Source organism: Pseudomonas sp. SMN5 (genome assembly GCF_052041925.1).
Classification (GTDB): Bacteria; Pseudomonadota; Gammaproteobacteria; order Pseudomonadales; family Pseudomonadaceae; genus Aquipseudomonas.
In genome coordinates, this window is record NZ_JBKGGX010000010.1 from 113,743 (window position 1) to 216,392 (window position 102,650).

At 60.9% G+C, this 102,650-nt stretch carries 93 protein-coding genes and 3 pseudogenes (1 of these 96 running past the window's edge); 51 read left to right on the forward strand and 45 right to left on the reverse strand.

The features are described 5' to 3' along the window. Nucleotides 1-698 carry the 3' portion of a hypothetical protein gene (locus ACLEJR_RS12220; RefSeq protein ID WP_440791756.1) on the forward strand. Its footprint begins 313 nt before the window's first position, so 698 of the gene's 1,011 nt are visible here — the last part of the coding sequence; its start codon lies off the left edge, out of view; its stop codon occupies nucleotides 696-698. Here ACLEJR_RS12220 and ACLEJR_RS12225 read toward each other — a convergent pair. The 3 genes from ACLEJR_RS12225 to ACLEJR_RS12235 form a co-directional block, all read right to left on the reverse strand. Continuing rightward, nucleotides 695-1,102, reverse strand: coding sequence for a hypothetical protein (locus tag ACLEJR_RS12225; protein ID WP_440814206.1), 408 nt, complete (start codon nucleotides 1,100-1,102; stop codon nucleotides 695-697). The two genes, ACLEJR_RS12220 and ACLEJR_RS12225, sit on opposite strands and share 4 nt — an antisense overlap. A 111-nt stretch (nucleotides 1,103-1,213) precedes the next feature. Beyond that, the gene (gene arsH, locus ACLEJR_RS12230) at nucleotides 1,214-1,927 is read right to left on the reverse strand and encodes an arsenical resistance protein ArsH (RefSeq protein WP_440814208.1); all 714 of its coding nucleotides are present in this window, start codon (nucleotides 1,925-1,927) and stop codon (nucleotides 1,214-1,216) included. A gap of 43 nt (nucleotides 1,928-1,970) precedes the next feature. Beyond that, a complete protein-coding gene (locus ACLEJR_RS12235; RefSeq protein WP_440791761.1) occupies nucleotides 1,971-2,441 on the reverse strand; it encodes an arsenate reductase ArsC in 471 nt (156 codons plus the stop codon). A gap of 186 nt (nucleotides 2,442-2,627) precedes the next feature. Between ACLEJR_RS12235 and arsN2 the strand changes: the two genes are divergently transcribed. From arsN2 to ACLEJR_RS12255, 4 genes and pseudogenes are all read left to right on the forward strand, one after another. Beyond that, nucleotides 2,628-3,167, forward strand: a complete 540-nt coding sequence (gene arsN2 / locus ACLEJR_RS12240; RefSeq protein WP_440814209.1) for an arsenic resistance N-acetyltransferase ArsN2 — start codon at nucleotides 2,628-2,630, stop codon at nucleotides 3,165-3,167. A gap of 117 nt (nucleotides 3,168-3,284) precedes the next feature. Further along, entirely contained in the window at nucleotides 3,285-5,147 is a 1,863-nt protein-coding gene (locus ACLEJR_RS12245; protein ID WP_440814212.1) for an ABC transporter ATP-binding protein, read from the forward strand. Nucleotides 5,148-5,426: 279 nt separating this feature from the next. Beyond that, nucleotides 5,427-5,753 (forward strand): c-type cytochrome, encoded by a 327-nt coding sequence (locus tag ACLEJR_RS12250; RefSeq protein WP_440814360.1) that lies wholly within the window; start codon nucleotides 5,427-5,429, stop codon nucleotides 5,751-5,753. A 45-nt stretch (nucleotides 5,754-5,798) separates the two neighbouring features. After that, nucleotides 5,799-5,930: pseudogene (locus ACLEJR_RS12255) on the forward strand (hypothetical protein); the annotation flags it as partial. On the opposite strand, the gene ACLEJR_RS12260 reads toward ACLEJR_RS12255, so the two are convergent. Beyond that, the gene (locus tag ACLEJR_RS12260) at nucleotides 5,921-6,532 is read right to left on the reverse strand and encodes a TetR/AcrR family transcriptional regulator (RefSeq protein WP_440814215.1); all 612 of its coding nucleotides are present in this window, start codon (nucleotides 6,530-6,532) and stop codon (nucleotides 5,921-5,923) included. The pseudogene ACLEJR_RS12255 and the gene ACLEJR_RS12260 overlap by 10 nt on opposite strands. 104 nt (nucleotides 6,533-6,636) lie before the next feature. Here ACLEJR_RS12260 and ACLEJR_RS12265 point away from each other — a divergent pair, with 104 nt between their 5' ends. Both ACLEJR_RS12265 and ACLEJR_RS12270 read left to right on the forward strand, forming a co-directional pair. Continuing rightward, a complete protein-coding gene (locus ACLEJR_RS12265) occupies nucleotides 6,637-7,641 on the forward strand; it encodes an NAD(P)-dependent oxidoreductase (RefSeq protein ID WP_440814216.1) in 1,005 nt (334 codons plus the stop codon). Between the two features lie 148 nt (nucleotides 7,642-7,789). Continuing rightward, the gene (locus ACLEJR_RS12270; protein ID WP_440814218.1) at nucleotides 7,790-8,962 is read left to right on the forward strand and encodes a hypothetical protein; all 1,173 of its coding nucleotides are present in this window, start codon (nucleotides 7,790-7,792) and stop codon (nucleotides 8,960-8,962) included. 288 nt (nucleotides 8,963-9,250) lie between these two features. Here ACLEJR_RS12270 and ACLEJR_RS12275 read toward each other — a convergent pair whose 3' ends face one another. The 3 genes from ACLEJR_RS12275 to prpR all read right to left on the reverse strand — a co-directional run bounded on the left by ACLEJR_RS12275 (nucleotide 9,251) and on the right by prpR (nucleotide 12,833). Then, on the reverse strand, nucleotides 9,251-10,021 hold the full coding sequence (locus ACLEJR_RS12275) for an alpha/beta fold hydrolase (RefSeq protein ID WP_440791774.1): 771 nt from the start codon (nucleotides 10,019-10,021) through the stop codon (nucleotides 9,251-9,253). Nucleotides 10,022-10,078: 57 nt separating this feature from the next. After that, nucleotides 10,079-10,498, reverse strand: coding sequence for an organic hydroperoxide resistance protein (locus tag ACLEJR_RS12280; protein ID WP_440814220.1), 420 nt, complete (start codon nucleotides 10,496-10,498; stop codon nucleotides 10,079-10,081). Nucleotides 10,499-10,880: 382 nt separating this feature from the next. Next, entirely contained in the window at nucleotides 10,881-12,833 is a 1,953-nt protein-coding gene (prpR, locus tag ACLEJR_RS12285; protein ID WP_440814223.1) for a propionate catabolism operon regulatory protein PrpR, read from the reverse strand. 201 nt (nucleotides 12,834-13,034) lie between these two features. On the opposite strand from prpR, the gene ACLEJR_RS12290 reads away from it, so the two are divergent. The 7 genes from ACLEJR_RS12290 (at nucleotide 13,035) to ACLEJR_RS12320 (ending at nucleotide 20,205) form a co-directional block, all read left to right on the forward strand. Continuing rightward, nucleotides 13,035-14,090 carry a phosphotransferase family protein gene (locus ACLEJR_RS12290; protein ID WP_440814225.1) on the forward strand — a complete coding sequence of 352 codons (1,056 nt, stop codon included), beginning with the start codon at nucleotides 13,035-13,037 and terminating at the stop codon, nucleotides 14,088-14,090. Next, a complete protein-coding gene (locus ACLEJR_RS12295; protein ID WP_440814227.1) occupies nucleotides 14,087-14,443 on the forward strand; it encodes a DUF6285 domain-containing protein in 357 nt (118 codons plus the stop codon). The genes ACLEJR_RS12290 and ACLEJR_RS12295 overlap by 4 nt, the downstream gene beginning before the upstream one ends. Nucleotides 14,444-14,495: 52 nt before the next feature. Beyond that, on the forward strand, nucleotides 14,496-15,668 hold the full coding sequence (locus ACLEJR_RS12300; RefSeq protein WP_440814229.1) for an acyl-CoA dehydrogenase family protein: 1,173 nt from the start codon (nucleotides 14,496-14,498) through the stop codon (nucleotides 15,666-15,668). Next, nucleotides 15,668-16,435: an SDR family NAD(P)-dependent oxidoreductase gene (locus ACLEJR_RS12305; RefSeq protein WP_440814231.1), complete on the forward strand. Its 768-nt coding sequence runs from the start codon at nucleotides 15,668-15,670 to the stop codon at nucleotides 16,433-16,435. Before ACLEJR_RS12300 ends, ACLEJR_RS12305 begins: the two co-directional genes overlap by 1 nt. A gap of 83 nt (nucleotides 16,436-16,518) precedes the next feature. After that, a complete protein-coding gene (locus tag ACLEJR_RS12310; protein ID WP_440814233.1) occupies nucleotides 16,519-18,171 on the forward strand; it encodes an acyl-CoA synthetase in 1,653 nt (550 codons plus the stop codon). Nucleotides 18,172-18,226: 55 nt separating this feature from the next. Beyond that, entirely contained in the window at nucleotides 18,227-18,550 is a 324-nt protein-coding gene (locus ACLEJR_RS12315) for a DUF485 domain-containing protein (RefSeq protein ID WP_440814235.1), read from the forward strand. After that, nucleotides 18,547-20,205 carry a cation acetate symporter gene (locus ACLEJR_RS12320; RefSeq protein ID WP_440814237.1) on the forward strand — a complete coding sequence of 553 codons (1,659 nt, stop codon included), beginning with the start codon at nucleotides 18,547-18,549 and terminating at the stop codon, nucleotides 20,203-20,205. Before ACLEJR_RS12315 ends, ACLEJR_RS12320 begins: the two co-directional genes overlap by 4 nt. 108 nt (nucleotides 20,206-20,313) lie before the next feature. Here ACLEJR_RS12320 and ACLEJR_RS12325 read toward each other — a convergent pair whose 3' ends face one another. The 7 genes from ACLEJR_RS12325 to ACLEJR_RS12355 all read right to left on the reverse strand — a co-directional run bounded on the left by ACLEJR_RS12325 (nucleotide 20,314) and on the right by ACLEJR_RS12355 (nucleotide 29,170). Then, entirely contained in the window at nucleotides 20,314-21,567 is a 1,254-nt protein-coding gene (locus tag ACLEJR_RS12325) for a diaminobutyrate--2-oxoglutarate transaminase (protein ID WP_440814239.1), read from the reverse strand. Nucleotides 21,568-21,611: 44 nt separating this feature from the next. After that, a complete protein-coding gene (locus tag ACLEJR_RS12330; protein ID WP_440791800.1) occupies nucleotides 21,612-23,036 on the reverse strand; it encodes a gamma-aminobutyraldehyde dehydrogenase in 1,425 nt (474 codons plus the stop codon). A 78-nt stretch (nucleotides 23,037-23,114) separates the two neighbouring features. Further along, nucleotides 23,115-24,446, reverse strand: a complete 1,332-nt coding sequence (locus tag ACLEJR_RS12335) for an APC family permease (RefSeq protein ID WP_440814241.1) — start codon at nucleotides 24,444-24,446, stop codon at nucleotides 23,115-23,117. 12 nt (nucleotides 24,447-24,458) lie between these two features. After that, nucleotides 24,459-25,616, reverse strand: a complete 1,158-nt coding sequence (locus ACLEJR_RS12340; protein ID WP_440814243.1) for an iron-containing alcohol dehydrogenase — start codon at nucleotides 25,614-25,616, stop codon at nucleotides 24,459-24,461. A 192-nt stretch (nucleotides 25,617-25,808) separates the two neighbouring features. After that, on the reverse strand, nucleotides 25,809-26,684 hold the full coding sequence (locus ACLEJR_RS12345; RefSeq protein ID WP_440814246.1) for an alpha/beta fold hydrolase: 876 nt from the start codon (nucleotides 26,682-26,684) through the stop codon (nucleotides 25,809-25,811). Then, entirely contained in the window at nucleotides 26,681-28,207 is a 1,527-nt protein-coding gene (locus ACLEJR_RS12350; RefSeq protein ID WP_440791807.1) for a flavin-containing monooxygenase, read from the reverse strand. The genes ACLEJR_RS12345 and ACLEJR_RS12350 overlap by 4 nt, the downstream gene beginning before the upstream one ends. Nucleotides 28,208-28,588: 381 nt before the next feature. Next, a complete protein-coding gene (locus tag ACLEJR_RS12355) occupies nucleotides 28,589-29,170 on the reverse strand; it encodes a TetR/AcrR family transcriptional regulator (protein ID WP_440814248.1) in 582 nt (193 codons plus the stop codon). Nucleotides 29,171-29,549: 379 nt separating this feature from the next. On the opposite strand from ACLEJR_RS12355, the gene ACLEJR_RS12360 reads away from it, so the two are divergent. The 7 genes from ACLEJR_RS12360 to ACLEJR_RS12390 all read left to right on the forward strand — a co-directional run bounded on the left by ACLEJR_RS12360 (nucleotide 29,550) and on the right by ACLEJR_RS12390 (nucleotide 38,602). Next, complete coding sequence (locus ACLEJR_RS12360) at nucleotides 29,550-30,437, forward strand: phytanoyl-CoA dioxygenase family protein (RefSeq protein WP_440814251.1); 888 nt, start codon at nucleotides 29,550-29,552, stop codon at nucleotides 30,435-30,437. Nucleotides 30,438-30,623: 186 nt separating this feature from the next. Beyond that, nucleotides 30,624-30,839: a hypothetical protein gene (locus tag ACLEJR_RS12365; protein ID WP_440791812.1), complete on the forward strand. Its 216-nt coding sequence runs from the start codon at nucleotides 30,624-30,626 to the stop codon at nucleotides 30,837-30,839. 155 nt (nucleotides 30,840-30,994) lie between these two features. Further along, nucleotides 30,995-31,642, forward strand: coding sequence for a hypothetical protein (locus ACLEJR_RS12370; RefSeq protein ID WP_440814362.1), 648 nt, complete (start codon nucleotides 30,995-30,997; stop codon nucleotides 31,640-31,642). A gap of 471 nt (nucleotides 31,643-32,113) precedes the next feature. After that, complete coding sequence (locus ACLEJR_RS12375) at nucleotides 32,114-33,535, forward strand: DUF1329 domain-containing protein (protein ID WP_440814252.1); 1,422 nt, start codon at nucleotides 32,114-32,116, stop codon at nucleotides 33,533-33,535. A gap of 24 nt (nucleotides 33,536-33,559) precedes the next feature. Then, nucleotides 33,560-35,206 carry a DUF1302 domain-containing protein gene (locus tag ACLEJR_RS12380; RefSeq protein ID WP_440814254.1) on the forward strand — a complete coding sequence of 549 codons (1,647 nt, stop codon included), beginning with the start codon at nucleotides 33,560-33,562 and terminating at the stop codon, nucleotides 35,204-35,206. An 8-nt stretch (nucleotides 35,207-35,214) separates the two neighbouring features. Beyond that, a complete protein-coding gene (locus ACLEJR_RS12385; protein WP_440814256.1) occupies nucleotides 35,215-37,629 on the forward strand; it encodes an efflux RND transporter permease subunit in 2,415 nt (804 codons plus the stop codon). Nucleotides 37,630-37,639: 10 nt separating this feature from the next. Beyond that, nucleotides 37,640-38,602, forward strand: coding sequence for a WD40/YVTN/BNR-like repeat-containing protein (locus ACLEJR_RS12390; protein WP_440814259.1), 963 nt, complete (start codon nucleotides 37,640-37,642; stop codon nucleotides 38,600-38,602). Between the two features lie 135 nt (nucleotides 38,603-38,737). Here ACLEJR_RS12390 and ACLEJR_RS12395 read toward each other — a convergent pair whose 3' ends face one another. Next, nucleotides 38,738-39,607, reverse strand: a complete 870-nt coding sequence (locus tag ACLEJR_RS12395) for a phytanoyl-CoA dioxygenase family protein (RefSeq protein ID WP_440814261.1) — start codon at nucleotides 39,605-39,607, stop codon at nucleotides 38,738-38,740. 235 nt (nucleotides 39,608-39,842) lie between these two features. Here ACLEJR_RS12395 and ACLEJR_RS12400 point away from each other — a divergent pair, with 235 nt between their 5' ends. The 7 genes from ACLEJR_RS12400 to ACLEJR_RS12430 all read left to right on the forward strand — a co-directional run bounded on the left by ACLEJR_RS12400 (nucleotide 39,843) and on the right by ACLEJR_RS12430 (nucleotide 46,789). Beyond that, nucleotides 39,843-41,132 (forward strand): PucR family transcriptional regulator, encoded by a 1,290-nt coding sequence (locus ACLEJR_RS12400; protein ID WP_440814263.1) that lies wholly within the window; start codon nucleotides 39,843-39,845, stop codon nucleotides 41,130-41,132. Nucleotides 41,133-41,263: 131 nt separating this feature from the next. Further along, a complete protein-coding gene (locus tag ACLEJR_RS12405; protein WP_440814266.1) occupies nucleotides 41,264-41,968 on the forward strand; it encodes a heavy metal response regulator transcription factor in 705 nt (234 codons plus the stop codon). Further along, complete coding sequence (locus ACLEJR_RS12410; protein WP_440814267.1) at nucleotides 41,968-43,341, forward strand: heavy metal sensor histidine kinase; 1,374 nt, start codon at nucleotides 41,968-41,970, stop codon at nucleotides 43,339-43,341. Before ACLEJR_RS12405 ends, ACLEJR_RS12410 begins: the two co-directional genes overlap by 1 nt. Nucleotides 43,342-43,502: 161 nt before the next feature. After that, nucleotides 43,503-43,763 carry a DUF2790 domain-containing protein gene (locus tag ACLEJR_RS12415; protein ID WP_440791829.1) on the forward strand — a complete coding sequence of 87 codons (261 nt, stop codon included), beginning with the start codon at nucleotides 43,503-43,505 and terminating at the stop codon, nucleotides 43,761-43,763. A 45-nt stretch (nucleotides 43,764-43,808) separates the two neighbouring features. Continuing rightward, nucleotides 43,809-44,867: an oxidoreductase gene (locus ACLEJR_RS12420; protein ID WP_440814268.1), complete on the forward strand. Its 1,059-nt coding sequence runs from the start codon at nucleotides 43,809-43,811 to the stop codon at nucleotides 44,865-44,867. Nucleotides 44,868-44,935: 68 nt separating this feature from the next. Beyond that, entirely contained in the window at nucleotides 44,936-46,273 is a 1,338-nt protein-coding gene (locus tag ACLEJR_RS12425; protein WP_440791833.1) for an NTP/NDP exchange transporter, read from the forward strand. 15 nt (nucleotides 46,274-46,288) lie between these two features. Continuing rightward, a complete protein-coding gene (locus ACLEJR_RS12430; protein WP_440814270.1) occupies nucleotides 46,289-46,789 on the forward strand; it encodes a lipocalin-like domain-containing protein in 501 nt (166 codons plus the stop codon). A 79-nt stretch (nucleotides 46,790-46,868) separates the two neighbouring features. Here ACLEJR_RS12430 and ACLEJR_RS12435 read toward each other — a convergent pair whose 3' ends face one another. Continuing rightward, complete coding sequence (locus ACLEJR_RS12435; RefSeq protein ID WP_440791837.1) at nucleotides 46,869-48,560, reverse strand: thiamine pyrophosphate-binding protein; 1,692 nt, start codon at nucleotides 48,558-48,560, stop codon at nucleotides 46,869-46,871. A 169-nt stretch (nucleotides 48,561-48,729) separates the two neighbouring features. After that, the gene (locus tag ACLEJR_RS12440) at nucleotides 48,730-48,885 is read right to left on the reverse strand and encodes a hypothetical protein (RefSeq protein ID WP_440814273.1); all 156 of its coding nucleotides are present in this window, start codon (nucleotides 48,883-48,885) and stop codon (nucleotides 48,730-48,732) included. A 51-nt stretch (nucleotides 48,886-48,936) separates the two neighbouring features. On the opposite strand from ACLEJR_RS12440, the pseudogene ACLEJR_RS12445 reads away from it, so the two are divergent. From ACLEJR_RS12445 to ACLEJR_RS12460, 4 genes and pseudogenes are all read left to right on the forward strand, one after another. Then, nucleotides 48,937-49,476 (forward strand): annotated as a pseudogene (locus ACLEJR_RS12445) (substrate binding domain-containing protein); the annotation flags it as partial. 226 nt (nucleotides 49,477-49,702) lie between these two features. After that, nucleotides 49,703-50,038, forward strand: coding sequence for a hypothetical protein (locus ACLEJR_RS12450; protein WP_440814275.1), 336 nt, complete (start codon nucleotides 49,703-49,705; stop codon nucleotides 50,036-50,038). Between the two features lie 2 nt (nucleotides 50,039-50,040). After that, nucleotides 50,041-50,466: a VOC family protein gene (locus ACLEJR_RS12455; protein ID WP_440814277.1), complete on the forward strand. Its 426-nt coding sequence runs from the start codon at nucleotides 50,041-50,043 to the stop codon at nucleotides 50,464-50,466. 71 nt (nucleotides 50,467-50,537) lie between these two features. Then, the gene (locus ACLEJR_RS12460; RefSeq protein WP_440814278.1) at nucleotides 50,538-50,696 is read left to right on the forward strand and encodes a DUF2986 domain-containing protein; all 159 of its coding nucleotides are present in this window, start codon (nucleotides 50,538-50,540) and stop codon (nucleotides 50,694-50,696) included. Here ACLEJR_RS12460 and ACLEJR_RS12465 read toward each other — a convergent pair. Next, nucleotides 50,693-51,592 carry a LysR family transcriptional regulator gene (locus ACLEJR_RS12465; protein WP_440814281.1) on the reverse strand — a complete coding sequence of 300 codons (900 nt, stop codon included), beginning with the start codon at nucleotides 51,590-51,592 and terminating at the stop codon, nucleotides 50,693-50,695. The genes ACLEJR_RS12460 and ACLEJR_RS12465 overlap by 4 nt on opposite strands. 104 nt (nucleotides 51,593-51,696) lie before the next feature. On the opposite strand from ACLEJR_RS12465, the gene ACLEJR_RS12470 reads away from it, so the two are divergent. Then, a complete protein-coding gene (locus ACLEJR_RS12470) occupies nucleotides 51,697-53,115 on the forward strand; it encodes an aldehyde dehydrogenase family protein (RefSeq protein WP_440814283.1) in 1,419 nt (472 codons plus the stop codon). A gap of 36 nt (nucleotides 53,116-53,151) precedes the next feature. On the opposite strand, the gene ACLEJR_RS12475 is transcribed toward ACLEJR_RS12470, so the two are convergent. From ACLEJR_RS12475 to ACLEJR_RS12485, 3 genes are all read right to left on the reverse strand, one after another. Further along, nucleotides 53,152-55,437, reverse strand: a complete 2,286-nt coding sequence (locus ACLEJR_RS12475; protein WP_440814285.1) for an Orn/Lys/Arg decarboxylase N-terminal domain-containing protein — start codon at nucleotides 55,435-55,437, stop codon at nucleotides 53,152-53,154. Continuing rightward, entirely contained in the window at nucleotides 55,434-56,840 is a 1,407-nt protein-coding gene (gene potE / locus ACLEJR_RS12480) for a putrescine-ornithine antiporter (RefSeq protein ID WP_440791852.1), read from the reverse strand. Before potE ends, ACLEJR_RS12475 begins: the two co-directional genes overlap by 4 nt. Before the next feature lie 161 nt (nucleotides 56,841-57,001). Further along, complete coding sequence (locus ACLEJR_RS12485) at nucleotides 57,002-57,754, reverse strand: SDR family NAD(P)-dependent oxidoreductase (RefSeq protein WP_440814287.1); 753 nt, start codon at nucleotides 57,752-57,754, stop codon at nucleotides 57,002-57,004. Between the two features lie 102 nt (nucleotides 57,755-57,856). Here ACLEJR_RS12485 and ACLEJR_RS12490 point away from each other — a divergent pair, with 102 nt between their 5' ends. Then, a complete protein-coding gene (locus ACLEJR_RS12490) occupies nucleotides 57,857-58,801 on the forward strand; it encodes a LysR substrate-binding domain-containing protein (protein ID WP_440814289.1) in 945 nt (314 codons plus the stop codon). A gap of 71 nt (nucleotides 58,802-58,872) precedes the next feature. On the opposite strand, the gene ACLEJR_RS12495 is transcribed toward ACLEJR_RS12490, so the two are convergent. The 6 genes from ACLEJR_RS12495 to ACLEJR_RS12520 form a co-directional block, all read right to left on the reverse strand. Further along, nucleotides 58,873-59,919: a class I SAM-dependent methyltransferase gene (locus ACLEJR_RS12495; protein ID WP_440791858.1), complete on the reverse strand. Its 1,047-nt coding sequence runs from the start codon at nucleotides 59,917-59,919 to the stop codon at nucleotides 58,873-58,875. A gap of 209 nt (nucleotides 59,920-60,128) precedes the next feature. Continuing rightward, on the reverse strand, nucleotides 60,129-61,391 hold the full coding sequence (locus ACLEJR_RS12500) for an OprD family porin (RefSeq protein ID WP_440814291.1): 1,263 nt from the start codon (nucleotides 61,389-61,391) through the stop codon (nucleotides 60,129-60,131). Between the two features lie 95 nt (nucleotides 61,392-61,486). Next, entirely contained in the window at nucleotides 61,487-63,139 is a 1,653-nt protein-coding gene (locus ACLEJR_RS12505; RefSeq protein WP_440814293.1) for an AMP-binding protein, read from the reverse strand. Next, nucleotides 63,136-63,882: a nitroreductase gene (locus ACLEJR_RS12510; RefSeq protein WP_440814295.1), complete on the reverse strand. Its 747-nt coding sequence runs from the start codon at nucleotides 63,880-63,882 to the stop codon at nucleotides 63,136-63,138. Before ACLEJR_RS12510 ends, ACLEJR_RS12505 begins: the two co-directional genes overlap by 4 nt. A gap of 42 nt (nucleotides 63,883-63,924) precedes the next feature. Beyond that, nucleotides 63,925-65,268 (reverse strand): MFS transporter, encoded by a 1,344-nt coding sequence (locus ACLEJR_RS12515; RefSeq protein ID WP_440814297.1) that lies wholly within the window; start codon nucleotides 65,266-65,268, stop codon nucleotides 63,925-63,927. Between the two features lie 199 nt (nucleotides 65,269-65,467). After that, nucleotides 65,468-66,397, reverse strand: a complete 930-nt coding sequence (locus ACLEJR_RS12520) for an AraC family transcriptional regulator (RefSeq protein WP_440814300.1) — start codon at nucleotides 66,395-66,397, stop codon at nucleotides 65,468-65,470. A 295-nt stretch (nucleotides 66,398-66,692) separates the two neighbouring features. Here ACLEJR_RS12520 and ACLEJR_RS12525 point away from each other — a divergent pair, with 295 nt between their 5' ends. Then, nucleotides 66,693-67,151, forward strand: coding sequence for a MaoC/PaaZ C-terminal domain-containing protein (locus ACLEJR_RS12525; RefSeq protein WP_440814303.1), 459 nt, complete (start codon nucleotides 66,693-66,695; stop codon nucleotides 67,149-67,151). Between the two features lie 9 nt (nucleotides 67,152-67,160). Here the strand turns inward: ACLEJR_RS12525 and ACLEJR_RS12530 are convergent, their stop codons facing one another. Further along, complete coding sequence (locus ACLEJR_RS12530; RefSeq protein ID WP_440814305.1) at nucleotides 67,161-68,063, reverse strand: LysR family transcriptional regulator; 903 nt, start codon at nucleotides 68,061-68,063, stop codon at nucleotides 67,161-67,163. A gap of 82 nt (nucleotides 68,064-68,145) precedes the next feature. Then, nucleotides 68,146-69,363: an MFS transporter gene (locus tag ACLEJR_RS12535; protein ID WP_440814307.1), complete on the reverse strand. Its 1,218-nt coding sequence runs from the start codon at nucleotides 69,361-69,363 to the stop codon at nucleotides 68,146-68,148. Between the two features lie 275 nt (nucleotides 69,364-69,638). Here ACLEJR_RS12535 and ACLEJR_RS12540 point away from each other — a divergent pair, with 275 nt between their 5' ends. The 4 genes from ACLEJR_RS12540 (at nucleotide 69,639) to ACLEJR_RS12555 (ending at nucleotide 74,877) form a co-directional block, all read left to right on the forward strand. Then, complete coding sequence (locus ACLEJR_RS12540; protein WP_440814310.1) at nucleotides 69,639-70,919, forward strand: c-type cytochrome; 1,281 nt, start codon at nucleotides 69,639-69,641, stop codon at nucleotides 70,917-70,919. Beyond that, the gene (locus tag ACLEJR_RS12545; RefSeq protein ID WP_440814311.1) at nucleotides 70,916-71,389 is read left to right on the forward strand and encodes a (2Fe-2S)-binding protein; all 474 of its coding nucleotides are present in this window, start codon (nucleotides 70,916-70,918) and stop codon (nucleotides 71,387-71,389) included. Before ACLEJR_RS12540 ends, ACLEJR_RS12545 begins: the two co-directional genes overlap by 4 nt. Further along, complete coding sequence (locus ACLEJR_RS12550; protein WP_440814314.1) at nucleotides 71,386-73,620, forward strand: molybdopterin cofactor-binding domain-containing protein; 2,235 nt, start codon at nucleotides 71,386-71,388, stop codon at nucleotides 73,618-73,620. The genes ACLEJR_RS12545 and ACLEJR_RS12550 overlap by 4 nt, the downstream gene beginning before the upstream one ends. Before the next feature lie 144 nt (nucleotides 73,621-73,764). After that, nucleotides 73,765-74,877, forward strand: coding sequence for an alkene reductase (locus ACLEJR_RS12555; RefSeq protein ID WP_440814365.1), 1,113 nt, complete (start codon nucleotides 73,765-73,767; stop codon nucleotides 74,875-74,877). 36 nt (nucleotides 74,878-74,913) lie between these two features. Here ACLEJR_RS12555 and ACLEJR_RS12560 read toward each other — a convergent pair whose 3' ends face one another. Continuing rightward, the gene (locus tag ACLEJR_RS12560; protein WP_440814315.1) at nucleotides 74,914-75,228 is read right to left on the reverse strand and encodes an AzlD family protein; all 315 of its coding nucleotides are present in this window, start codon (nucleotides 75,226-75,228) and stop codon (nucleotides 74,914-74,916) included. Beyond that, nucleotides 75,213-75,380, reverse strand: coding sequence for a hypothetical protein (locus ACLEJR_RS12565; protein WP_440814317.1), 168 nt, complete (start codon nucleotides 75,378-75,380; stop codon nucleotides 75,213-75,215). The genes ACLEJR_RS12560 and ACLEJR_RS12565 overlap by 16 nt, the downstream gene beginning before the upstream one ends. A 16-nt stretch (nucleotides 75,381-75,396) precedes the next feature. Between ACLEJR_RS12565 and ACLEJR_RS12570 the strand changes: the two genes are divergently transcribed. After that, nucleotides 75,397-75,663, forward strand: a complete 267-nt coding sequence (locus ACLEJR_RS12570) for an Lrp/AsnC ligand binding domain-containing protein (protein ID WP_440814320.1) — start codon at nucleotides 75,397-75,399, stop codon at nucleotides 75,661-75,663. 16 nt (nucleotides 75,664-75,679) lie between these two features. Here ACLEJR_RS12570 and ACLEJR_RS12575 read toward each other — a convergent pair whose 3' ends face one another. From ACLEJR_RS12575 to ACLEJR_RS12585, 3 genes are read right to left on the reverse strand one after another with little or no spacing between them, the layout of a single operon-like run. Beyond that, complete coding sequence (locus tag ACLEJR_RS12575; RefSeq protein ID WP_440814322.1) at nucleotides 75,680-76,123, reverse strand: DNA methylase; 444 nt, start codon at nucleotides 76,121-76,123, stop codon at nucleotides 75,680-75,682. Then, a complete protein-coding gene (locus ACLEJR_RS12580) occupies nucleotides 76,120-77,613 on the reverse strand; it encodes an MBL fold metallo-hydrolase RNA specificity domain-containing protein (RefSeq protein WP_440814324.1) in 1,494 nt (497 codons plus the stop codon). The genes ACLEJR_RS12575 and ACLEJR_RS12580 overlap by 4 nt, the downstream gene beginning before the upstream one ends. A gap of 53 nt (nucleotides 77,614-77,666) precedes the next feature. Next, nucleotides 77,667-78,197 carry a hypothetical protein gene (locus tag ACLEJR_RS12585; protein ID WP_440814325.1) on the reverse strand — a complete coding sequence of 177 codons (531 nt, stop codon included), beginning with the start codon at nucleotides 78,195-78,197 and terminating at the stop codon, nucleotides 77,667-77,669. 149 nt (nucleotides 78,198-78,346) lie between these two features. On the opposite strand from ACLEJR_RS12585, the gene ACLEJR_RS12590 reads away from it, so the two are divergent. The 6 genes from ACLEJR_RS12590 to ACLEJR_RS12615 all read left to right on the forward strand — a co-directional run bounded on the left by ACLEJR_RS12590 (nucleotide 78,347) and on the right by ACLEJR_RS12615 (nucleotide 83,736). Next, complete coding sequence (locus ACLEJR_RS12590) at nucleotides 78,347-78,847, forward strand: hypothetical protein (RefSeq protein ID WP_440814328.1); 501 nt, start codon at nucleotides 78,347-78,349, stop codon at nucleotides 78,845-78,847. Between the two features lie 191 nt (nucleotides 78,848-79,038). After that, the gene (locus ACLEJR_RS12595; protein WP_440791894.1) at nucleotides 79,039-79,467 is read left to right on the forward strand and encodes a DUF2628 domain-containing protein; all 429 of its coding nucleotides are present in this window, start codon (nucleotides 79,039-79,041) and stop codon (nucleotides 79,465-79,467) included. 304 nt (nucleotides 79,468-79,771) lie between these two features. Then, nucleotides 79,772-80,785, forward strand: a complete 1,014-nt coding sequence (locus ACLEJR_RS12600; RefSeq protein WP_440814330.1) for a response regulator — start codon at nucleotides 79,772-79,774, stop codon at nucleotides 80,783-80,785. A 3-nt stretch (nucleotides 80,786-80,788) separates the two neighbouring features. After that, entirely contained in the window at nucleotides 80,789-81,742 is a 954-nt protein-coding gene (locus ACLEJR_RS12605; RefSeq protein WP_440791898.1) for a diguanylate cyclase, read from the forward strand. A 481-nt stretch (nucleotides 81,743-82,223) separates the two neighbouring features. Continuing rightward, nucleotides 82,224-83,012: an SDR family NAD(P)-dependent oxidoreductase gene (locus tag ACLEJR_RS12610; protein WP_440814333.1), complete on the forward strand. Its 789-nt coding sequence runs from the start codon at nucleotides 82,224-82,226 to the stop codon at nucleotides 83,010-83,012. Between the two features lie 142 nt (nucleotides 83,013-83,154). After that, nucleotides 83,155-83,736, forward strand: a complete 582-nt coding sequence (locus tag ACLEJR_RS12615; RefSeq protein WP_440814336.1) for a TetR/AcrR family transcriptional regulator — start codon at nucleotides 83,155-83,157, stop codon at nucleotides 83,734-83,736. 287 nt (nucleotides 83,737-84,023) lie between these two features. Here ACLEJR_RS12615 and ACLEJR_RS12620 read toward each other — a convergent pair whose 3' ends face one another. The 4 genes and pseudogenes from ACLEJR_RS12620 to ACLEJR_RS12635 form a co-directional block, all read right to left on the reverse strand. Further along, nucleotides 84,024-84,530, reverse strand: a complete 507-nt coding sequence (locus ACLEJR_RS12620; protein ID WP_440791925.1) for a cytochrome P460 family protein — start codon at nucleotides 84,528-84,530, stop codon at nucleotides 84,024-84,026. Between the two features lie 23 nt (nucleotides 84,531-84,553). After that, entirely contained in the window at nucleotides 84,554-85,627 is a 1,074-nt protein-coding gene (locus ACLEJR_RS12625) for an alpha/beta fold hydrolase (RefSeq protein ID WP_440814339.1), read from the reverse strand. A gap of 58 nt (nucleotides 85,628-85,685) precedes the next feature. After that, nucleotides 85,686-87,053 (reverse strand): annotated as a pseudogene (locus tag ACLEJR_RS12630) (epoxide hydrolase family protein). A gap of 218 nt (nucleotides 87,054-87,271) precedes the next feature. Beyond that, nucleotides 87,272-87,535: a DUF2790 domain-containing protein gene (locus tag ACLEJR_RS12635; RefSeq protein WP_440791931.1), complete on the reverse strand. Its 264-nt coding sequence runs from the start codon at nucleotides 87,533-87,535 to the stop codon at nucleotides 87,272-87,274. A gap of 299 nt (nucleotides 87,536-87,834) precedes the next feature. Between ACLEJR_RS12635 and ACLEJR_RS12640 the strand changes: the two genes are divergently transcribed. From ACLEJR_RS12640 to ACLEJR_RS12655, 4 genes are all read left to right on the forward strand, one after another. After that, a complete protein-coding gene (locus ACLEJR_RS12640) occupies nucleotides 87,835-88,308 on the forward strand; it encodes a (2Fe-2S)-binding protein (protein ID WP_440791932.1) in 474 nt (157 codons plus the stop codon). A gap of 12 nt (nucleotides 88,309-88,320) precedes the next feature. Beyond that, nucleotides 88,321-90,558 (forward strand): molybdopterin cofactor-binding domain-containing protein, encoded by a 2,238-nt coding sequence (locus ACLEJR_RS12645; protein ID WP_440814342.1) that lies wholly within the window; start codon nucleotides 88,321-88,323, stop codon nucleotides 90,556-90,558. Nucleotides 90,559-90,629: 71 nt separating this feature from the next. Beyond that, a complete protein-coding gene (locus ACLEJR_RS12650; protein ID WP_440791936.1) occupies nucleotides 90,630-91,778 on the forward strand; it encodes a MalY/PatB family protein in 1,149 nt (382 codons plus the stop codon). 258 nt (nucleotides 91,779-92,036) lie between these two features. Next, entirely contained in the window at nucleotides 92,037-92,894 is an 858-nt protein-coding gene (locus ACLEJR_RS12655; RefSeq protein WP_440791938.1) for an SDR family oxidoreductase, read from the forward strand. 828 nt (nucleotides 92,895-93,722) lie between these two features. Here the strand turns inward: ACLEJR_RS12655 and ACLEJR_RS12660 are convergent. Genes ACLEJR_RS12660 through ACLEJR_RS12670 form a run of 3 tightly spaced genes read right to left on the reverse strand, consistent with a single transcriptional unit; the run spans nucleotide 93,723 to nucleotide 95,209 of the window. Beyond that, nucleotides 93,723-94,172 (reverse strand): DUF421 domain-containing protein, encoded by a 450-nt coding sequence (locus ACLEJR_RS12660; RefSeq protein WP_440814344.1) that lies wholly within the window; start codon nucleotides 94,170-94,172, stop codon nucleotides 93,723-93,725. Between the two features lie 7 nt (nucleotides 94,173-94,179). Continuing rightward, on the reverse strand, nucleotides 94,180-94,698 hold the full coding sequence (locus tag ACLEJR_RS12665) for a hypothetical protein (protein ID WP_440814347.1): 519 nt from the start codon (nucleotides 94,696-94,698) through the stop codon (nucleotides 94,180-94,182). A 10-nt stretch (nucleotides 94,699-94,708) separates the two neighbouring features. After that, nucleotides 94,709-95,209: a CinA family protein gene (locus tag ACLEJR_RS12670; RefSeq protein ID WP_440814348.1), complete on the reverse strand. Its 501-nt coding sequence runs from the start codon at nucleotides 95,207-95,209 to the stop codon at nucleotides 94,709-94,711. Between the two features lie 168 nt (nucleotides 95,210-95,377). Here ACLEJR_RS12670 and ACLEJR_RS12675 point away from each other — a divergent pair, with 168 nt between their 5' ends. Continuing rightward, nucleotides 95,378-95,989, forward strand: coding sequence for a Yip1 family protein (locus tag ACLEJR_RS12675; RefSeq protein WP_440791946.1), 612 nt, complete (start codon nucleotides 95,378-95,380; stop codon nucleotides 95,987-95,989). A 250-nt stretch (nucleotides 95,990-96,239) separates the two neighbouring features. Here ACLEJR_RS12675 and ligD read toward each other — a convergent pair whose 3' ends face one another. The 4 genes from ligD to ACLEJR_RS12695 are packed head-to-tail and all read right to left on the reverse strand — an operon-like array spanning nucleotide 96,240 to nucleotide 102,389. Then, nucleotides 96,240-98,861, reverse strand: a complete 2,622-nt coding sequence (ligD, locus tag ACLEJR_RS12680; RefSeq protein ID WP_440814350.1) for a DNA ligase D — start codon at nucleotides 98,859-98,861, stop codon at nucleotides 96,240-96,242. Then, the gene (locus ACLEJR_RS12685; RefSeq protein ID WP_440814351.1) at nucleotides 98,858-100,021 is read right to left on the reverse strand and encodes a carboxylate-amine ligase; all 1,164 of its coding nucleotides are present in this window, start codon (nucleotides 100,019-100,021) and stop codon (nucleotides 98,858-98,860) included. The genes ligD and ACLEJR_RS12685 overlap by 4 nt, the downstream gene beginning before the upstream one ends. Next, on the reverse strand, nucleotides 99,993-100,994 hold the full coding sequence (locus ACLEJR_RS12690; protein WP_440814354.1) for a methyltransferase: 1,002 nt from the start codon (nucleotides 100,992-100,994) through the stop codon (nucleotides 99,993-99,995). The genes ACLEJR_RS12685 and ACLEJR_RS12690 overlap by 29 nt, the downstream gene beginning before the upstream one ends. A 9-nt stretch (nucleotides 100,995-101,003) precedes the next feature. After that, nucleotides 101,004-102,389 carry an iron-containing redox enzyme family protein gene (locus ACLEJR_RS12695; protein WP_440814356.1) on the reverse strand — a complete coding sequence of 462 codons (1,386 nt, stop codon included), beginning with the start codon at nucleotides 102,387-102,389 and terminating at the stop codon, nucleotides 101,004-101,006. Nucleotides 102,390-102,650 lie beyond the last annotated feature (261 nt).

Sequence of the window (102,650 nt, forward strand, 5' to 3'; positions counted from 1 at the left end):
GCCGGGTGACTGAAGACCTCGCTCATACCGGCTACTGGTGGCTGGCATCCGAGTGGACAAATCTTTTGCCCAGTTGCATTCACTGTAATAGCTCCGAATATCATGAAGTCCAGAGGTTCGTTACTGAACAGCCCTACAAGCAAAAGGTGAAAGGAGGCGCCTACAAGCTTGGCAAGTATGACTCCTTCCCAATCGGCGGGCAGCGAGCAATGGCTAAAGGCGATGACCTGAGTGCTGAGGATGCCTATCTGATAGATCCCACCCGCCGCAATCCTGACGACCATTTGCAGTGGATCATCGAGCGAGGCCTGAGCCTGATCGCTCCGTTGAAAAGGGGGAGTGACTGGGATCCCTATGGACTGGCCACCTATCAAGTATTCGGCCTGAACCGCGTGGACCTGGTTGAAACACGGACCGAGCTAATGCTTGGAATCCAAAATGAACTGCTGAAGGCTGAGGACGCGCTAAAAGAAGCAGCTTCAGAACCTCCTGGCAGATTTTTCGACCGTCTTTGGAAAGATGCTCAACGAATATTCGCTGAACTCGAAGCGCGAGCTGCACCGTCAATGCCTTACTCCGCCATGGTCAAGAGGCTTGTGGCTGACAACCGGGCCAGGATAATCGCTGAATTTGAAGCCGCCTCGGCCGCAAAGCGGTTAGAAAGGCAGGGGCTGGCCGAAAGGCCGGATTGCTTCTAGGGCGCCTCGAAATTCTCATAATTCAGGGAGATCGAGTCGCTCTGCGGATAGCTGACGTACACCATCTCCCCATAATTGGTGGCGACCAATACGTAGGGCCACTTGCCGTTTGCCTTTCGCAATTGCTCGTACAACGGTAGGAAGAAATCTTTGGTCTGACCTTGCGGGTCGTAAGGGACTTCGCCCTGGAAGATCGGATAACGTCCACCATTGCACAACTGCACCCGCTCCAGCTTGATGCCGTTCTTCTCTAGCACGGTGCGGGCAGGGTGTTGCCAGATGGCCAGGTCGACATCCCGGCAATCGCTGGTCTTTTGGGTGTAGAGCTCAGTGTCCTGGAGGGCTGGGTACGCCATGGCCTGGCCGGCCATGAGTAACAACGCCAGGGAAAGAAGACGCGGCATGGTGGTGGTCCGAATAGAGGGAGGAGGATTGTAAGGACTTTCCATCCCGATCCAAAAGGATCGAGATGATTGCTGGCGAACTGTCCTCCCACTGATGGATCTGCGATGGCATCAAATGGAGCGCTGATTCACTCTTGAAGACAACTGCTCGGCCGTTTCCTTGCGCTCCGAATAGCGGTCCACCAGATATGCCTGGCGATCACGCAGGAGCAGGGTGAACTTCATGAGTTCCTCCATCACATCGACCAATCGGTCGTAATACGCTGATGGTTTCATACGACCTGACTCGTCAAACTCGGTAAACGCCTTGGCCACCGAAGATTGGTTCGGGATGGTGAACATGCGCATCCATCGGCCCAGAACCCGTAGCTGATTGACCACGTTGAACGATTGCGAACCGCCGCATACCTGCATCACGGCAAGGGTCTTGCCCTGCGTAGGCCGTATGGCGCCCAGCGCCAGCGGAACCCAGTCGATCTGGGCCTTGAACACCGCGCTCATGGAGCCGTGGCGCTCAGGAGAACACCACACTTGTCCCTCCGACCATTGCATCAATCGGCGCAGTTCCTGAACCTTGGGGTGAGTGTCAGGAGCGTCGTCCGGCAGTGGTAAACCCGATGGATCGAATATTTTCGTTTCGGCCCCGAACTCTTCCAGCAGACGCGCTGCTTCCTGGGTGACCAGACGGCTGAAGGAGCGTTCTCGTGTCGATCCATACAACAGAAGTATCCGAGGTTTATGAACGAGCGGGGCGGTCGGTTTCAGCTGCTCCAGGGTGGGGATGTCAATCAGATCGACCTGTACGTTGGGCAATGTATCTTGCATGTAAACTCCTACAGCCATGCCCCGCAGGGCTTTGCTCGATGCTTCAAAGCGTACCGATACGATTCAGTTCAGCTTGAAGTTGCTCAGTGCTCATTGTTTTTAGAGGCAGGGCGAAGAATGCATCCAAGCGCTGCCGAATCTTGGCGAGGGTCGTTTCGAATGCCGCGCTAATCTCGGCCTCGGACCCGGTGGCCTCTGATGGATCGGCCAAGCCCCAGTGCGCCTTCAGGGCAGGTCCGAAAAATATTGGACAGGCCTCGCCGGCCGCACGATCGCAGACGGTAATGACGATGTCCGGTGGGGCGTCTTGAAAAGTATCTGAAGCCTTGCTACTCAGGTTATCCGTGTCTATGTCTGCTGCCGCCAATGTTTGCAAGGCGCGTGCGTTGACACGTCCACTGGGAAAGCTTCCCGAGCTGACTGCTTCCAAGCCTTGCGGTGCCAGATGATTGAACATCGCCTCGGAAAGAATGCTGCGACAGCTGTTGTGGGTGCACATGAACAGGACTTTCATTGGGGGGATTCCTTGGTCTGCAAGCTGATGCCAATCCAGGGAGCGTAGGTTGGCGGAAGAATAGGCAGCTCAGCACAATAAGAAGGCTGCACGTCCGGTCTATGAACAGAGGTATATATGCGAAAAAACGAATATACGAGTTTCCGTATATTCAGTAAAGCGAATAGGACTGGATGGGGCCTTGCCATGGCATTGGCCATCAACAAGGAAAGATCAGGAGCAGATATGGAAAGCGAGTTGGCTATCCAGGCTACGCAAATCGTCGGGGAAAGATTCGCGCAGCTTCGCAGCGCTTTGGAGTCGGCAGGTCTTCCTACGGCAGATGTTGAACTTTCGGGTCGAACTTTCTTTGAGTTCACGCTGGACGGTCTAACCGTCGGTTGGGGTGGGTTCGAAGCGTACGGGGCCGATGGACTGCTCCGATCGTTAGTCGTTGAGCCCGTCTATAGATCGAAAGGAGTCGGAGCATCGATGCTTAGACTCATCGAAAGAATCGCTGCCTGCAATGGAATCGACCAATTACACCTGCTAACGACGAATGCCTCAGGTTTTTTTGAGGCGTTCGGCTACCACATGCAACCACGAGGTTGTGAGCCAATTGTTATTTCTCGAACGGAACAGTTCCGAGGGCTTTGTCCTGGCTCTGCGAGCTACATGTGCAAAACGTTGAGCGGGAGTTTGCTCCCGACCAAAAGCGGCCAGTTGACAGACGATCCGCTGGAGTAACAACCGCTGCTGTCCAGGTGCAAACACGCCAATCGCTCTGAACCCCCGCTTCGCAAACGCCTCAAAATCCTCGTTCAATGGCAGAATCTCTTTCCTTTAATCCTTTCGGAGGCCGCAATGCTTCGTGTGTTCGAACGAAGACTCGACCCTTTTCCGCCCGATGAAGTACCGCCACCACCGGTTGGCCTGGTGCGGTTTCTGTGGGCGTGCACCCGAGGCGCCCGTGGCTATATCCTGGCGCTGGCGCTGCTCAGCGCCGCCGTGTCGATCTATGAGGCCTGGTTGTTTTCGTTTCTGGGACAGGTGGTCGACCTGCTTTCTTCCTGGCAGACGGGCGGCGAGGCGCAAAGCGCGCAAGAGAGCCGGGTGCTATGGGGGATCGGCATCGTGCTGCTCACCAGCATCGGGCTGGTGGCGCTGCGCACCATGGTTCAGCACCAGATTCTGGCGATCAATCTGCCGCTGCGGCTGCGCTGGGACTTCCACCGATTGATGCTGCGACAAAGTCTTTCGTTCTTTTCCGATGAGTTCTCGGGCCGGGTCACGACCAAGGTGATGCAGACGGCACTGGCCGTGCGCGAAGTCCTGTTCACCGTCATCGAAATCGCCCCCGGTATTGGCGTTTACTTCATCGCGATCATTGCCCTGGCCGGTGGCTTCGCCCTGAAGCTGATCGTGCCGTTCATTGCCTGGGTCGTCTTGTTCGGGCTGGCGATGCTGTACTTCGTGCCGCGCCTGGGGCAAGTGGGGCAGGAGCAGGCTCATGCGCGGTCGTCGATGACCGGACGTATCTCGGACGCCTACACCAACATCACCACCGTGAAGCTGTTCTCCCACTCCAAACGTGAAGCGCACTTCGCTCGTGCCGCAATGGAGGATTTCAAGCAGACGGGCTTTCGGCAGATGCGTCTGGTCAGCCAGTTCGAGATCGTCAACCAGGCGCTGGTGGTGGCGCTGATCCTCGGCGCCGGCGGCTATTGCTTGTGGTTGTGGCACCTGGGCGAAGTCGGTGCCGGGGCTGTAGCGGCGATCACCGCCATGGCGTTGCGGATCAACGGCATGTCCCATTGGATCATGTGGCAGATGACATCGCTGTTCGAAAACATTGGCACCGTGCAGGACGGCATGGACACCTTGACCCGAGGGCCGAAAGTCCAGGATGCGCCGAACGCCGGCGTACTCGTGCCCACGGGCGGTTCGGTCACCTTCGACAATGTGAGCTTCAACTACAACGGTGAGCGCCAGGTGCTCGATGGGCTGAGCCTGCATATTCGGCCAGGGGAAAAAATCGGTCTGGTGGGTCGTTCCGGTGCCGGCAAGTCCACGCTGATCAACCTGCTGCTGCGTTTCTACGATGTTGACAGCGGTGAGATCCGCATCGACGGGCAGAACATCGCTCACGTTACCCAGGACAGTCTACGCAGCGCCATCGGCATGGTTACCCAGGACACATCCTTGTTGCACCGCTCCATTCGCGACAATATCGCCTATGGCCGCCCGGATGCGACCGACGCGGACATTCGCACTGCTGCGGCCAACGCCCAGGCCGACGGGTTCATCAGCCAATTGAGCGACCGCCAGGGCCATACCGGCTACGACACGCTGGTCGGTGAGCGCGGCATCAAGCTTTCAGGCGGCCAGCGCCAACGTATCGCCATCGCCCGGGTGATGCTCAAGAACGCCCCGATACTGTTACTTGACGAGGCTACCAGCGCCCTGGATTCAGAGGTCGAAGTCGCCATTCAGGAAAGCCTCGATGAGATGATGCAGGGCAAGACGGTCATCGCCATCGCCCATCGGCTGTCAACCATCGCCGCCATGGACCGTCTCATCGTCATGGATGAAGGACGGATCATCGAGCAGGGGACCCACGCTGAACTGTTGGCGAAAAACGGTACCTATGCGCGGCTGTGGCAGCATCAGAGTGGTGGGTTCCTGGGGGAAGACCAGGGCGTGGTGGAGGCGATGGGGCTGGAGTAGGTGTCTCGCCTGAAACTCCGATACTTGAAGCACCAATAGACGTGAGCGACTGCGGCTCGTTGTGCGCGTGAATCAAGAGGATACGCATCGGACAGCTCTTCTCGAGTGTGGACCAGTAAGTCCATCAGCCGGTAATTACCCAACGCTCATCTTGATTTGCGCCATTGACCTGTTTATAAGCCGCAGCGGGCCTGTATTCGGCTCTGACTCACGGAGAGAGATCGCTTGAAAAGGAAGCTGTTATTCATCGCGCTGCCAACAATATTGTCCCTCGTTCAAATGGCACCATCCTGCGCGGATAACGCGAATGGGAAGAACCTATACCAACAGCGATGTGCCATGTGCCACGGCGCAGACATCAAGGGAACGGGACCGCTGGCCAAAAAAAGCGATCCTCCTACGCCTGATCTCACAAGTGCCGCATTCAAAAAACGCCTGAGTGATTATCCGGGCGTTATTGTCTCGTCGATCATACTTCGGCCCAATGGCGACCTGATCCCCAGAACCCTGAAAGAGAACGGCGTGAAGCTGGCGCCTTACGCCTGGAGGGTTCAGGATTTTCGCGATCTGAATCAGTACATGAGCAGTGTCATCTTCAATAAATGAACAGTGGTACGCGGAAAAAACTGTGGGGGCTCTTTGGGCTCCCTATACAAACTACGCGTCGGCGAGCAGGCCACCCTGTTTTTGTTCGACCCGTGCGGTAATGCACTGGAGTTCAAGGCTTTCAAGGACATGAGTCAGCTTTATAGAGCGATTCAGACCGTTCATCGTCAGCCATGATCAACATCACCTAAAGCCCCCTTGATCAAGGAGGCAAACGCGCGGATTGCTTCTTCCTGGCGATATCGCCCTCGCGCCAACGCCCCTGCAAGGGCTTCACCCGCACCTACCAGGCCGGTGCAGCGGCTTTCCAGCTCAGCCGCTGGCAAGGTCGCATGAGGCTTGAGCACACTGACAAACATCTGCACACAGTGATCCAGCAACTCCTGGAAAACCGCCGCTTTCTCCTCACTTCCCGCCAGGGCCGCGCCGACTGCGAAGAACTCATCGCTGTGGTCCGCTGCACATTGAATGTAGGCACCGGCCAGAATCTGGGCGGTTTCCTCCAGGCTCCGTGCGGTCTCGGTCATGGCATCACGGAACGCGTCGACCCGCTCGGTATCGATCCATCGGTAAAGCTCGATCAACAGGACTGACCGGGTTTCGAAATGGTCATAGACCACTGGCTTGGACACCCCGGCGCGGACAGCCAGATGCCCGAGGGTCAAGCGATCTGCGCCTTCCTCGCGCACGATCGATAGCGCCGTATCGAGTAACTGGCTCCGCCGTTCGGCTTTCGAGAGCCGACGCGTTGAATTCGGGATTTCGGGATTTTCAGGCATTTCGTCGCTCCGGCCCAACAAACCTACCATCGGTAGGTTTTCAGGTGTATGTTGATTACTCACCTACCAAGAGTAGGTTAATTACTCCCAAGGAGAACATACTTATGTCTGTTAATCCTATCTTGTTCATGGGCGGCACCGGCGCCATCGCCCATCATTCCGCCCGGGCACTGCGCGCCGCCCACCCCGACGTACCGCTGCTGATCGGCGGCCGCGACTTCGCCAAGGCCCAACGAGTCGCCGAGCAAATCGGCGGGGCGCAGGGCGTGGTGATTGACGCTTCTGCCAGCGACCTCGGACTGGGCGATCGGCCAGTCAGTGGCGTGGTGGTGTTTTACATGGATCATGCCCTCGCAGGGCTGCGCTTCGCCCAGATGCGGGGCGTGCCACATCTGAGCATATCCTCGGGGATCTTCGAGATCGCCCCGGAAATCGCGACCTTCATGCACAAGCCAAACGCGGCACCCATCGTCCTCGGATATGAATGGATGGCTGGCGCGACCACCGTGGCGACGTTGAATATCGCCAAGGCCTATTCTCGGGTCCGCGAGATCAAGATCAGCGCGCTGATCGACGAGCAGGACACCGGGGGACCGACTGTTGCCAGCGACTTTGAACATCTGAACAAAATGCTCCCCGCAGCCATGACCCGACGCGACGGCGAGTACATCTGGCGTGAAGGAGAGGGCGCCAAGGCGATTTTTCGTGCAGTGGACGGCCGGGAGATCGAATCCACCGGTTTCTCCTCCATAGACGTGGTCGGGCTGGCGGCTGCCACGGGGGCGGCTGACGTTCAGTTCAACATGGCCATCGGCACCAGCTCCAGCCGTCGCCAGGGCGACCCAATGTCCACCGAAATCATCATCGAGCTGGCGGGTGAGGGCAAAAATGGCGAAGCGTTGCGCACACGCCACGCGGTGGTTCATCCCGCCGGCACCGCACCGCTGACTGGCCTCAGCGTTGCGATGCTCGTTGAACAGCTGCTTGGGTTGGACGGGCGCGCGCCTACTGCGCCGGGACTTTATTTTCCTTATCAACTGCTGGATGACGCCGCGTATCTGGAGCGTCTTGGACGAGAAGGAGGAACGTTACGCGAGTTGCCTTTCTAGACGGCACTGATGCGGCTTCGGTGCTTCCCCGACGAATCTGCGAGCAGCCTTTTTTCGGGAGGGACCGAAGTCGATCTTCCTGGCATGGAATAAGTCCGTGGACTATTTTGGGGGATCGACGTCGCATTTTCAGGGAAGGAGAAAAGCGGTGAACAAGCTGAACAGCTATACATCCATGGATGCGCTCAACAGCAAGATACTCGAATATTGTATCCCCATTGCGACGGTGCAAAGCACCGAAATCCTTCAGTTTGATTCAGGCACAGGAAGTCAGCTCGCGCTGTCCTCCAAGGCTTACCCCTATACCGCTCTTGGTTCAATCAACATTATCCAATCCAACCATCAGATCGATGATCATGTCATTACCCAGTACCAAAACCGATATGGCGCGAACATCGGTTCCACGCACCTTGCAACCCAGCTGATCTTGCTGGACTCAACCGATGAAGCACAAATCAAACGAGCCATCAGAAGAGATGCCAGATACACAGACCCTAAACATATCAATAGAAACCCATCGGCATCTGTGGTGTTCGGTATAAACGATCGTGCGCTCGCCGAGAAAGTCCAGTGGTTCATGGAGAACATAGAAGAAACCAGAAAAGGTTTTGAGACCATGGCCGCCCGTTTGACACCCCAAGGTGAATTCGGTCGACGTTTCAGCGAGATCGTCACACTAAACAGCGCCAACTACGACCTGATGCGAAATGTGAAATCCTGGCTCTATGATGCATATGGGTCAAGCCAGCCAGGCTGGGAGAGATTTGTCCACCATGACATCTATTCAGCCAGGCGAGTCAGAACTCACTTTGAGAATCTGGGTGATGCGGGGAAAACCGAGGCCCGGGGGGAATATGCCGCGACCAAATTCCTGCTGACCATCGAGGGGCAGAACTACCAGATGAAAATCGGCAAAGCTGCCTCGGGAAGAACGAATGGGATAGACCAGATCTGGACCCGCCGGAATATGTTGACGGGCGCTATCGAGGAATACCTGATAATCGAATCCAAAGGCAGTCTGGGCGGCACCCTTACAAACACGGAATACGGGCAGCAGATGTCGCCGAGGTGGGTGTTCAACTGCCTGATCGGATTATTCGGCACCGATTACAGGTTGGCCAGCTCGGCAGCTTCCGATAAGTATGCAAAGCAGACGCTGGTGGTAAAAATTCTGGACGCGATGATAAACGACACCATTCCGGTGACTGGCTATATCTTCCAGGCAATGACGGGCCTGAAAGTCGGGGCCCAGTCCTTGGCGATCAGTAGATTGGGTCGATACAGCCTGATCAACGCTTACCAGAAAGCGAAGTCCACATGAGGTCTTTGAAAGTAGCGCTCAGGAGGTGAGCCGGGTTGTCCTACAAAGCCTGAGCAGCGGGGTGACGGCCTTTTGATTTCAGCTGGTTCCCGGAAGGATCTGCGCCCTCTCTATGAGCGGGCCTGTAGAAACGACGCAAGGAAGTCGATATGCGCCGTGTCCTTGAGCTTATGTGTTTTTTTGACGGGCGTGATTATCGATAGATAGCGTTAGCGCATCAAGCCAGGACTGCTCAAGATCAGCAATTTCAGGGCCCGCACGTGCGGGCCCTGGAATTGCTGTTTGCCGTTACTGCGCCGCTTTCTCGATCAGACTGGCGACCACTTTCGGGTTGGAAACCATCACCACATGGGAGGCGCCTTTCACCACCACGGTTTGCTTGGAGTGCGCACGCTCGGCCATGAACGCCATGGCTTGAGGCGGGATGTTTTTGTCCTTGTCGCCGTACACGAACCAGGACGGGATGGTTTTCCAGGCCGGATCGGTGGCGGCTTCGTTCAGCGCGGCGACGGTGATAGGGCGTTGACCGATTGCCATCAGGCGCGCTTCAGCTTCGGGGACGTCGGCGGCGAACTGATCGTGGAATTTATCCTGCTGGATATAGAGGTCCTTGCCGCCGTCGACCAGCTCGACTGGTGCTGACAGGGCAGAAGCCAGGGTGCCTCCGGGGAAGCGTCCAGACAGTTCCGCCGCGGTCTCGCCCGCTTCCGGAGTGAAGGCCGCCACATACACCAGGCCTTTCACATTCTGATTGCCGTACGCCGCCTCACTAATCACCGCGCCGCCATAGGAATGGCCGACCAGGACCACCGGGGTCTTGACGCTCTTGACGATGCTCGCCACGGATTGGGCATCACTGCTGACGCCGCGCAGTGGGTTCGCCGCTGAAATGACCGGATAACCGTCCTTCTCCAGAATCTTCGCCACGCCGTTCCAGCTCGACGAGTCGGCGAAAGCGCCGTGTACCAGAATCACGGTGGGTTTGACCTCAGCAGCGTTGGCGAAACCAGCGGCGGCGAAAGCGGTGGCGAAGGCCAGGCCAGAAAGAATCTTTTTCATGAGTCACTACCTGTAAAGAGAGAAGAATGTGGTTTCGGTTCTATTTGCCCGGCGCTGTTAGACGCTCACCTGCAGCCGTACATCGACGTTGCCCCGGGTGGCGTTGGAGTAAGGGCAGACCTGGTGGGCTGCGTCGACCAACGCCTGGGCATCGGCTTGGTCCAGGCCTGGCAGGTTGATGTACAGATCGATGTCCAGACCAAACCCGCCGGGGATCTGGCCGATTCCCACGTGCGCGGTGATCGAGGTGTCCGCCGGGATGCTGCGTTTGCCTTGGCTGGCGACAAATTTCAGCGCGCCGATGAAGCAGGCCGAGTAACCGGCGGCAAACAGCTGCTCAGGATTGGTCGCTTGGCCGCCTGCGCCACCGAGTTCTTTTGGCGTGGTCAACTTGACGTCAAGGATGTTGTCGCTCGAAACAGCGCGGCCATCACGGCCACCGGTGGCGGTTGCTACTGCGGTGTAGAGTGCTTTCATGGTGTTTCTCCTGAGGCTTGATCCAGACGTTTCGGGTGATGTTTGCTGCGCTTAATGTTTGTGCGCTAAGAAGTTGTGGTGAATTTAGTGAATAAAACATTAGTGCGCAAGATAAATTTTTAAAATTTTATCAATTGATGCGTAACGCATTGTTTTTAAAATAAATATTTTTAGACGTGGCGTATGCGCCAGGTGGCCCCATGCATACGTCGTTCATCTCGATGATCCCAATCATGGCTTCGCGGGAGCGACGACTACCGAGACGGGGCTGTGCACTGCCCAGCGAAAAGCGTGCGGCGGTGTGCTCATGAGCTGATTCCAATTCGGCCTTTTCAACAAGGCAGACAATGGCACGCCTGAATGCCTGGACGTTGCTACCCCCTCAGGACTCCGACCGCAGCCTGCGCCACAGCGTGGTCCGGCTGATCCCGAGGCGACGGGCGGCTTCGTCGTGATTGCCGTGGCAGCTCTCCAGGGTTTCCTTTACATGCCGCAGTTGGGCAGCCTTGCCGATGGTGTGCAGGTCCGTTTCGCGTGACGACTTTTTCCGGGCAGGTGAAAGGGCAGGGCCTTCGCACAGCTCAGGCAGTACGCGAGCCAGGTACCGCTCGTCCACGCGATGCCCCTGAAGCAGTTCGTGCGCCGAGAGCATCGCCCGCTCGATTACGTTCTCCAGTTCACGGACGTTGCCTGGCCACGCATAACGTTCGAGGTATGGCAGCAACGCGGCGGGTATTTCTGCGGCGCTCGCCGGCTGGCCCTGGACGAGTAAGCGCTGGCTGATGCTTGCGCAGATCAGGGCAATGTCCTCGGGCCGTTCGCGAAGCGGTGTGGTTTGCAGGCGCAAGATGTTGAGCCGGTAATAGAGATCGGTACGAAAATCGCCATTATCCATCGCGGCACGCAGGTCCTGGTGGGTGGCGGCGATGATGCGCACGTCGATGGCGATGGGTTCGGTGCTGCCCAGGCGCAGGACTTCGCGCTCTTGCAACACGCGCAGCAAGCGCGTTTGCAGCGACACGGGCATGTCGCCGATCTCGTCGAGGAACAGCGTGCCGCGGTGCGCCGCCTCGAACAGCCCCGGTTTGCCGCCTTTGCGCGAGCCGCTGAAGGCGCCTTCCTCGTAGCCGAACAATTCACTTTCCAGCAGCGACTCGGGAAACGCCGCGCAGTTGATAGCGACGAAAGGGCCTTGCCGGCGCGGACTTTCGTTGTGGATCCCTTGGGCCAGCAGTTCCTTGCCGGTGCCACTTTCGCCGGTGATCAGGATCGTCGAATGGCTGGCGGCGAAACGTTTGGCCAACTGCAACATGTCGCGGTTGACCTTGCTGTGGCCGTTGAGTTGTTCGAGCCGATAGCGGGCGCTGAAAGCGCCGGGGCGGCGGGCGGAGCGGATGCGTTGGTCTGCACGTTGTACGGCGGTAATGTCCTGGCAGGTGAGTACCAGGCCTGTGCGCTCGCCGTTTTCGACGATAGGCAGCAAATTGCTGACCACTGCGTGGGAACCCAGCCGGATCACCCGGTTTTCTTCACTGGCCCCCTCCTGCAATGCTTGCTGCAAGTCCAATTCCGGGCATAGTTGTTGTAAAGGCCGGCCCAGGGCGGCGCTGACCGGCAAATCCAGCAGTTGGGCAAGGGCCGGATTGAGGGATTGCACCACGCCCTGATTATCAACTGCCGCTACGCCGGCGGGGATATGTTGCAGCACGGCGTTCAGATGCCGCCGCTTGGCGATCTCCACGCGTTGGCTCTCGAGAATGCCCAGGGCTTCCTCCAGCGCTTTGCGCGCGGTGTCCTCGCTCAGCGACAGGACGCCGTGCAGCCCCGCCTGTTCTGCCAGCTCAACTACCGTCGACGAGCCGATGATGCTGCGGCAACCTGACCGGGCCGCCTGCTCGACGGCCTGGCGGGCTTCTTCCAGGGTGGTGTAGGCGGCCTGGTGAACCTGGACGGTGAATAGCGCGGCCATGGCTTGCAGATCCCGGTCGATGTGGTTGTAGCTGAGCACGGCGACCCGGGAGGAACGCTCGCGGGCCTGTCCCAGCGCCCGTAGCAGGTCACCGCTGCCGACCCGCATCGCCAGTACCGGGCGCGTCAGGTGTTTGCGCAGGTAGGCGGCCGTGGCGCCGGCGCAGACGAATACATCGACCTTGGCCGCTTCTTCCAGATCACGGGCGGTCTGCAGTGCTTCAGCCACCGCCGTGTCGAGGACTTCGATATGGGTGCCGGGGTATTGCGCTGTGAGTCCGGCTACCACGTGGGCGAGTCGACTCCGTTGCTGGGGGCGCTGCAAGTGGCTGATCAGCACGACGACCTGGGAGGCGAAAGCGTCCATGGTAGAACCTGTTCATGGTTGAAATGTTTCGATACTGAATGAGTCTGTTGCAAACATGCAACAGCATGCGCGTCTTTCGCTCCCTCGCAAACTCCCGGGTCCAGGCTTTATGCGGCCTGCGGCTGATTCTTGAAGAGTTGGCCCAGGCCTTGCTCTTACGGTTCAGCCAACTCAGAAACCAAGGGCAGGGCTTATAGACCCATGAGCAGTTCACCAACAATTTCTCCACCCTGCGATACGTTCGCGACCATGACTGCCGATCACCGCTTGGCCGAATTCATCCGTGAGCAGGCTTTGGCAACGCGGGTGATCATTCAGGCGCGCAAACGCCTGAGCGGCGGCGCCATCCAGGAAAACTGGCTGCTGGATCTGCTGATCGAGGGCGGCCCCTGGGCTGGTGACAGGCGCTGGGTGCTGCGCAGCGACGCGCTCTCTGCGCTGCCGGCCAGCCTCGATCGCGAACAGGAATTCGCGGTGTTGCAGGTGGTTTATCAGGCCGGTGTGAAAGTGCCGCGCCCGCTGTGGCTGTGCCGCGATGAGCGGATGTACGGGCGGGTGTTCTTCTTGATGGAGTATGTGCCGGGTATCGCTGCCGGACGCCAGCTCAGTGCGAACGCCGGAGCCGGCCAGGCGCGGCTGGCTGTACAGCTTGGCGCCAACCTGGCGAGGTTGCATCAGGTTTGCCCGCCGTGCGCCGCACTGGACTTCCTGCCGGCGCCGGACAGTTCCCCCGCCCTGGTGACCATCAGCGCCTACCGCCGCTACCTCGACACCCTGACCGACGCCTATCCGGTGCTGGAGTGGGGCCTGCGCTGGTGCGAGCTGCATGCGCCACGCGACAGCTCCCTGTGCCTGTTGCACCGTGACTACCGCACCGGCAACTACCTGGCCAGCGAACAGGGGCTCGAAGCCGTGCTCGATTGGGAGTTCGCCGGCTGGGGCGACCCTTGCGAGGACCTCGGCTGGTTCACCGCCCGCTGCTGGCGCTTTACACGCCCGGACCTCGAAGCCGGTGGCATCGGTCAGTTGGAAGATTTCCTGCACGGCTACCACCAGGTGTCTTCGCGGCGTATCGAGCGCAGCCAGCTTCATTACTGGCAGGTCATGGCCACCCTGCGCTGGGCAGTGATTGCCTTGCAGCAAGGGCAGCGCCATCTGTCAGGCGAAGAACCTTCTATCGAGCTGGCGCTGACCGGACGGCTGCTGCCGGAGCTTGAGCTCGACATTCTGCACATGACCGGAGCCGAAGCGCCATGACCCAACCCAACGCCCACGAACTGCTCGAAATCGCCCGCACGACGCTGCTGGAGCAGTTGCTGCCCGCGCTGCCCGGCGAGTTGCGTTACCCGACCCTGATGATTGCCAATGCCATGGCCATCGCGGCCCGCGAAAGCCGCCTGGGGCCCGAGGCCGAGGGCCTGGAGCAGGAGCGGCTGACCGCCTTGGTCGGCGCAGGGCCATCGACGTTGCCCGACCTGCGCCGCCAACTGGTCCACGCCATTCGCCAGGGCTGCCATGACACCCCGCCAACCCGCCGCACCCTGGTCGAGACATTGCACCAGATCACCGTCGCCCGATTGGCGATCAGCAATCCCAAGGCCTTGCCCTGAAAGGCTTCAGCCACCCCATTCTCCCGACAGACAAGCACGCAGAAGGACAACCATGAACTTCACCCTCCCGGACGAGCTGCTCGCCTTGCAGGCCAAGACCCGAGACTTCATCGCCGAACAGGTCATCCCGTTCGAGAACGACCCACGCCAGGACAGCCACGGCCCCAGCGACGCTCTGCGCCAGGATCTGGTGGCCCGCGCCCGCGCCGCCGGCTTGCTGACGCCCCACGCCAGCCGCGAAATGGGCGGCCTGGAGCTGAGCCATGTGGCCAAGGCGGTCGTCTTCGAAGAGGCCGGCTATTCGCCGCTGGGCCCGGTGGCGCTGAACATCCATGCGCCGGATGAAGGCAATATCCACCTGATGGACGTGGTGGCCACCGAAGCGCAGAAGGACCGTTGGTTGCGTCCGCTGGTTCAAGGTCACGCCCGTTCATGCTTCGCCATGACGGAGCCTGCTCCGGGCTCCGGTTCGGACCCGTCAATGCTGCGCACCACGGCTACCCGCGATGGCGACGACTACCTGATCAACGGCCGCAAGTGGTTGATCACCGGGGCCGAAGGTGCCGATATCGGCATCATCATGGCGCGCATGGAGGACGGCACGGCGACTATGTTCCTGACCGACATGCAGCGTGACGGCATCATCCATGAACGCCAGCTGGACTCGCTGGACAGCTGCTTCACTGGCGGCCACGGCCAGTTGCGTTTCGACAACTTGCGTATTCCGGCGAGCGATGTGCTCGGTGAGATCGGCAAGGGGTTCCGTTATGCACAGGTGCGACTGGCACCGGCGCGCCTGACGCACTGCATGCGCTGGCTCGGCGCGGCGCGCCGCGCGCACGACATCGCCTGCGACTATGCGCGCACCCGCGGCGCCTTCGGCAAGGCACTGGGCGAGCATCAGGGCGTAGGCTTCATGCTGGCCGACAACATGATGGACCTGCATTTGGTACGCCTGGCGGTCTGGCACTGTGCCTGGGTGCTCGACCAGGGCCAGCGTGCCAATGTCGAATCAAGCATGGCAAAGGTGATCAGCTCCGAAGCGCTGTGGCGTGTGGTTGATCGTTGCGTGCAGGTGCTGGGAGGACGTGGGGTGACCGCCGATACGGTGGTAGAGCGGATCTTCCGCGATATCCGCCCGTTCCGCATCTACGACGGCCCGAGCGAAGTGCACCGCATGAGCCTGGCGAAAAAGCTGCTCGATCAGCGCCTGGAGGCCCACTGATGCAGCCGAACCTGACCCGACTGTTCGCCCTCCACGGGCGCCGCGCTCTGGTGACCGGCGCGTCCAGCGGCCTCGGCCGCCACTTCGCCATGACCCTGGCCGCCGCAGGCGCCGAGGTGGTGGTCACTGCAAGGCGCCAGGCACCGCTGCACACGCTGGTCGAGGCCATCGAGGCGGCGGGAGGGAAGGCTCGGGCCTTCGCCCTCGATGTGACCTGTCGTGAAGATATCTGTCAGGTGCTCGATGCTGCCGGTCCGCTGGACGTCCTGGTCAACAACGCAGGGGTAAGCGACAGCCAGCCCTTGCTGGATGGCGACGATGACAGCTGGGACCGTGTACTCGACACCAACCTCAAGGGCGCTTGGGCGATGGCCCAGGAAAGTGCCCGGCGGATGGTCGCCGCAGGGAAGGGGGGCAGCCTGATCAATGTCACCTCGATCCTCGCCAGCCGTGTGGCCGGTGCCGTTGGTTCCTATCTGACGGCCAAGGCCGGCCTGGCCCACCTGACCCGCGCCATGGCGCTGGAGTTGGCGCGCCATGGCATCCGGGTGAACGCCCTGGCGCCTGGCTACGTGATGACTGACCTGAACGAAACCTTCCTGGCCAGCGAGGCCGGGGACAAGTTGCGCTCGCGTGTGCCAAGTCGCCGTTTCAGTGTACCGGCCGACCTGGACGGCGCCTTGCTGCTGCTCGCCAGCGATGCCGGGCGGGCCATGAGCGGCGCTGAGATCGTAGTCGATGGCGGCCATCTGTGCAGCAGCCTGTAACGCGCCCTGACGCAATAACAACAAGAACAGGAGGTATGTATGTGCGTGCAAGACCTGAGCAATGTGTCGATGAGGTTCCTGCCATGATGGTTCCTACCCTCGAGCACGACCTGGCTCCGAATGAAGCCAACCATGTTCCGCTGTCGCCGCTGTCGTTTCTCAAGCGTGCCGCGAAGGTGTACCCGCAGCGCGATGCGGTGGTCTATGGCGCCAGGCGCTACAGCTACCGCCAGTTGCACGAGCGCAGCCGCGCCCTGGCCAGCGCCCTGGAGCGGGTCGGCGTGCAACCGGGCGAACGGGTGGCGATGCTGGCGCCGAACATCCCCGAGATGCTCGAAGCCCACTATGGCGTGCCCGGTGCCGGGGCGGTGCTGGTATGCATCAACATCCGCCTGGAGGCGCGCAGCATCGCCTTCATCTTGCGTCATTGCGCGGCCAAGGTGCTGATCTGCGACCGTGAGTTCGGTGCCGTGGCCCACCAGGCACTGGCCATGCTCGATGCACCGCCGTTGCTGGTGGGCATCGACGATGAACAGGCTGAGCGCGCCGACCTGGCCCTTGACCTGGACTACGAAGCTTTTCTGGCCCAAGGCGATCCCGGGCGGCCGCTGAGTGCGCCGCAGAACGAATGGCAGTCGATCGCCATCAACTACACATCCGGGACAACGGGTGACCCCAAGGGCGTGGTTCTGCATCACCGCGGCGCCTACCTCAACGCTTGCGCCGGGGCGCTGATCTTCCAGTTGGGCCCGCGCAGCGTCTACCTGTGGACTTTGCCGATGTTCCATTGCAACGGGTGGAGCCATACCTGGGCGGTGACCCTGTCCGGAGGGACGCATGTGTGTCTGCGCAAGGTCCAGCCTGACGCGATCCACGCCGCGATCGCCGAGCATGCCGTCACTCACCTGAGCGCAGCGCCGGTGGTGATGTCGATGCTGATCCACGCCGAACATGCCAGCACGCCTCCCGCTCCGGTATCGGTGATCACCGGCGGCGCCGCGCCGCCCAGCGCGGTCATCGCCGCGATGGAGGCACGCGGCTTCAGCATCACCCACGCCTACGGCATGACGGAAAGCTATGGCCCCAGCACGCTGTGCCTGTGGCAACCGGGTGTGGACGAGTTGCCGCTGGAGGCCAGAGCCCAATTCATGAGTCGCCAGGGCGTCGCCCACCCGATGCTTGAAGAGGCCACGGTGCTGGACACCGATACCGGCCGCCCGGTCCCGCCCGACGGCCTTACCCTGGGCGAACTGGTGGTGCGTGGCAACACCGTGATGAAAGGTTACCTGAACAATCCGGAAGCCACCCGCAGCGCGCTGGCCAATGGCTGGCTGCACACGGGCGACCTGGCCGTGCTGCACCCGGACGGGTACGTGGAAATCAAGGACCGGGCCAAAGACATCATCATTTCCGGGGGCGAGAACATCAGCTCGCTGGAAATCGAGGAAGTGCTTTACCAGCACCCCGAGGTGATGGAGGCCGCGGTGGTGGCGCGTCCGGATGCGCGCTGGGGCGAGACCCCTCACGCCTTTGTCTGCCTGCGCGTTGGTGCGCTGGCCACCGTCACGGAGGGCGATTTGATCCGCTGGTGCCGTGAGCGCCTGGCGCACTTCAAGGCGCCGCGCCATGTGTCGTTCACGGAGTTGCCCAAGACCGCCACCGGCAAGATCCAGAAGTTCGTCCTGCGCGAGTGGGCCCGGCAACAGGAGGTGCAGACTGCCGATACCGAGCACTGATCGACTTGCAGCACCTGTACACCCATAACAACAAGTACATTGATCGAGGTGTCCCATGTCCAGTCCGTTGTATGCACGTGTTCGCGCCAATGTCCGGTTCCAGCAATTGGTGGCGCGCAGAAACCGTTTCACCCTGAGCCTGTTCCTGCTGATTCTGACCACGTTCTATGCCTACATCGGGTTGGTGTCGTTCTGGCCCGAGCTGATTGCCAGGCGCCTGGCCCAGGGGTCGAACATGACCGTCGGCGTTGCGGCCGGCGCGTTTGTGTTCGTGTTTTTCTGTGCGTTGTCGGCGTTCTACGTGTACCGGGCCAACGGCGAGTTCGATCGCCTGACGCAGGCGCTGGTCGCCGGGCTGGAAGAGGAGCAGGGCGCATGAAGAAACTACTGCCTCTGGCTTTGTTGCTGCACTCCGGCCTGTTGTTCGCTTCGCCTGCGCTCGACGCGGGTCAGCGTCAGCCGCTCAACCTGCCTGCCATCGGCATGTTCATGGTGTTTGTGCTGTTCACCTTGTGCATCACCGGGTGGGCGGCGCGGCGCACCCGCTCGACGGCGGATTTCTACAGCGCCGGCGGCGGCATCCTGGGCTGGCAGAATGGTCTGGCGCTGGCCGGGGACTACATGTCCGCCTCGACGCTGCTGGGGATCACCGCGCTCATCTACAGCTCCGGAATGGATGGCTATATCTACCTCATTGCCTTCTTCGCGGGCTGGCCGGTGTTACTGCTGTTGATGACCGAGCGGCTGCGCAATCTGGGCCGCTTCACCTTCGCCGACATCACTTCGTACCGCCTCGACCAAGGCAAGGTGCGCACCATGGCCGCCATCGGCTCGCTGACCGTGGTGTGTTTCTACCTGGTGGCGCAGATGGTCGGGGCTGGGCAGTTGATCAGGCTGCTGTTCGGCCTGGACTACCACATCGCTTTGGTGATCGTCGGTGCGCTGATGATGCTGTATGTGACCTTCGGCGGCATGGTGGCGACCACCTGGGTGCAGATCATCAAGGCATTCCTGCTGCTGATCGGCGGCTCGCTGGTGTTGTTCCTGGCGATGCGCGAGTTCGACTTCAGCTACGACACGCTGGTCAGCCAGGCCATGGATGTCCACACCCTGGGCGAACGTTTGCTGGCGCCCGGTAGCCTGCTGGCGGACCCGTTGACAGCCCTGTCACTGAGCCTGGGACTGGTGTTCGGCACGGCGGGGCTGCCGCATATCCTGATGCGCTTCTTCACCGTGAGCGATGCCCGTGAGGCGCGCAAGTCGGTGCTCTATGCCACCGGATTCATCGGCTACTTTTTCAATGTCATTTTCCTGCTGGGCCTGGCGTCGATCGTGATCGTCAGCCAGCAGCCGCAGTTCTTCGAAGGCGGGCAGGTGGGCGGCAAGCTGCTGGGCGGGGGTAACATGGTGGTCATGCACCTGGCCCAGGCGGTAGGCGGCAACCTGCTGCTGGGCTTCCTATCTGCCGTGACCTTCGCCACCATCCTGGCCGTGGTGTCAGGCCTGGCCCTGGCCGGGGCGTCCGCCATTGCTCATGATCTGTATGCGCGGGTGATCAGGAAAGGCGCAGCCAGCGAGTCGCAGGAGCTGCGGGTAACCAAGCTGGCCACCCTGGCCCTCGGGCTGGTGGCAATAGCCCTGGGCATCGTGTTCGAAAACATCAACGTGGCCTTTATGGTCGCGCTGGCCTTCGGGATCGCGGCTTCGGCCAACTTCCCGGTGCTGTTCCTGTCGATGTTCTGGTCGGGTCTGACCACCCGCGGCGCGTTGGCCGGTGGCTACGTCGGGTTGCTCAGCGCCATGGGCTTCGTGGTGTTCTCCAAACTGGTGTGGGTGGATGTGTTGCATTTCGCCGAGCCGTTGTTCCCCTATACCCAGCCTGCGCTGTTCTCCATGCCGCTGGCGTTTGCGGTGGCGTATGGCGTTTCCCGGCTGGACCGGAGTGTGCGGGCCAAAGCCGAGAGGGCCGCCTTCGCCGACCAGTTCGTACGGAGCCAGACCGGCCTTGGCGCCAGCGGTGCGGTGGATCACTGAAATGCAAGCGCGCTGGAGGATGAGTGCCAGTGGCCAGTTGTCGACTGCATGTTATGAGCCTGCCGTGCGGCGCTTGTATTGATAAGGCCGCACGGCAGGTCCATGCAGTTACTGGCTCAGGGCTGCCGCGACCGACTCACCGAAGGCTTGCAGGCCTTCTTCGAGTTGCTCGGTCGGGGTGTTCACCGGTGGCATCAGCTTGATGATTTCGCCGTTCGGGCCGCAGCGGTCGACCAGCACACCCGCCTGCAGCACACGCTGCTGGGCATTCTTGGCGAATGCGACGTTGCCGCGACCGAAGTCGATACCGGCGATCATGCCGCGACAGCGCGCGGAGGCGACGCCAGGAATTTCCGCGAAACCGGCGACCGCGCGCTCCATGGCCGCGCAGTTGGTGGCCAGCAACTTCAGGAACGACTCATCGCGCCAATAGCCGAGCGCGATCTGGGCCGTCAAGAAGGCCAGTTGGTTGCCGCGGAAGGTGCCGATGTGATCGCCGGGTTGCCATACATCGAGCCCGGCGCGAATCAATACGATCGCCATCGGCAGGCCGAAGCCGCCGATCGATTTGGCGCAGGTGATCAGGTCCGGCTCCACGCCTGAGCGCTCGAAGCCGAAGAAGTCACCGGTCCGACCGCAGCCGGCCTGGATCTCGTCACAGATGAGCAGCACGTCGTGATCGCTGGTCCACTTGCGCAAGCGCTGGAGCCAGTCGTTGGAGGCGGCATAGACGCCAGCCTGGATCTGCACGGACTCGACGATCACCGCCGCCGGCAATTCCGAGCCACTGCCCTGATCGTTGGCCAGACGTTCGAGAAAGCCAATGCTGTCGAATTCACCGTAGGGGCTGTCTTCGTAGGGCACGAACACCACATCGGTACAAAGCCCAGGGCCGCGGCGAGTACGATTGCCGGTGACGGCCAGGGCACCGGCCGTCATGCCATGGTAAGCCCCGTAGAACGACACGATCTTGGTGCGTCCCGTCGCCTTGCGCGCCAGCTTCAACGCCGCCTCGACGGCATCGGCTCCGGTCGGGCCGGTGAACTGCACTTTGTAGTCCCAGCCGCGTGGCTTGAACAAGTCACGCTCGATCGCCTCCAGGAACTGGCGCTTGGTGGTGGTGTGCAGATCGAGGGCGTGGGTCACACCGTTGGACGACAGATACGCGATCAGGGCATCGCGCATGCGCGGTTCGTTGTGGCCATAGTTCAGGGCGCCGGCGCCGGCGAAGAAGTCCAGGTACTCGCGGCCGTCTTCACCACGGATCTTGCTGCCCTGAGCGGTATCGAACACCAGCGGCAAGTCACGGCAGTACATCCGCACGTTGGATTCGAGCCTCTCGAACGTTTCTATGTTGTTCATGCATTACCTCGTCAATTGATCTGGGCTACGTGGGCTTGGGGCGGTCAGTGCTTGAACATCACGTGGCGCACCACGGTGTAGTCTTCCAGCCCGTACATCGACAGGTCCTTGCCGTAGCCGGACAGCTTCACCCCGCCATGGGGCATTTCGCTCACCAGCATGAAGTGGGTGTTGACCCAGGTGCAGCCGTATTGCAGGCGAGCGGCCAAGCGATGGGCGCGACCGACATCGGCTGTCCACACCGATGAGGCCAGGCCGTAGTCCGATTCGTTGGCCCAGGCCAGTGCCTGGGCTTCGTCTTCGAATTGCGAAACCGTCACCACCGGGCCGAAGATTTCCCGACACACCACCTCGTCCTCCTGCGTGGCGCCGGCCAGCACCGTCGGCTCGAAGAAGAACCCGCCACCCGCAGCGCGCTTGCCGCCGGTGACCACCTCGATGTGAGGCAGCTCCCTGGCGCGGTTGACAAAGCCCTCGACACGCTCCAGGTGCTCTTGGGTGATGAGCGGGCCCATCTCGGTCGTCGGGTCATCCTGAAGCCCGCACTTGATGCTGGACACGGCTTCGCCGAGCTTGCGCACGAACTCCGGGTAGACCGACTTCTGCACATAGAGACGGCAGGCAGCGGTGCAGTCCTGGCCGGCGTTGTAGAAGCCGAAGGCGCGAATGCCTTCAACGGCTGCATCGATGTCGGCATCGTCGAAGATCAACACCGGGGCCTTGCCGCCGAGCTCCATGTGCATCCGTTTGACGCTGTCGGCAGTGCCTTCGATGATGCGGCTGCCGGTGCGCACGGAGCCGGTCAGCGACACCATGCGCACCTGGGCGTGGCTGGTCAGTGGTTCACCGACCGAAGCGCCGCGGCCGTGGACGATGTTGACCACGCCGGCGGGGAAGATCTCGGCGAGCAGCTCGCCCAGCTTCAAAGTGCTCATCGGGGTGTGTTCCGAAGGTTTGAGCACGACGGTGTTGCCGCCGGCCAAGGCCGGACCGAGTTTCCATGCGGCCATCAACAGCGGGTAGTTCCACGGTGCGATGGAGGCGACTACGCCCACCGGGTCACGGCGGATCATCGAGGTGTGGCCCGGAATGTACTCCCCCGCCGCCGAGCCTTGCAGGCAGCGCACGGCGCCAGCAAAGAAACGGAACACGTCCGAGACGGCGGGTAGTTCGTCTTGCAGCACGGCGGTGAATGGCTTGCCGCAATTGTCCGCCTCCAGGCGAGCGAACACCGGCGCCTGGGCGTCGATCCTGTCAGCGAGTTTGAGCAGCAATGCCGAGCGGTCTTTGGGCGGCGTTTGGGACCACGCCTCAAACGCCGCATCTGCGCTTTGCACCGCGGCGTGAACCTGCGCGCGGCTCGCCTCGACGGTCTGCACCAGGACACTGCCCAGGGAAGGGTTGTACACGGCGAGGTCATCGCCTTCGCCGGCCACCAGGGCGCCATTGATCAGAAGTTTGGTTTGCATATCGATTCTCACCGTTAAAAGGCACGCCAGAGGCCTGCCCCGTGGTTGTTGTCGGAGTGTTCGAATGAAGGGCGATCGCTACACCAGCGTGTCAGGTACCGGATAGCGGAAGAAGCTGGTCCGGCACGCCAGATAAACCGCACCCAGGCTGAGCCAGATACAACCCATGATCAGGGCGTCTTTATCCAGACTGGCGAGCATCCAGCCGGCCGTGACCAGACCGATGAGTGGGAAGAGCACACCGCGCAGCAAGCCGGCCCCGTCCTTGACGCGGACATCGAAGGTGAGGCGCAGCGCACACAGGTTGACTGCGGTGAAGGCGAGAAAAGCGCCGAAGTTCACCAGGGATGTGGCGGTGGCGATCGTCAGGCCAAAACCGGCGGTGCCAAAAATGCCGCAAAGCAGAATGTTGAAAACGGGTGTCTTGTAGCGAGGGTGCAATGCACCGAACAACTTGCGCGGCAGTTGGTTGTCCCGGCCGAGGGCATACAGCAGCCGACCCACGCTGGCCTGAAACGACATCCCCGCAGCGAAGTGAGCGATGATGATGCCCGCCAGGACCACAGCGAAGAACAGGTCGCCGCCGATCATGCGGGCGATCTCGAAGGCAGCCCCGTCTACAAGCTCGAACATGGGGGAGGGGTGCGCCAGGTGCATGAAATACGAAGAGCCGACATAGACCGAGCCGCCGATCAACGCGACCAGCAGGATGGCGCGCGGTAGCGTGCGGCCCGGATCATGGGTTTCCTCACTGAGCGTGGACAGTGCGTCGAAGCCCAGGAACGAGTACGCGGCGATGGCGGCGCCGGCCATGCTGGTAGAGAAGGGCACGTCCTGATTGAAGAACGGCCTGGCCGACAGGAGTCCGCCAGGGCCGTTGACCGCGACGATGTAGTGCATGCACAGGCCGATGAACACGACGATGATGGCCAGTTGCGCGACCATCAACAGCACGTTGAAGCGGTTGGCGACCTGGATACCCAACACATTCAGCAGCGAGGTGGAGACGATGAACCCGGTGATCCACATCCACTGCGGCACTTCTGGAAACGCCATGTTGAGGTAACTGGCGCCGAGCAGCCAGATCAGCATCGGGATGAAGAAGTAATCGAGCAGGGCCGCCCAGCCCACCATGAAGCCGAGGTTAGCGCTCAGCATCTTGCGGGTGTAGGTGTAGGCCGAACCGGCGACCGGAAACACCTTGACCAGCCGGCCGTAGCTTAGCGCCGTGAACACCACGCCGGTCGCCGCGATGAGATAGGCCATCGCCGTGGTGTTCCCACTGGCCTGCGTGATCACGCCATAGGTGCCGAAGACGATCAACGGGGCCAGGAATGCCAGGCCGAACAGCAGCACCGAAAACGAGCCCAGGGTGCGCTTCAATGAAGCGCCAGGGATTGATCCGCTCATGACTGACAGCCCTCACGCGACGAAGTGGTAAGCAGTGGCGACGATTTCACGGTAGGTTTGCACGGTCATCTCCTTGGCATTGCTGCCGTCGGAGAAGTTCTTCTTCGACTTTTCGGCGATGGCCAGGAAGTCTTCCTCGCACACGCCTTTCACCTCGGCGAAGCGGGGAATACCCAGGTCCTTGCTCATCTGGAACAGGTAGCCGACAGCCGCCTCGGCGGCATCGACAGGCGAGAGGTTGGGGTCGATCCCCAACGCATAGGCGACCTGTGCGTGACGGCTGATATCGGCATCGCGGTTATGGCCGAACACAAACGGCAGGAAGATCGCATTGCCCACGCCGTGCGGCGTGTCGTACATGCCACCGATGGCTTCGGAGATGCAGTGCACGCTACCAACGTCCGCGTTGCCGAAGGCCATGCCGGCGATCAGGCTGGCCACCAGCATTTGCTCGCGGGCATGCAGGTTGCCAGGCTCCAGCACGGCAGGCTTGAGGTGTTGGCTGATGAGGCGGATGGCGTGCAGTGCGAGGCCGTCGCTGATCGGGTTCGACACGCGGCAGGTGTAGGCTTCGATGGCGTGGGTGAGGGCATCCATGCCGGTTGCGGCGGCAATCGGCGCGGGTAGCGTGTCGAGAATATGGGAGTCGAGCAGTGCCAAAACAGGGCCCACCCGGTAATCCTGAACGCTCATCTTGAAATGGCGGACCGTGTCGGTGATCACCGAGAAACAGGTCACCTCGCTGCCGGTGCCCGCGGTGGTCGGGATGGCGACGATAGGTGCAATGGCATGCTTAAGGGTGAAAGAACCCTCGTAGTCTTCGATCCGGCCCTCGTGGGTCAGCAGCAGGCTGATGGCCTTGGCCGCGTCCATCGCGCTGCCGCCGCCCACGGCCAAAAGGCCATCGATGCCTTTGCCGCGGTACAGTTGCGCCGCCTGGTTGATGTCCTCGCTGCGCGGGTTTGCTTTCACATCCGCGATTTCATCGAACGAGATGCCCGACTGTTCCAGGCTGGCATAGACGCTGGTCAACAGGCCTGCCGCCTTCACCCCGGCATCGGTCACGATCAGGATGCGCGTCAGCCCGAGTTCCCGCAGATGTTCGCCCGTGCGCTCGCGCAGGCCAGGTTCCATCACGATTCTGGTGGGGAGTAAAAACTTGAATTCCATACATACCTCTTGCTCAGTTGTTGTCATTGTCGAAGGGCAGTGGAGGAGCATTGCGCCAGGCCGTGGTAGCAGCGCAGGCGTGTTTGAAGCTGGAATATTGTTATTTTGTGGGCGGGTGAAACGTGTTGCGCGAAGCCTCGTGGAATAAAAAGAGGGGCGGCCAAGCAACACGCCCCTAAAAGAGTGATTGCGCTAGCGCATGTGCCCTGCCAGCAGGGACAGCAGCGTGCCGGACAAGCAAGGCGGGAAGTCGTGTCCCATCCCGGGCAGCAGCACCAGGCTGGATCCACGGATCGCTGCCGCCGTGGCGTAACCGCCGCTGGTGGCGACCATGAGATCGTTATCGCCATGGATGACCAGGGTGCGGCAACGAATCCGCTGCAGTTCCTGGGTGCGGTCGCCGGAATTGATGATTGCGCCGATCTGCCTGGCGGTGCCGATGTTGCCGGCCTCGCCACCGCCTCGTTCCCAGGCCGATAGGGCGTACTCCCGGAAGCCGGGCTCATTCCACTCGAGGGTCGAACCTATCAGGCGCATGATGTCCAGGTAGTCGCGAAGGCTTTCCTGCTCACTGCGCGGCGGGCGGCGCAGTAACTGCCGAATAGCCTTGAACGCGGGCTGACCTACGCGCAGGGATCCGGTGGTCGAGAAGATCGAAGTCAGGGTCCTGACCCGCTGTGGGAAACGGGCGGCGAGCGTCTGGGCAATCATGCCGCCCATCGACATTCCCACCACGTGCGCGGTTTCCAATTCCAAGCCGTTCATGAGGCCTATCACGTCAGTGGCCATGTCACCCAGGTCATAGCCGGGGGTGCGCTTGCGCAAGAATTGCTGCATCGACGTGGGAGGCACGACGTTGGTGCAGAAAGACCGACCCGAGTCGCGGTTGTCCAGCGTGATGACTCGAAACCCTTGCTCGACAAGGCCGGCGATGATCGGCTGTGGCCAATAGATCAACTGCAACCCCAGCCCGACGATAAGGATGACCGCAGGCGCCGTTTCAGGCCCGTGGCTGCGATAGCAAAGGGTGCGCTTGCCTGGCAGTTCGCAGAAGCGATCAGTGTTCATTGACCGCTACCTTGTTGCTGCAGTTCGACCTGCGCGCGCAAGGGCGCGCTGGGTACCGAGGAGAACCCCAGGCACTTGTCAGCCACAGTGCCACGACGCAGGAGTTTGACGTCGCGGAAATAATCCATCGACATCACCCAGGGCTCGCTGGGCCCCTGGCGCGGCATGCTGTCCAAGGCGCGTTGCACATAGCCGGCACCGAAATCCAGTAGAGGGCGGGTCTCTATCCCTTCTGGCGCCTGAGGCTCGCAGACGTTATAGCCGTGGCTGTCCATGAAACCCAGCAAGCGACAGAAGTGGTCGCACAGCAGGCAGACTTTCAGGGTCCAGGAGGAGTTGGTGTAGCCCACCGCGAACGCGAAGTTAGGTACACCGGAGAGCATGGTTCCTTTGTAGGCCAGGGTCTCACTCAGCACCACAGGCTTTTCATCCTTGTACAGGCTGATTCCCCCGAACATCTGCACATTCAGCCCAGTGGCTGTAATCACGATGTCTGCTTCCAACGTTTTGCCGGACTTGAGCAACACGCCGGATTCGGTGAAACGCTCGATATGGTCGGTGACGATGTCAGCCTTACCCATGCTTATCGCCTTGAACAGATCGCCTTCGGGAACCGTGCACAAGCGCTGATCCCAAGGGTTGTAGGGCGGATTGAAATGCACGTCGACCGGATAGTCTTTCGGCAGCTCCTTGCGCGTGAGCCACAGGAGCAGTTTGCGTGAGAGCTTGGGGAAGCGCTGGCAGAAAGCCCAGAAGGCCAGGGTAATCCTAGCGTTCTTGTAGCGCGTCAGGGAGTAAGCGGCCTGCTCGGGCAGGACCTTGCGCAGAAACGCCGCAACCGCATCATTGGCGGGCTGGTTGATAATGTAGGAAGGCGTACGCTGCAGCATCGTGATGCTGGAAACTTTATCCGCCATCGCCGGGATCAGGGTCACCGCTGTCGCGCCGCTGCCGATCACTACGACACGCTTGCCCGTGTAATCCAGGTTCTCCGGCCAGTGTTGCGGATGGACGATCTGTCCCTTGAACTGTTCGGTCCCCTCGAAGCGCGGGCTGAACCCTTGCTCGTACTGGTAGTAACCGCCCGCGCTGAACAGCCAGCGACATTCGATGATACGGACTTGCCCTGTGTGACCATCCTGCACCCGCACTGCCCACAAGCCTTTGTCCGATTGCCAGTTCGCCGAGACGACTTTCTGCTTGTACTGGATGAGAGACGCCAGCTCATACTCGTCGACCGCTTCACGCAGGTATTCGAGAATGTCTGCGGCGTCCGCCAGGGATTTCGCCTTGGTCCAGGGCTTGAAGTCGAAGCCGAAAGTGTACAGGTCCGAATCGGAACGGATGCCTGGATAGCGAAACAAGTCCCAGGTGCCGCCCATTCGTTCACGGGATTCGAGAATCGTAAACGTCTTGTGGCGCTGATGGCGGCGCAGATACGCGGCCGCGCCGATGCCAGACACACCGGCTCCCATAATCAATATATCGAGTGGCTCCACCGGAAGAGCAGTGTGCGAGGACATAGTGCCTCCTATTATTGTGTTATAGAGACTGATCTTCTGACTTGATCATTTGACCATGATGATGTGATCAATAGGTCGAGGCAAGGTGCAAAATGCACCTCGAAGTAATTTATTTGGGACGATTTAAACTTTCCGCTCGCAAAGACGCTGACCTCCACCCGCTGTCGCTGAATCCGTAATCAAGCGAGGGGAGTAGAGGCGGCTAGCTGGGCTGCGTGACTTGGGAGGGGCATTTCACGCCAGGCGACTCAAGGACTTCGAGTCGCCATGAAAGCGGTTTGGCAAGAGATGCGCGCGGCAGGATGCGGCAGTTCGCCTGGCTATGAACTGAATCGTCGGATTGCCGTGTCACACCGGAGCACGGCACATCCGGATGGCGTCTCAGTAGCTGGCCACCAGCAGCTTGACGGCCTGGCAGGCGGTCTCGGTCTCAGCTTCCAGGCGCTCGGGATCGCCGTGGGCGGTCCAGGCGAGCAGCAAGCCATCGAAGAGGTTGATGAGCAGTCGACTGACGGTCATCAGTGCAGTCTGATCCAGCGCATCGCCAGTCGCCTTCTGGACGGCCTGCTGAGTCGCTTCGATAGAAACGGTATAGATCTTCGCTGCCATTTCCGGGTCGTTGCGCAGGTTCCAGAAGAAGAGTTCGAACTGGGTGATGGCCCGTTCGGGATGTGCGATGAACCATTTGACCAACTGGCGCAGCATTTCCCCGACCGACTCCGCGGGGTTGGCGCCTGCCGGAGGATGCAGCAGCGATTGCTGCGGCATGTTGATCAGGGACTCGTAGACCGCATAGAACAACTCTTCCTTGGTGTGAAAAACATAATGCAGCGAGGCCAGCGGCGAACCTGCCGCCGCCGCGATGCGTCGCGTCGTGGCGTTGGCTACGCCGTGTTCCGCGATCACCTTGATGGTCGCTTCAATGAAATCCTGCCTGCGCTCTTCCGCGCCTATCCGAGCCATTCAGCGTTCTCCCCTTTCGGCGTTGCACCCTCCGCCGGGTCCGGCGTCGGCGGTGACGAATGCTATCGCAAAGTCTTTTCCCGATCCATGAGATGAGCCGATGAACCCCATTCCTTTCGCGGGGCCGCAGCCGGTGTCAGGAGGGAGGTTGAACGCCGGATCTCACCTTGACGGACGTCGCGACGGTGCCGTTGGAAAATTTAAGATCAAACGACTTGATCAAATGACCATATTCATGAATCATGACCTCGCCGAGCAGCTGATACCCGGCCTTGGTAGCGCTAGAAGCGGGGCAATGGTGATTGGCGCCCGGTCGGACGAGCCGGTTGCCCAGGCTCGCTGGATAGAAAAATGATAAAACCAGACAGGTAGAAGGCAGATGGATACACGAAAACTCTCGACAGTCAGCGGTGATGCGTCGGTCGAACAGGTGGTGGAAATCATTCGGCGCGACGGCGGGGTCATCATTGCCGATTTCGTCTCGCCGGAGACGCTCAAGTGCCTCACCGAAGAGCTGGACACCTACCTCAATGCCACGCCTTGCGGAGAGGACCCTTATTTCGCAGGCACGCAAACCCGGCGTGTCGCTCGCATCATCGGGCGAAGCGATACGGCGGTGCAGGTTGCACTAAACCCGTTGTTCCTCGGGGCAGCGAAGCAGATCCTGCAGACACCTACCCATGTCTGGGTGGGCAGCGACCGCATCGAGATGGCGCCTGACATCCAACTCAGTATTACCCAGGCCATTCAGATCGGGCCGGGGCAAGGCCTCCAGCCGCTGCACCGCGACGATGCCACCTCGCTGTGGCGACATCCGCAGTTCGGGCGCGAGGCCCGCCTGCAAATCATGCTGGCCATCTCGGACTTCACGGAACAGAACGGTGCCACGCGCGTTATTCCGGGCAGTCACCAATGGGATGACGAGCGCATGCCGACCCAGGAAGAAACCATCGCCGCTGAGATGAAGGCTGGCTCTGCGCTGCTGTGGCTGGGGTCGGTCTATCACGGCGGTGGCGCCAATACCACGTCGTCTCCTCGTACTGGCCTGACCATGGCGTACGACTTGGCCATCCTGCGCCTCGAAGAAAATCACTTCCTGTCCATTCCCATTGAGCGGGTGCGCCAGCTCCCCGCAGAAATGCAACGCCTGCTGGGCTGGAGTGTGAGCTCCACGTTGCTGGGCTGGGTGGAACTCGATGGCCAGATGCGAGACCCGCAAGCGCTCTTGGACATGCCTGCTTTTTCCGAGCCGGGAAAAGGGTTCTGACGATCTTGAGCTGCCATGAAGCGACCCATGTTGGGTGCAACGCTCTATGGAAATATCACTCAGCCCGCAGTGGTTGGAGTTGTTGAAATTTCGCAGCGGCATGGATGGGGGACTCTGTTTTCAGAGTTCGTGCAGTCTGCCGCGTATTGAATTCTGCCCGACAGGGCACAACCAAGGAGACAGTACATGGCGTACTCAATCGAATCGAAAGTGGGTGAGTTGCTGGACAACGTCAATACAAGCCAAGTCCTCGAAAAGCACTTGCCCGGTATCAATAAACATCCGCAGATCGGCATGGTCCGGGGTTTCGCTTTGGTAACCGCGGCGAAATATTCCGGCGGGCTGATTTCTCAAGACGCACTAGACAAAATTGATAGCGACCTGAGGTCTTTGGCCAGCTGATTACGGCAGGGATTCTGACCTGCTCGTACAAGCACAATGACTGATGCAGGTCAAATAACTCAGCACGCACGCTAATCAGACGTTTGTCTTACGGGCAAGTGCAGAACAACGACGCGACCTTATTGACAGGGGCTGTTATCGTGGAACTTATAGAAGTGAGTGTCCTGGCCGCCTGTGTGCTGCTAATGAGCTGCGGTCTGTATTATGGGGTGGCATTCATCAGGCGAAGAAACTATCTGATTGGCGGAGAGTTTCTGATCGTAGGAATATCGGCAACGAATTTCATGGTTTTCATCGTTACGGGTTGGTTGGCTAATTATAATGTCGCCATGTATCTCGATGCCTTTTCCAGAGGAATTGGAATTCCTATTATTGCAACGCTTGGCTTGATGGCCGTAACGCATAGTTACAAGCCTTCCGTGACGAGTGACATCATATTGTTCCTGGCTGGTTTTGCGATCGCAGCCGTTTACTTCCTATCCAGTTCATTCAAAGCGCTTCTCCCATATTTTTATGTGGTGATGTGGTTGGCTTACACGGCGTACCTGGCTTATTTTGTTTGGCTACTGGTCCGGGCCAGAGAGCTTGAGCATGCGTTTGCCACCACCCTGAGTGGTGTGGCTGGACTGACGATAGCCTTGCGATATGATTTCTTTCCAATTCCGGGTGACGACACAAAGATGGTATTCATGACCTTTGCTTTCTTGACATGGTCGTACTCGATTGCTCAGTCGTTTTATGCTTATGGTGCACTTCAGCGTTCTAGAAACAACTCAACTGAGGCATTGCTTGTCTGTCGTTAGATCAAGCAAAGGCGCTACGTATGATGCTGTTTCGTTGATCTAAAACTCCAAGTCGGGCCCTGGCCCTGCTTCTTTACCGCCTCCAGGGGCGGTTTTTTTTTATTGGAAATGATGACCCATTTTCATGATTGGCAATATGCAGTGAAAAAGTAAAACCTGTCGCAACAAGTTCGCCGACTTGTCAGGGGCGCGGATAACTAACCGGCGCGCCATGGAAGGGCAATTAGGGGTAACACCTGTTCCTTTATTTCCCATTAACTTAAAAACACTCAATCAACTTAAATCGCTACTAGCGACTAACTAACTGATTTATCTGACTTAATCGCTCTAGGAGAACTTCTGGCATGTCGCTTGCTTTATGATCATCTGACATGGTCAATTGATCATGTCAGATGATCAGCTTGCGTTAGGCGCCACTTTCCATGGGAAGGTCGGGTAGCCGGTGCAGGCCCTTTGTTCGAGGAGCCTCTAATGAAAAAAGTATCTACATGGCAGGAAGTCGACGTGCCCGCCCGCCGTATTTTCAGGCAGCTGCTGGCTACATTCGCGGTATCGACCGCGATCTGTTCGGCACAGGCTGCGCCCCAGGGGACCGAAGCGTTGGGTTCGAAGCTGACGCCGCTGGGCGGCGAGGTGGCCGCAAATTCAAGCGGGAATATCCCGGCCTGGAGAACTCCGGAGCCGCAAGGGGAGGGTTGGAGCTATGGACAGGTGCGCGGTGAGCATTGGAAGTTCAAGGGCGACAAGCCCCTCTACAGTATCGACTCAAGCACGGTGGCGCAGCACGCGAGCAAACTGTCCCCAGCTCAGCTCGAACTGTTCAAGAAAATCCCGGGTTACCGCATGGACGTCTACCCAACCCGCCGAACCTGCGGCGTACCGGATTTCGTAGCTGAGAATACTCGGCAGAACGTTGGTTTCGCCAAGCTCGACGCCACCGGGCTTGCCCTCGAAGAGGCTCATGTCCCAGGCATCCCGTTTCCTCTCCCGACCACCGGCGCGCAGGTCATGTGGAACATGAAAATGCGCTACCGCGGTGTAGGTGTCGAAATTCCGAAAAGCATCTCAGGAATTTCGCCGCGCAAGGGCGGGGAATGGTTGCGCCAGTCGACCGACACCTTCTTTTTCACGCCGTGGGGAAAGAAAGGCAATGCACTGTTTTCGTCCGTTGGCCGTCTGGAGAACGCGACGTTTTCCAGTTACCAGGAGCCAGCGGCGCTGGCCGGCCAGGCTGGGGTGCAGACATCGGTAGCCGGCGAGCAGGCCACGACGTTCTACTACTTTCCCGGTCAGCGCCGGGTGAGGCGCATGCCGTCTTATTCCTACGACGCTCCGCAGATCGGGCTCGACAACCAGTACACCGTCGACGAGGCGAATGTCTTCTTCGGCGCCATGGACCGCTTCGATTGGAAACTGATCGGCAAGCAGGAACTGCTGGTGCCATACAACGCCTTTGGTGCCTATGACACCACAGCCAAGGTGGAAACCTTCGCCGGCAACGATTCCATCGCGCCGCAATCGCGTCGCTATGAACTGCATCGCGTCTGGGTCGTCGAGGCCAATGTTCGCCAGGGCATGCGCCACCAGGCGTCCAAGCGCCTGTTCTATGTCGACGAGGACAGCTGGAACCCGTTGTTGGCCGTTGACTATGACAAGCAGGGGCAGATCTGGAAAGTACGTGAAGGGTTCTCGATCCCCGTATACGAGACCGGTGCGTGCGATGTGCAGGCGCAGGTCCAGTACAACCTGGTCGATAGCCGTTACCTCTTCGACATGACCACCATCGGCGCGGGCAAGAACGATATCCGCTGGCTCACCGAAGACAGTGGCAACCCTCGCCTGAAACGCGACTTCTTCACCTCTGACAACCTGCGTGCCATCAGCGAGCGTTAAGCCCACGCCAGATCGAGAGGCAACATGAAAAAAATAATATCTAAAGCGTCAGGCCTTGCCATCGTGTGCGCAACCCCGCTGGCAATGGGGTTCACATTTGAAACCGAAACCCTCAATGGCTCCTTCGACTCCACGATCAGCGCAGGCTTGGGCGTGCGCACCGAGTCGCGGGGCTGCAACCTGATCAACCAGGGGCCAACCGGGCACAACGTACCCTCCGGCTGTCTGGCGCAAAGCTCCGGCGTGGCTGACCAGGGCGATCTGAACTACGATCGCGGCGACCTGTTCACCAACTATCTCAAGGGTACCCATGAGCTGTTGCTGAAGATGCCCGAAGACGTCACCTTCATGGCTCGTGGCACCTGGATCCGCGATTTCGCCGCCACCGATACCACTGGCACGCTGTCGTTCAACACCCCTGAGCGCGTAGGCGGCAACGGGCTGAGTGACGACGCGCGCGAGGACCTCGCCTTCAAGGCTCGTCTGCTGGACCTATGGGTGAGCAAAGGTTTCGACGTGGGCGAGCAGCGGGTGCGAGCACGCTTGGGTAACCAAGTGATCAACTGGGGCGAAAGCCTGTTCGTGGCCGGCGGTATCAACAATACCAACGCCTACGACTACCAGGCCTTGGCGCGCCCCGGCGTGCAGCTCAAGGAGGCCGTGTTGCCGGCGCCGATGCTCAGTGTCGCTTCGGGCCTGGGTTCGGGCGTCAATGTCGAGGCCTACTATCAGTTCCGCTGGAACAAGAGCGAGTTGCCGCCGGTGGGCAGCTACTGGTCCACCAACAACGCGCTGGGTGAGGGCAGGGGGGACTACGGGTTCTCCGAGAAGCAAGCCCGCGACAGCGGCCAGTGGGGTCTTTCGCTACGCTGGCAACCGGAGGACAGCGACATCAATTACGGTCTCTACGTGATGCGTTACCACGACAAGTTGCCGTCATTGCGCGTCGCCATTCTTGACCCGAATACCTTCGCCGCGGCCCCGACCTGGGAATATCAGGAAGACCGGATGATGTATGGCATCAGCGCGAACATGCCGGTCGGTGACTGGGCTGTCGGTACGGAGCTTTCGTACCGACCGAAGGACTCCGTCATGCTCAACCCGGCCATCGACCTGTGCTCCGGCAATGGCGGAAAATGCTGGAAAGACGAAAAGAAATTCCAGTGGCACCTCACCGGCCTTTACAGCTTCACGCCTTCGAACTCCTCGGAGTTCCTCGATTTCACCGCAGCCAGCACGGGCACTTTGCTGACCGAGCTGGTGGTCATCAAGTACCCAGGGCTGCATGACAAGGTCAATGGCGAGCCGCTCGCCGCAGGGCTCAATACCTGGCAACTGGACCCCGCGACAGCGCCCAAACCTCGGGGCGACAAGACCTCATCAGGTATCAACCTCGATTTCAGCCTGACCTATGACGGCACCTTGCTGCCAGGGTGGCAGGTCACGCCAGGTGCCTTCTATTCGCGCTCCCTGGGAGGCAGAACGCCGAACCTCAGCGCCACCTTCACCGAGGACGCGAGCAGCATGAATCTCTACTTGAATTTCGTACGAAACCCAGCCAGTTGGCAGGTTTCCCTCAACTACGCGAAGTTCATGGGTGGCGATACGCCTTATGACCAGCTGTATCGTGACCGCGATTATGTCGGCATCGCGATCTCCCGCACCTTGTGAGGCCTGCCGTGAACGGTTCTGTAAAACTATCTGAAGCCCCGGCACGTGGCCTGTTGTCACGCGTCGAGGGTGTGTTGTTCGGGCATCGTAGGTTGGTGCTGGCGAGCCTGGCGGTGTTCACGTTGTTCATGGGCTGGTTCGCCGTGCAACTGCGCATGGATGCCGGTTTCGAAAAGCAATTGCCGGTCGGCCACGAATACATCAAGACATTCGAGGCCTACCGCAACGACCTGATGGGGGCGAACCGCCTGACTCTAGTGGTCAAGGCCCGACAGGGCGATATCTGGAACGCCGCAGGGTTGAAGCGCCTGTATGACGTCACCCAGGCGTTGACCTTCCTGCCGGGCGTGTCGCGCAGCAGTGTGCGTTCTCTGTGGACACCCAATGCCTTCGTCAATGAAATCACCGAAGAAGGTTTTCGCGCCGATCCGCTGGTACCGGGTACGGTTTCCCCGGAGCACCTGGACGACCAGACCATCGCGACGATTGCCGACTCCACAGCCCAGGGCGGCTTCATCGGCACGCTGGTTTCTCGTGATCAGCGCAGCGCGATGATCACGGTAGAGCTCAATGAGTTCGATGCCAAGGGCGACCATCTGGACTATGTCGAGTTCAACCACAGGCTGGAGAAGGAGATCCGCCAGCAATTCGAGGATGACGCATTCGAAATCCAGATCATCGGGTTCGCCAAGCAGATCGGCGACATCGCAGACGGCGCTTCAGCCGTGCTGGAGTTCTGTTTGCTGGCGCTGCTGCTGACGGCGGGAGCGGTGTACTGGTATTGCCACTCGCTGCGCTTCACTTTGCTGGCGCTGGTCTGTTCGCTGGCCTCGCTGGTCTGGCAGTTCGGCAGTCTGCGCCTGTTGGGGTACGGCCTGGACCCGCTGGCGGTCCTGGTGCCCTTCCTGGTTTTCGCCATCGGGGTCTCCCATGGCGTGCAGCAAATCAACTTCATCGTTCGCGAGATCGTGATCGGCAAGAGCGCCGAAGCGGCGGCGCGCTCAAGCTTCACCGGCTTGCTGATCCCTGGAACCCTGGCGCTGGTGACCGCATTGGTTTCCTTCGTGACGCTGCTGTTGATCCCGATTCCGATGGTGCAGGAGCTAGCAATCACGGCATCCCTTGGCGTCGCCTACAAGATCGTCACCAACCTGGTGATGCTGCCGTTGATGGCGTCTTTGCTGCGCGTGGATGACAAGTACGCGGCCGCGCAGGAAGTTTCCCGACAGCGCCGGTCCCGCTGGCTACGAGGCCTGGCTCGTCTCGCCGAACCGCGCAGGGCGCAGTGGGTGCTGGGCGTGGCCCTGGTGGTCTTTCTGGTCGCGTTCTGGCAAAGCCATGACCGCGTCGTTGGCACGCTGCAGGCGGGTGCGCCAGAGTTGCGCGAAGACTCGCGCTTCAATCGCGACGCCGTCGCCATCGCCAGCAACTACGACATCGGTCTGGACTGGCTCAGCGTGGTGTTCGAAGTCAATCGAGATACCGCTGGGCAAGACAGTCAAGTGGCCTGTGAGGATGTTGCCCTGGGCCAATACCAGGATCGCTTCGTGTGGGCGATGCAGGGGGTGCCCGGCGTCCTCTCGGTCGCGTCCTTCTCCACCACCATGCGCCAGTTCAACGAGGGCTACAACGAAGGCAACCCGAAGATGGCGGCCGTACCCATTGACCCGATGAACTACGCCGCGCTGGCCACCGAGGTTGCGCGCACGCCCGGGCTGATGCGTACCGACTGCAGCATGTCGGCCGTGCACCTGTACCTGGCCGATCATAAGGCGACGACCATCAACAGGGTGGTGGAAGCCGCCAAGGCGCTGCGCAGCGAGTATCCGATGCCGGGCATTTCGGTTCGCCTCGCCTCAGGCAATGCCGGTGTCCTGGCCGCTATCAACGAAGAGGTGGAAAAAAGCGAAACCCCGATGCTGCTTTACGTCTATGCCGCCATCGCACTGCTGGTTTTCGCTGTGTATCGCGATTGGCGAGCGGTCCTGGTGTGCTGCCTGCCATTGACCATCGGTACGTTCATTGGCTACTGGTTCATGAAGGAACTGCAGATCGGCCTGACCATTGCCACTTTGCCGGTGATGGTGCTGGCGGTGGGCATTGGCGTCGATTACGCCTTCTACATCTACAACCGTCTGCAGTTGCACCAGGCCCATGGTCAGTCGATCACCAAGGCCGTCGAGTACGCGCTGCTGGAGGTGGGCGTCGCGACCATTTTCACCGCCATCACCCTGGCAGTCGGCGTTGCCACGTGGGCGTTCTCGGAGCTCAAGTTCCAGGCCGACATGGGCAAGCTGCTGGCCTTCATGTTCATCGTCAACATGGTCATGGCCATGACTGTGCTGCCCGCTTTCGCCGTCTGGCTGGAGCGGGTGTTCCCGCGCAAGCGCCCCGTGCGCCTGATCGGCGCGCTGCTGCACTGAGGAGACAAGCATGAAATTGAGGATTTCATTTACCGCGGCCTTACTCGCTGCCGCGTTGCCGTTGATGTCCGTCCATGCTGCGCCGTTGCAAGCAGTGCCGGCCGCACAGGTGAGCAACGCCACGCAGGCCACCGTCCTGGCCGCTGGTTGGGCCGGGGAACGCATGGTTGGCGTTGGCGACCACGGTGTTGTGTTGCTGTCCGATGACCAGGGCAAACAGTGGCGCCAGGCACGCTCGGTGCCGCTGTCCACTCCGTTGACGGGGGTGTCGTTCGTGGACGCCAGGCGCGGGTGGGCGGTAGGTCACTGGGGCGCGATCCTGGCCACCACCGATGGCGGAGAATCCTGGCAGATCCAGCGGCTGTCCACCGAAGAAGACCGGCCCCTGTTCGCCGTGCACTTTTTCAATGCCCGGCAGGGCGTTGCGGTAGGCCTGTGGTCGTTGGTGCTGACCACCGAAGATGGGGGCCGGACGTGGGCCGAGCAGGCGGTTCACGCACCGCCCGGGGCCACGCGGGCCGACCTTAACCTGATAGGGCTGTTTGCCGACGGCCGCGGCACGCTTTACGCCACCGCTGAGCATGGGCAGGTGCTGCGTTCCGACGACCACGGGAAAAACTGGCGTTACCTGGACACCGGTTACGAAGGCACCCTGTGGTCGGGCGCGGTACTGGCCGATGGACGTCTGCTGCTGGGTGGCCAGCGTGGCACCCTGTTGCAGGGCTCTGCCGATGGCAAGCGTTTTCGCAGAGTACCCACTCAAAGCAAGGGCTCTGTCACCGCCGTCGCGGTAGCGGGTGCTCAAGTGCTGGCGGTCGGCCTGGACGGGTTCAGGGTTCAGAGCAGTGATGGTGGGCACAGTTTCGAGCAAATGCAGTCGGCTGACGGCCTCTCGCTGACGGCGGCGCTGTTCAACGCCGATGGCATACCGGTTCTGTTTTCACGTCGTGGGGTCATGCCCCATCCAGAATGAAGGGCTGGCCGGGAGGTATCTACCGGCCATCGGTCCAGAGGCCAAGCATCGCAAACCGATGCCTGGCCTCCTTGCCTGGCTGGGCATTTGAGTGATCGTCGCACCTTCAGGTAGACAAGCCGGCGGGGGAGTTTTCTAGAGTTGGAGGTAGTCTGCGAGGTCGGCGTAGTTATGTTGCCACAGGCCCGGGCTGCCATTGGGGTACTGAGAGCGGAAGCCGAGGATCTTCTGAACGCGTGGAGCGAGCGTTCTGACCAGCTCGAGCGGCACGATCAACGGGTAGGCTTCTTCAGGCGTGATGATCGAAGCCTGCATCGGTATGGTCAGCCCGCGACGGTAGTCGTCAGCGGTCACGTTGGCCCCGCCACCGTGAACGACTTTCCCGCCGAACAGCAAGGCATCCCCTGCTTTCAGCAGGGCAGGGATCGTCATCTCCGGCGTGCCCACATCGTCGAAGTTTTCCCAATCCTGGCTCCCAGGGATCAGGCGCGTGGCGCCGTTTTCCTCGGTGAAGTCGGTGAGCGCCAGCATCAGGTTGGTGATGGCGCGTGGCGCGCGTCTGTTCATGGCCACGAACGGTTGGTACTGCGCCATGTCGCGGTGCAGCATTTGTGCTTTGTTGCCCGGGCCGATCTCGATCAACTGGGCCGTGGTCAGCCACCAGTCACCGCATTCGGGGGCGTACAGCACGGTCCCCAATTCGTGAAAGAGGTCGTCATCAAGGATTTCCTCACGAAAAGTCTTGCTGTGGGTGACGAGGTTGGTCAGCCGTTTGGTTTGATGGCCATGGAACTCGGCGATCAGCTCGTGCTCGTGCTTGGAGCCGGCATCGAGCGCGGCCAGGGGGGCGTCCAGTTCATGGTTGATCCGTTCGACTTGTTCGAGGGTCATGAAGTTGCGGATGATGACCGCACCTGCTCCGTCGCTCAGTTGCGCAATCTCTTGCGCTGAAGTCGAGCGGGTTACAACGGGCAGGCTGGGTAAGGTATCGCGAGAGGCTGACATTGAAGCACTCCAGATTGAAAGAACGGTTGGCGCAGGCGGGTTGATGTCTGGTCAACGGGCATCGGCGAGCAGGCCCGCTTGCACTGCGCTAAACCCAAAAAAGAACACGGAGCGTCACGGTGCCCCCTTGTATTTTTTGTTCAGGCAGTGAGTTCATGCTAGGTTTCCCCTGACCTTGCGCCAAGGTACGAACTGCACCATTTTCCCTGGATTTTTTGAGTGATTTGCACTGCCCATGACCAGTACGACAACCCCTTGGCCGCACCCCTCGGAAGCCGTTCGTGAGCTCCTGCGCAAAGGCGCCGAGCTCGCTCAGACACTGCCGTCGGAGTGGGTCGAGCGCCTCAACCAGGCGCTTTTCTCCTCACCGGAAGATGCCAGGCTGCTGGAGGATCCTGTCATTCTCGCGGCGTGTCGACGCGCCAACCGGGCAGAGTTGCTGCACTGGGCGAACGCCAATCTGCAGCGCCCTGGAGAGCCGGTGCAGCCCTACGTCTCGGCGGACATGGTGGACACGGCCAGGGAGCTCGCCCGCAGAGGGCTGTCCGAGTTGTTGATGAATGTCGCGAGGTCGACACAGAACACTGCCTGGGAGCTGTGGATGAAGATGGCTTTCAAAATGACCCGGGATCCGGTGGTGCTCGAGGAATTCCTGGACGTGTCGTCGCGGTCGATTGCCGAATTCATCGACGGCAACATGCGGCTGGTGACGCAGATTATCCGGGAAGAAAAGAGCGTTCAGGCCTGTGATGACCACGTCGACAAACGGAGCTTGGTCAATCGGCTGCTCGATGGCAGAGAGGTGGATACCGAGCAGTTCGGTAGACGCCTGGGCTACAGCGTTTCCCAGAAACACTTTGCCTACCTCGTCTGGAGCGAGACCCCGGATGCCGACATCCGGAATCTGGAGGATATGGCGCGCGCCCTGGCTCGCCTCACTGGATCGACGTCGCCCCTTATCGTATCGGCAGGGCCCGCCACCTTGTGGGTTTGGTGCAGCGCGGCAAAGCCGCTGGACGTGAACAAGCTGCGCGACGTCTCGAACCAGTATCCAGAACACCGCGCGTCGGCAGGATCTTTGGCAGCGGGGCCCAACGGTTTTCGAAAGTCACATCTGGAAGCTCTGGCAACCCAGCGACTCATGGGGAGGCTTGCTGGAGCGCCCGCCGTCGCCACCATAGACCAGGTCAGGATGATGTCGCTGATCACGCAAGACGCCCGCGCGTCCAAAGAATTCGTTGTCAGCACCCTGGGCCGCTTGGCGACGCAGTCCTGGGTATTACAGCAGTCGTTACATGCATTCCTGGCCCATGGTTGCAACATCACCCAGACCGCTGAAGTGCTGGGGACCCATCGCAATACGCTGCTGCGCAGGCTTGAGCGCGCTCAGGATCTGTTGCCGGTTCCGTTTGCCGACTACCGGATCCAAATAGCCGTGGCACTTGAGCTGGTGATTTGGAACACTCCGTTTGATCGCGACGGTGAAACTAAAGGCAGGGGCCAAGTCACTCAGCCGCAAATATAGGCGAGTCGCAGGTAGCCGACGCCGGCCGTCAAAACCATTTCTGACAAGAATGTCAGGAAGCAGTCAGCCTCCAGACACTTTGCCTGTCTAAACTCTGTAGGTTGCCCCCGCGTCCACAGAGGAACCACTTGATGCGTCTGCTCATTGTCGAGGATGAAGAAAAGACGTCCTCCTATGTCCATCGTGGCTTGAGCGAGCTTGGCTACATTGTCGATGTCGCGACCAATGGCATTGATGGCCTGCACTATGCGGTGGAGATGGATTACGACCTGGTGATCCTCGATGTCATGCTGCCAGGCAAGGACGGCTATGGCGTTTTGCAGGGGCTGCGCCTGCACAAGAAAACCCCGGTGATCATGTTGTCGGCCAGGGGCACGGTGGATGATCGTGTCCGGGGACTGCGAGAGGGCGCCGATGACTACCTGGCCAAACCTTTTTCCTTTGCCGAGCTGGTCGCGCGGGTCCAGGCCCTGATCCGACGTCGTGCCGATGACGCTGCCGACCCGACCCACCTGCGCATCGACGACCTGGAGGTCGACCTGCAAGCACGCAAGGTGACACGGGGCGGGGTGCGGCTGGACCTGACAGCCAAGGAGTTCTGTCTGTTGAGCCTGCTGGCACGGCACCAGGGGGAAATTCTTTCCAAGTTGATGATTGCCGAACAGGTCTGGGACATGAATTTCGACAGCGACGCCAACGTGGTCGAGGTTGCGATCAAGCGCGTGCGAGCCAAGGTCGATGTGCCGTATCCGCGCAAACTGCTGCACACCGTCCGCGGCATGGGCTATGTGTTGGAGAGTCGTGACGCCAACGACAGGCCGGTCGGTGCGCAGTGATGAAAGGATCGATTGCCAAGCGGCTTGCCCTGATGTTTGCGCTAGCGGTCACGCTCATCACCGCTGTCAGCGCGACGCTGTTGCGCTGTTCCTTGAAACAATCGCTCGAAGACCAGATGCAGAACGAGCTGATCCTGCGTCATTCCGTACTCGATCCGGTGCTCGCAAAATATGATTCGCCGCAATTCTGGATCGGCTTGCGCCAGAAGCTCGACGGACTGACGCCCGCGGACGAGCGGGTGCGCTATTGGGTGCTGGTTGACGACCCCGCCTACAGTTATGGCGGGGCGATGCCGGACGGCAAGGATTGGTCCAAGCGCCCGGATGGTTTTTCCACCGTCGAAGTACCTGATCGGGATCGGCCCCTGATGCTGATGATCAAGACCATCGCGGCCATGGGCAGCCGGCCGGAGTTACGTTTTATCGTCGGGCTCGATTCGACCCCGTTCATGAAGACCTTGGACCATTTCACCAAGATCCTGGTCCTGACTTCGGCCCTGGGCGTCGTGCTGGTCGCTCTGCTGGGCTACTGGATCGCGCGTTTTGGCCTGGGGCCGGTCAGGCGCCTGAGCCGTCAGGCCAACAGCCTGCCACCGGGAGATTCCAAGCAGCGACTGGACACCGAGGCGCTGCCCGGCGAATTGCAAGAATTGGCGGTGTCGTTCAATGGTGCCTTGGCTCGCCAGGAAGCGGCCTGGTGCCAGCTCGAAGGTTTCAATGCCAATGTGGCCCATGAGCTGCGAACGCCACTGACCAACCTGATCGGCCAGACTCAGGTCGCGTTGGCCCATGGGCGGGACGTGAACGAGCTTCAGGATCTGTTGCAGTCCAACCTCGAAGAGCTGGAGCGGATGGGCACTATCGTCAACGACATGCTGTTCCTGGCGGGCGCCGAAAGCGGCCAGCGCGCAACCGAGCTGAGTGATGTCTCGCTGAACGAAGAGGCGTCGAAGACGGTTGAATATCTGGAGCCGGTCCTGCATGACAAGCAACTGAGCGTAGTGATCCAAGGCGACATGCACATGTGCATCGACCGTCGCCTTTTCCACCGTTCCCTGGCGAACCTGATACAGAACGCGGCGCGATACGCGGTGCCGAGCAGCACGATAACCGTGAGCCTGGTCAGCCACGGCATGCAGGCCGAGGTCAGCGTATCCAACACTGGCGAGCCGATTGATAACGTGCACCTGGAACGCTTGTTCGAGCGTTTCTATCGTGCCGACGCCGCCCGTGCACGAAGTGATGCGCACCATGGCCTGGGGCTCTCCATTGTGCGGGCGGTGGCCTCCATGCACGGTGGCCGGGTGTTCGCCCACAGCAGGGACGGCCTCAATACCTTCGGTTTCTCCCTGACAAGCCAGGCAGCGCGCTAGCCGCCACACCCTCGATTTGCGCTGTTGCATTCAGCGCAAGCCGGTGTTTCTCCAGTGCCGGCCTTTGACATGTTCCTGTCAGTCGGCAGTCACCTTGACGTCAGTGTCCTGCTCCTAGAGTGCTACCACCATCTCGGTAAAGGCAGTCGTGGAGTCTCACCATGAATATCCAGAATGTATCGGTCGCCAGTCTGCTGGCAGTCATCACTTTGAGCGGTTCACCTCTGTTTGCCAAAGAACAAACGCAACCACCGGCTTACGAGTACGGCATGCCGCTGGACGTCGCCCAGGCCATTCGTATCGAGGCGCCGCAATCGCCCGTTTGCGAAGTGGTGCCGGCAACGATGACCTACGTGGATACGCACGGCGAAATCCGCCGGGTCAGCTTCCTGCAACTGTCTGATGCATGCGCCATCCAGTGAGCGCTGGCCGTATCGGTTCCATCTTCAAATAGAGAGCACTCAACCATGTGGAATACAACAACAAGCTTTTACGCATTCGATTTCAAGAACCTCACGAGTCCGCTGCTCAGGCTGGCGCGAGCGCTGGCCGCCGGCGTCGCGTTGCTCAGCGCCGTGAGCGTCGACGCTTCGGCCCGGGTTGCCCCGAAACCCGACTGGTCGACCGACGATATTCCGTCCCAGAACGGCAGGATCGTCCTGATTACCGGCGGCACCAGCGGCATGGGGTATGAGGATGCGCTGGCGCTGGCGCGGGCCGGCGCCGAAGTGATTATCGCGGCACGCAATCCTGAACGCGGAGCCGAAGCCATCGCCCGTATTCGACAGGCGGTGCCTGACGCCAAGGTGCGCTTCGAGGCCGTGGACCTGGCCAACCTTTCATCCGTACGCGGCTTGGCCCAGCGCCTCAACCAGACGCTGCCGCGCCTGGACGTGTTGATCAACAATGCCGCCATCATGGCGCCGCCGGAACGCGGCACCTCGACGGACGGTTACGAACTCCAACTGGCGACCAATTACCTGGGGCATTTCGCATTGACCGGCTTGCTGGTGCCGCTCTTGCGCCAGAGCGAGGATGCGCGGGTGGTAAGTCTCTCAAGCATTGCAGCGGCGCGTGGCACGGTGAATTTCGATGACCTGCAGTTCGAGCAGAAGTACGACCCTTATGCGGCCTACGCGCAATCGAAGCTGGCCATCCTGCAGTGGGCCTTTGCATTGCAACGGCGCAGCGATGCCCAACAGTGGGGCATTCGCAGCGTTGCCGCGCATCCGGGCGTAGCGGTCACCGAGTTGATTGCGCGAGGTCCGGGCCTCAACAGTGAGTTCGGCCAACGCTGGGCAAAGGACCGCGACGTGTACCACTCGGCGGCGCAAGGGGCGTTGCCCACGTTATATGCCGCCACCGCACCGCAAGCCAACGGTGGAGCCTATTACGGCCCGACCGGAGACGAGGAAAAACGCGGTCCGCTGGGCTTGGCCAAGACGCCAGCCGCGGCGACCAACCAGACGGATGCCGAGCGGCTCTGGGCCGTCTCTGAACGGCTGACCGGCATCACCTACCCCTGATGCGAACATGGGCATCGGGTTCGTCCGGTGCCCATCCTCTGACTTGTTAGCGTCTCCCTGGAGTTCCCATGCGTACGCCTTCCTATCTGCACCGGCTGAGCCGCGCCGTTAACGCCCGCGACGGTGAGCTGTTTGCGGCGCTGTGCGGTTTCTTGTTGTTCCTGTGCCTTTTCACCGGTTACTTCATGCTGCGCCCGATCCGCGAGTCGATGGGCATCGCGGCGGGTGTGGAGAACCTGCAATGGTTGTTCACTGCGACGTTCGTCGCCATGCTGGTGGCCGTTCCTTTATTCGCCTGGCTCAGTGCCAGGGTACCGCGCCTGCGCCTCATCGATTGGGTGTACGGTTTCTTCGGGCTCAACCTGTTGATGTTCGTCGAGGTCTTCCAGTTCCAGCCGGACAGCATCTGGCTGGCCCGGGTCTTCTACGTCTGGATCTCGGTCTATAACCTGTTCGTCGTATCCGTGGCCTGGAGCTTGATGGCGGATGTATTCGACAGCGAGCAGGCCAAGCGGCTATTTGCCTTTATCGCGGCGGGCGCCAGCATCGGCGGCCTGCTGGGGCCAGCCCTGAGTGCGCTGCTCATCGAGCCCGTCGGTGCGTCAGGCTTGATGCTCTTGGCGGCGCTGCTGCTCGGCGTGACGCTGGTCTTGAAGCGGGCATTGATGACATGGCGCGAAACGGGCGGGGCGGGCCGTCCTGGCGCCGCGCCGACGCAACCCACCCGCCAGCCCTTGCAAGGCAACCCGTTCAGTGGCTTGACGGCGGTGCTCCAGTCACCTTACCTGCTGGGGATAGCCGGATTCGTGGTGCTGCTGGCGACGGTCAGTACCTTTCTCTATTTCGAGCAGGCGCGGCTGGTGGCCGAGCTTTACCCGGATCGCGCTTCACAAGTGCGCGTTTTCGGCACCATCGACATCATCGTGCAGGCGGGCGCGTTACTGTCCCAGCTGTTCATCACCGGTCGTATCGCGCCTAAGCTGGGGATCCGTGCGTTGTTGGCCATCGTGCCGTTGCTGATGTGCATCGGCTTCGTCGGTCTTGCATTGGCGCCCGGATTTGCCCTGCTTGCAGCGTTGATGATCATTCGGCGCATCGGCGAGTACGCGTTCGTCAGGCCGGGCAGGGAGATGCTCTTTGCACCGTTGGACGCCGAGAGTAAATACAAGGCCAAGAACGTCATCGACACTGTGGTTTATCGTGCCGGCGACGCTATCAGTGGTTGGGCCAAGAGCGTGCTCGACATGCTGGGGCAGGGCGCCGGCCTGGCCGCAATGGTAGGCGCGTGTTGCGCGTTGCTGTGGGGGTATCTGGGCTGGCAGCTGGGCCGTCAGGCGGATAATGCCGCCTCGCGGGAGCTACGCCTGGCGATTATCTCGACCAGGACATCGCGTCCTTACGGTTAATGGAAGGTGATACGGATGACTCTGAAAAACAGGGTATTGGCAGTGGGCGCGGTGATTGCCTTTTCGGTTTTCTCCACGGCCTTTGCGAGCACAGAAAATCCATTTGTCGGCACCTGGCGCGTCATCAGCGCAACGGTCGAGCGTCAGGGCGGTACCTCGGATGCTTATGGACCCAATCCTCATGGCTGGCTCGTTTTCACCGCAGAGCTGACGTTCGTTGAAGTGCTCACTGATCCGCGTGTGCCGGCGTTTCGCTCCGCCGTTCGTGGCGAAGGCACCGATGAGGAAAACCGTGCAGCCATGGCGGGTAGCATCGGTTTCTTCGGACGCTATACGGTTGACCAGAATGGCGAGTTCACGGGCAACACCGTTGAGGGGTCTACTTTTCCAAACTGGGTGGGCGCTGTGCGTACGCAGGATGACTTGCAACTGAAGATCGATGGCGACCGGATGGTGGAAAATTTTCGGCGCCCCGATGGGTCCAGGGTTCACATCATCTTTGAACGCGTCAGGTAATTTCGATTTTCGCCCCTGGCGGCGGACACATCGCCTACTGCCCGTCTGGGCAGGGGCATCGACCAGGGGCGTCCATTCTTCAGGGCGTGATCGGCAGTTCAATGAGATTCGGGCAGCCTGAGCGAATACCTTCTTCGACAGCTCCCGCAATATCGCTGGCGCGCTCGATCCTGCGCGAAGGGATGCCCAGGGAAGAGGCGAGGGCCAGGAAATCGATGGCCGGGTTGCAGAGGTCCATGCCGATGAATTGGTGAGTGCTTGCACTTCGGTAGTGCGCCTGGCTACGAGCGTAGTTCTTCAAAATGTTGTATTCGCCGTTGTTCATGACAACGAACGTCACCGGCAGCCGTTCATGCGCCGCCGTCCAGAGTGCTTGCGGTGAGTACATTGCCGAACCATCACCGACCAGGCAGACGACCGGGCTGCGATCCAGGCCAAGCGACGTACCGACAGCCGCCGGCATGCCCCAGCCCAGGATGGCGCTGCGGGTAAAAAGATACTGGCGAGCCGAGTGGGAATCCAGGCAGGCACGAACATGAGCAATCGTGGCGGGTGCTTCGTCGACGATCCAGACGTCCGGCCCGATAGCCCGGACAGCCTCGTGGGCAGCCACGAAAGGCGTTGTCACCGGCGTGTCGAATTCGCGACTGACGCGAGCGGCGACGTCGGCACGACGTGCATCGCGTCCCTGGCCAGCGTTGTGTCGCAGCGTCGCAATGGCCTTGCTGTGTGGGTCCAATTGCTTGTCCAGTATCGGCAACAGCGCTTGCAAGGAGAGTTTTAAATCCCCGATCAGCCCTAGCGCTGTCTCGTGGACTCTGCCCAGTTGGTGCCCATCGCCGGTCAACTGGATAAGGCGACAGTGAGGTGGAATAGCCGGCCCCTGGGAATATTGATAGCTGATCAACGAATGGCCACCGAGCAGAAAGACCGCGTCGAAGTCAGAGAGCGCCTCCCTGATATCGGAAGCCTTCGCAGACAACGTTCCCTGCCACTGCGGATGAGCCGTCGGGAACGGAATATGCCCGGGCCAGGATGGCCCGTAGACCGGCGCGCCGAGCGCTTCGGCGAGCATCACGGCTTCGACTTCCGCGCTCGACTGGATCACTTCCTCTCCCACGATAATTGCCAGGCGGCCGGGGGTGATTGTCGCTAAGGCAGCGGCCAGTTCTTCAATCGCCCCGGTCACGGCCCCGCGTTCTATTCGCGATGGTGGGCCGACCGTCACATCCGCGTGCTGCTCCATCACGTTAATCGGCAGGGAAAGGAAAACCGGGCCGGCCGGCCCCGTGCGGCAGTCCTGAAACGCACGACGCAGCAGCATCGGGATATGCTCGGGATGATGAATTTCCTCCGCCCATTTGACGCTCGGGCGGGCGAGGGCGACGAGGTCTCCGTGGAGCAGCGGGTCGGTCACGCCATGTCGCGTGTCTTGTTGACCCGCCGTAATGACAAGCGGCGTATTGGCCATTTTCGCGTTGAGAATTGCGCCCATTGCATTGCCGAGCCCACCGGCCGTATGGAGGTTGACGAAGCCGGGGCGACCGGATGCCTGCGCGTAACCATCGGCCATCGCGACCACGGAGGTCTCTTGGAGACCGAGGATATATTGGATGTCTGAGGCCCCGGAGAGGGCGTCGAGCAAAGCCAGTTCGGTTGTTCCCGGATTGCCGAAGACGTAGCGTACACCTTCGCTGCGAAGCACCTCTACGAACAGGTCCGCGCCGCGTTGCCCGCGGCTTTTGAGAAGAACATTGGATTCTGAAGGCATGACACCGAGCCTCATCAGGTCTGGAGACTTTAATTTAACTGGATTCCTGTGACGACTGTAGTGCGGCAATCGGATTGCCCGAGCCAGGATGATATCTGGTGAATGCAGTCGATTACCTTGTGTGCACCGCATCGGACCCTCACTATGGGCGGAGCCCGGTGCGAGGATGTCACTCGAAGCGGCAGGCTTCTTCAAAAGACAAACGTGGATCACGTGGATAAAGACGGGAATCGTCACCATGTCCGATGGTGAAAATGAAGTTCGCCTTCCACGAAGTGCCGCTGAAAAAAGCATCGTCAATGATCGCATTGTGGAAACCGGACATGGGACACACATCTAGCCCCAGTCCTCGGGCCGCGATGATGCCCGAGTCGATCTCCTGGGCGAGGGCATTGACGTCGCGATGCGCGGAGGTGATCGAGATCCGTCACTGTTCGCACGTAAGCTCGGCACGAGTTACCAAACCCTTGTAGCGAGTCCAGGCTACCTGGCGGCACGCGGCGTTCCGGCACAACCCACTGATCTGAGTGTCCATCACTGCATCACCACGCCGTCTTACGGTGGGCCGCGCACCACCTGGCGATTGGGAGGCGTCGACAATCAAGCAGCAACCGTGGAAGTGGATGGACCTTTTCAGGCCAATACCTCTTTTGCTCAGCTCCAAGGGGCGCTGGCCGGATTGGGCATAGCGCTACTGCCCGCCGCAATCACCGCAACCCATGTCGAGGCCGGGCGTCTGAAGGAAGTGCTCCCTGATTACACTTCAGGCGCGATAGGCGTCCACTTCGTTTATCACAGCCGTCGCCAATTGCCCCGTGCGGTTTCAGCGTTCATCGACTTCGCCGCCGGCACCATCAAAGAGCTGGGGCTGATGCAGTTTGATATGAGCCATGAAAAATCCGTAGGTAGGGTTTGATCGATCTGCGCGCCGTCTGTATGAGCTTCTCCGGCAAAGCTTTGACAGTGCGAAGGGAGCAGGGCAGTGAATCAACGTCCGGAAAAGGTGCCGTTTCAGCTGTGCCGATTCGGACAACCAGGTTGTTGGCTTGGCGTCCGCTTTGGAGCCAGATGGCGTGGCTATCCAGTAAAGCCAGAATCTTTGTTTAACATAATATACATTATGTGTACTTGTATAAACACGCATGGGAGGCTCTGCTCATCATCCCGTCACTCCTGATGGTCGCTATTTTGTCGTCAAGGGTCGTCTGTGGCGCTGCACCAATCCTCATCTGAGCCATGCAGATCGAGATCGCTGGGTGAAAGCTTTGATGGCCGCTCGACGCTCAGTCAAACTCGCCAAGGCTGATGCCGATGACGCAGCGTTGGCCATGGCGCGTTCGGCTGTCAATCAAGCCAAAGTGGCGTTGGGTGAACGCGGTGCGCCTTGGTGGGATGACGGAGCGCCTGATGTGAACCAGTGTCTTGTCGTCAATACTCGATACGCTGACTGGTACGCTGAACTCAATCAAGCGTACTGACTATGACTCACGTACGCTTTTCCCTGGGGCAAAAAATGATTTCACATGTACTCGTAGGCGTGAATGACTTCGATCGATCACTTTCGTTTTATCAAGCGCTGATGCAGTTGCTCGGGCTGGAAATGAAGTTCAAGGACCTGGAACGTCCATGGGCCGGTTGGAAGCATCCGGAATTGGCGCGTCCCCTATTTGTGGTGGGAAAACCGTTCGATGGCGGACTGGCAACACCTGGGAATGGACAGATGACAGCCTTGCTGGCAATGAATCGAAAGACTGTCCGTAATGCTCATGCGTTGGCTTTGAAACTGAACGGGACATGCGAAGGCGTTCCAGGCCTGCGACCTGAATACCATCCTGATTTTTATGGTGCGTACTTTCGCGACCCTGAAGGCAACAAGCTTTGCGTGTGTTGTCATGATCCTGAGTAGATCGACCATTGCCCTCGCCCCGCTCCTTGCTTCAGGATGCTGACCCTTTTGACCCAGGAGCTGTTGAGATCATGAATCGCCAGAAGAAACTGCAGCAACTGTTCAAGGCAAAAGCCAAAAAGGCCAGCGCCAAACTTGCGCCGAAGAAGCCCAAGTACATCAGTAAGGCTGACCGGCTGAAGATGGCTGCCGAGGCCGAATCATCTGCGGTTGATGGCACTGAAAGCTAAGACGAGCCGGCCTCTTCGTGAATCAGATCGATCAGGGCCCGCAGGCCGGCGGGTATGTGCCGATGGCCGGCGTAATACAGGGACAGATCAAACGCGGCAGGCGCCCACTGCGCGAGTATTTCAATCAGGCGTCCATCAGCCAGTTCGTTCCTGACATACCATTGAGGCAATTGCGCAAGCCCTACTCCTTGCCTGACCGCTTCCAGCATCAGCACCGGCGTGTCCAATACCAACGGTCCGTGTACATCGGCGGTCATTGGCTGACCCTCGCGGACGAATTCCCAAGGCGATAATGCGCCGTCAGGAAGACGCGCCCGTATACAGGCCTGATCCACCAGGTCTTCGAGAACCACGGGTTCGCAGTGACTGGCAAAGTAGCAAGGCGAACCTACGACCACCATCTGCACGTTCTGCATGATAGGCACTCGAATCATATCCCGTGGCACCCGGGCACTGGGTCGTAAACCCGCGTCGAATCCCTCGGCGATGATGTCGACCATTTTTCCCTCGGTCGTGATATCGATCGTCATGCCGGGGTATCGCTGTAGAAACTTGAGCAGTACAGGTTGGAAAACCATCAGCGCCGCGCCCAACGAACTGTTGATGCGCAGCGTTCCTGTCATTACAGGGTTGGCCTGCAGCACGGTCTCCATTGCGTTCTGGATATGGCTGACGGCTGGGCCTATCTGATCGACAAAGTGTTGCCCGGCTTCAGTCAGGGATACGCTGCGGGTGGTGCGATGGAATAACCGTGCGCCCAGCCGTGCCTCCAGGCTGGCAACGGCGTTGCTGACCGCTGTGGTGGACATGTTCAGGTCAATGGCTGCCGCGCGAAACCCTCTTCGCCTGGCGACCGCCAGCACGACTTCCAGTTCGATCAGGCCACTTTTATACATTGTCCCGGATTCCTTGATAATTCATCCGCATTTGATCCGATTATCAGCCTGAAGACGAACCGCTAGCCTGATCTCCTCATTTCGAATCCAGACCAGGTTCAATCATGTGGAACATTACAGAGGCTTACATCGATGGCGCTTTCATCCCGGTACAGGGCACGGAGGTCATCCACGTCATCAACCCCACGACCGAAACGATCCTGGGCACTGCCACACTGGCAAATCGTGCTGATGCAATTTCAGCCATCCAGGCCGCCCGTAGAGCGCAGCACACATTTGCACGCACAACCAAAGCCGAGCGCATCGAGATGCTCAGGCAGCTTCAGGCTGCGGTGTTGGGCAGCGCCCAGCAGATTCGCGATTCGGCGACTGAAGAGTATGGCGGCGTATTCGCGCGTACCCAGTGGATCAGTCAATATGTGTCCCAATCTTTTGCCAATGCCGCGCAAACCCTGGAGGACTATCCGCTGACTCGTGTCATCGGTGCCGCGCAAGTCAGGATGGAGCCGGTGGGCGTTGCCGCGCTGATTGCTCCTTGGAACAGCGTTGCCGGCACGGTTTGCAGCAAGCTCGCCTCGGCCATCGCTGCAGGGTGTACGAGCGTGATCAAGCCGAGCGAGCTGAGCCCGTTACAGACTCGGGTCCTGAGCGAGGCACTGCACAGCGCCGGGCTGCCCGCAGGCATCTTCAACATCCTGATAGGACGGGGCCACGATGTTGGCGATGAGCTGAGTCGTCATCCTGATGTCGCAAAGATTTCCTTCACCGGTTCGACAGCGACCGGAAAAGTGATTGCCCAAGCCGGCGTCGAGAGCATGAAGCGTGTAAGCCTGGCATTGACCGGTAAATCGGCGTCAATTGTGCTGGACGATACGGATCTGACCACTGCCCTGCCCTTGATCATGAACGCCGCCTTCATGAATAACGGCCAGGCCTGCGTGGCCGGCACGCGCCTGCTGGTGCCACGAAACCGACTGGAGGAAGTGATCAGTGCTGTGCAAGCGTATACCGCGACACTGCGGGTGGGCGACCCACACGATCCGGACACGGCTATCGGCCCACTGGTCAACCTTGCTCAATATGAACGGGTCCAGCGCTACATTCATCGCGGCATCGAACAAGGTGCCAGGCTGGTTGCCGGTGGCTTGGGCCGTCCAGCCGGACAGGAGCGTGGATATTTTGTACAGCCGACGATATTCGCCGAGGTCAGTGTCGATATGGACATTGCTCGCGACGAGATTTTCGGGCCCGTGCTATCGATCATGGCCTTTGACACCGATGAGCAGGCGATCGGTATCGCCAACGACACGGTCTATGGGCTCCAGGCTTATGTGTTTTCGCAGAATCGCTCGCGTGCCCAGGCCGTGGCGTCCCGGCTCGAAGCCGGGACGGTGATGATCAACCGTATCGCGCCAGAGCTACTGGCGCCGTTTGGCGGCCTGAAGCAATCGGGCATCGGCAGAGAGTTCGGTGTCTTTGGACTGGAGTCGTTCCTGGAGCCGAAATCGATTGTCAGCGCCTAGAGCCGCTGCGGTTCATCCGAACGCAGCCGACCCGGCTCATTTCAACACCAGCATCCGATACTCCCCCGCCTCGCTTTCGATCCCGTGGGTATCGTGGGTGAAGCCCGGAAAAGACTTATCGAAGCTCTCCAGCGCCTTGAGATACGCCAGCAGCGGACCGTCTGCCGGTCCGGCATTTTCCCCCGGCATCAACAATGGAATGCCTGGCGGGTAAGGTACGATGCCGGTGGCCGCGATGCGGCCGGCGGCTTGTTCCAGGGTGACCTGCTCGACCTCACCCTTGACCAGCTTTTCGTAGGCCTCCACCGGGCTGAATACCGCGTTGGGTAACGTACCGAAAGCCCGGGACATGGCCGCAGTGGTCTTGGTCTTTTTCATCGCGGTGAAGATCTCTTCGGCCAGGTCCTTCAAGCCCATGCCGGCGTAGCGTTGCTGATTGGCCGTCATCAGGTCCGGCAGGCACAGTTCGAGCTCCAGGTTGGTGTCGTAGTCGCGCTTGAAGTCCAGCAACGCATTGACCAGCGTCCCCCACTTGCCTTTGGTGATACCGATGGAAAACAGGAAGAGGATGGTGAAGTCCGTGGTTTTCTCGACGACGATGCCTTGATGCCCCAGGTAGGCGCTCAACACACAGGCGGGTATGCCGAAGTCGAGCAAATTGCCGTCGTCGCCCATGCCCGGGCTGAGGATCGACACCTTGATCGGATCGAGCATGCAGTAGCCGTCTTCGATATTACCGAAGCCATGCCAGACCTCGTTCGGATGCAACACCCAGCAATCCGGGACGGACTTGAGCCTGGCGGGATCGACTTCATGGAATGCGACCGCCGTCCCGTCGACCAGCACCGACGGTGGCTGCCAGCACGAGAAGAACCAGTCGTCATGATTCGACATCTCGTTTCGCATGCGTGAGATGACCTGGCGGAACGCGATGGCTTCCTCGATCGATTCATTGGTCAGGATCTGCCCGCTGGGCGCTTCCATCATTGCCGAACTGACATCGCAGGACGCCATGATCGCGTAATTGGGCGACGTCGAGGCGTGCATCATGAACGACTCGTTGAACCGACCGTGGGGAATCGGATTGCGGCCGTTACGCACGTGGATCATCGAGGCCTGGGACAGCGCCGCCAGCAGCTTGTGGGTCGACTGTGTAGCGAACACGGTTGGCTTGCCCGGATCGTGGTCCTCCGGGCTGCCGTGCATTGCAAAACGGTCCTTATACAACGGGTTGAAACGCGCATAGCCGTACCAGGCCTCGTCGAAATGCAGGCGATCGACGCTCTGCCCCAATAGCTCTTCGACGCGTGCGACGTTGTAGGTCAAGCCGTCATACGTGGAGTTGGTAATGATTGCGTGTACCGGCGTTGGGTCAATGTGATCCTTGACCAGCGGATTGTCGGCAATGGCCGCCCTCACCTCTTCAGCGCTCAAGGTTTGCGGCAGGATCGGACCGATGATGCCGTAGCGGTTGCGCGTCGGCACCAGGTACGTGGGAATCGCGCCGGACAGTGTCATCGCATGCTCGGCCGACTTGTGACAGTTGCGGTCGCACAGGGCGATCTGATCGCGGGTGACACTCGCCATCAGGATTACCCGGTTGGACATCGAGGAGCCGTTGGTGACGTAGTACGTGCGATGGGCGCCGAATACCTTCGCCGCGTAACGTTCACCCTGGCCGATGGGGCCGCTGTGATCGAGCAACGAGCCGAGTTCACCCACCGAGATCGACAGATCCGAGCGCAACAGGTTTTCCCCGAAAAACTCGTAGAACGCCCGGCCGGCGGTGCTTTTAAGAAAGGCCGTACCGCCCGCATGCCCCGGGGTGTGCCAGGAATATTCATAGCTGCGGGCAAACTTCAGCAGCGCGCCGAACATTGGCGGCAGCACTGCCTGGCGGTAACGCTCGATGGCGGCCATGATCCGCCCGCTCAGGAAGCGACTGGTGTCTTCGGGCAGCCAGATGAAGTCGTCGGCGTGCTGCATGACGATCAGCGGCACGCTCGACGCGGTGCTGCGGTCGCTGATCAGGAAGACAGGCACACGGGTGTTGCGCTCACGCAGGGTCGTGAGCAGGTCGATGCATTCGCGATGATCTGCGCTGCTGTCCATTTCCCAGCTGAGCAAAACGCACTGGATCGCCGGATCGCTGCTGAGGATCGACTTTGCATCGCTCAGGCTTTCGGACGTCAGCACGCTGATGGCGCGCTCTTCCACATCACTGATCAGCTGGATCAGCGCCCGGCCGAACACGCTGCGTTTGTCCGGCTGGTTGCAGACCAGCAACGCGAGCATGCCGAGCAGGTGTCTGTTTTCCGTCATGATTGAGGCTCCAGTCTGGCCGATTGCAAATGATTGGCCGGCAGGTCATTCACCGGGATAGGTTCGCCAACGATGTGTTGCGCCGCGACGGTTTGGGTCGGAACGCTATTGTTCACGGCCTCCAGGCGGATCAACCGCGTGTTGACGAAACCGAACAGCGTGTAGCCGACGATGGTTGCAACGCCGCCCAGCATCAGCGCCTGGGCGCCCGAGCTGTACAACGCCAGGTAGCTGTAGGCCGCTGCGATGCCGGCAACGATGTTGGTGATGAGGGCTTTGTTGGCCGGAACACCGGAAACCTTCTGCAAGGTCATCAAAGTAGCCATCGACAGGATGTACGGCACCAGGTTGGTGACTACCGCTAGGTTGACCAGGGTGTCGAACTGTTTGGCCAGGTCGGGGCTGATGGTCAGCAACGCCATGGCCGTCTGCATGGCGAGCAGGATCAGCATGCTGATGATCGGCACGCCGTGCTTGTTGGATTTGGCGAAGATCGGCAGGAAATACCCGGTGTCCGCCGAGCTTTTGAAGACCTGGGCAACAGTGAACTGCCAGCCCAGCAGCGAACCGATGCACGCCAGCACCATCAATCCCATGACGATGTCGCCGACCAGGGGCGTGAACATCTTGGCGAACACCAACCCGAACGGCGCAGTGGAGCTGACGAGTTCAGCGTTGCTCACGATGCCGGCGATCACGTTGGTGGACACGATGTAGATCACTGCCGCGCCCAGCGTCCCGCCAAGCACTGCGATGGGGACGTTCTTCTCGGGATTCTCCACCGCATCGCCGTTGGCGCAGGCCGATTCGAGCCCGAGAAACGCCCAAAGTGTAATCGCCACCGAAGCCCCGGCGGCGTCGTACCAGGTTTTATCGTGGGGATTCCAGCCGGCGGCGTAGACGCTGCCCTCGAACCAGAACCAGCCAATCGTCGATACCAGCACCACCGGCGCGATAACACCCCAGACCGTGACCGCGCCAATCTTGCCGGTGATGCTCGCCCCGCCGAAGTTGGCGAACGTGGTAATCCAGAGCAATGCGATAGTCGCGAGGCCGACTTGCAGGGAGTCGAGTTTTATCCCAAAAAGCGTCTGGATATAGCCGACCGCGGTAATACTGATCGCCACATTGGCAATCAACAGCGACAGTCCGTAGGTGTAGTTGGTGATGTAGTTGCCGGATTTACCAAAGGTGTACTCGGCATACCCGCCCATGCCGCCGGTCTTGCGACTGAGCATGCCGCATCGGGCAAAGGCATAGGCCAGGGCCAGCGAACCGGTGGCGGTGATCAGCCACGAAAGGATTGAAATACCGCCCACTTCGGCGAGTTTGGTGGGCAACAGCACGATACCTGAGCCCAGCATGTTGACGGCCGTCAACATCGTGAGCTGCCCAACACTCATTTTCTTAGCCACCTGGCCTCCCTCTCCTGCAATCTCCGTGTAGAGGCTTAGGCTTAGCAGAAAATTCGTAGAGGGCAACCCTATAGCGCTCTATCGAGCCGCTAAAACGCAGATCAGGCGGTACGCACCGCGTAACCGCCTGATACCCTGCTGCTGCTTGATCAAACCTGGGCCTGGCCCCCGTCGACAAACAATTCCGCACCGTTGACGAAGCTTGAATCGTCGCTTGCCAGGAACACGGCAGCGTTTGCGATCTCAACCGGCTCCCCTACCCGGCCCATGGGCACCAGCGATGCCAGATAGTCCAGCAGGCCTTGCTGTTGCTCGGCATCCGGGCCAGCCAGATCGACCAGGCCTGGGGTGCGGGTTGCGCCCGGGCTGATGGTGTTCACCCTCACTGCCCGATCCTTAAGATCCAGGATCCAGTTACGGGCAAACGCTCGCACGGCAGCCTTGGACGCGGCGTACACGCTGAATGCCGCCGTCCCCGAACTCCCCGCCGTGGAGCCGGTGAGGATGATCGATGCGTTGCGTGCCAACAGCGGCAAGGCCTTTTGTACGGTGAACAGGACGCCCTTGACGTTACGATCAAATGTCTCGTCATAGTGGGATTCCGTGATTTCACCCAGGGGCAGCATCGAGCCGCCACCGGCATTGGCGAAGAGCACATCCAGATGCCCGCGTTCCTCGCCGATGCGTTTGTAGAGCGCATCGAGCTGGTCCAACTGCGTGGAGTCCACGGCGACGCCCGTCGCGTTGCCCACCAGGGCTACCGCTTTATCCAGTTCCGCCTGGCGGCGACCGGTGATGTAGACGTGGGCGCCCTCTTCTGCGAAGCGCTTGGCCGTAGCGAGGCCAATACCGGTGGTGCCGCCGGTGACCAATGCGATCTTGCCTTCAAGTTTCTTGCTCATGATGTTTCTCCGTCGAGTAGGTGATTGCTGTTGAGAGAAGCGTATCGACGACGGAAATATTTCAAAATAGAATTGTTTGAAACTCATCATTGCAGGATTGAAATGGCAAGGCTTCCTGATTTCGAAGGGCTGGCGATGTTCGCCAAGGTGGCTGAAGAAGGTTCCTACGCAGCTGCTGCTCGGGCCATGGGCGTATCGGTACCGACCGTGTCCCGGGGCGTGGCACGTCTGGAGGAACGTTTGGGTAGCCGCTTGTTCAATCGAACGTCGCGGCAACTGGCGCTGACAGAGTTCGGGCAGCGCATGGTCGAACAAGCCAGTGCGCTGTATCGACAGGCGGAAGAGATGGAAAGCGCCGCCCATGAAATGTCGGTGCAACCCCGTGGACTGGTGCGCCTGGCCGTGCCGATGTCATTCGGTCTGCGCTGGGTTGCGCCGTTGTTGCCTGAGTTGCTTGCCCGATATCCGGGCCTGGAACTGGACTTGCATCTGTCAGATTCGACAGTAGACCTGGTGGCCGATGGATTCGACGCGGCACTGCGTATCGCCGCCCTGCCCGACTCGTCGCTGGTTGCACGACACATCTGCGCCGTGACGCAGTACCTCGTGGCGTCGCCCTTGTACCTGGCGGAACATGGCCGGCCGACACATCCTCGCGAACTGACTGAGCATGCCTGCATGAGTTACGCCTACCGGGCACGGAGCCAGGTGTGGCGTTTCACCGATGACCACGGCGCCGAGGAAGACGTGACGCCGAAGGGCCCGCTTCGGGTGACCAATTCTGATGCGCTCATCGCCCCGCTGCTGGCAGGCATGGCGATTGCCGAGTTGCCGGAATTCATCGCCTCCGAGTATCTGGCCGACGGGCGTCTGGAGCAGCTTCTGCCTGAATGGAGCATGACTCGGGGCGGCCTGTATTTCGTGACGCCCTCGGCCCGCACCCGCCCACGCAAAGTCCAGGCGCTTGCAGATTTTTTCGTGGAGCGACTGTCGAGCCCGAGTTGGCGCTGGAGAGCGCCGGGACGGCGCGGCCCTTCAAGCGACTGATGCGTCCCGGCGGCCATAGACGAGCGCCGTGCACGGACCCGCCAGTCATGCACGGCCAACCCAGCGCGCTTCTACTTTCGAGCCTCCAGAATCAAATTGAACGGTGTCTCAGCCGCGCGGCGCAATTGGCTGAACCCTGCTGCGTCGAACACCTCACGCAATCTCCCCTCCCCAGCCTGCGCCCCCAATCCCAGCCCCACTTCCTGGGACAGAGAGTTCGGCGTGCAGATGAATGTGGAGGCGGCGTAAAACAGCCGTCCGACAGGGTTTATGTTCTCGTCGAGCGTGTCTTTGGCATAGGGCTCGACCAGCAGCACCGTACCATCGTCTTTCAACGATCGGTAGGCATGCTGCGCGGCGCCGACCGGGTCGCCCATGTCGTGCAGGCAATCGAAATAGCAGATCAGGTCGTAATCGTCACCGGGAAAGTCCTTGGCGGTGCTCTGGGCAAACGTCACCTGCTTGGCGACTCCGGCCTCCTGGGCCCGCTGCGTGGCGGTGGAGATGGATGGCGCATGATAGTCGAAGCCGACAAAGCGCGACGCCGGAAAGGCCTGCGCCATCACGATGGTCGAAGCGCCGTGCCCACAACCGATGTCCGCCACGCGGGCCCCGGCGGTGAGTTTTTCCACCACACCTTCCAGTGCCGGCAGCCACTGCGACACCAGGTAAGTCTTGTAGCCGGGCCGGAAGAATCGCTCGGTGCCGCTGAACATGCATGGATGGTGCTCACCCCACGGCAGTCCGCCGTCTCCGCGCATGGCCGCCACTAACTTGTCCTTATCGTGGAACATCGACGCCACCACCATCACACCACCCGCCGCGTACACCGGCGAATCCTCAATCGCCAGAGCCATTGCCTGTTCTTCGGGTAACACGAACCGGCCGTCGCGGTGCTCCATGTAGCCGGACGCTACATGAGCGCTGAGCCACTCCCGGATCAGCCGCGCATTGCAGCCGGTCCGGTCGGCAAGTTCCTGGGGCGTTATCGGCTGGCTATCGGCCATGGCCTTGTACAACCCGAGTTCATCGCCAAGGATGACGTTGGCGAGCATCGCCGAGGCGCCCATGTCGGACACCAGCTTGCCCATGAACTCGTTAAGCTTTGCCTCGTCCATTACGTACCCTCCTGTGAGAAGGCCACCGTCGACACGGGCATGCAGGACCTGAAAGCTGTTGCGGTGGTCGGATGGATTGGCCTGCGGCCTGAATCCCCGCAGGGACAATCAGTCTATTCCTGGACAAGCGCTTGGGTTTACTGACGCGACGCCCGGCACCGCGGCACCGCGGCACCGCGGCACCGCGTCACCTTTGCGCTGTGCTGCGATCAGAAGGACATCGTATAACGCAGGACCAAGCGGTTTTCGTTGGCACTGTCAGCGTAGGTCGAGCGGTTGGCGGAGTTGCGCCATTGAACGCCCAGCCCTTTTATCGGCCCGCTCTGAACGACGTAGGCGATATCCGTGACACGCTCCCATTCCTTACCCCTCTGTCCCTCGGCCCGCAGCGCTGCCGCTTGCCGGGTGCTCAGCAACGTGGGATCGACATCGTCACCTTTTACATACCTTAGGGTCAGAGTCAGCCCAGGGAGGCCGGCACTGGCGAAGTCGTAGTCGTAGCGGGCAAACCATATGCGTTCGTTCGGCGCCGTAAAGGTACTCACCAACGACTCGGCAAACAGATAGGTGTCGGTGCCGTTCACGAAGGCGAAGGGCGTATCTCCCCAAGCTTTCTGATAGCCGCCGCCAATGGTGTGGCCTTTCAGGCTGTAGGCGAAGTAACTGCTCAATGTGCGGTTATCCACCTCCCCGAGGCTCTCATCCCCGGTTTCCCTGGCATCGAACACGCGCACATCGGAAATGATCGCGCCGGTGGACAATGGCTGATTGAGCTTCAATCCATAGAAGTTCGAGCGATAGAGATCCTCCAGTTCGGCAACGTGATAGCTCAACGTCAGGGTCGGGAGGGCTTTGTAGTCGAATGCCAGGTAATCGAAATGATCGGCCTCGGCAGCGCGGTAACCAAACGCAGTGAGGGATTCAAAATCCGTGGAGTTGCGTTGCCTCACGGCGTTCACCCGAATTGCAGAAACCGTCAGCGAATCCACGTCGTTGGACACCAGGGACCCACCACGGAACACCTGAGGCAACAGTCGGCTGTTGTTGCTCCATAACAGCGGCATCAGCGGGCTGAGGCCGCCAATCCGCAAGTCGCTCTTGCCCAGTCGCGCCTTGGCCGTCAGGGTGTATTTCGCGTATTCATCCTCGACGTTTCGCTGCCTGTCGTACGCCAGCAGGCCCGATCCGGTCCGATCGCTGCTAGAGTCGAGCTTCAGCCCCAATAGCCCCTGGGCGTCCAGGCCGAAACCGATCGTGCCCTCGGTGAAACCAGACTGAAGATTGAGGATGAAGCCCTGCGCCCATTCGTCTCGCTTGTTCTGTGCAGCACCCTCATTACGATAGTCGCGGTTGTAGTAGAAGTTTCTAAACTCCAGGCTTCCTTTAGCATCGTTGATGAAATCAGCGAACACCAAAGGAGCTGATGTAAGTGTTGATATTCCGACCAGGACCACCACAGGGGATTTCGACATACAGGCACCTTTTGTTTTTGTTGTGTGCGTGAAAGCCTGCCGCCTGAATGGGCGGCATTGATTTTTTTTGATATCGGTGACCTACCTGGTCGTACTCAGCAGCCGGAAGCCAGGCGCATGATCGCCTCCTGGCTGCCCGCACGTTCGCGCAGCAGGAATTTCTGGATCTTGCCGGTGGCGGTTTTCGGCAATTCGATGAAAATCACCCGTCGCGGGCATTTGAAACGGGCCAATCGGCCCTGGCAGAAGCCAATGATTTCCTGCTCCGTTGGCGCAGGCACCCCGGCCTTGAGTTCGACGAAAGCACAGGGCACCTCGCCCCACTTGTCGTCCGGTTGAGCGACCACGGCGGCGTGCAGCACCGCAGGGTGGGCGTGGATCGCTTCCTCGATCTCGACCGAAGAGATGTTTTCACCGCCGGAAATGATGACGTCCTTACAGCGATCGGTAATCTGGATGTAGCCGTTGTCGTGAACCACCGCCACGTCGCCGGTATGAAACCAGCCGCCGGCGAAGGCCTTCTGGGTCGCAGATTCGTTCTTCAGATAGCCCATCATCACGGTGTTGCCGCGCATCATCAGCTCTCCGGTGGTTTGACCATCATGCGGGACCGGCACCAGCGTCTCCGGATCCGCCACCATCAATTCTTCGAACACTGCGCCACGGGCACCCTGGCGCACCCGCAACGCGCATTGTTCAGACTCCGACAGGTCATTCCAGCCGTCCTGCCAGGTACAACTGACCGGCGTTCCAGAAACCTCGGTGATGCCGTACACATGATCCACATCGAAGCCCAGCGCCAGTACTGCCTTGAGCACCGTGGCGGGTGGTGGCGAACCGGCGGTCAACACCCGGACCGGCGTCTTCAAGGGTCCGCGCCCGGCGGTGTTCGCAATCATCGCCATGACAATCGGCGCGGCGCAGAAATGGTCTACGCCGTGATTGTCGATCGCCTCGAATACCGTCTCTGCGGTGACCTTGCGCAGACAGATGTGCGTCCCGGCGGCCGCGGTAATCGCCCAGGTAAAACACCAACCGTTGGCGTGAAACATTGGCAGCGTCCACAAGTAGCGTGGCGCCCGTGACAGCGGCCAGTTGGTCATTTGCAACAGGCTCATCAGATAGGTGCCGCGATGGCTCGCGACCACGCCCTTGGGATCGCCTGTGGTCCCGGAGGTGTAATTCAAGGCGATCGGTTGCCATTCGCTGACGGGCCAGACACCGGCGAAATCCGGATCGCCCTCGGCCAGCAGGCTTTCGTAGTCGGTTTCCCCGATGGCGGGCGCCAGAGATGCCAGGTGATCGTTGATGTCAATCACAACAGGGCGCTGTTCAACGAGTTCAAGGGCTGCGGCGGCCAGCGCTGCATACTCGCGATCCACCAGCAGCAGTTTGCACTCGCCATGAAGGAGGATGAAGGCAACGCCCTCGGCGTCCAGGCGGTAATTGATGGTGTTCAGCACCGCGCCCGCCAGGGGAATCCCGTAGTGCGCTTCGAGCATCGCGGGCGTGTTGGGCGAGAGGATCGAAACCGTATCGCCCTCTCCCACGCCCCTTCTGGCCAGGGCCGAAGCCAGGCGGTAACAGCGTTCCCGAGTCTCGAACCAGGTTCGCCGCAACTCACCATGCACCACGGCGTTCCGTTGCGGATGCACCAGGGCCGCGCGGTCGAGGAATCCAAGGGGTGTGAGCGCAAGATGATTTGCCGCGCTGCGATCCAGCCCGCTGTCGTAGGTACCCGATTTCATAGGACTGTCTCCTTATTATTATGGTGAAAAGTGGTGAACGCGCTGACCGGCTCTCGGTCAGTGACCAAGGAGTTTTCAATGCTCGTTTCGTCGGCGTAGCCCAGGCTCATCCCGCACACCAGCATCTGGTCGGCTGGAATCTCCAGGACCTGCGCGATCACATCGTGATACTTCAGGAATGCGGCCTGCGGGCAGGTGTGCAACCCTCTGCCACGGGCAGCGATCATCACGCTCTGCAAAAACATCCCGTAGTCCAGCAGGCTGCCTTGCTGCAGCACCCGGTCGATGGTGAAAATCAGGCCGACCGGCGCATCGAAGAACTTGTAGTTGCGGCCATGCTGCTGATGCATGCGCCGCTTGTCCGCCCGGGTGATGCCCAGCAGGCTGTAGAGTTGCCAGCCAACCTTACGGCGTCGGTCGATGTAGGGCGTGACCCACTCACGGGGGTAGTATTCATAGGAGTCCTGCAGGTGTTCGTTCAGTGCCGGATCGCTGTCGATCGCGTCAATGGCCTTTGACAGGCGAGCCTTCACCTCTCCGGTGACCACATGGACCCGCCACGGCTGCATGTTCACGCCGGTGGCGCAAAAACGTGCGACATTCAGGATCGCTTCAATGTCGGAGCGCGGCACCGGTGTCGGCAGGAAAGCCCGGATACTGCGGCGGGTGGTGATCGACCAATCCACCGTCTGGCTCAATAGCCGTGGCGAGAGCGGCGGTGGTAACAAGCGGTTTATCGTCATGTCTTTCAGGCTCGTTTTCTTGAGAAGCGAAAAAGCTTGGGTTCAACTGGACGGCACCGGGGCCTTTCTCGCCTGGGTTGAGTCCGCGCGTGACTGGTTGATCAGGGTGACAGCACCCGCGCCAATGAGGCCGGCCACGCTGATCGCCATGAAGTTGTGCTCCAGCGGCAGGTTCAGTGACACCAGCCAGCCGATGAGCACCGGCGCCACAATGGCGCCGATCCGCCCGACACCCGAGGCAAAGCCGACGCCCGCCGAGCGGATGGTCGAAGGATAGAAATCACCTGCGTAGGCGTAGGCCAGCAACTGGGTGCCCAAGGTCGACGCCCCCACCACGAACACGACCCCGAACAACAGCGTCGTCGAACGCGTGAAGCCGAGCAGCGTGAGAGCGACCGCGCCGACGATGTAGAAACACACCAGCACGTACTTGATGTTGAAGCGGTCGCCCAGCCAGCCTCCGCCGAGGGCACCCACAATCGCCCCGACGTTGAACACGATCACGAAATTGAGGGCCGAACCCAGGCTGAACCCTGCCATTGCCATCAGCTTGGTCAGCCAGGAATTAAGGGCATAGACCATGAACAGGCCGGTCATGAAGGCTGCCCAGATCATCACCGTGCTCGGGCCGCGCCCGTCCTTGAACAGGTTTCGCACCGGCGTATCCTGCTTGCCCAGCACCGCCGGGTTGCCGACCATTTCGGTCTGGTGGGTCAAGGTCAGCGTTGGTTCCAGGCGTTGGGCGATGTGGCGCAACTCGTCCTGGCGGCCGTTTTTCAGCAGATAGCCGATCGAGTCAGGCATGGTTTTGAGAATGAAAGGAATCAGCAGCACCGGCAGCGCCGCGATGTAGAACACCCATTGCCAGCCATGGCTTTCGATCAGTTGTTTGGAGGTCACCGCCACCAGGATGCCGCCGACAGAGTAACCAGCGAACACCAGGGTTACCAGGCGAGTGCGTTGTTTCAAAGGCGCGTACTCGCCCATCTGCGCCGTGCAGACTGGCAGCACCCCACCTATGCCCAGGCCGGCGATGAAACGCATGACACTGAAACTGACCGGGTCATGGGTGAAACCCGCCGCTGCGGTGAAGAGGCTGAACAGCGCTACGCAGAAGGCGATCATTTTTGGCCGGCCTATGCGGTCGGCCAGCGTCCCGAGGAAAATCGCCCCGAGCATCGTACCGAAGAGCGCCGAGCCGGCCATGATGCCGGCGCTGGTCGGGTCAATCTGCATGTCTTTCATGATGGCCGGCAGCGCTGCGCCGACAATCGCCAGGTCATAGCCGTCGATGACCAGGATCAACACACACCAGAAGAGTATCAGCCCATGGAAGCGATTCAATTTTGACTCGCCCGCCAGGGCGTAAACGTTCACCGGTTGCATAGCGTGTCCCCTTCATTTTGTTTTTGTTGTGAAGTGCACTTGGGTCGTTGCTGATCAGTGCAGCGAGTGAGGCTGCTGGTGGCGATCATAGGATTGGCAATGCGCACGGCCCATGCCCGGGGGCATCGTTTTGAATGACCGTTCTGGGCAGTCTCAGGGGTGCAAGAGATAGGGCAGCGCCGGGTATTGGAAGTTGGAGCTACTGATCGAGTGTCCGGCGATAGGCACCGGGGCTGACACCGGTCCACTTCTTGAAAGCCCGGTGGAAGGCGCTGGTTTCCTGGAAGCCGGTCTGCGCCGCGACATCCGTCACGGTCAGGTCTGCCCGACACAGCAAGTTGATTGCGATGTCGCGACGCAGATTGTCCTTGAGACGTTGGTAACTGACACCTTCGGCCTGTAATCGGCGTTGCAACGTCGAGTAGGAGATTCGCAAGGCTTTGGACATCGCTTCAAGCTCGGGCCACTCCTCCGGGCTTTGCCCCCGCAGCCGCTGGCGGATCCGGGCGCTGATGCTGTCGTCATTGCGGTACTGGACCAGTAGGCTGGCCGGGGATTCCTTGAGGAACGCCGCCATGCTGGTTGGCGTCTGGGCGACCTTCAACTCAAGAAAGCTACGCTCGAACACAACCTGGGACACCGGAGCGCCAAACCGCAGGTTGTCACAAAAACGCATGCGGTAGTCACTGTCGTCTGCTGGCCGTTGCGGGCGCAGGTCCAGTTGCCGGATGGGAATACGCCGATTACCCAGCCAGCACAGCAGCCCATGCACCAGGATCAGCCAGGTGCCATAGCAGAAAAGCCGGCGCTCCACGCCGTGGTCCCGGATGACAATCACCGCCGAATCTGCGTCGCACATCAGCTCGCCATACACGTCATCCAGAATCGCCCGCAGCAACGCCAGCATCCGTCGCAGGGCTTGGCCCAACGTCTCGCAATTCAGCGAAACCTGACACATCAGCTTGAAACTGCCACGCCGCATGGGATGGCTGTCGATCGCGAAAAACTCATCGTCCAGCGCATCGGACAGGGCCACCCACAGCCGCGAAAATGCCGCTGCCGATACGCGTGCGTTGGGTGCCTGCAAAAGCTGCGGATCGATCTGGGCCTGTTGCAGAATCGTTGACACGTCCAGTCCACGGGAGCGTGCCCCCTGCAGTGCCTCATGGACCAGTCCGATTGAGGTGGTTCCCTTGTCTGGGGGGAGGGACATGAGTTCTCCGTAATGCCGGGTTCGCATCTTCACGGTATTGCGCAAGCTGCTCTTTGAGCGTCGCACGTTTTTTTAGTCCCACCAATAGTCAACGAAAAACCGATGCCTTTGGGTGCCCTTACGCACCAAACGTAGTGAGGCCTTTAAGCATTGCCGGCGAGCGTCGCCGGTGGAACACTCCAATCAAAAACCTGCGACACCAGAGACTTCTATGAATACGAAGGCACTCTACTGGGAAGATTTCAGCCCCGGCAAAGAATGGACCGCCGAACGTCCACAACCGGTGAGCCGCCAGGAAATAATCGAATTTGCCCTGATGTTCGATCCGCTGGATATCCACATCGACCCGGAACAAGCAGCGCGCGCTCCGTTGGGCGTACATTGCGCCAGCGGCGTGCATACGTTCGCGATGGCGCAGAGGATGTTGTGCGACGCCTTTTTCCTGAAGACGAACCTGGTGGCCGGCGGAAAATTCGAAGCCTTGAAGCTGCTTCGAACGGTTCTCAGTGGCGACCGCCTACATTTGTCATCGCAGGTGCTGAATGCCTATGCGCATACCCGCAAGCCGGATCGTGGCTGGGTCGTTTTCAAAGTAGAAGTCTTCAATCAGGATAAGAACGTCGTGCTGACGTACGACACTGATGTGCTGATCATGCGTCGTCCGGCGTGAACCAAGCGATCATCCCGCCCTTAGCACCTCGTCTAAAAACTCAATAAACACATTGATCCGGCTCGAACCACGATGATTCGGTAAATACAACGCATTGATGCATCCACTGGCGCTACCGGGATTGACCTCGTACTGTTCCAGCAACCGAACCAGTCGCCCCTGAGCGACGTCATCACGCACCAGCCAGTCGGCGAGCAGCGTCACCCCGCCGCCGGCGATGGCGGCTTCGCGCAAGATGTCGGCGTTGTTACTGTGCAGCCGCCCTTGTACGTTCAGCTGGACGGTTTCGTCGTCAGCCTGGAACGTCCAATGCAGGTGCGAGCCGCCGTAATCGAAGCGCAGGCATTGATGTTCCAGCAGGTCGTGGGGATGGCGCGGTGTGGGGTGGTGCTTCAGATAGTCCGGACTTGCCAGTACCCAGCGCTGAAAAGCTCCTACCCGCTTACTGACGATTTCCTCACTCACCACCGTGGAGCCCAATCGCACCGACACGTCGATCTGCTCGCTGAGCAGATCGCTGACCTGGTCACTCAGTGACAGGCTGATCTCCAGGCCAGGATGGCGTTCAAGCAGACGGTTCAGGTGCGGGGCGATGATGCGGCGGCCAAACTCCACCGGTACGCTGACCCTGAGTCGGCCCTGCACTTCACTGCCGCGGTCGGCGACGAATGCATCCGCTTCATCCACGGCGTCGAGGATTGCCACGGCTTTGTCGAAATAGGTTTGCCCGGCGGTGGTCACACTGATGTGACGGGTCGTGCGATTGAGCAGGCTGGCGCCCAGTTCCTGCTCCAACCCAGCCACCTGACGGGTCACCGAAGAGGTCGACAGGCCGAGCTTGCGCGCGGCCGAGGAATAACCGCCACAGCGTACGGTTTCGACGAACATCTTCAGTGCCAGCAACTTGTCCATAAGGGGTTTCCGATCGAAAACAAACGGTGATGATTGTGCATCACCGTTCGCTTGTCGTCTTGTCCCATGCAACGTCATCGAGTTATTGGCCATCGACCGGCGCTGCTTTGAACTGACGCGAAAGAAATGTCACCAGCGCCAGCGCCGGGACCGCCGCCACCAGCATCGCCGACAGGCTCCAGCCGAAGTGTTCGTAGAGCGCACTGGCCACCAGCGAACCCAATGCGCCGCCAACGAAGATGCTGGTCATGTACACCGCGTTGAGTCTGGCCCGGCTGTGCGGGTCCAGGGCATAGACCTCGCGCTGGCCGAGCACCATGTTCAACTGCACGGCAAAGTCCAGCAGCACCGCACACACCACCAGCCAGACATAACCGCTGCCCGGCAAGGCGGCGATCAACAATGAAACCGGGGCCAGCAGCAACGCCACCAGGGTGCCGATACGAGCGTGGCCGGCATCGGCCAGGCGGCCGGCAATCGGCGCGGCCACGGCGCCTACCGCACCGACCAAGGCAAAGATCGCCACTTGGGTCTGGCTAAAACCATGGTTGCGCATCAGCTCAATCGGCGCGATGGTCCAGAACAGGCTGAAGCTGGCGAACAACAGACCCTGGTACAGCGAGCGCTCGCGCAGAACTCCGTAGCGTTTCGCCAGGGCAAACACCGAACCGATCAATGCGCCGTAACTGGCTTGGTGCGCCGGTACCCGACGCGGCAGCGCCACAGCCGTGATCAATGCAATGACTGCCATCAGAGCCGCCGCGCTGAAGAACACGCCGCGCCAGCCGAACGCTTCCACCAGCAGGCTCGACACCGGTCGCGACAACAGGATGCCCAGCAGCAGGCCGCTCATGATGTTGCCGACCACACGCCCGCGTGACTTTTCTGGGGCCAGGTGCGCGGCCAACGGCACGAGGATCTGCACGGCCACCGAAGTCAGGCCGATCAGCAGCGAAAACACCAGGAACATCGACGGCGAATGGCTCAACCCGGCGCACAACAGGCTGACGCTGGCCGCCAGGGTCAAGCCCACCACCAGCCGACGGTTCTCCAGAAGATCCGCCAGCGGCACCAGCAACAGCAGGCCCAAGGCATAGCCAAATTGCGTGAGCGAGACGATCAGACTGGCATTGGCGCTGGACAGGCCGATCTGCGGCGCGATCAGTTCGACGATGGGTTGGGCGTAGTAAAGGTTGGCGACTACCGCGCCGCAGCAAAACGCCAGGAACGCGACCATCAGGCCGGAGAGTGAAGCAGTCGATTGGGAATGGGCCGTGGCCGCAGGATTGCCCGTGAGCATGATGACACCTCGTCAATGGGGGAAAGTTGTCTGCAAGGCTACGGATGTGGTCGAGGTTGGAGAATCCACGGTTCGAGCAACTGACTGATGCGCCGCACGCAACGAAGCCAGGCGTTGCTTTTGGCGCAACGAGCCATTGCGCCGAATGCCGATACTCGACCGCTGCAGGCTTCTTTACTCTGGCCCCCATGGTCATTCAAGGAGCTTACCGTGATTTCCCATCCACCGTTTTGTACCTCCCGCAGAACGCCCTGCCGCATCAGTGGCAAATCCACATGAACAGCCAATGGATGAAATCCAGACAGGTCTGGTCCGCACTGGCTGCCCTCGCCCTGCTCGCCTTCATCGCTGCGGTGCTGCTGATGTGGCGTCCGGCACTGGCGCCGGTCGAACGTCCCCTGACCTTCGACAAGGCGCAGTTGCAACGTGGCGCGCGGGTGGCAGAAGCCGGCGACTGCGCGGTGTGCCACACCCGCCCCGGCGGCCGATACCTGGCAGGCGGCCTGCCACTGGTGACGCCTTTCGGCACGCTCTACAGCACCAACATCACCCCCGATCCACAGACTGGTATCGGTCAATGGTCCCTGGAAGCCTTTGAACGGGCGATGCGTGAAGGTATCTCCCGCGACGGCCATTTTCTCTACCCGGCTTTTCCATACGTGCATTACCGGCGCATGAGCGATGGCGACCTGGCCGATGCCTACGCCTGGTTGATGAGCGGTCCTGCGGTACACGCTCCCGCGATGGAAAACCGCATGAACTTCCCAATGAACATCCGGCCCCTGGTGTCGTTCTGGAACCTGCTGTTCCTGCATGGCGAGCCGTTGAGGCCTGTTGCTCGGCAGTCTGACGCCTGGAATCGCGGTCGTTATCTGGTCGAGGGTCCCGGCCACTGCGCTGGTTGTCATTCGCCGCTGAATCTGATCGGTGCCGAGAAATCCGGCCAAAGCCTGGCAGGCGGCAGCGTAGACGGCTGGGATGCCCCATCGTTGCTCGGCCTGGCACGCCAGGCCGATGGCTGGAACAGCGAGCAACTGGTGCGCTACCTACGCGGCGATGTGGTGAGCGGTCATGGCACAGCCGCCGGCCCGATGCGCCCGGTCAGTCTCAGTCTGGCCCGCTTGCCGGCCAGCGATGTCGAGGCGATTGCCGACTACCTGCTGAGCCTGCAAACCAAGCCTGCGGTGAGCGAAGTCTCATCGACACCGGTGAAAACCGATCTCGCCGAACAGGCCTCGGGCGCCCTTGTATTTGCCGGCGCCTGCGCCGGATGCCATGGACCGGCCGCAGCGATGCGCGAGATCGATGAGCGTCCGCCGCTGGAGCGCACTTCTGCGTTACGCGCCGCCAGCTCGCGCAATTTTCTCAAGACTGTCCTCGAAGGGCTGCCGGCCAACCCAGGAATGCCAGGCCCGGTCATGCCGCCCTTCGCCGCCAGCCTCAATGAGTCCCAACTCAAGGCCGTCGCCGCTTATCTGCGTCACCAGGCCAGACCCGGCCAGCCCTGGACGGACCTTTCTTCCACTGTCGACGCGATACGCAAGGAGACGAAATGACCCACGTCACGCTCAACGTCAACGGCGCGGACCATGCTCTGGACCTCGAACCCGACATGCCGTTGCTCTACGCACTGCGTAACCACATCGGCCTCAATGGCGCCAAGTATGGCTGTGGCCTGGGCCAGTGCGGCGCCTGCACGGTCATTGTTGATGACCGTCCGGTCTTTGCCTGCCTGACGCCCTGCGGTGGGCTTGAAGGCAGGAAAGTCCGTACCGTCGAAAGCTTGGGCACCGCCGAACAGCCCGGTGACTTGCAACGGGCGTTCATCGACAAGCAGGCCGCGCAATGCGGCTATTGCATCGCTGGCATGCTGATGCGGGCCCAGTCGCTGCTCGAGCGTAATCCGACGCCGGACGAATCAACCATTCGCGAACACATGGCGGGGAACCTGTGCCGGTGCGGCACCCATCTGCGCATCATCGAAGCCATCAGCCTGGTCTCTCGGCGGAACGGGAGCGCAGCATGAAGCGCCATGAAGTTGACCAAGGACGTCGGGCGTTTCTACGCGGGGGCGCCTTGCTGGTGGCCTTCAGTCTTTTGCCAGCTACTCGCAAGGCATGGGCGGACACCGAAGTCGACACGCTGGGCACCGTGGTGCTGGCCCCCGATCTTCCTGGCAGCCTGCGCACCAATCCATACCTGGACGCGTGGATACGGGTCGATGCCGAGGGCATCACCGTCTACACCGGTAAGGTCGAACTGGGCACGGGCGTGAAAACGGCGCTGCTGCAAATTGCCGCCGAGCGCCTGGATGTGGCGCCTTCGGCCATCCACATGCTCACCGCTGACACGGCGCTGTCTCCCAATGAAGGCTACACCGCCGGCAGTCACACCATTTTCGACAGCGGCACTGCATTGTTCAACGCAGCGGCGCAGGTTCGTCAGTTGCTCCTGGAATCGGCCGCGCGTAGCTGGAATACCTCCACGGCTTTGCTGACCACTCGTGACGGGCTGATCGAAGGGGCCGACGGCCGCCGCATGCGCTACGCCGATGCGGTAAAAAACGTCGACCTGCACCGTTATGCCAAGTCCGAGTCGCCCGTGCTGCCACCGGCGCAGTTCAAACTGATCGGGCAACCGCTGCCGCGCCTGGATATTCCGGCCAAGGTCAGCGGCGGTGCCGCCTTTGTCCAAGACATCCGCCTGCCCGGCATGCTCCACGCCCGCGTCATCCGCCCGCCTCGCCCGGGCTGTCAACTTGAAGCGTTTGACCAAGCGTCGATCAGAGCGATGGCCGGTGTCGTGCAGGTCATTCGTGACGGTAGCTATCTGGCCGTGGTGGCCCAGGATGAATGGCAGGCGATCAAAGCCATGCGCAGCGGCTATGAGTCGGCGCACTGGAGCGGTGGGCAAACGATCCCTGATTCAAAAAGCATCCATGCCCTGTTGAAAAAACTGCCTGCACGACGCTACCCCATCAGTGCGCAGGGCACGCCGAGCCTCACCACCGGCAAACAGTACAAGGCTCAGGTCACCAAGCAGTACCTGATGCACGGCTCCATCGGCCCGTCCTGCGCGGTGGCCTGGTTCCAGGACGGCACGCTGACGGTCTGGACCCACACCCAAGGCGTCTTCCCGCTACGGGCCGGTATCGCCGAAATGGTTAACCTGCCACCCGAGCGCGTGCGCTGCATCCACACCGAAGGCTCCGGCTGCTACGGGCACAACGGCGCGGACGATGCGGCGGCGGACGCGGCGCTGATCGCCATGCGCATGCCCGGCACGCCGGTGCGAGTGCAGTGGATGCGCGAGCAGGAACACCTCTGGGAGCCCTACAGCTCGGCGATGGCGGCGCAAGTCGAGGCTAACCTGGACGAACACGGACGCTTGCAGGATTGGGCCTATGAGCTCTGGACCACACCGCACAACGAACGGATCGTCAACGCCGGCAGGTTGCTGCCCGCTCGCCTGTTGGCGCGCCCCTTCGTGAGCGCGCCGTCGGTACCGATTGCCCAACCCGAAGGCGACGGCGATCGCAACGCCGTGCCGCTCTATGCGCTGGCCTCCACTCGCATCGACATGAACTTCGTCACCGAGATGCCGTTTCGCACCTCGGCGATGCGCTCGCTGGGCGCGCATATCAATGTGTTCACCATCGAAGCCTGCATCGACGAACTGGCGGCGCGGGCCGGGACCGATCCGGTTGCCCTGCGCCTGGCGCATCTGCACGATCCACGGGCCCGTGCCGTGATCGAGCGAGTTCGCGACGCCATCGGCTGGCCGCAGAAAAGCCACGAGCCAGGTTCAGGCATCGGCTTCGCTTTCGCCCGCTATAAAAACATCATGGGTTACTGCGCCCTCGCCGTTCGCCTGCAAGTGCACCCGCAGAGCGGCGAAGTGCGGATCGAACAGGTGGTCACAGCGGTAGACGTCGGCCAGATCGTCAACCCCGACGGCCTGCGTAACCAGGTCGAAGGCGGCATCCTGCAATCCACCAGTTGGACACTGTACGAACAGGTCGCTTACGACGCTGGCGGCATTCGCAGTTATGACTGGAGCGGCTACCCGATCCTGCGTTTTACCCAAGTACCCAGGCAGGTCGATGTGCACCTGCTCGACCAACCGGGACAGCCGTTCCTCGGTGCCGCCGAAATTGTCCAGGGCCCCATGGCGGCCGCGATTGGCAACGCGGTGGCGAATGCCACTGGAAAACGCTGGTTGAACCTTCCGTTGACCCGCACCGAACAACCGTCCTGATGTCAGGAAAACACCTGCTGCGTTGCGTTTGACGCAATGCAGCGATGAGTTTTGCTCGGATTATCACGGGCCGCCATGCCGATTAACTTAGAGACCAAGCGGTGCACCGCCGCACCGTTCACCTTGTCCGAACTGGAGAACACCATGACTCAGCACCTGTTCCAGCCCATCGCCCTGGGCCCTTACACCCTGCCTCACCGCGTCGCGATGGCACCGCTCACTCGCTCCCGCGCCGGGCAACCGGGGGACATCCCCACCCGCATGAACGCCGAGTACTACCACCAGCGTGCCAGTGCTGCACTGATCATTACCGAAGCCACGCAGATCTCTCGACAGGGTCAGGGTTATGCCTGGACGCCGGGCATCTACAACGACGAACAGGTCCAGGCGTGGCGCCAGATCAGTGATCGAGTGCACGGCGCTGGAGGGCTGATCTTCATGCAGCTCTGGCACGTGGGCCGTGTTTCACACCCCAGCTTCCAACCCGACAACGCCCTGCCCGTGGCACCCAGTGCGTTACCGGTGCCTGGCAAGACCTTCATCGTCGACGAAAATGGCGTCGGCATTTGGGGCGATGTACCAGTGCCGCGAGCGCTGGAAGCTGCAGAGATTGCTGAGATCGTCCGCGACTACCGAACCGCCGCCCGTAACGCTATCCGCGCCGGAATGGATGGCGTGGAAATCCACGCCGGCAACGGCTACCTGCTCGACCAGTTCATCAATAGCAACAGTAACCATCGCCAGGACGGCTACGGCGGCAGCATCGAGAACCGCGCACGGTTGTTATTGGAAGTGGTTGCGGCGGTCGCTGACGAAATCGGCGCCGAACAGGTGGGCGTTCGCCTGACCCCGATGGGCCGCTTCATGGGCATGGGTGATGAAAGCCCCGAAGCTACGTTCGGCTACATCGTGGAGGAGCTGAATCGTTGGAAACTGGCCTACCTGCATCTGGTGGAACCGGCTGTGGTCGGCACCGTCAAGGACGAAAACTTCGATCCCCGCTGGGACGCAATCATCGGCCAGTTGCGCCGGCAATGGCATGGCGTGCTGATCATCGCTGGCGGCTATGACCCTGCCTCCGCCGAGCGGGCGTTGAAGGACGGCCGCGCCGACATTATCGCGTTCGGCCGGCCATTCCTGGCGAACCCGGACCTACCGCGGCGGATTCGTCAGGGGCTGACGCTGAACACGCCGGATCCGGCGACTTTTTTTGGCGGTGATGAGCGAGGCTATGTGGATTATCCTGCCTACTCGTAGCGCCCTGTTGCCTTGGTACTTCTGCGCTATGGCTCCTCAGCCCGATAACCAGAAGCGCAGGACAGCATCGGCCACTATCGCAATGAGCACCACCGGCAGGATGCTCAGGCGTGTGGCAGCGAACAAGGTCAGTGCCAGGGCGATCAGGTCGGCGGGGTTGCTGCTGGCGAAGTAGGGCGCGATGACAGCGATCAGTACGCAACCCGGCGCGGCTTGTAGCACCTGCTGTAGCACCGGGCTGATGGTTCGGTTGCGCAACATCACGAAGCCCAGCACTCGGGTCAGGTAGGTCACGAGGGCCATCGCCAGGATGGTGATCAGGGTCAGGTTCTCGGTCAAGACTTGGCCCACAGGTAAGCGACTACCAGTCCGATGAGGGTGCCCGCCAGTACATACCAGCCACCGGGAATCAATACATGGAACACCGCAGCGGTCAGCAGGCTGAACAGCCAGGGCACTGCCGCTCGCAGCCCCCGCCACATGCCGCGCAACAACACCAGCATAAAAGTGGATGCTTCGGTGACCTTGTTCGTACGGGTATGGCTGACCGGCCAGGATGAAGTCACGGTGGATCGCTTCACCGATGCCGTACGCGAACTGCCGCAAGTGCTGGAGTGTCACCTGATGGTGGGCGACTGCGATTTTCTGCTGCGGGTGGTGGCTTCGGACCTGGATGCGTATCGGCAATTCCAGATCAAGCATCTGTCGCGAATCAAAGGTGTGCAGAGCCTGAAGACCGAGATTCCAATGCAGAAAATCAAGCTGACTTCCGAGTTGCCCATTTAAGCTGCGGGCGTCCTTATCACGGCTGATCGATGGCTTCCAGCACCGCCCCGGCCTCACGCATGAAAATCTCCAGGGTCTTGGGCCCGATGCCCTCGAACGTCAGCAGCCATCGCTCCACATCTGGCAGCCCTTCGGTACCGTTGTGCAGCGCTCGCAGATGATCCGGCAGCTCGGTCGCCAGGCGTGCGCCCAGGGTTCGCAAGCGTCGGGCGGTCGATTCGTCATACCGGGCGTACCCCGCCTGCCCCAGCAGCCTGACCAGCTCACCATGAGCGCTCTGGCCGAGCTTGGCGGGCGCATCCAGCCCATGCTGGTCAACCAGGATCCGGTAGGCCTGCAACGCGACGGAGGAACGTATGCGTTTGCCCAGCAGGAAACTGGCGAGCAACCATTTGTACAGACCCTGGCGGTGCTGATCGGCGATGTCGATGCTCAGGTCTGTTGCGCGGACTTCAATCAACCCGTCGAGCCCCCCGACTCACATTGCTGTTGTTCATCCGTATCCGCATGGGGAATGGTGATCCGCCCTTTCCTCCCGGCTTCCCGATAGCGCGCCTGCAGCACCTCGGCCAGGCGCTGCTTGGCCTGTTCTTCGCCGTGGATGAGGCGGATCTCCTTCGGCCACTCCTTCATCCGGGTAACGAACCCGACAAGGTCCGCCTGGTCCGCGTGGGCTGAATAGCCGCCGACATTATCGACGCCGGCCCGGATGTCGACACGGCAACCATCCAACATCACAAAGCCGCCGTCCGGCCCGTGGGTCATGATGTCCCGTCCTGGCGTTCCCTTGCCTTGATAGCCGACAAACACCACGTTATGCCGAGGGTCGCCGAGCATCGCCTTGAGGTAGTTGACGATGCGTCCACCCGAGCACATGCCGTTGCCGGCGATGACGATGGCAGGTCGTGCGGTCTGGGTGAGGTGATCGACGATGCGCAGGTGTTCGTCGTGGCTGTCGACGGTGATGAGCTGCTTGAAGGACAGCGGCTTGCGGCCCTCTTCCAGCCGCAGCCGGGCATCTTCATCCCAGAAGCCGCGCAGCTCCTTGTAGACACTGGTGAACTGGCCGGCGAGTGGCGAGTCGAGGATGATCGGGATCTCTGGCCAGTCGATGTCGAGCGCATCGTCCTTGCTGCGCTTATCCGGTTCGCCGGTGCTGGCCGCGTCCTGCTCGTGGAGGATTTCCTCCAACTCGTACAGCAGCTCCTGGGTCCGGCCGATGCTGAACGACGGAATCAGCACCGTGCCCTGATCCCTCAACGCACGCTCGATGGCGACCTGCAAACGTTCGCGGCGGTGCACGCGGTCTTCATGACGACGGTCGCCGTAGGTGCTCTCCATGATCAGCAGGTCCGCGCGCTCGGGCGGTATCAGATCCGGCAGGATAGGTGAGTGGGGTGCGCCGAGGTCGCCACTGAACACGACGCGTCGGCTTCCCGCTTCGGCGCGGCTCATCTCGAATTCCACATAGGCCGAACCCAGCACGTGCCCCGCTGGTTGCAAGCGCACTTTGCACTCGGTCTGATCAGCCTCGTGCAGCGTGAACCAATTTTCGTAGGGTAAGGCGATGATCCGCTGCTCCACCACCTTGAGGTAGCGTTCCAGCTGTTCCTGGTCGCGGCTGATGGTCAGGCGGAACGCGTCTTCCAGCACGATCGGCAACAGCCGGGCCGAGGGCTCGCTGCACAGGATCGGCCCCTCGAAGCCAGCCGCCAACAGATTCGGAATCCGCCCTACATGGTCGATGTGCACATGGGTGACGATCAGGGCCTTGATGCCTTCGATGGAGAAGTCCAGGGCAAGCCTTTCGTCAGCGCCCTGCCCTTCGTCCTCGCCCTGGAACTGGCCGCAGTCGATCAGCACGCTGCACGTGTCGTCCATCCACAATTGGTGGCACGAACCGGTGACGCCTTCGTGGGCGCCGTGGTGGATGAGCTTGGGGTATTGCATCAGGCATCCTTCAGATGTCGTGGCGGCACTAAGCTGGGTCGAGGCGATGGGCATCATCCCCACCCCAGCGTCTTGATGATTGCCCGGCGGTAAGGCGTATCGATCTGCGCCGGCGTCTGCTGGATGTAATGGCGAGCATGGTCCCGGGCTTCGCCAGTCAGGGCGCCGAGGTAGCCGATCACATCGTCGATGCACGGCACGAGGCCCTCCACGCCCTCCAGCCGGGGCGGCAGCGCGGTCCAGATCACCGCATCGATCTGCCGGGCCGCCGCCCATTCACCGATGATGCCCAGCGGCGAGTTGCCCACGGTAAGAATGCCGATGCCATCCTGGCGCTCTTGCGCAATCTGCTCGCGCTCTTGCAGTGCCCTGCACGCTTCATCGAGGGACCCTACATCCAGCACCGTCCAGAGAACCCTGCTGGGCGGTGCGTTCGGACAGATCACCGTCGCGACTTCGCCCCCGTCGCTGATCCGGGAAAATTCGATCGGCAGGCTCGGGCCATCCACAAACCACTCACTCGCCAGCGGCAGCGATTGTGGCTTCCATATCAACGAACCCCATCCCAGACACGCAATGATCATCGCTCAAGTCCTTGTTCCCCTCTCCAAGGCGTAGACCGCAGCGGCGTGCGTACTGTTCAATCGCGTGCGGCGAGCGCAAACCGCAGACAATCCTGCCGGGTTTAGCGATACTGTCGGCCTTGCCCACCTTCAAGAAAAGGACTTCGCCGATGAAGCATGTGTTTGCCGTTGCCCTCCTTGCATTCGCCCAGCAGAGCTTGGCCGCTACCTCTCCCTCCAACACCGAGCAAGAGCCCGCCGCGCCTGGCGTGGCCTACGAAACGGTCACGGTTGGCGAAGACAGCGCGGGGCCCTTCACAACCCAGAGCATGGACCTGGGTACCGCGTTGAACTACCCGTCCCGTGCGGGCGTGGTCAACGTAATGGAATCCATCGTCGAAGAGCCCGAGTACACCGGCTACGTGGCCATTGAAAAAGCCTACAAGTTCGGCCCGACCAAATATGTCCTGGTCATCTCCACGGGCGAAGGCGGCAATGCCTGCCCCGCGTCTACCTATGTGTTCACCTTCGATACCAAGACCGAGCAGGTGGACGGCAAGAGCGTCGTGGAAGGTTGCTCCGAAGGTGTAGAGGCGCTGGCGCAAGGCAACAAGCTCACCATCAAGAAAGACGGTGCGCAGACCGTGGTCTACAACGCGGTGGTGGAGTAACCGGCACGCTTCGACCCGGCTTCAGTGACGCGCTTCACAGATCGAGCCGCCAGTCAGGCATTTATCCAGGCCAGCCTTTATAAAGCGTCGAGCGCTAACGCGCCAGATTGCGCCTGGCTGTAAAACACGGGCGCGCAGGGACATCCCGGAAGAACAACCAGCAACTCATGGAATATTAGGAGCCGTCAAAAATGAGCACCACCGAGCAGGCCCAAGCCAGCGGTAAATACAGCGCCAAGTGGCAGGCGCGCTTCAACTTCTTCGAAACCTACGGCCCACCAAACGACCCGCGTCACAAGGTTGCCCTCAAGGCGCTGCCAGGCTTCAAGGAAAAAATCCTGATCAATGCCAATGTCATCGCGTTTTTCTTCGGCCCGATCTATCTGTTTGTCCTCGGGCTCTGGAAGAAAAACCTTGCCCTGCTCGGCATTTTCCTTGGCATCAATATCGGCTTGAGCGTGATTTTCGCGATCCTCGGCATGGAATTTCCACGTGCGCTGAGCTCCGGCCTGAACGGCGCAGCGTCCGTCATGTATGCCTTGACGACCAACTACGCCTATTACCTCAAGGAAGTGAAAGGCGAACAAACCTGGAACCCGTTCAAGGGCATGCGTTTCTGATAGCAGGTTCGTTCGATCAGAAGCCCGCGCACTCATCAAAGTGCGCGGGCTTTTTTCATCGCGTCTCGCGTTGCCCTCAACCACCACACCACCAGGTTATTGCTCATGATGAGCGGCAGACGGTAACGCCGGATCATGCTGCGCCATCTGCCGATGGGAACATTTCGGAACTCCCCGAGCGCCGGAAGCCTCCAATGCCTTAACAGGCTAGATCCCCAGCCAGTGCGTCCCAAGACAGCGAAACCGCTGCGCTTTGGCTAGTCTCTGCGTACTTATGGCATGATGCCCCGTAGTACTTTCCCTGATGAGAGCCGCGTCTGTGTCAGTGATTCCCCTAGTGGTATGTGACGATTCGAACATGGCCCGCAAGCAAGTGTTGCGGGCGCTGCCGGCGGACTGGGCGGTTTCTGTCACCGAGGCCGGTAATGGTCGCCAGGCCATGGACGCCATACGCAAGGGCCTGGGTCAGGTGGTGCTGCTCGACCTGACCATGCCGGAAATGGACGGTTACCAAGTGCTCAGTGCCTTGCGCGACGAAGGGCTCAAGGCACAAGTCATCGTGATTTCCGGTGACGTCCAGGAGGAAGCTGTACGCCGGGTGCTGGAGCTGGGCGCGCTGGCCTTCCTGAAGAAGCCTTTCGACGAAAGCGAGCTGCGTCAGATCCTCAATCGGCTCGGGCTACTGACGGACCACCGCCAGGCGCCACAGCCTGATCGCGAGATCCCCAACACCGCGATCAATTTCCACGATGCGTTCCGCGAAACCGTCAACGTGGCCATCGGCCGTGCAGCAGCCTTGATCGCCAAGGTCCTGGGTGTTTTCGTGCAGTTGCCGGTGCCGAACGTCAACGTCCTGGAAGTCGGTGAATTGCACATGGCATTGAGCGATGCCAGCAGCTGCGATCAGCTCACTGCCATTTGTCAGGGTTTCATCGGCAGCGGCATCGCCGGCGAAGCGCTGCTGATGTTCCACGATTCGGAAGTCGCCGATATCGCCCAATTGATGCAACGCCAGAGCGAAGATTATTCCGATCTGGAGATGCTGCTCGATCTCTCCAGCGTGCTGATCGGGGCGTGCCTGAGCAGCATCGCCGAACAGATCGACGTGGTGTTTTCACAAGGCCATCCGCAGATCCTCGGCCAGCACGCGGCCATCGACGAGCTGATCCGGGTCAACCAGAAACACTGGAAAAAGACCCTGGCGGTGGAGATCAGCTACAGCCTGGAGGGTCACGATATCCGCTTCGACCTGCTGCTGTTGTTCACGGAGGATTCCATCGAGCGCCTGACCCACAAACTCGCCTACCTGATGAGCTGAGCCATGCACAATCCTGTTGATCTGAACGAGTTTCACTGGTTGCTGGCGATCGTCCAGAGCATCGATGTCGGCGTGGTGGTGCTCGACCGTGATTATCGGGTGCAAGTCTGGAACACCTTCATGGAGAACCGCTCCGGGGTTCAGCCCAAGGATGCCCACAACCAGCATTTTTTCAGTCTGTTTCCAGAAGTGGATCGCCAATGGTTCAGCCGCAAGGTCGAAAGCGTTGCGGCCCTGGGTACGCCGGCCTTCACGGTATGGGAACAGCGTCCGTATCTGGTGCGGTTCAAGAGCTACCAGCCGATCACCGGCCAGGAAGAGTTCATGTACCAGAACACCACGCTGCTGCCGCTGCGCTCGCCCGACAGCAAGATCAACCACATCTGCCTGGTGATTTACGACGTCACGGACGTTGCCACCAACCGCCACCAACTGCAAAGTGCCAACGCGCAACTGCAGAAACTCTCCAGCACTGATCGCCTGACCGGCCTGTACAACCGCGGCCACTGGGAAGAAGCCCTGAAGGCCGTCTACGCCCGGCACCAGCGCTACGGCACCATGTCCAGCCTGGTGATGTTCGACATTGACCACTTCAAGCTGATCAACGACACCTACGGCCATCCGGCCGGCGACAAGGTGCTCGAACAGATCGCCGCACTGATCCGCGAGCACGTGCGCGACTCCGACGTGGCCGGACGTTATGGCGGTGAAGAGTTCGGCGTGGTGCTTTCAGACACCGACAAGGCGGGCGCAAGGATGTTTGCCGAACGTCTGCGCAACGCCGTCGAGGAAATGGACGTACCCTACGGCGACAAGGTGATTCGCTTGACGATCAGCCTGGGAGTGGCCGACCTGAGCAAACCTTCCATCAACCACGCCGACCTGATTTCGTGGGCGGACCAAGCGCTCTATACCTCGAAAAAGTCCGGGCGCAATCGGGTGACCGTCTCCGAATAGCAACGCAGCAAACCTGGAAAAGCGGTCAGGAAGATCCACTTGCAGGCCAATCGGAAACTCAACGAAACGCGCAGTCTCACCCGTGGTCTAGAACAGTAAGCCCACCTGAAGAGAGTGACCTCATGTTGAAATTCCTTGGCGGTACCGTTGGCATCATTTTTCTGATTGGCCTGATCGTGGTGATCGCGCTGTTCAAATTCATTTTCTGACCTGCCAACTCTGGCCGGATCAAACTCGACGGCGGCCCATCCAGGGCCGCTTGCCTATTGCGGTTTTCTAGACACGTCCCTCGCGTCCTGACGCCTTCCCTCTGCCACGCCTTTACTCGGGTGTCGGCCATGTCCGCCAGCGTGAGCAATCACGGCTTCAGTTTATTTGATGCTGATCATAATCAAAGCGTTGACAGTTTAGATTTCGAGCGTAATCATAAAGACGCCTTCCCAACAAATTCCAACGTCTAACCGATACAGGAACAATCAGCATGGCCACGCTTTCGAAAGTCCTCATTACCGGTGCATCCAGTGGCATCGGCGCTGTCTACGCAGAACGGTTTGCTCGCCGCGGCCACGACCTGGTGCTGGTCGCCCGCGACAAGGCCCGCCTGGATGCCCTGGCAACGCAGCTGCACGAAAAACATAAAGTTGACGTCGATGTACTGCAAGCCGACCTGACCCAATCGGCCGATCTATCGGCGCTGGAGACCCGCCTGCGGGACGACGCCGGCATCGGCATCCTGATCAACAACGCCGGCATGGCTCAGTCCGGCGGCTTCACCCAGCAGACCGGCGATGCCATCGAACGCCTGATTGCCCTCAACACCACGGCCCTGACACGACTGGCGGCAGCCGTGGCACCGCGTTTCGTGCAGGCGGGTCAAGGCTCCATCGTTAACATTGGCTCGGTGGTAGGTCTGGCACCTGAACTGGGCATGACAGTCTATGGGGCCACCAAGGCATTCGTGTTGTTCCTGTCCCAAGGCCTGAATGTGGAATTGTCCTCCAAGGGTGTCTATGTACAGGCGGTATTGCCCGCGGCGACTCGCACTGAGATCTGGGAGCGTGCCGGCATGGACATCAACGCACTCCCTGAGGTCATGGACGTCGAAGAACTGGTCGATGCCGCGCTGGTCGGCTTCGATCGACGCGAACAAGTCACCATTCCGCCGCTGCACGTGGCCAATCGTTGGGACGCGTTGGAAGGCGCGCGGCTAGGGTTGATGTCGGACATTCGCCAGGCCCATGCAGCCGAGCGCTATCGCCCTCAAGCCTGAGCGTGAAACAAGCCCTGGACGCATGCCCCGACTCGACCAGGGTTGACTGCAACCTGGCTTCGATGGAGAACCGTCACTTCGATTACATCTGACATCAATGTACACTGGGCCCGACAGTTGTCCGAAACAAGAGGCATAGGGTATGAGAGTCACAAAAGCGCAGGCGCAGGCCAATCGAGCACACATCGTGGAGACGGCCTCCGCCCTGTTCCGTGAACGTGGCTTCGATGGCATCGGAGTGGCGGATCTGATGGCAGCCGCCGGGTTCACCCACGGCGGTTTCTATAAACACTTTGGCTCCAAGGCGGACTTGATGGCCGAAGCTTGCGCCGCCGGACTGTCCCGATCGGTTCAGGACAGCGACGGCATCGGCCTTGTCGGTTTCTTCGAGCATTATGTGTCGCGAGCGCACCGCGACGATCGCAGCACCGGCTGTACCCTCTCCGCCCTTTGCGGTGATGCTGCGCGCCAACCGCAAGAGGTCAAGAACACATTTGGCGATGGCCTCGCACAAATGTTCGCGGTCCTTGAACGCGGCGCGGCGAAACTGGACGACGCCGCTCAACAAGACGTACGAGCGATAGTGATCGGCAAAATGGCCCAGGCCGTCGGCGCAATCATCCTGTCACGGGCCTGCCCGGACGACTCCCCATTGGCGGATGAAATCCTCGAAGTCTGCCGCAGCGCGATTCTCGAATCGCTGGCACCGCCCGTGGAAGAGTAATCAGTCGTCTTCTGCACCCGCCTTTCCTCTCGACTTTACAAGGCTTGCGTCAAGCGGCCGATACGTTCGGCCTCATCGCGAGCAAGCTCTGCCCCCGCAGCTGGACCCAAGTACAGCCAGGAGAGCCAGATTGGCTGGCAAGCCGCTTCGCGAGCAGGCTCGCTCCCACATTATTGAGATGCGCGCGGATCTGAAGCTTAATGCGGCCCCCTGTGGGAGCGAGCCTGCTCGCGATAGCGGTGTGTCTGTCGCCGAGAGGTTAGAGGTAACGTCATCAACCGCTGTCCCTACGGGGCATAGCGGGTAAACACAAAGTCATGGTTCTGGACCCGCGCCTGGTGACAGGCGAAACAGGTCTGGTGCTGGGCTTCATCGGCGGGCTTACCGTTGATGAAACGCCCGAATCCCCAACCGCCAGTGGCGGCATATCGCTTGGAGTCCTTGACCATTACCTGCACGGTGGTCGCCGCGCCGGGGATCGACGCCGGCTCGAACTCCGGCGACTGGACGTGCTTCCAGGCCAGCTTGACCAGCACCGTGCCGTCCGGGAACGGCAGCGTTGCGTCCTGATAGGCCTTGATCGCCTTCGCGTTGCCCAGCACTGCACGCAGCTCATTGAGTGGCTCGGCCTCCTGGGCCGGGCCGACCAGTTGCCAGGCGCGATACCCGTCGGGGATCTTCACCCCGTAGATCGGTGAAGCCTCACCACTGCCCGCCTCGCCGAGGGCCGCGCCGGTCGCGGCCAGCGCAGCCGAGGCAAGGGCAGCACAGGCTGCCAGTCGCTTGAATGTCATGTCGTTCTCCCTACGAGCCGTGGTCAGAGGTGGTCGGCATCGATCACGGCCTGGGCGAAGGCCTGGGGAGCCTCCTGTGGCAGGTTGTGGCCGATACCCCCGTCGATCAGGCGATGCTCGTACTTGCCGGTGAAGCGTTTGGCATAGGCTTCGGCCGGCGGATGCGGGGCACCATTGGCGTCGCCCTCCATGGTGATGGTCGGCACGCTGATGGCTGGGAATGTCGCCAGTTTTTTCTCCAGCGCGTCGTACTTGGCTTCGCCCTTGACCAGGCCCAGGCGCCAGCGGTAGTTGTAAATCGAAACGGCGACGTGATCGGGGTTCTGCAGGGCCGCAGCGCTGCGCTCATAGGTCGCGTCGTCGAACTTCCATTTCGGCGACGCCAGTTGCCAGATCAGCTTGGCGAAATCGTGGGTGTTTTTCTCGTAGCCCAGGCGACCGCGTTCTGTCGCGAAGTAGAACTGATACCACCACTGCAATTCGGCGGCCGGTGGCAGTGGCGCCTTGCCGGCCTCCTGGCTGCCGATCAGGTAGCCACTGACCGCCACCAGCGCCTTGACGCGCTCCGGCCAGAGAGCCGCAACGATATCGGCGGTGCGTGCGCCCCAGTCATAGCCACCGAGCACCGCCTGTTTGATATGCAACGCGTCCATGAAATCGATCAGGTCGCTCGCCAGCGCTGAAGGCTGGCCGTTGCGCAGGGTCTTGGCAGACAGGAAGCGCGTTTCGCCATACCCGCGGGCAGACGGGATCAATACCCGGTAGCCCTTCTCGGCCAGTGCCGGTGCGACGTCGGCGTAGCTGTGGATGTCATAGGGCCAACCGTGCAGCAGGATCACCACCGGCCCATCGGCTGGGCCAAGTTCGGCATAAGACACATCCAGCAGCCCCGCCTTGACGTGTTTCAACGTGCCCAGGGAGGTATGACTGCCGGGCGTGATAGCGCTGATGGTGCTCGCTGGCACCTCGGCGGCGCTGGCCTGGGACGAGGCAAGCCCCAGCGCGCCCAGCTGCATCATGGCGAACACCAGGATCGAGGGGGCCAGCAGACGGCGCTGGCGCGGTGCGGTGTGTTGTTTCGAGAGGGTCATGTCCATGGGGATCTCCTTGCGAACAGCGGGTACGCGACTCCGGGGGCGGAGCCGCCTGGAGGGTTTAACGGTTGGTTTGCGCAACGCTGTCTTTTGCCGCCGCGCGCAATGGGCGGAAGGCCTCGCGCAACTCTTCACTGAACAACTGAGGCTGTTCCCAGGCGGCAAAGTGGCCGCCCTTGCTGACCTCGCGGAAATAGGCCAGCGACGGATACGCCCGCTTTGCCCAGGTTTCAGGGGCACGATAGATCTCGTGAGGGAACACGGTGATTGCCACCGGGACTTTGATGTCCGCGGTCTTCTGCGCCGCAGCGCTGAAGTTATTGTTGTTGTTCTCCCAGTAGAAACGGGAGGACGACGCGCCGGTGTCGGTCAGCCAGTACAGGCTGATGTCGTCGAGCATTTCATCACGGCTGAGCACCCGCTCGGGTTTGCCGTCGCTGTCGGTCTAAGCGGCGAATTTCTCGTACATCCACGCCGCCGTGCCAGACGGTGAGTCGGCCAGCAGGTATCCGATGGTCTGTGGGCGCGTCACCATCATCGCGCCGTAGGCAGCATTGCGACCGAAGAACGTGCTCAGCGAGTCATAGGCCCTGCGCTCCGGAGCGCTCAACCCGGCGGGCGCCGGGTCACCGCTGTTGATCGGTTTGACCAGCTCCGGCGGAACGGTGGCCGGCATGTTCAGGTGGATGCCCAGCAAGCCCGGCGGCGACAGTCGGCCCAGGGCATCGGAAATCACCGAACCGTGGTCACCGCCCTGGGACACGTAGTGGTTGTAGCCCAGGCGCTTCATCAACACATCCCAGGCTTTCGCCACCCGGTCAGGCCCCCAGCCCAGTTCCGTCGGTTTTCCCGAAAAACCGTGGCCCGGAATCGATGGGATCACCACGTCGAAAGCGTCTTCGGCACGTCCGCCGTATGCGGTCGGGTCAGTCAACGGACCGATGGTCTTGAGGAATTCGAACTGCGACCCCGGCCAGCCGTGGGTCAGGATCAACGGCATCGCGTTGGGGTGGCGCGAACGCACATGGATGAACTGGATGTCGACGCCGTCGATGGTGGTAATGAACTCGGGCAAGGCGTTGAGCCTGGCCTCGGCCTTGCGCCAGTCGTAGCCGTCGCCCCAGTACTTCACCAGCGCTTGCACCTGGGCCAGCTGCACGCCTTGGGACACGTCGCTGACCGTCTCCTTGTCAGGCCAACGGCTGGCGGCGATGCGCTTGCGCATCTCGGTCAATTTCGCCTCGTCAACGTGAATGAGATACGGGCGGATGGCGTCGGATTGGCTCGGTGCGCTGGCGCCTGATGGTTCTGCCGCGGCAGCGGCCCAGGCACCGCCGCTGGCAGCCAACAGGGCGAGGCTCACCAGGCTGGCGCTGGCGGAGCGCGCCAGGCAACGTGGCCAGGCAAGAGCGGACGAAGTGACAAGCATGGTGAAACTCCTTGAGTAAATAGCCCTTGGGGCTGGCGATCGTTGCCGGAGCGGTCATGGGCCGCAGCGCGCCTCGTTCAGGTGCGTCGCCGCGACTCAGGCAGGCTGATCAAACCACCGCGATTGCGCAGCGGCGATTGCACCAAGGTGTCGATCGATACCTTGGTATCGGCGACCGCAAAGTGCGCCCGCTCAAGCGCCTCTGAAGGGCCCGGGCGTCAATTGCCCTGGTCGCAGTCCTGAGCGAAGGTGCTGTAGTCGAGCGCCTGGATACGACCGCTGGAGTCCAGGTAGGTCATGCGCGATTCGACGATCCCGCAGCCCGAGGACGCCGCTTGCTTGACCGACAGCACCTTGGCGATGTCCAGGTGGTCGCCGTACATGTAGGCGTGGGGTTTGACGGCGTCCTGGGCATTGGCGGCGACAGCGCCGAGACTCAGGATGGCGAATACTGAAGCGAGGCTGAGGTTCTTCCAGTTCATGACGATCTCTCCGATGTAGGGTTTCCTGTGAGACGGCTTGTGCTGTCTCGATGGGTCCCATTTGACGCCAGTCGGGTATCGCCGATGTGTCACCGATGGTCTGTAAAGAAACAGCGCGTATCGGCGGGTGGGTTGGATACACAGAGATACATTTGCAATGCTTCGCTTGATTCCCTTGCGCCTGAGCAGGCGTTCAGCGATTGCACGATCAGGCAATCATCCACCCGGATCGTGCAATCGGCCCTACGGATTTGTTCCTATAGTTAACCGGAGCCAAACCATCCGGAGCTGGTCCGACTATGAGCGTCCTGAACATCAATGGCCGTGAGTACACGGTTGACATAGACCCTGGCACCCCGATTCTCTGGACCCTGCGCGACACGCTGGGCATGACCGGCACCAAGTTCGGTTGCGGCGCGGCGTTGTGCGGAGCCTGCACCGTTCACCTGGATGGCCAGGCCATCCGTTCCTGCGTAACCCCCATCGCAGCCGCCGAAGGCAAGAAGATCACCACCATCGAGGCGGCCACACAGGGCGACGATCCGGTGGGCAGCGCCGTCTACGAGGCCTGGGTCAAGCACGACGTGGCGCAATGCGGCTATTGCCAGAGTGGCCAGATCATGAGCGCGACCGCTTTCCTCAAGGCCCAGCCCAAAGGCAAGCAACCCACCGCGGCCGAGATCGATTCGGCCATGGCCGGCAACATCTGCCGTTGCGGCACTTACGCCCGTATCCGCGCTGCGGTGGCTGACGCCGCTAAAGCCCTGGCCTGACCGGAGTTCGACATGTTGAACGATATCTTCCAGAGCGAGCTTCCCGGTGCGTTGCAATACATGCACGAACGCGATGCGCTCGACGGCCCCGCCACGCTTGCCCGGCGCAGCTTCCTCAAGATCGTCGGTATCGGCGGCCTGGCCCTGGGTGCATTTCCTCACCTGGCCCTGGCGCAACAGGACGACACTGCCGGCGCCTCGCTCAAGCCGCAGCAGCAGCCTTCTGCATTCGTGCAGATTGCGCCAGACGGCCAGATCACAATGACAATCAACCGGTTGGAGTTCGGCCAGGGCGTGCAGACCGGCCTGCCCATGATTCTCGCCGAAGAACTCGACGCCGACTGGAGCCTGGTACGCAGCCGCAACGGCAACAGCGACGCGGCCTATCAGGATCCGGTTTTCGGCCTGCACCTGACTGGCGGCTCCAGCTCGATCAAGAACAGTTATGTCCAATATCGCGAACTCGGCGCCCGCGCGCGCGCCATGCTGCTTGCGGCGGCGGCCTCGCGGTGGAACGTGGAAGTCACAAGCCTGAGCACTCAGGCCGGTACGGTACTCGGCCCGGCAGGCCGCAAAGCCAGTTACGGGGAACTGGCCGAAGCTGCGATGGCCCTGCCCGTCCCGCAGACGGTCACGCTCAAGGACCCCAAGGATTTTCGCATCATCGGTCAGGCCACCACCCGCATCGATGCCAAAGCTAAGAGCAGCGGCCAGCAGGATTTCGGCATCGACGTACACCTGCCCGGGCAACTGACCGCCGTGGTGGCCCGTCCACCGGTGTTTGGCGGCAAGATCGCCTCATTGGATGACAGCGCGGCACGGGCGATCAAAGGGGTCAAGGCCGTCTTGCGGGTGCCGCTCGATGGCGGTGCGCAAGGCGTGGCGGTGATTGCCGAGGGCTACTGGCAGGCGAAACTGGCGCGTGATGCGTTGAAGCTGGAATGGGACCTTTCCGCTGTCGAGAAGGTGGACAGCGAACAGCAAGTGCTCCAGTACCGGGAACTGGCCAGCCAGCCTGGACCGGTGCATTTCGATGCCGACATGACGCCACTGGCCGGGGCGCCGCATCGACTGGAGGCAGAGTTCCTGTTCCCCTACCTCGCCCATGCCCCCATGGAACCGCTGAACTGTACCGTACAGGTTGCCGACGGACGCGCCGAGCTGTGGGTCGGCACGCAGTTCCCTGGCGGGGACAGTGTCGTCGCTGCCAAAGTGCTGGATCTCAAGCCGGAGCAGATCCGGATGAACGTGCAAACGGCAGGCGGAGGCTTCGGGCGGCGCGGTGTGCCCAGTGGCGACTTTGTCGCGCTGGCGTGCGAAGTGGCCAAGGCCGCCCGCGGCGTCGGGCTGACCGCACCGATACGCACGCTCTGGAGCCGTGAAGACGACATCAAGGGCGGCTATTACCGTCCCATGCACCTGCACCATGCGCGTATCGGCTTTGACGAGAACGGCACGGTGCTGGCCTGGGATCATGCTCTGGTCGGGCAATCGATCCTGACCGACACGCTGTTCGGCGCACGGGTGAAAAACGGCATCGACCCCACCGCGACCGAAGGCATGCGCGATCCTTACCCGGTGCCGATGCGCCTGACGGTCCATCACCCGAAACTCAACGTACCGATACTGTGGTGGCGCAGCGTCGGCTCTACCCATACCGCGTTCGTGATGGAAACGTTGATCGATGAAATCGCCCGAGCCACCGCACAGGACCCGGTGGCTTACCGGATGAAGCTGTTCGCCGATCAACGTCCGCGCCATCGGGCTGCGCTGCAACTGGCCGTGGACAAAAGCGAGTACGGCAAACGTCAATTGCCGGCGGGACGCGCCTGGGGCGTCGCGGTCCATGAGTCATTCAGCTCGGTGGTGGCCTACGTCGTGGAGGCCTCCGTGCAGGAAGGGCGCCCGGTGCTGCATCAGGTGACCGCCGGGGTGCATTGCAATCTGGTGGTCAACCCGCGCAGCGTCGAGGCCCAGGTGCAAGGTGCCGCGCTCATGGGCCTGTCGATGTGCCTGCCCGGTGGAGCAATCACGCTCAAGGAGGGCGTGGTGCAGCAGAGTAATTTTGCTGACTTCAGTGTTCCGCGCATCAGCGACATGCCGCAAATCAGCGTGCATATCGTACCCAGCGCCGAACCGCCCACCGGCATGGGAGAGCCCGGCCTGCCGGCGCTGGCTCCCGCGTTCGCGAACGCCATCGCGAGCCTGACGGGCAAACCGATACGTCAGTTGCCGTTCAAGCTGGCGTAGCGGGCGCTGGTCAGCGTTGCAACTTGCTTTATCATGACGGCCATCTCACTACGCGACCTGATGGAACCATCATGACATTCGATTTCGACACGGTACTGGAACGCCACGGCACCGGCAGCACCAAGTGGAGCCGCTATCCAGCGGATGTGTTGCCGATGTGGGTGGCCGACATGGATTTCCCTGCCCCGCCGGCGGTGATCGATGCGCTGCACAAGCGCCTTGAACACCCGATGCTCGGTTATAGCGTGGCCCAGGACAACTTGCGGGCCGCGGTGGTGGCCGACCTGTGGGACAAGTACGCCTGGCGCGTCGAGCCACAGCAGATCGTGTTCCTTCCGGGTGTGGAACCGGGTTTCAACATGGCGCTGCACGCGCTGGTGGAGCCGGATCAGAATGTGGTGGTGCAAGTGCCGAACTACCCGCCGCTGCGCAATGCACCGGGTCACTGGAAACTGAACAAGGTCGAGCTGCCGTTCGACCCGGTCGATGGCCAGTTCCACACGCCCCTGGCCACCTTGCGCGATGCGTTGCAAGGCGGTGGCGCGCTGTTGCTGAGCAATCCTCACAATCCGCTGGGCAAGGTGTTCGATCGGGACGAGCTTCAGGCCGTGGCCGACATCTGCCTGGAACAGGATGCCTGGATCATCTCCGACGAGATCCACGCCGAGCTGTGCTTCGATGGCCGCGTGCACATTCCCACCGCGTCCCTGAGCCCGGAAATCGCCGAGCGCACGATCACACTCATGTCGGCCAGTAAGGCCTTCAACATCGCTGGGTTGAAAACTTCGTTCGCCATCATCCAGAACGCTAAAGTGCGCGAGCGGGTCAACAACGCCCGCGCCGGCATGGTCGACAGTGTCAATGCCCTGGGCCTTGAAGCGACCCGCGCCGCCTACAGCGAAGCCGGCCCATGGCTTCAAGCCCTGAAAACCTACCTGCAGGCCAACCGCGATTACCTGGTCGACGCCGTGAAGACGCGCTTGCCGGGAATCACCATGACCGTACCCCAGGGCACTTACCTGGCGTGGCTGGACTGCTCGGCACTGGGACTGGACGACCCACAAGGGTTCTTCCTGAAGCAAGCCAAGGTCGGCCTCAGCGCCGGGCTGGATTTCGGCGACGACGCCGCCCAGTTCGTGCGCCTGAACTTCGGCTGCCCGCGCAGCCTGCTGGAAGAAGGCATCGCACGCATGGAGCGCAGCCTGAAGGCCCGCCGCTAACTTCCCGACACCTTGGCCCCGTGGCGAGGGAGCTTGCTCCCGCTGGGGCGCGAAGCGGCCCCGAAGGACTGTATCAGGTAGAACAAGGGGGCTGCTTTGCAGCCCAGCGGGAGCAAGCTCCCTCGCCACGGGGAATCCGGTGTGTTGAATATTTTTTGCCCACCACGCTCATCCATCACGCCAGACATTCAACCGAACTCTCCCGCAAACCCCATAGTCCACCCTCCATCGCATTCACAAACTGCATGGAGATCCATCATGGTCGACTACCCTACCCCACCGTTCCCGAAACAGAGCCAGCCGGTGCCCGGCACGCAGCGCAAGATGGACCCGTATCCCGATTGCGGCGAGCAGAGCTATACCGGATCCGGGCGCCTGGCGAACAAAATCGCGCTGATCACCGGCGCTGACAGCGGTATCGGTCGAGCCGTAGCGATTGCCTTCGCCCGTGAAGGCGCCGACGTCGCGATTTCCTACCTGGACGAACACGACGACGCCCGAGAAACCGCCCGCTGGGTCGAGCAGGCCGGTCGACAGTGCCTGTTGCTGCCGGGAGACCTGGCGGACAAGGCCCAGTGCTACAAGATCGTCGACGAAACCGTGGCGCGCTTTGGCCGCATCGACGTGCTGGTCAACAATGCCGCGTTCCAGATGACTCACGAAAACCTCGAAGACATCCCCGACGAAGAATGGGTGCGCACCTTCGATATCAACATCACCTCGATGTTCCGGATCTGCCAGGCCGCCGTACCGCACATGAAGGCCGGCGGCTCGATCATCAACACCAGCTCGGTTAACTCGGACATGCCCAAGCCAACCCTGCTGGCCTACGCCACCACCAAGGGCGCCATCGCCAACTTCACCGGCGGCCTGGCGCAGATGCTCGGCCCCAAGGGCATCCGCGTGAACAGCGTTGCGCCTGGACCGATCTGGACTCCGCTGATCGTCGCCACCATGCCCGAGGAAGAAGTACAGAACTTCGGCTCCCAGACCCCCTTGGGCCGCCCCGGCCAGCCGGTGGAAGTCGCACCGATCTACGTGCTGCTGGCGTCCGATGAGTCCAGCTACATCTCCGGCTCGCGCTATGGCATCACCGGCGGCAAACCCATCCTCTAGCTCCCCACAATTCCCGTGGCGAGGCAGCTTGCTCCCGCTGGGCTGCGCAGCAGACCTCGTGTCTGACTGCCGGCCCTTGGCCAAACGAGTTCCAACCTGAAACCGGATTGCCCCTGCGACCGCTATCGCGAGCAGGCTCGCTCCCACAGTTGGATCGGGGTATGCCGCGAGAAATAGGTCGGCTGTCAGGCCGTCTTCGCGGGCAAGCCCGCTCCCACAGTTGGATCGGGGTATGCCGGGAGAGATAGGTCGGCTGTCAGGCCGTCTTCGCGGGCAAGCCCGCTCCCACAGTTGGATTGGGGTATGCCGCGAGAGATAGGTTGGCTGTCAGGCCGTCTTCGCGGGCAAGCCCGCTCCCACAGTCGGATCTGGGTAAGCTCGGAGAAACAAACCCTCTGCCAGACCGCCTCGCTTTTGCTCTGGCTTTTGCTTTGGCTTTTGCTCTGGCTTTTGCTCTGGCTTTTGCTCCGGCTTTTGCTCTGGCTTCTGATCTTGGACGCCCCATCAACCACAAGGGCCGAACGCAGGCATTGCGCAGTGGGCATCCCGGCATGGATGCCGGGTTAGCCGCGCAGGGCCATGGATGGCCCATCGCGGCGGGCCCACGGAGCAATGCCGGAGTGAGGGAACACCGAGCGTAAGCGAGGTGCCCAGTGGTGGGGCGAGGCGCTTTTGGTTACTTTTGGCGCCCTTTCAAAAGTAACCCGCCGTAAAGGCGGAACCGTAAGAAGCCGTTACCGCAGCAACGGATATGCACACGAAAATCCAGGTCGACCACCAGGCCGCCATCGCGAGCAACCTCGCTCCCACAACGATCTAAACAACCGATCAAGAGGACTCCTTGGCAATCACCGAAATCTTCCCATTACGCTCAATAATCGCAAACTTGATCTGCTCCAGCGTCTCAATCCCCTGGCTCGAACGAGCCGCTTCCATGATGTCCGCCTCCACCAACCGCGCATGCCGCATCCGCCCCTGCAAAATCCGCCCATTCTCGACAATGACGGTCGGCCCGCCATCGATCAGCTGCGACACCCATCTGGAACGCTGTTTAAGCAACGACAGCCCCACATCGATGGCAATCAGCGTGACAATCACCATCAGCGAATTGGTCAACGAAAAATCGTCCCCCAGCAGGGCCTGCTGGGTGGCCTCGCCGATGATCATCAGCAAGACGAAATCGAACGTGGTGAGTTCCGCCAACGAACGACGCCCGGCGATCTTGAACAGCACCATCAACGCCAGGTACATCGCGGCGGCCCGCAGCACCGAATCCATAGGTCACCTAAGGAAAAATGAATTGATCGAAACTGACTGCCGCGCCACCGGGCATGGCAATCCGGCTGTGGTAAGTCCCCAGGCCTTCGCTGAGCAGGGACAGATAGAGACTCGCCTCGCCCTGGGCGTCGGTCTGGACCCAGAATTTCAAGCCCTGCCCCGCGCTGGCCGAGCGCGTAGGCTGGGGCTGCACCGCTTGCACGTCAAAACCCTCCAGCCAGTCTCCACCCAGCTCCACCTCCAGTAGCGCATTGGGTTGGCCTTTCAAACGAACAAGCATGGGATTGGTCGAGCCGCTGCGATGAAACCGTTCATACTCGACGCTCAACCGCCCGTCGCTGCTGTGTAGGTCTCGGCTGCTCAAAGGGCCGTGGGAAAACAACCCCAGCAAGGTGAGGATCACCAGCAATACCAGTGCATACCAGCCCACCCGCTCGAATCGCCAGACCTTGAGCTGGTAAGCCATGTCCTCGCGTACCGGAAACACGCGGTCGTGCAGATCGTCCGGTCTGCTGCCTTCACTCATGGCTCGCTCCCTAACGGCATTCACCCGCCAGGGCGCGCTGGTGAAAATGCCGCAACTGCATCAGTGCGTGTTCGCTGGCGCTGCGCTGCACCTGGTTGCGACTGCCGAAAAAGCGCTCCCGACGGCTGAACAGCGCGCGCCTGCCATTGATATGGAATGCCCAGGCAAAACATACGGTGCCGGCGGGAATCCCGTCCATGTCATCCGGTCCCAGGATTCCGGTGGTGGCCACCGCCACGTTGGCATCGGCATCGTGCAAGGCGCCCAGCGCCATTTCCTCGGCCACCTGGCGACTGGTGAGGTTGAAGGTATCGATGGTTCGCGGGCTCACTCCCAGCAGCCGTTGCTTGGCCTCGGGGGAATACACCACATACCCGCTTTCGATCAGCGAACCACTGCCCGGCACTTCGGCCAGCAGCGTGACAATCTGCCCGGCGGTGCAGGACTCCGCCGTGGTCAGGCGCAGCTCATGCTCGCGCAAATATTCAACCAGGGATTGGGCAACAGTCATGGCAACAAGTCCTTCAGGGATGCTGATGGGTTGACCCTTGGCGCGGCGAATCATTCCCTCTGATCGCCCTGCGGGCCGCGGCTCCCAGAAAAATGAAACCCCTGGCCGATCCCGCACCTCAAAACCATAAGGGCCTCATGCGGAGGCTGTCTCGATCAGGAGGTCGTCATGTCTGCATCCTTCGTCAAACTGTTCACCAACCCCGAGTTCGCCTGGAAGGACATCCGCGAACAGGAACAGGCGCACCCGCGCCACTACCTTGGCCATCTGCTGTTGTTGGCGCTGATCCCGGCGGTCTGCCTGTTCATCGGCGTGACGTGGACCGGTTGGAGCCTGGCGGAAAACGAAACGGTCCGACTCAACAGCGCCAGTGCGTTGCAACTGTGCGTGTTGCTGTACCTGACCATCGTCGTCGGCATCGTGCTCATGGGGCTGTTCATTCGCTGGATGTCCCGCACCTTCGATGCGCGGCCTTCGGTCAACCAGTGCATCGGTTTCGCCGCCTATACCGCTACCCCCTACTTCCTGGCCGGTGTGTTCGGGGTCTATCCCAACCGTTGGCTGGCGGTCATCGTGCTACTGGCGGCGTCGGCCTATTCGACTTTCCTGCTGTTCGTCGGCCTGCCCAAGTTCATGAACCTCAAGAAGGAACAGGGCTTGCTGTATTCGGCCAGCGTCTGGGGTGTGGGCCTACTGGTGCTGGTGACCATTCTGGTGGAAATGATCCTGCTATGGTTCAACGTCCTGCAGCCCGAATACCTGCGGGTTCCCGTGGGCTGATAGTGCGAGAGACGGCCTGAATGGCATAGGACCCGTGGCGAGGGAGCTTGCTCCCGCTGGGCCGGGCTCGCGCTCCAGCGCGAAGCGGCCCCCTCGCAAACTTGACACAGCTCACCCTGGCCCACTGCAGTATCCGGCCTGATGGGGCTGCTGCGCAGCCCAGCGGGAGCAAGCTCCCTCGCCACAAAAGCATAAGCGCCTTGTCAGTCCAGCTTCTGGAAAGCCCCTCGCCACAGGGTTACTCAACACCTCAGGATTTTTTCATCCCGATCCGCCGGCGCATCTCGGCGGTGATGGTTTGTCGGGTTTTCCTCATATCAGCCCAAGGTTCATGGCCGACTTCCGCCAGGCGCTCGTGGACGTTGTGCACATTCCACAGGTTGGCGCCTTTAAGCTCAGCCACCTCCTCGCGAAAAATCGGCACCGAGACCGGCAGCCCTTCGCGGGTGCGTGCGGCGTAGGCGCAAATGGTGGTCGCGCCAAGGCCATTGCGCAGGTAATCGATGAAAATCCGCCCTACCCGGTTCTTCGGTCCCGACACCGCCGAGAAACGGTCTGGCAGCAGCTTGGCGATATGACTGACGATGGCATGGCTGAAATCCTTGACCTCATCCCAACCCAGCTTGCGCGTCAGCGGCACCACGATGTGGATGCCCTTGCCGCCGCTGGTCTTGAGAAACGCCTTGAGCCCCAGCTCGTCCAGCACGGTCAGGGTCAGTTGCGTGGCCTCGACTATGCTTTTCCATGGCAGCGCCGGGTCCGGGTCGAGGTCGAGGACAAAACGGTCGGGTTTTTCCAGGTCCACGGTCGTACCGTTCCAGGTGTGCAACTCCACCGTGCTCATCTGCACCGCGCCGATCAGCGCTTCAGGGTTGTTGATGATCATCACCGGATGGCCGGTGACTGACTTGTCCAGGCTGGTGATGCCCGGGATCGCCAGGCGCTCGGCGTTCTTCTGGAAGAACAACTCCCCGGCAATCCCGTCCGGCGCCCGGACCAACGCCACCGGGCGGTCGGCCAGCTGCGGCAGGATGAATTCGGCGACGCTGGCGTAGTACTCCGCCAGTTGCAGCTTGGTCGTACCACTGCTGGCGTCGATCACCCGCTCCGGATGGGTGATGCGCACCTTGCCTTCCATGGCCTGCGCTGGGGCGGCCTTGGCTTTCGCCTTGGTTTTGGGCTTGGCAGGTTCGGGGGCGGGCTCTTTCTTTGCAGTTTTTTTCGCAGCCGTGGGCTTCTTCACGGGTTTCGCCAGCTCCTCAGTGATGTCTTTGGCAGGTTTGTCATTGCGCAGGCCATGAAACACCGCGTGGCGCACCGAGCCTTCCTTGGTCATTTCAGCGAACGCCACCTCGGCCAGCAGGGTCGGCTCAAGCCAGTGCACGCCTTTGGCCTCATAACCCGTGGGCGGATTAACCACCGCGGCCTTCTTGGTTTCCAGTGGCAAGAGTTGCTGGTAGATGCTTTTGAGCGTTGCTTCATTGAAACCGGTGCCGACCTTGCCGGCGTAGCGCAACTCACCGCTGTCAGCGTCATGCAAGCCCAGTAGCAAGGCACCGAATGCACTGCGAGCGCCCTTGGGTTCGCTGAAGCCCACCACCACGAATTCCTGGCGTCGCTTGCACTTGAGTTTGATCCAGTCATTGCTGCGCCGGGATACATAGGCACTGCCCACCCGTTTGCCGATCAGCCCTTCCATCTGCATCTGGCAGGCGCTGTTGAGCAAGGCCTCGGGGGTTTCCTCGAACGAGTCGGAGAACCGCAACAGCGGGTCCTCGTTGTCCTTGAGCACGGCCGCCAGCGCAGTCCGCCGCTCTTCGACCGGCACTTTGCGCAGGTCCATGCCGTTGAGGTACGGCAAGTCGAACAGGTAATAAGCGATCTTGCCACTGCTCCCGGCATCAAAAGCGTTTTGCAGGGCCTGAAAGTCCGGCACGCCCTGCTCGTTGGCGACCACCATCTCCCCATCGAGCCAGGCCGACTCCAGGCCCAGCGCCGCCAGGGCTTCGGCTTGCTTGGGCAGTTTGTGAGTCCAGTCGTGGCCATTGCGGGTGATCAGCCGCACCTCACCGTTGTCGATGCGCGCCATGACCCGATACCCGTCGAACTTGATTTCGTACAGCCATTCGCCGTCGGGAGCGCTGTCCACCAGGGTTGCCAGTTCCGGCTTGAGGGTTTCCGGAAGCGGCCCCGGTGCCGCGCCGCTAAGCGTGGCTTTGGTGGATTTTCTGGCCGCCTTGGGTTTGGCGGCTTTTTCCGGTTGCTTGACGGCTTTGGCGGCAGCGGCCTTGCCCCGCCGCTTGGGCACGAGGGTGCGGTCGCTGAGCACGCTGTCCGGCTCGGCCTGCACCACGTCGTATTCGCTCTCGGGCCGGGCTGCCTCGTCCTGATGCTTGATCAGGAACCACTGCTCCTGCTTGCCCGGCATATGAGTGCGCACCAGGTTCCACAGACCAGCGAGCTTTTCGCCTTGCAGCTCGAACTTGAGCCGGCCTTTTTCATAGGCTTCGTGCGGGTCGCCCTGAGGAATCCACACGCCCCGGTCCCAGACGATCACGTCTCCCGCGCCGTAATGGCCTTCGGGGATACTGCCTTCAAACGTCGCATAATCCAGTGGATGGTCTTCGACATGCACCGCCAGGCGCTTGGACTTGGGGTCCAGGGACGGTCCCTTGGGCACCGCCCAGCTCTTGAGCGCACCGTCCAGCTCCAGGCGAAAGTCGTAGTGCAGGCGCGTGGCGTCGTGCTTCTGGATACAGAACTGCAAGGCGTGGGCGGTTTTTTTCGATTGGCGCGCACGCTTGGCCGCAGGCTCCGGAGTGGCGGCGAAATCGCGCATGCGGTTGTAGTCATCAAGGGTCTTGCTGGTCATTCTCCACCTGCGGCTTTTTGCAGCGTCGGCGGGGCCACCGGCATCCCGGCGGTTTCCGACAACAGTTGATCGACGACCCGGCTCAACGCTTCTTCGGTGGAATCGCCCAGCAGCAGGCCTTGTTCGTAGACGACCACTTGCCGATCAGCGCTGCTGCCTTCCTGGACAATCCGCCGTGCTTGCCGGAACACTTCCGGTACGCCCAGCTCGGCAGCAGTGTCGCCGAAAGTTTCTTCTGCCAACGTGAGCCACTCACCGATCAGCAACGGTTGCTCCTGCCCTTCGTCGATGAACTCGGCGAGGATCCCGTGGCGCTTGGCACGCCAGCGGTTTTCCTTGAGGATCCAGTAAGACATCGGGCTGTACCGTGAGCCGGGCTGAGGCTGGGCAATGGCATGGGCGACCATCACCCGAAACAGCGAGACCAGGCACAACGCGTCTTCCACCCGTGGGCAGGCGTCGCAGATGCGCAGTTCCAACGTCGGATAGCGCGACGATGGCCGCAGCACCCACCAGCAGTCGCTGGCCTGGCGAATGGCGCCGGTGCGGCTGAGCATGTCGATGTAACGGGAAAACGCCGCCTCGTCCTCGAAGAACTCTGGGACGCCCATGCGCGGCCATTCATCGCAAGCGGTCTGGCGGTAACTGCTGAAGCCGCTGTACGCGCCATTCCAGAACGGTGACGAGGCGCTCAACGCCAGCAGCATCGGCAGCCAGGGCAACACCTCGTTCATGACCCGGACCCGATCCCGGTCCACCGGCACCTCGACGTGTACGTGCAGGCCCGACAGCACACTGCGCCGCGCCACCCGTTGGTAATCATCGAACAACTGCTGGAAGTGCAACTCGTCGGTGGGCTGCAGGTCTGCGGTGGTCATGGGATGGGAGCCGGCGCAGAGCAACCCCAGGCCATGTTCCGCCAGGCACTTGGTCAGGCCGGTGCGCACCTGGGTCAGGTAATCGGCGGCCTCGGGCAGGCTGCGAAAGGTCGGCGATGCCATCTCGACCTGACACTGGAACATCTCATGGGCGAAATGCTTGCCCAGCTCGGCCTGGCACGCCGCGACAGCGGCCGCCGGTGGCTGGCCGGGCATGTGTCGGGTTTGCAGGTCGGTAATGAAATATTCCTCTTCAATGCCGAACTTCAGACGCCTGTTCATCGATATTCCCTCCGATACCCGCGCCGATGCGGGTCACGACCAACGCCACCACGGCGATCCTTTCCACGTCCTGGTAACCCGGTGTCAGCAGTTCCTCGCCGAACACATCCGGGTCCAATTCCTTGTAGGTCCAACCGAAATCCGCCGAGTCGCGCCAGGTGCCCAGCGCTTCCAGGAACGGATCGCGGCCGTCGACCATCGCCACGCCGGTATAGAGCACCAACGAGCCACCGGGCGTCAGCCGGGGCAAGGCCTGTTCGACGATGCGCAACGACAGCCCGGCCCCCAACGCGCCGCCGCCGTGGCGGTAGGCGCGCTCGGAGGGGTCGGCCATGTACGGCGGGTTGGCGACGATCAGGTCGAAATTGCCCTGCACATCCTTGAGTACATCGCTGTGGGCGATCTCGACGTTGGCCACTTCGGCCAGCGCAGCATTGACCGCTGTCAGCCGCAGGGCCAGCGGGTTGATGTCCAGGGCCAGGACCTGGGCTTCACGACGGGCGCGGGCAATCACGATGGCCCCGACGCCGGCCCCGCACCCGATGTCCACGGCGCGATGCACCGCCGTGAAGTTCTGTTGCAAGTGACTATGGATCAGTTGAGCAAAGCGGTAGCTGTCGGGGCCGAAAAACACCGCGTCGCTGGCTTGGGTAGGAAATTGCGAATGGGCAAACAGCAGGCCGTCCAGGCTCGACCAGCGCACCCGACTGCGCAGCAGCCCGTCGCACTCTTGCAGCACATCGGCCGCCTGCAATTGCCGCTGCTCATCCGCCGAGATCAAGCCTGGAGCGAAGGGCCGCGACCAGCCGAACACGTCCCGCAGGGTCTTGGAGCGTTCATTGCCGGGCCGCTGGTTGACCCGCTCGTGGGTCAAGGGCGTCGGGGTAATGAACCGATAACCGTCGGCTTGCAGCCGCCGGCCCAATTGCAACAGCGCCAGGTCGGACTCGGACAGGCGTTCTTCCTCACTCATGCAAAGCTCCTAGCGCAGTACGGATTTGAGTTCGATGAATCGACGCGTCGCCAGCAGCCCGGCCGGATGGCTATGGCAACGGGCGGACAACCACGGCATCAGGGTTTGCATCTGCTCGTCTGGGGCTTGGCCGCGCAAGGTCTGTTCAAGGGCCAGGACGTCCGGGTCTTCCACGCCGACTTGTGACTCACACGCCGCGCCCAGGCTGCGCCGTGGCGCCCTGCGCGAGCCCTGCTTGAGCCAGTCGCCGGCAATCCAGTCGTGCAGCAATTGTTTTTCATAGGGGCTGAACACCCCGAACATCGCGGCGCCGGCGCCTTCGATCAGGGTCCAGAAGCGGCTGTTCTGCGGGTTTTCGTGCCGCTTGATCCAGCCCTTGTTCTGCATCGCCGTGAGGAACCCTTCCAGTTGGCCCGGTGCCGAAAGCCACTCATTGACGGTCTTGCCTTCGAACTTGCAGTAGTCCGAATGCATGTGCTGGCCGAACGGGCGCTTGCGTTCGAGCATGTCCAGCACTTCACGGTCCAGGTCGAACGCTTCGATGATCGCCCGGCTGCCCTGTCCCAGATCGTTGAGGCGATAGCCCAGGGTGACCCGCCGCCAGAACGCCTCGCGGTCGGCTTCCATGGGCAGCAACTGCATCAAAGCTTGCACCGCTTTTTGTGCGTGGCCGGTGCTGGCGTTGTCGATGGTCACGTGGAGGGTGAAGTAGTACGGATCGATGTCCAGTTCAGCCAACTCGTAGGCGCTGATCAACAGGTGCAACGGCAGTTGTTCATAGCCCAGGTTGTAACCGATGACCTCGGGCAGGTATTCATCGCCGGCGTATCCCAGGGCCAGTTGCACAGTGCCTTGCAGGTAGCGCTCGTCGTCGATGTCCGGCATGTCTTGCAGACCGTGTTCAGCGAGCAGCTTGCGATAGATCACCACGTGATTCTGCGCCGGACTGCCATCGCCCAGCTCTTCGAGGTAGGTGCACAGCAGCCCTTCGAAACGGTGGTCGTGCCAGTGCTTGAGCACGCCATAGAGCCAGGCACCGTCCACCAGTTTGGTCGGCGCTACCGCCTGGAGGAAATACAGGGCGTGGGCTTTGTTGCTGAAAAATTCCCGAGGGCCACCGCTTTTGCGCCGTTCGAGGTAGTCGGCATATTGCAGGGCGACGCCGGCACTGTGCTGCTCGACCCAGGCCTGCAGGGCCGTGGGGTCGTCTGGCGTTTCCTGGGGCAAGGCCGCTGCCTGTTCGAGGCATTGCTCCAGGAACGCCTGGGCGATGGATTGTCTGTCGGCATCGTCCGGGCCTTGCAGCAGCCGTTCGTAGCATTGGCGGACAGTCCCGCCAGCGGCGATGGGTTGCACGGTTGCGGGCCTGGATTGAAGGGGTGTCAGCGCAGTCATAAGGGCCTCTTGGGTTCTCGGCAGGACGCTGAATAGGCACGTCTCTATAGTTGGCAGAGCCTTCGAGGTGCAGAAAAATTCCCTTGGATTGTCTGACAGCCGGATAAACGGGATGGCGCTGTTTTGCGAAGGAACCCTCGCTTCGCTTTGGGTCTCGAATGGTATAGCCCTCACCCCAGGCAAAACTGTTTTTTGTGGCAGGAGCGCTTTTTTTGTGGGGGGGGGGGGTTGCCCTCCCCCCCAAACCCCCCTCCCCCCCCA

Bases quoted from the DNA above. Each gene is read 5' to 3' on its own strand.
- ACLEJR_RS12225 (WP_440814206.1), bottom strand. From the start codon at position 1,102: ATGCCGCGTCTTCTTTCCCTGGCGTTGTTACTCATGGCCGGCCAGGCC.
- arsH (WP_440814208.1), bottom strand. From the start codon at position 1,927: ATGCAAGATACATTGCCCAACGTACAGGTCGATCTGATTGACATCCCC.
- ACLEJR_RS12235 (WP_440791761.1), bottom strand. From the start codon at position 2,441: ATGAAAGTCCTGTTCATGTGCACCCACAACAGCTGTCGCAGCATTCTT.
- arsN2 (WP_440814209.1), top strand. From the start codon at position 2,628: ATGGCATTGGCCATCAACAAGGAAAGATCAGGAGCAGATATGGAAAGC.
- ACLEJR_RS12245 (WP_440814212.1), top strand. From the start codon at position 3,285: ATGCTTCGTGTGTTCGAACGAAGACTCGACCCTTTTCCGCCCGATGAA.
- ACLEJR_RS12250 (WP_440814360.1), top strand. From the start codon at position 5,427: ATGGCACCATCCTGCGCGGATAACGCGAATGGGAAGAACCTATACCAA.
- ACLEJR_RS12260 (WP_440814215.1), bottom strand. From the start codon at position 6,532: ATGCCTGAAAATCCCGAAATCCCGAATTCAACGCGTCGGCTCTCGAAA.
- ACLEJR_RS12265 (WP_440814216.1), top strand. From the start codon at position 6,637: ATGTCTGTTAATCCTATCTTGTTCATGGGCGGCACCGGCGCCATCGCC.
- ACLEJR_RS12275 (WP_440791774.1), bottom strand. From the start codon at position 10,021: ATGAAAAAGATTCTTTCTGGCCTGGCCTTCGCCACCGCTTTCGCCGCC.
- ACLEJR_RS12280 (WP_440814220.1), bottom strand. From the start codon at position 10,498: ATGAAAGCACTCTACACCGCAGTAGCAACCGCCACCGGTGGCCGTGAT.
- prpR (WP_440814223.1), bottom strand. From the start codon at position 12,833: ATGGACGCTTTCGCCTCCCAGGTCGTCGTGCTGATCAGCCACTTGCAG.
- ACLEJR_RS12290 (WP_440814225.1), top strand. From the start codon at position 13,035: ATGAGCAGTTCACCAACAATTTCTCCACCCTGCGATACGTTCGCGACC.
- ACLEJR_RS12295 (WP_440814227.1), top strand. From the start codon at position 14,087: ATGACCCAACCCAACGCCCACGAACTGCTCGAAATCGCCCGCACGACG.
- ACLEJR_RS12300 (WP_440814229.1), top strand. From the start codon at position 14,496: ATGAACTTCACCCTCCCGGACGAGCTGCTCGCCTTGCAGGCCAAGACC.
- ACLEJR_RS12305 (WP_440814231.1), top strand. From the start codon at position 15,668: ATGCAGCCGAACCTGACCCGACTGTTCGCCCTCCACGGGCGCCGCGCT.
- ACLEJR_RS12310 (WP_440814233.1), top strand. From the start codon at position 16,519: ATGATGGTTCCTACCCTCGAGCACGACCTGGCTCCGAATGAAGCCAAC.
- ACLEJR_RS12315 (WP_440814235.1), top strand. From the start codon at position 18,227: ATGTCCAGTCCGTTGTATGCACGTGTTCGCGCCAATGTCCGGTTCCAG.
- ACLEJR_RS12320 (WP_440814237.1), top strand. From the start codon at position 18,547: ATGAAGAAACTACTGCCTCTGGCTTTGTTGCTGCACTCCGGCCTGTTG.
- ACLEJR_RS12325 (WP_440814239.1), bottom strand. From the start codon at position 21,567: ATGAACAACATAGAAACGTTCGAGAGGCTCGAATCCAACGTGCGGATG.
- ACLEJR_RS12330 (WP_440791800.1), bottom strand. From the start codon at position 23,036: ATGCAAACCAAACTTCTGATCAATGGCGCCCTGGTGGCCGGCGAAGGC.
- ACLEJR_RS12335 (WP_440814241.1), bottom strand. From the start codon at position 24,446: ATGAGCGGATCAATCCCTGGCGCTTCATTGAAGCGCACCCTGGGCTCG.
- ACLEJR_RS12340 (WP_440814243.1), bottom strand. From the start codon at position 25,616: ATGGAATTCAAGTTTTTACTCCCCACCAGAATCGTGATGGAACCTGGC.
- ACLEJR_RS12345 (WP_440814246.1), bottom strand. From the start codon at position 26,684: ATGAACACTGATCGCTTCTGCGAACTGCCAGGCAAGCGCACCCTTTGC.
- ACLEJR_RS12350 (WP_440791807.1), bottom strand. From the start codon at position 28,207: ATGTCCTCGCACACTGCTCTTCCGGTGGAGCCACTCGATATATTGATT.
- ACLEJR_RS12355 (WP_440814248.1), bottom strand. From the start codon at position 29,170: ATGGCTCGGATAGGCGCGGAAGAGCGCAGGCAGGATTTCATTGAAGCG.
- ACLEJR_RS12360 (WP_440814251.1), top strand. From the start codon at position 29,550: ATGGATACACGAAAACTCTCGACAGTCAGCGGTGATGCGTCGGTCGAA.
- ACLEJR_RS12365 (WP_440791812.1), top strand. From the start codon at position 30,624: ATGGCGTACTCAATCGAATCGAAAGTGGGTGAGTTGCTGGACAACGTC.
- ACLEJR_RS12375 (WP_440814252.1), top strand. From the start codon at position 32,114: ATGAAAAAAGTATCTACATGGCAGGAAGTCGACGTGCCCGCCCGCCGT.
- ACLEJR_RS12380 (WP_440814254.1), top strand. From the start codon at position 33,560: ATGAAAAAAATAATATCTAAAGCGTCAGGCCTTGCCATCGTGTGCGCA.
- ACLEJR_RS12390 (WP_440814259.1), top strand. From the start codon at position 37,640: ATGAAATTGAGGATTTCATTTACCGCGGCCTTACTCGCTGCCGCGTTG.
- ACLEJR_RS12395 (WP_440814261.1), bottom strand. From the start codon at position 39,607: ATGTCAGCCTCTCGCGATACCTTACCCAGCCTGCCCGTTGTAACCCGC.
- ACLEJR_RS12400 (WP_440814263.1), top strand. From the start codon at position 39,843: ATGACCAGTACGACAACCCCTTGGCCGCACCCCTCGGAAGCCGTTCGT.
- ACLEJR_RS12405 (WP_440814266.1), top strand. From the start codon at position 41,264: ATGCGTCTGCTCATTGTCGAGGATGAAGAAAAGACGTCCTCCTATGTC.
- ACLEJR_RS12410 (WP_440814267.1), top strand. From the start codon at position 41,968: ATGAAAGGATCGATTGCCAAGCGGCTTGCCCTGATGTTTGCGCTAGCG.
- ACLEJR_RS12415 (WP_440791829.1), top strand. From the start codon at position 43,503: ATGAATATCCAGAATGTATCGGTCGCCAGTCTGCTGGCAGTCATCACT.
- ACLEJR_RS12420 (WP_440814268.1), top strand. From the start codon at position 43,809: ATGTGGAATACAACAACAAGCTTTTACGCATTCGATTTCAAGAACCTC.
- ACLEJR_RS12425 (WP_440791833.1), top strand. From the start codon at position 44,936: ATGCGTACGCCTTCCTATCTGCACCGGCTGAGCCGCGCCGTTAACGCC.
- ACLEJR_RS12430 (WP_440814270.1), top strand. From the start codon at position 46,289: ATGACTCTGAAAAACAGGGTATTGGCAGTGGGCGCGGTGATTGCCTTT.
- ACLEJR_RS12435 (WP_440791837.1), bottom strand. From the start codon at position 48,560: ATGCCTTCAGAATCCAATGTTCTTCTCAAAAGCCGCGGGCAACGCGGC.
- ACLEJR_RS12440 (WP_440814273.1), bottom strand. From the start codon at position 48,885: ATGTCCGGTTTCCACAATGCGATCATTGACGATGCTTTTTTCAGCGGC.
- ACLEJR_RS12450 (WP_440814275.1), top strand. From the start codon at position 49,703: ATGGGAGGCTCTGCTCATCATCCCGTCACTCCTGATGGTCGCTATTTT.
- ACLEJR_RS12455 (WP_440814277.1), top strand. From the start codon at position 50,041: ATGACTCACGTACGCTTTTCCCTGGGGCAAAAAATGATTTCACATGTA.
- ACLEJR_RS12460 (WP_440814278.1), top strand. From the start codon at position 50,538: ATGAATCGCCAGAAGAAACTGCAGCAACTGTTCAAGGCAAAAGCCAAA.
- ACLEJR_RS12465 (WP_440814281.1), bottom strand. From the start codon at position 51,592: ATGTATAAAAGTGGCCTGATCGAACTGGAAGTCGTGCTGGCGGTCGCC.
- ACLEJR_RS12470 (WP_440814283.1), top strand. From the start codon at position 51,697: ATGTGGAACATTACAGAGGCTTACATCGATGGCGCTTTCATCCCGGTA.
- ACLEJR_RS12475 (WP_440814285.1), bottom strand. From the start codon at position 55,437: ATGACGGAAAACAGACACCTGCTCGGCATGCTCGCGTTGCTGGTCTGC.
- potE (WP_440791852.1), bottom strand. From the start codon at position 56,840: ATGAGTGTTGGGCAGCTCACGATGTTGACGGCCGTCAACATGCTGGGC.
- ACLEJR_RS12485 (WP_440814287.1), bottom strand. From the start codon at position 57,754: ATGAGCAAGAAACTTGAAGGCAAGATCGCATTGGTCACCGGCGGCACC.
- ACLEJR_RS12490 (WP_440814289.1), top strand. From the start codon at position 57,857: ATGGCAAGGCTTCCTGATTTCGAAGGGCTGGCGATGTTCGCCAAGGTG.
- ACLEJR_RS12495 (WP_440791858.1), bottom strand. From the start codon at position 59,919: ATGGACGAGGCAAAGCTTAACGAGTTCATGGGCAAGCTGGTGTCCGAC.
- ACLEJR_RS12500 (WP_440814291.1), bottom strand. From the start codon at position 61,391: ATGTCGAAATCCCCTGTGGTGGTCCTGGTCGGAATATCAACACTTACA.
- ACLEJR_RS12505 (WP_440814293.1), bottom strand. From the start codon at position 63,139: ATGAAATCGGGTACCTACGACAGCGGGCTGGATCGCAGCGCGGCAAAT.
- ACLEJR_RS12510 (WP_440814295.1), bottom strand. From the start codon at position 63,882: ATGACGATAAACCGCTTGTTACCACCGCCGCTCTCGCCACGGCTATTG.
- ACLEJR_RS12515 (WP_440814297.1), bottom strand. From the start codon at position 65,268: ATGCAACCGGTGAACGTTTACGCCCTGGCGGGCGAGTCAAAATTGAAT.
- ACLEJR_RS12525 (WP_440814303.1), top strand. From the start codon at position 66,693: ATGAATACGAAGGCACTCTACTGGGAAGATTTCAGCCCCGGCAAAGAA.
- ACLEJR_RS12530 (WP_440814305.1), bottom strand. From the start codon at position 68,063: ATGGACAAGTTGCTGGCACTGAAGATGTTCGTCGAAACCGTACGCTGT.
- ACLEJR_RS12535 (WP_440814307.1), bottom strand. From the start codon at position 69,363: ATGCTCACGGGCAATCCTGCGGCCACGGCCCATTCCCAATCGACTGCT.
- ACLEJR_RS12540 (WP_440814310.1), top strand. From the start codon at position 69,639: ATGAACAGCCAATGGATGAAATCCAGACAGGTCTGGTCCGCACTGGCT.
- ACLEJR_RS12545 (WP_440814311.1), top strand. From the start codon at position 70,916: ATGACCCACGTCACGCTCAACGTCAACGGCGCGGACCATGCTCTGGAC.
- ACLEJR_RS12550 (WP_440814314.1), top strand. From the start codon at position 71,386: ATGAAGCGCCATGAAGTTGACCAAGGACGTCGGGCGTTTCTACGCGGG.
- ACLEJR_RS12555 (WP_440814365.1), top strand. From the start codon at position 73,765: ATGACTCAGCACCTGTTCCAGCCCATCGCCCTGGGCCCTTACACCCTG.
- ACLEJR_RS12565 (WP_440814317.1), bottom strand. From the start codon at position 75,380: ATGCTGGTGTTGTTGCGCGGCATGTGGCGGGGGCTGCGAGCGGCAGTG.
- ACLEJR_RS12580 (WP_440814324.1), bottom strand. From the start codon at position 77,613: ATGCAATACCCCAAGCTCATCCACCACGGCGCCCACGAAGGCGTCACC.
- ACLEJR_RS12585 (WP_440814325.1), bottom strand. From the start codon at position 78,197: ATGATCATTGCGTGTCTGGGATGGGGTTCGTTGATATGGAAGCCACAA.
- ACLEJR_RS12590 (WP_440814328.1), top strand. From the start codon at position 78,347: ATGAAGCATGTGTTTGCCGTTGCCCTCCTTGCATTCGCCCAGCAGAGC.
- ACLEJR_RS12595 (WP_440791894.1), top strand. From the start codon at position 79,039: ATGAGCACCACCGAGCAGGCCCAAGCCAGCGGTAAATACAGCGCCAAG.
- ACLEJR_RS12600 (WP_440814330.1), top strand. From the start codon at position 79,772: ATGAGAGCCGCGTCTGTGTCAGTGATTCCCCTAGTGGTATGTGACGAT.
- ACLEJR_RS12605 (WP_440791898.1), top strand. From the start codon at position 80,789: ATGCACAATCCTGTTGATCTGAACGAGTTTCACTGGTTGCTGGCGATC.
- ACLEJR_RS12610 (WP_440814333.1), top strand. From the start codon at position 82,224: ATGGCCACGCTTTCGAAAGTCCTCATTACCGGTGCATCCAGTGGCATC.
- ACLEJR_RS12615 (WP_440814336.1), top strand. From the start codon at position 83,155: ATGAGAGTCACAAAAGCGCAGGCGCAGGCCAATCGAGCACACATCGTG.
- ACLEJR_RS12620 (WP_440791925.1), bottom strand. From the start codon at position 84,530: ATGACATTCAAGCGACTGGCAGCCTGTGCTGCCCTTGCCTCGGCTGCG.
- ACLEJR_RS12625 (WP_440814339.1), bottom strand. From the start codon at position 85,627: ATGGACATGACCCTCTCGAAACAACACACCGCACCGCGCCAGCGCCGT.
- ACLEJR_RS12635 (WP_440791931.1), bottom strand. From the start codon at position 87,535: ATGAACTGGAAGAACCTCAGCCTCGCTTCAGTATTCGCCATCCTGAGT.
- ACLEJR_RS12640 (WP_440791932.1), top strand. From the start codon at position 87,835: ATGAGCGTCCTGAACATCAATGGCCGTGAGTACACGGTTGACATAGAC.
- ACLEJR_RS12645 (WP_440814342.1), top strand. From the start codon at position 88,321: ATGTTGAACGATATCTTCCAGAGCGAGCTTCCCGGTGCGTTGCAATAC.
- ACLEJR_RS12650 (WP_440791936.1), top strand. From the start codon at position 90,630: ATGACATTCGATTTCGACACGGTACTGGAACGCCACGGCACCGGCAGC.
- ACLEJR_RS12655 (WP_440791938.1), top strand. From the start codon at position 92,037: ATGGTCGACTACCCTACCCCACCGTTCCCGAAACAGAGCCAGCCGGTG.
- ACLEJR_RS12660 (WP_440814344.1), bottom strand. From the start codon at position 94,172: ATGGATTCGGTGCTGCGGGCCGCCGCGATGTACCTGGCGTTGATGGTG.
- ACLEJR_RS12665 (WP_440814347.1), bottom strand. From the start codon at position 94,698: ATGAGTGAAGGCAGCAGACCGGACGATCTGCACGACCGCGTGTTTCCG.
- ACLEJR_RS12670 (WP_440814348.1), bottom strand. From the start codon at position 95,209: ATGACTGTTGCCCAATCCCTGGTTGAATATTTGCGCGAGCATGAGCTG.
- ACLEJR_RS12675 (WP_440791946.1), top strand. From the start codon at position 95,378: ATGTCTGCATCCTTCGTCAAACTGTTCACCAACCCCGAGTTCGCCTGG.
- ligD (WP_440814350.1), bottom strand. From the start codon at position 98,861: ATGACCAGCAAGACCCTTGATGACTACAACCGCATGCGCGATTTCGCC.
- ACLEJR_RS12685 (WP_440814351.1), bottom strand. From the start codon at position 100,021: ATGAACAGGCGTCTGAAGTTCGGCATTGAAGAGGAATATTTCATTACC.
- ACLEJR_RS12690 (WP_440814354.1), bottom strand. From the start codon at position 100,994: ATGAGTGAGGAAGAACGCCTGTCCGAGTCCGACCTGGCGCTGTTGCAA.
- ACLEJR_RS12695 (WP_440814356.1), bottom strand. From the start codon at position 102,389: ATGACTGCGCTGACACCCCTTCAATCCAGGCCCGCAACCGTGCAACCC.